Here is a 103,378-nt window from a genome sequence, read left to right as displayed (position 1 = left end):
GCCGGTCGCTGGCCCGGGCGCGCAGCGAAATCGACGCCGGCGCCGAGGAGGCCCGGCTGGCGGCGGCGCGGCGCGAGGCGCTCGAGGCGCTGCTGGAGCAGACCCGCGCCGATCTGGCCGCGCGCGATGCGGATCTGGACCGGGCCTCGGCCGCGCTCGCCGAGACGCGGGACAGGCTGTCCGAGGAAGAGGCCGCGCGCCTGGCCGATGCCGCCGCGGCCGAGGCATTGCGTCAGCGCCTGGCCGGGGCGCAGGACGAGATTTCCGCCATGTCGCTGGCGCTGGAGGCCCAGCGGAAGAAGGCGGAGGAGACGCTGACCCTGCTGGCGGCGGCGCAGGCGGCGCAGGACGGGCTGAATGACCGCCTCGCCGATGCGCTGGCCCGGGGGCAATCTCTGGAGACGCAGGTTTCCGAACAGGCGGCGGCGCTTGCCGAGGCCGGCGAGGAGGTCGCCGCAGGCGAGGCGGCGCTGGCTGCCGCGCAGGCCGACCTGGAGGCCGCGACGCAGGACGAGGCGGCGCTGCGCGACCGTCTGGCGGCGGCGCTGGCCGCGCAGGTGGCGGCCGAACGGCAGGGCGAGGCGGCTCTGAGCGAGGCGGAGCGTCAGGCGGCGCTGCTGAAGGCGGCGCGCGCGGCCCTGGCCGATGCCGAGACGGCGCGAGATCGGACCGCGGAGACCGCGGAGGATCGGGCCCGCGAGGTCGCGCTGCTGAATGCCCAGGCGGCCGAATTGCGCAGCCAGCTGGGCAGCCTGCGCGCGCTTCTGGGCGCGGCGGAGGATCGCGACGAGGCAACGCAGGTCGAGATCGAGGACCTGAACCGGCGGCTGAACACCGCGCTGGCCCGGGCCGCCAGCGAGGAACGCCGCCGCGCCGAACTGGAAGAGGCCGAACGCCGCCGTCTGGAAGAGGAGGCGCAGCGGCTGGAGCGGTATCAGTCGGAATTCTTCGGGCGGCTGCGCGACGCGATCGGCGACCAGCAAGGGGTCAGCATCGTCGGAGACCGTTTCGTCTTCGACAGCGAGGTGCTGTTCGATATCGGCCAGGCCGACCTGTCGGCCACCGGCCGCACCGAGATCGCCAAGGTCGCGCAGCTGCTGCAGGAGGTCGCGGCGGTGATCCCGCCGGGCATCGACTGGATCATCCGTGTCGACGGCCATACCGATGCCACGCCGATCCGCTCCAGCCGCTTCCGCGACAACTGGGAGCTCAGCCAGGCCCGCGCGCTGTCCGTGGTGCGTTTCATGATCGAGGAATACGGCTTTCCGCCCGAACGTCTGGCGGCCACGGGTTTCGGCGAATACCAGCCCGTCGACCCGGGCGACAGCGCCGAGGCGCGCGCCCGCAACCGGCGGATCGAGCTGAAGCTGACCGAACGCTGAGGGTCGTCCGGCGCGGGGCGGGCCGGTGCGGCGCGCCAGGACGGAGAGGGGCCTGCCCCGGTGACGGCGGCCTTGGTCGGCCCCCCGCCGCGTCTCCGGCGCAGGCATCCCGTGCCCGGGCAGGCCGGGGCCCGCACGCATGGCAGCCGCCGGACCGGACGGGCTCAGGGCGACGGCCGCGCGGGACCGGTGATCAGGCGCAGCTCCACCTCGCGGCTGTCATGGATACGTCCATCCCGCCGCCACTCGACGCGGCTGCGATAGAGGCCCGGCATCCAGCCCCCGGGCGGCGTGCGGCGGCCGAAGGCGCGGAACGCCTGGGCGTGGCCGCTTTCCAGCAGCACCGTCCGGTCGAAGATCCCGCCCGCGGGGCCGGTCATGACGAAGCGCAGCGCGTCGCCGGGAAGAAAGCCGTAGCCGAAGGCCCAGGCCACCAGCGCGGGATCCGTGACGTCGCCTGCGGGGCGGCCCGGCAGCCCCCGGCGGATCTCGGCATAATCGGGCACGCGGTCGGAGATGCCGCTGTCGAGGAACCCGCCGGGGCGATAGGCGGGCGGATCCGCCCAGAGCGAGGACCGGGTATCGCCGCATGCCGCCTCGGGGTCGCCCGCGAATGGGTCGACCGCCGTGCCGTCGCGGCTGAGGCTGAAATGCAGATGCGGAAACTCGGTCGCGCCGCTGCGGCCCATCCGGCCCAGCGGGGTGCCGGCCTCGACGACCTGGCCGGGCGCGACGGCGATGGAGCCCCGCTCCATGTGGCAGTACCGGGTTTGCCAGCCCCCGCCATGGTCGAGCACCACGCCGTTGCCGCATTCGCGCCGGGCCAGCTGCGCCGCCGCGGGGGCGCCGGGCGTGCCCATCAGCGCATCCGGCATCTCGTCGCGCAGGGCGGTGACCCTCCCCTCGGCGGCCGCGAGGATGGCGGGCGGATCGGCGGCAAGCGCCGCCTCCGTCGCGACGCGTATATCCGTGCCCGCGTGGCCGTCATAGCTCAGCGGGCCGCAGGCGACATCGCGGATGCCGGGGCCCGGATCGCGGTCGACGTAATTCTGAACATGGCAGTCTCTGCCCGGCTCGCAATCCACGGGCCATTCCAACTGAAACGCCCCCGCACCGGCAGGTGCGAGGGCGAGCATCAGGATCGCGACGAGGCGCAGCGGGTCACTCCGCGGTCAGAAGCGGCGGCTTGTTTCCCGAAAGGCGCGGGTTCTGCGGCGGAATGCTTTCCAGCTCGATCTTGTCGTCCTTGACGGCGACGCGGACGGTCCCGCCCTTCGCGAGCTTGCCGAAAAGCAGTTCCTCGGCCAGGGGCTTCTTGATGTGTTCCTGGATCACGCGGCCCAGCGGACGCGCGCCCATGCGGTCGTCATAGCCCTTGTCGGCCAGCCAGGCGGCGGCTTCGGGGGTCAGTTCGATCGACACGCCGCGATCCATCAGCTGGGCTTCCAGCTGCAGGACGAACTTGTCGACCACCTGCAGGATGACCTCGCGCGGCAGCGGCCCGAAGCTGATGACCGCATCCAGACGGTTGCGGAATTCGGGGGTGAAGGTCCGCTCGATCGCTGCGGTATCCTCGCCCTCGCGCCGGTCGCGGCCGAAGCCGATGGCCGACTTGGCCTGTTCCGCGGCTCCCGCATTCGAGGTCATGATCAGCACGACATTGCGGAAATCCACCTGGCGGCCGTTATGGTCGGTCAGCTTGCCGTGATCCATCACCTGCAGCAGGATGTTGTAGACATCCGGGTGCGCCTTCTCGATCTCGTCGAGCAGCAGCACGCAATGCGGATGCTGGTCCACGCCATCGGTCAGCATGCCGCCCTGGTCGAAGCCGACATAGCCCGGAGGGGCCCCGATCAGCCGCGAGACCGCATGTTTCTCCATGTATTCGGACATGTCGAAACGCAGCAGTTCCACGCCCAGGCTGTCAGCCAGCTGCTTGGCGACCTCGGTCTTGCCGACGCCGGTCGGCCCGGCGAAGAGGTAGTTGCCGATCGGCTTCTCGGGTTCGCGCAGCCCGGCGCGGGCCAGCTTGATCGCGGAGGACAGCGCCTCGATCGCGCGATCCTGTCCGAAGACCACGCGTTTCAGCGTGGATTCCAGGTCCTTGAGCACCTCGGCATCGTCCTTGGAGACGTTCTTCGGCGGGATGCGGGCGATCTTGGCGACGACGGCCTCGATCTCCTTGGCGCCGATCGTCTTGCGGCGGCGGCTCTCGGCGACCAGATGCTGCGCGGCGCCGGCCTCGTCGATCACGTCGATCGCCTTGTCGGGCAGCTTGCGGTCGTTGATGTAGCGCGCCGAGAGTTCCACCGCGGTGCGGATCGCGTCGGCGGTGTACTTGATGTCGTGATGTTCCTCGAAATAGGGTTTCAGGCCCTTGAGGATCTTCACGGCGTCATCCACCGAGGGTTCGTTGACGTCGATCTTCTGGAACCGGCGGGACAGCGCGCGGTCCTTCTCGAAATGCTGGCGGAATTCCTTGTAGGTGGTGGAGCCCATGCAGCGCAGCTTGCCGCCCTGCAAGGCGGGTTTCAGCAGGTTGGATGCATCCATCGCCCCGCCCGAGGTGGCCCCGGCGCCGATCACGGTGTGGATCTCGTCGATGAAGAGGATCGCATCGGGATGCGCCTCCAGCTCGGTGACGACGGCCTTGAGCCTTTCCTCGAAATCGCCGCGATAGCGGGTGCCGGCCAGCAGGGCGCCCATGTCCAGCGAATAGATCGTCGCCGAGGCGAGCACTTCGGGCGTCTCGCCATTGACGATCTTGCGCGCCAGTCCCTCGGCGATGGCGGTCTTGCCCACGCCGGGATCGCCCACCAGCAGCGGGTTGTTCTTGCGCCGGCGGCAGAGGACCTGGATGCAGCGCTCCACCTCGGAATCACGTCCGATCAGCGGATCGACATCGCCCTTGCGCGACTTGGCGTTGAGATCGACGCAATATTTTGCCAAGGCCGATTCCTTGTTTTCGGCGGTTTCCTGGGTCGTCTGGGCCTCTTCCTCGTAATCCGTCGCGCCCGAGACCGGGCGGGATTCGCCGAAGGACGGGTCCTTGGCGACGCCGTGGGCGATGAAATTCACCGCGTCATAGCGGGTCATGTCCTGATCCTGCAGGAAATAGGCGGCATTGGATTCGCGTTCCGCGAAGATTGCCACCAGGACGTTGGCGCCGGTGACTTCGGTGCGCCCCGAGGACTGCACGTGGATCGCGGCGCGCTGGATGACGCGCTGGAAGGCGGCGGTCGGCACGGCCTCCGAGCCCTCGACATCGGTTTCCAGCGTGGAAAGCTCCTCGTCGATGAACTCGATCAAGGTCTTGCGCAATGCCTCGAGATCCACTCCGCAGGCCTGCATGACCTTGGCCGCGTTCGGTTCGTCGATGAGCGCGAGAAGCAGGTGCTCCAGCGTGGCCAGTTCATGACGGCGGCTGTTGGCCTGGGCCAGAGCCGCGTGGATCGCCTGTTCGAGGGTAGTCGAGAATGAAGGCACGCTCCGTGCTCCTTGCAGTAAGGGTCGGACGGGACCGGAGAGCCCCATCCGAACGGTGACCTCGTATGTTTAAAGTTCGGTTTTCTTGGCCCGTCTTCAAGTAGCAATTTTGCCTATTCCCGGGCATCACTCTACGGCAGGCTTCACATCCTGTTTGACAGATTAAATAGGATGCGTTTGTAGATTTTCTAGTCAGAAGGAGTCCTTCCTGCGCCGGATTTCGCCGAAAACCTCGGCATCGGGCGTGCCCGTCAGGCCCAGCCGGTCCTTCAGCGCGGGCTGATCGGCCCGCAGGAAGGGGTTGGTCTCGAGTTCCAGCGACAGGCGCACGGGCACGGTCGCCTCGCCCGCCGCGCGGGCCGCGTCGATCGCGGCCGCACGCGCGGCCAGGGCGGCATTGTCCGGTTCGATGGTCAGCGCGAAGCGGGCATTCGACTGGCTGTATTCGTGACCGGAGCAGATCAGCGTGTCGCCGGGCAGGACGCGCAGCCGGCACAGGCTGTCCCACATCATCGCGGCATCGCCTTCGAAGAGCCGCCCGCAGCCCAGTCCCATGAGGCTGTCGCCGGTGAAGGCCATCTTCGCGGCGGGGATGTGGAAGGCCACATGGCCGACCGTGTGGCCCGACACCTCGATCACCTCCACGGGGGCCGCGGCGAAATCGAAGCTGTCGCCGGGCGCCACCGCCCGGTCCAGCCGCGGCAGGCGGTGGTCGTCGGCCCTGGCGCCGGTCACCCTCGCGCCGGTCTCGTTGCGCAGCGTGTCGACGCCCCCCACATGGTCATGATGATGGTGGGTGATCCAGATTTCATCGAGGCTCCAGCCATGTTCGGACAGCGCCGCGAGGACCGGCGCGGCCTCGGGGACGTCGATGACGGCGGTGCGCCCGGCCGCGGGGTCATGGATCAGATAGGCGTAATTGTCGCTGAGGCAGGGGACGGTGGCGAGGGTCAGGGGCATGGAAAGGCTCTCGAATGTCGCTATGGTAGCCAGAAGGTCACCGATCCGAGGACATGGCGCAATGCACCTTGATGTGCTCGACCTGAGGAATTTCTACTACCGGACGAGCCTGGGCCGCGCCGCCCAGAAGGCGATCCGTGGCCAGGTTCAGCGGATCTGGCCCGAGGCCAAGGGGCAGATGGTTGCGGGATTCGGCTTTGCCGTGCCGCTGCTGCGCCCCTATCTGGCCGAGGCGCGCCGTGTCGTCGGGCTGATGCCCTCCGCGCAGGGGGTGATGCCCTGGCCCGCGGGAATGGAGAATGTCTCGGTGCTGTGCGAGGAAACCGCCTGGCCGGTGGCCACGGGCGCGGTGGACAAGCTGATCGTGCTGCATGGTCTGGAGACGACCGAGACCCCGGGCGCGCTGCTGGAGGAGTGCCACCGCGTGCTGGGGCCGGGGGGGCGGGTGCTGTTCGTCGTGCCCAACCGGGCCGGGCTCTGGGCGCGTTCGGATCAGACGCCCTTCGGTTTCGGGCGCCCCTACAGCCTGGGCCAGCTTGAATCGCAGATCCGGCCGCTGGGCTTCGTGCCGGAATTCCATACGGTCACCCTGTTCCAGCCGCCGTCGCACCGCCGGTTCTGGCTGCGGACCGGGGCGATGTGGGACCAGGTCGGGCGCAGCCTCTCGGACCGCTATGCCGGGGGCGTGCTGATGCTGGAAGCCTCCAAGCGGGTCTTCGCTCCGCGCGGCACTCCCGAACGCGCCGAGCTGCGGCGGCCGCTGCAGATCCTCGACGCCCTGCCCAAGCCGGTGGCGACGCCGCTGCCGAACCGGCGCGGCTGATTCCCGGACCCGGGGGAACCTGCCCCCGGGGCAGGTTTCACGCATCAATCCGCGTTGTCATATCTGAACCGCCGGTACGGCAGGGAGCGCTAACACGGGGGCGTGATAGCTTAACCTTTTGGTTTCCTTTGTCTGTCCATAGGGTCGCACCTTTGGCTAAGTTACTGGCAATGCGTGGTTTCAATGAATCATGCCACATTTTTGATTGGTTGCTAGACGCTCCGCGCTTTGCTACTCACCCCCTAATTTTGGCGGCTGCGCTCCGGGGCGGCCTCAAACCGCCGCGCTTCCGAAACGGAACGCGCGGCCAGCACGCGGAAGGGTGGACGTGTCCGAACCAGCAGCGATTTCCTCCGGCATTGCCGAGCGCTATGCCACGGCCGTGTTCGACCTGGCCCGGGAAGCCGGCCAGATCCCGAACCTCGAATCCGACATCGAGGCGCTTGACGCCGCCCTCGCGGACAGCGCCGAGCTTTCGGCGGTGATCTCCTCGCCGGTCTATGGCCGGGCGGAGCAGGGCAACGCGATCACGGCCGTCGCCCGCCAGATGGGCCTGTCGCCGATGCTGGTGAACACGCTCGGGCTGATGGCGGCCAAGCGCCGGCTGTTCGTGTTGCCGCAACTGGTCCGCCAGCTGCAGGCGATGATCGCCGAAGAGAAGGGCGAGGTCACTGCCGAGGTGACCAGCGCCACCGAGCTGAATGCCGGGCAGATCGAGGCGCTGGCCTCGGCCATCAACGGGAAGATCGGCAAAACCGTCAAAGTGAACATGACCGTCGACCAGTCCCTGATCGGTGGTCTCATCGTCAAGGTGGGCTCGAAGATGATCGATACCTCGATCCGCTCGAAGCTCGCTCACCTCCAGAATGCAATGAAAGAGGTCGGATAATGGGAATCCAGGCAGCGGAAATTTCTGCGATCCTCAAGGAGCAGATCCAGAACTTCGGCCAGGAGGCCGAGGTCGCGGAGGTCGGTCGCGTGCTGTCCGTCGGTGACGGCATTGCCCGGGTCTACGGCCTCGACAACATCCAGGCCGGCGAGATGGTCGAGTTCCCCGGCGGGATCATGGGCATGGCGCTGAACCTCGAGGCCGACAATGTCGGCGTCGTGATCTTCGGCACCGACCAGGACATCAAGGAAGGCGACACCGTCAAGCGGACCCGCGAGATCGTGGACGTGCCCGCAGGCGAGGCGCTGCTGGGCCGCGTGGTCGACGCGCTCGGCAACCCGCTGGACGGCAAGGGCCCGATCGCGGCCGCCGAGAAGCGCGTCGCCGACGTCAAGGCGCCGGGCATCATCCCGCGCAAGTCGGTGCATGAACCGATGGCGACCGGCCTGAAGGCCGTCGACGCGATGATCCCGATCGGCCGCGGCCAGCGCGAGCTGATCATCGGCGACCGCCAGACCGGCAAGACCGCCGTGGCGCTCGACGCGATCCTGAACCAGAAATCCTATAACGACGCCGCCGGCGACGACGAGTCGAAGAAGCTGTATTGCGTCTATGTCGCCATCGGCCAGAAGCGCTCGACCGTGGCGCAGCTGGTGAAGAAGCTGGAGGAAACCGGCGCGATCGAATATTCGATCGTCGTGGCCGCCACCGCATCCGACCCCGCGCCGATGCAGTTCCTGGCCCCCTATGCGGCGACCGCCATGGCGGAGTATTTCCGCGACAACGGCCGGCACGCGCTGATCATCTACGACGACCTTTCCAAGCAGGCCGTCGCCTACCGCCAGATGTCGCTGCTGCTGCGCCGTCCGCCGGGCCGCGAAGCCTATCCGGGGGACGTGTTCTACCTGCACTCCCGCCTGCTGGAGCGTTCGGCGAAGCTGAACGAGGAATTCGGGGCGGGGTCGCTGACCGCGCTGCCGATCATCGAGACCCAGGGCGGCGACGTCTCGGCCTTCATTCCGACCAACGTGATCTCGATCACCGACGGCCAGATCTTCCTGGAAACCGAGCTGTTCTACCAGGGCATCCGCCCGGCCGTGAATACCGGCCTGTCGGTGTCGCGCGTGGGCTCCTCGGCCCAGACCAAGGCGATGTCCTCGGTCGCGGGTCCGGTGAAGCTGTCGCTGGCGCAATATCGCGAGATGGCGGCCTTCGCCCAGTTCGGGTCGGACCTGGACGCGGCCACGCAGCGCCTGCTGAACCGCGGCGCGCGCCTGACCGAGCTGATGAAGCAGCCGCAATACGCGCCGCTGACCAACGCGGAAATCGTCTGCGTGATCTTCGCAGGCACCAGCGGCTACCTGGACAAGGTGCCGGTTTCCGACGTGGGCCGCTACGAGGCCGGGCTGCTGTCCTTCCTGCGCAACCAGAAGGCGGACCTGCTGGCGGATATCACCAATAACGACCGCAAGGTGAAGGACGACCTGGCGGACAAGGTCAAGGCAGCTCTCGACGAATACGCTGCGACCTTCTCCTAAGGGCTGGATGGGACAGGACCTATGCCAAGCCTCAAGGATCTGAAGAACCGGATCTCCTCGGTCAAATCGACCCGGAAGATCACGAAGGCCATGCAGATGGTGGCCGCGGCGAAGCTTCGCCGCGCGCAGGAGAGTGCCGAAGCGGCCCGCCCCTACACGGAGCGGTTCAACGCGGTGCTCGGCCAGCTGGCAGCATCGGCGGGCGGCGCGGACAACGCGCCGCTCCTGCTCAAGGGCACCGGCAAGGATGACGTGCACATGCTCGTCGTCATGACCTCCGAACGCGGGCTCTGCGGCGGGTTCAACTCCTCGATCGTCAAGCTCGCGAAGACGCGGATCGAGGCGCTGAAGCGCGAAGGCAAGACGGTGAAGATCCTCACCGTCGGCAAGAAGGGCCGCGAACAGCTGCGCCGCGACTATGGCAGCCTGATGGTCGGTCATGTCGACATGTCCGCGGTGACGAAGCTCGGCTATGCCGATGCGGCCTCCGTCGCCAAGGACCTGCTCGGCCGTTTCGGCGCGGGCGAATTCGACGTGGCGACGATCTTCTACGCGCAGTTCCTCAGCGTGATCAGCCAGAAGCCCACCGCCCAGCAGGTGATCCCGGCCGCCATCGAGGCGGCTCCGGATACGTCGGCCTCGACGCTCTACGAGTACGAGCCCGGCGAAGAGGCCATCCTGGCCGAACTGCTGCCGCGCGGGGTCGCCACGCAGATCTTCGCGGCTCTGCTGGAGAACGCGGCCTCGGAACAGGGCGCGCGGATGTCGGCGATGGACAATGCCACCCGGAATGCGGGCGACATGATCGACAAGCTGTCGATCGAGTACAACCGCACCCGCCAGGCCGTCATCACCAGCGAGCTGATCGAAATCATTTCGGGCGCCGAGGCGCTCTGACCGAACGAACCGGAGACACACAACAATGGCAATCGGCAAAGTTACCCAGGTCATCGGCGCCGTGGTCGACGTTCAGTTCGACGATCACCTGCCGGCGATCCTGAACGCGATCACCACCGAGAACAACGGCAAGCGGCTGGTTCTCGAAGTCGCCCAGCATCTCGGCGAAGGCACCGTCCGCTGCATCGCGATGGACGCCACCGAAGGTCTGGTGCGCGGCCAGCAGGTCGAGGATACCGGCAAGCCGATCTCGGTTCCGGTCGGCACCGCCACGCTGGGCCGCATCCTGAACGTCATCGGCGAGCCGGTCGACGAGAAGGGCCCGGTCGAGACCGACGAGACCCGCCCGATCCACGCGACGGCCCCGGATTTCGCGGATCAGGCGACCGAGGCGGAGATCCTCGTCACCGGCATCAAGGTCATCGACCTTCTCGCCCCCTATTCCAAGGGCGGCAAGATCGGCCTGTTCGGCGGCGCCGGCGTGGGCAAGACGGTTCTGATCCAGGAGCTGATCAACAACATCGCCAAGGTGCATTCGGGCCTGTCGGTTTTCGCCGGCGTCGGAGAACGGACCCGCGAGGGCAACGACCTGTATCACGAGATGATCGAGTCGGGCGTCCTCACCCCGGACAACCTCCCGGAGTCCAAGATCGCCCTGGTCTATGGCCAGATGAACGAACCGCCCGGCGCCCGCGCCCGGGTCGCCCTGACCGGCCTGACCCTGGCCGAGCAGTTCCGTGACGCCACCGGCACGGATGTCCTGTTCTTCGTCGACAACATCTTCCGCTTCACCCAGGCGGGTTCCGAGATGTCGGCGCTTCTGGGCCGCATTCCGTCGGCCGTGGGCTACCAGCCGACGCTGGCCACCGACATGGGCGCGATGCAGGAACGCATCACCTCCACGAAGAACGGCTCGATCACCTCGATCCAGGCCGTCTACGTTCCGGCCGACGACCTCACCGACCCCGCGCCCGCCACGACCTTCGCCCACCTCGACGCAACCACAGTTCTGAACCGCGCGATCTCGGAACTGGGCATCTACCCGGCCGTCGACCCGCTCGACTCCACCTCGCGCCTGATGGACCCGCTGGTGATCGGCGAGGAGCACTACCAGGTCGCCCGTGACGTCCAGGGCATCCTGCAGCGCTACAAGTCGCTTCAGGACATCATCGCGATCCTCGGCATGGACGAGCTCAGCGAGGAGGACAAGCTGACCGTGGCCCGCGCGCGGAAGATCCAGCGTTTCCTGTCGCAGCCTTTCGACGTGGCGAAGGTCTTCACCGGCTCGGACGGCGTCCAGGTCCCGCTGGAAGACACGATCAAGTCGTTCAAGGCCGTCGTGGCCGGCGAATACGACCACCTGCCGGAGGCTGCCTTCTACATGGTCGGCGGCATCGACGAGGTGATCGCCAAGGCCGAGAAGATGGCCGCGGAAGCCGCGTAAGGATCGGATGAATGGCTGCTGAAACCTTCCAGTTCGACCTTGTCTCGCCGGAACGGAGCCTGGCTTCGTTCCAGGCGAGCGCGGTCCAGCTGCCGGGATCGGAAGGCGACCTGACCGCGATGGCCGGTCACTGGCCCATGATCACGACGCTGCGCCCGGGCATGGCCCGGGTGACGGTCGACGGGAACGTCCTGGAATTCGCCGTGGTCGGCGGATTCGCCGAGATCACCGCCGGCAACGTGACCGTCCTGGCGGAGCGCGCCTTCGAGAAGGGCGACGAGGCCCGCGCGGCGCTGGAGAAGATGCTGGCGGATGCCAGGACCGAGGCCGAGGCGGCGAAAGGTCCCGAAAGGGACATCGCCACCGAGCTGGTCTATGACTTCGTGCATCTCCTCGAGAACATGCAGTAACGAAAAAGCCCCGCTTCGGCGGGGCTTTCTTTCATCGCGGCGGGGCCGCGTTCATGAAACGGTGACGGTTCGCCCCTATCAGGTCGCCAAGGACTTTTCCGATAGCGACAGCTCCGGAACCCCTGCGGGTTCCGGAGCTTTTTCGTCCGGATGCCCGCCGGTCGCGGGCCCCGCCGGTTCAGTGCTGGCCGTAGAGGCCCTCGTAGATCGGACCCAGCGTCTTGGTGTCGATCAGCGACGAGATCGACGTGCCGTTCCAGGTGTTCAGGATGGCCTGGGCAAAGAGCGGGGCGGTGGGCACCACGCGGATATTGGGCGTGTTCAGCACGGCCTGGGTCGGCTCGATCGAGTCGGTGATGACCAGGCTCTTCAGCTTGGAATTGGTCACGCGCTCCACCGCGGGGCCCGATAGGACGCCGTGGGACGTATAGGCATGGACCTCGCGCGCCCCGGCCTCCAGCAGAACCTCGGCCGCCTTGCACAGCGTGCCGGCGGTGTCGCACATGTCGTCGACGATGATGCAGATCTGGTCCTGGACGTCGCCGATCACGGTCATCTCGGCGACTTCCCCGGCCTTCTCGCGCCGCTTGTCCACGATCGAGAGAGGCGCGCCGATGCGCGTGGCCAGTTCGCGCGCCCGCGCGACGCCGCCCACATCCGGCGACACGACGGTGATGTCCTCGAGCCCGTCGCGGAAGTTCTCCATGATGTCCAGCGCGAAGAGCGGCGCGGCATAGAGGTTGTCCACCGGGATGTCGAAGAACCCCTGGATCTGCGCGGCATGCAGGTCCATCGTCACGATCCGCGACACGCCCGCCTCGGTCAGCATGTTGGCGACCAGCTTGGCCGAGATCGGCGTGCGCGACTTGGTGCGGCGGTCCTGGCGGGCATAGCCGAAATAGGGGATCACGGCGGTGATGCGCGATGCGGAGGAACGGCGCAGCGCATCGGCGATGATCAGCAGTTCCATCAGGTTGTCATTGGCCGGGCGCGAGGTCGGCTGCAGGATATAGACATCCTCGCCGCGGACATTCTCGAACACCTCGACGAAGATCTCGCCGTCGTTGAACCGCTCGACGCGGGCATCGACCAGGTCGACATTCATGCCGCGATGCATGGACATGCGGCGCGCCACGGCATTGGCCAGCCGCTTGTTGGCGTTGCCTGCTATGATCTTCGGTTCGTTGCTGATCGGCATGGGAGGGTCCTTGGCAGTCGGGACGGTACGGATTCGGTCGCGCGTGGGTTACCACCGCGCCGGGCAAAGTCAAAGCGGGCAGGGGGGCCGGGACGGGATTGCAACACCCGGCATGGTCCGGACCCCGCGTCAGAAGAGCGCGAGGAAGGCATCGGTATCGGCGGGGCGGGCGGACCAGTCGCAGACCAGCCGCGCGGGCAGCATTTCGGCGGGATCTCCCTCCCGCAGGTCGCCGGAAAGGTGATAGGCCGCGCCCGCCGCCTTCAGCCGCTGATGGATCGCGCGGGGCCAGGCGGCGAAGAGGATATTGGCCTCGCGCGGGTGCAGCATCTCGACCTTGCCGGTGGCTGCCAGCCCGGCCTCCAGCCGCGCGGCCGCGGCATTTGCCGCCCCTGCCATCTGCAGCCACAGCCCGTCTTCCAGGGCCGCGCCGATCTGGGCGGCCAGGTAGCGATGCTTGGAGAAGAGATGCGCGCCGCGCTTGCGCCGGAAGGCGAGATCGCGGGCGAGGGCGGGATCGAAGATTACCGCCGCCTCCGCGCCCATGAGCCCGTTCTTTGTGCCGCCGAAGCTCAGCGCATCCACCCCCGCGCGCCAGCTGGCCTCGGCCGGGCTGCATCCCAGCGCCGCCACCGCATTGGCGAAGCGCGCCCCGTCCATGTGGACCCGGCGCCCATGGGCATGGGCGATGTCGCAGAGCGCCCGCAATTCGTCGAGCGAGTAGAGCGTCCCCTTCTCGGTCACCTGGGTCAGGCTGACCGGTCCCGGCTGCACCTGGTGGACGCCGCGGCCTGCCGCCTCGCGCAGGGCCGCCTCCAGCGTCTGCGGCGCGATCTTGCCGTCGGGCGCCTCCAGCAGGGTCAGCTTGGCGCCGCCGGAATAGAATTCCGGCGCGCCGCATTCATCCTCCTCGATATGAGCGGTCCGCGCGCAGAACACGGTTTCCCAGGGCGCGGTCATGGCGGCGAGGAGCAGCGCATTGGCCGCCGTGCCCGTGGCCACGAGGAAGACCTCTGCGGCCTGCGCCTCCAGGGTGGCGCGCAGCGCCTCGACGGCGCGGCCGGTGAAGGCATCGGCGCCGTAGCTGGGGGCATGGCCCTCATTGGCGCGCATCAGCGCGTCCATGACCCGCGGATGGACGGGCCCGGCATTGTCGGAGGCGAACTGCATCTCAGAGATCCTCGATGATGTGGTCTTCCCAGTCGTCCTCGTCGACCTCGTATTCGGGCACGGTCCAGCCCTGAACCGACATGCCCCTCTCATGGACGGTCTGGCGGGAGCCGGAGACGAGGTAGTGCCACTCGGGCAGGGGGCGGCCCAGATGCACCAGGCGATAGGCGCAGGTGGAGGGCAGCCAATAGGCCACGTCCTTCAGCTGGCCGGGGGTCAGCACCACGCATTCCGGCACGATCTGCTTGCGGATCTCGTATTTCGAGCACAGGCAGGTCTCGTCATCCAGCAGCCTGCAGGCGACGCGGGTGAAGGCCACCTCGCCGGTATCGGCATCCTCCAGCTTGTTCAGGCAGCACTTGCCGCAGCCGTCGCACAGCGCCTCCCATTCCTCGCGGGTCATCTTCGCGGGCGGAACGGTCTTCCAGAATTCAGGTCGCATCCCGTGTCTCCCGGTTGCGGAGGGTGAGTCAGAGCGCGGCAAGGATGCCGCGCGCGGCGTCGCTGTCGCGGTCCATCTGGGCGATCAGCGCCTCGAGCCCGTCGAATTTCTGCTCGCCGCGCAGCCATTCGACCAGCGCCACCGAGATGTGCCGCCCGTAGAGGTCGCCGTCGAAGCCGAAGATATGGGTTTCCAGGTTGGGGGCATTCTCGCCGAACATGGGCCGCACGCCAAGGCTGGCCACGCCATGATACCGGCCGGTGCCGGGACCCGAGATCACGTCGACCAGAACGGCATAGACCCCCAGCCGCGGCAGGTGCAGCCCGTCGAGCGACATGTTGGCCGTCGGATAGCCCAGCTCGCGGCCGCGCTTCTCGCCATGGATCACCGGCCCCTCGATCCGGTGCCAGTGGCCCAGCATGGCCCGCGCCGCCTTGGTCTGCCCTTCCGCCAGGGCGGCACGGATCGCGGTGGAGGACACGGCGCGGGTCTCGGCGGCCAGCAGCGGCGCGACGGTGGTGGCATAGCCATGGGCGCGCCCCAGCCGGTCCAGCATGGCGACATCGCCCTCGCGGCCGCGCCCGAAGCGGAAATCGGCGCCGACCACGACATGGCGCAGCCCCAGCCCGCCGGCCAGGACGTCGCGGGCGAATTCCTCGGCCGACAGCGCCGCCAGCGCCGGGGTGAAACCCAGCTGGTACAGCCGGTCCACCCCGATCTTGGCCAGGCGGCTGGCCTTGGCCTCGGCATTCATCAGCCGGAAGGGCGGGGCGTCGGGGGCGAAGACCTCGCGCGGATGCGGCTCGAACGTGACCACGCCCAGCGGCGCGCCGATGGCCCGCCCGGCCTGGCGCGCCAGGTCGATCACCTTCCGGTGGCCCAGATGGACGCCGTCGAAATTGCCGATCGCGGCACTGGCGCCGCGATCCCCGTCGCTCAGGTCTTGGAAAGTCTGCAGGATCCGCATGGCCGGTCGCTTACTCCCGGTGGAGGGCCGATTCAAGCGACAGGCCGCGTCGCCGCGCGTGCAGGCGGGCCTGTGGCAGGGAGGCGTCAGCCGCGGCTGGGCGCGATCACCGTCGCCTCGCCCGCGATCACCGTCTTTCCGGCGACTTCGGCGGTGCAGTCCAGGATCACGCGCTTTTTCTCCGCCTGGATCTCGCGCACGGTGACGGTGGCGGTGACCTCCTCCCCGATCTTCACCGGGGCCAGGAATTTCAGGGTCTGGCCCAGGTAGATGGTCCCGTGCCCGGGCAGGCGCTCGCCCAGAAGCGCCGAGAAGAGGATCGCCGAGAGCATGCCATGGGCGATGCGTTCGCCGAAGATCGACGCCTTGCCCGCCGCCTCGTCCAGGTGGATCGGGTTGCGGTCCTCGGAGACATCGGCGAATTTTTCCACCAGCTCCGGCGTGACGCGCTTGGTCAGGCTGCGGCTCATGCCGATGGTCAGGTCTTCGAGATGGACGGTGCCGGTGGTCATCGCGGCGTCTCCTTGGCTTGCTCGGCTACAGGGCTAGGCCAGCGCGGCGCGCGCTGCAACGGGGGCGATCAGCGCAGGCGGCCGATCGCGTGGCTGGGGGACAGCCCCTCGGCCTCGAGATAGGCCGCCAGCTTGCCCGGATCGGGATCCGTTTCGGTGCCCGTCTGGGCGGCCGCCAGTCCGCCGGTGACGAAAAGCGTGTCGTATTCCTCGGCGATGCCGCCCTTCACGTCGGTGGCCGGGCCGTCGCCGATCACCAGGACGCGCTCCTTCGGGATGTCGCCCAGGGCGACCAGCCGCCGCCGCGCCAGGTCGTAGATCGGCGGATGCGGCTTGCCGAAATAATAGGACTTGCCGCCGAGCGCGGTGTAGAGTTCCGCGATCGCCCCGGCGCAGTAGATCCGTTCCTCGCCGCGATCGACGACCACGTCGGGATTGGCGCAGAGAAGCGGCAGCCCCGCCTGCTTGGCCAGCATCAGCCGGCCCTTGTAATCCTCGGGCGTCTCGGCAGCGTCGTCGTCCAGGCCGGTGCAGACGATGCCCTCGGCCTCTTCCAGGGTCACGCGCTCGATGCGGGTTTCCGCGCGGATGTCGGGCTCCATCTCGGTGAAGAAGGGCAGGTCGCGCTCGGGGCCGATATGGTGGACCCTGGTGCCGAACTGTCCCGCCATCATCGCCGCCTGCGCCGCATCGCCCGAGGTGGCCACCTCGTCCCAGGCATCGCGCGGCACCCCCAGCTGGTCGAGCTGCAGGATGACCTGCGACTTCGGCCGCGGCGAATTGGTCAGCAACAGCACCTTGCCGCCCTTGGCACGGTAGTCCTGCAGCGCGGCGACCGCCTCGGGGAAGGCGGCGATGCCGTTGTGCAGGCAGCCCCAGAGGTCGCATAGCACGGCGTCGTACTGCGCGCCGATCTCGGCAAGGGCGGAAATGGTCCGGGTCATGCGGCTCTCCTGTGGGTTCGGTCCTGCCCGAGACCTAGCGCGGGGGCGGGGGCGCGGCCAGACATGGAAAGGGGCGCCCCCGGCGCCCCCCGTATCCTGCGATCGCTGCGGCTCAGAGCGCCAGAGCGGGGATGATCTGCTTCTTGCGCGACATGATGCCGGGCAGGACCACGGTGTCGCCCGCGACGGTGGCGCCGAAGCTTTTCTCGGCGAGGGTCTTCACCGTGTCGTTGGGCACCAGCAGCGTCGCCTCTTCCTTCAGGATGTCGATGACGAACAGAAGGACATGGTCGACCCCGTCCTCGGCCGCGACCTCGGTCATCGTGCGCATCAGCGATGCCTTGCGGCCCAGCGGGATGCCCGGCGAGGTGGTTTCCAGCACCGAGACGCGGAAGCTGGTGCCGCCGACCTCGTATTTCTTGGAATCCATGCGCAGCAGTTCCGCATCGGAGAAATGCGAGATGTCGGATTTCGCGGCGAACATCTCGGCGGCATAGTCGGGGATGGAGATGTTCAGCTCCGCCGCCAGCGACTGCGCCAGGTCCTTGTCGGTCTGGGTCGTGGTGGGGCTGCGGAATTCCATCGTGTCCGACAGGATGCAGCTGAGCATCGCGCCCTTGATCTGGTCGGGCATCTTCGCGGCATCCTCGCCCATCAGGTCATGCATGATGGTGGCGGTGCAGGCCAGCGGGCGGATGGTGATGTCGATCGGACCGCGGGTCTCGATCCCGCCGACCAGCTTGTGATGGTCGATGATCGCGCGGATATCGGCCCCGTTGATGCCCTCGGGCAGTTCGGCGGGGTTGTTGGTGTCCACGATCACGACTGGCTCCTTCTCGGAGACGCTCTCCAGCAGGGCGGGTTTCGCAAAGCCCCATTTTTCCAGCATGAAGGCGGCTTCGGTATTCGGTTCGCCCAGCAGGCGGGCCTCCGCCGGGGTTCCCGAGACCTCGGAGAGGTACCAGGCCCAGATCAGCGGCGAGCCGGTGGAATCGGTATCGGGGGCCAGATGGCCGAATACTTTGATGGTCATGGCGACCTCCCTGGACGCGGGTGAATTCAGCCCGCCCTGTATACCGGGCGGGGGCCGCCGTGAAGAGGGACGCCTCGCCGCAGCGCGGCACCGGGCTCAGTGCCAGCGGCAGTCCAGCCGGGCCAGGACGGCATCGCGCGGCAGCCCGGCGGAGGGTGGCAGGTCGAAGCCCAGCGTGATCCGCGTGCCGCCGCGTCCGGTCGCGACAGGCAGGTCCAGCCAGATCTCCTGGCGCGTTCTGCGCACCGGGCCGTCCCGGCCGTCGCGCCAGGCCAGCACCGCGCCGCAGGCGATGCGGGCGCCGCCCGCGGCCCTGTCGGCAAGCACGGTGATCTGCGCCTCGCAGGCGGGGCCGTCGCGCCGCCGGGCGCAGAAGACCGGGCCGGGCAGGGCCTCGATCGCCCCATGTCCGCCGTAGTGTCTGCCGGGGCGGGGCGGATCGCGTCCGCCGGGGGGCCATCCGCCCTGTCCGTGGCCGGGGCCCGGCCAGTCGCCGGGTTCCCGGGGCCGGTCCCGCGTCGCCTCTTCGGCGAAGGCGGCGTTCAGCCAGCCCTCGACCTGGATGCCGCCGCGCGGCACCAGCACCCGCAGCCAGCCGCGGCGGCGCTCCAGCACGGCCAGCCGGTCGCCCTTGTAGACGGTGGCGACGGTGGGATAGGTCGCGCCCGGCCCGCCGCGCAGGGCGATCTGCACCGGCCGCACGATCACCGCGCCTTCGGGCCCGTCCTGGGCGGGGGCGGGCAGTGGCAGCAGCAGCGCGAAGAAGAGCAGGAGCCGGCGGATCATTCCCGAGGGCTATGCCCGCGGGATTAAGAAACCGCTGACGGTCCCGGGCTCAGCCCATCCGCTCGGAGGCATAGCCCCCGGGGCTGGCGGGAAAGACCACCGTCTTGTTGCCGTTGGGAAAGACGCGGCGGTTGATATGGGCATGCACCGCGCGGGCCAGGACCTGGGCCTCCACGTCGCGCCCGAGGCTGACGTAATCCGCCGCCGACTGGGCGTGGCTGACCCGCACCGTGTCCTGTTCGATGATCGGGCCCTCGTCGAGATCGGCGGTGACGTAATGCGCCGTCGCGCCGATCAGCTTGACCCCGCGCTCGAAGGCCTGCTTGTAGGGATTGGCGCCCTTGAAGCTGGGCAGGAAGGAATGGTGGATGTTGATGATCCGCCCCGACATCTGCTGGCACATCTGGTCCGAGAGGATCTGCATGTAGCGCGCCAGGACCACCAGGTCGGTCTCGCTGCGCTCGATGATGCGCATGATCTGCGCCTCGGCCTCGGGCTTGTTCTCGCGCGTGACCTCGACATGGTGGAAGGGAATGTCGTGGTTCACCACCAGCTTCTGGTAGTCCATGTGATTCGAGATCACCCCGACGATGTTCACCGGCAGCGCGCCGATCCGCCAGCGGTAGAGCAGGTCGTTGAGGCAGTGGCCGAAACGGCTGACCATCACCAGCATGTTGGCCCGCTCGGCGCTGTCGAAGAAGCTGGCCTGCATGCCGAATTCGGCGGCGACCGGGGCGAAGGCCGCGCGCAGCGCGTCCAGCCCGGCCCCGGTTTCCGAGGCGAAGCTGACGCGCATGAAGAACCGGGCCGTTTCCGGGTCGTCGAACTGGGCGCTGTCGGTGATGTTGCAGCCCTGCGCGGCTAGGAAACCCGCGATGGCGGCGACGATGCCGCGGCGCGAGGGGCAGGTGACGGTAACGACGAATTCGGACATGGGCAGGCCTCCGGCGGGAACTGGCCCCGGTTACCCCGTTCCGGCGCAGGCTGCCATAGCCAATCCGGGCGCCCCTCATGTCGCGCAGCCCCCGCACTCCGCGCGGCGCCGATGCGGCGGTCCCGGCAGGGCAGGCAGGCGACGATCCGCCGGCCGCGGCGGCATCGGGTTGCGCGGATCCCGCCGGGTTCCCACCTGAGGCGGACGGTCTCCGGGGCGGCATGGCGGAAAACCCGAAAGGCGAAAATTTTGCCTGTTGCGGCCCTTGACACCCGGCATCCGGGATGACTACCTCGGCCGTGTTGGCACTCACTCCAAGCGAGTGCTAAGAGCGTCACAGAACTCTGAGACAGGAGAGTCAGAGATGGCATTCAAGCCGCTGCATGACCGTGTTCTCGTCAAGCGTGTCGAGAGCGAAGAGAAAACCAAAGGTGGCCTGATCATCCCCGACAGCGCGAAAGAGAAGCCCGCCGAGGGCCTGATCGTCGCCTGCGGCGAAGGCGCCCGCAAGGATTCCGGCGAGCTGATCGCGATGTCCGTGAAAGCCGGCGACAAGGTGCTGTTCGGCAAGTGGTCCGGCACCGAAGTCACGATCGAGGGCGAAGAGCTGCTGATCATGAAGGAAAGCGACATTCTCGGCATCACCGAAGCCGCCTGAGCGGCCTCTGCCTGAGACCTTTCCCCCGTACCGAAACATCCAAACGGAGTGACCTCCAATGGCTGCTAAAGACGTCAAGTTCAACACCGACGCGCGCAACCGCATGCTGAAGGGTGTCAACATCCTCGCCGACGCGGTGAAGGTGACCTTGGGCCCGAAAGGCCGCAACGTCGTTCTCGACAAATCCTTCGGCGCCCCGCGCATCACCAAGGACGGCGTGTCCGTGGCGAAGGAAATCGAACTGGAAGACAAGTTCGAGAACATGGGTGCCCAGATGGTCCGCGAAGTCGCTTCGCGCACCAATGACGAAGCAGGCGACGGCACCACCACCGCCACCGTGCTGGCCCAGGCCATCGTCAAGGAAGGCATGAAGTCGGTCGCAGCGGGCATGAACCCGATGGACCTCAAGCGCGGCATCGACCTGGCCACGCTGAAAGTCGTCGAGGCCATCAAGGCGGCCGCGCGCGACGTCACCGACAGCGACGAAGTCGCCCAGGTCGGCACCATCTCCGCGAATGGCGAGGCCGAGATCGGCCGTCAGATCGCCGACGCGATGCAGAAGGTCGGCAATGACGGCGTCATCACCGTCGAAGAGAACAAGGGCCTGATCACCGAGACCGACGTGGTCGAGGGCATGCAGTTCGATCGCGGCTACCTGTCGCCCTACTTCGTGACCAACGCGGACAAGATGATCGCGGAGCTCGAGGACTGCATCATCCTGCTGCACGAGAAGAAACTCTCGTCGCTGCAGCCGATGGTTCCGCTGCTCGAGTCGGTCATCCAGTCGGGCAAGCCGCTGCTGATCATCGCCGAGGACGTCGAGGGCGAAGCCCTGGCGACGCTGGTGGTCAACAAGCTGCGCGGCGGCCTGAAGATCGCGGCCGTCAAGGCACCGGGCTTCGGCGATCGCCGCAAGGCCATGCTGCAGGACATCGCGATCCTGACCGGCGGCCAGGTGATCTCGGAAGATCTCGGCATGAAGCTCGAGAATGTCACCATCGACATGCTCGGCTCGGCGAAGAAAGTCTCCATCACCAAGGACGAGACCACCATCGTCGACGGTGCAGGCGAGAAGGCCGAGATCGAGGCGCGCGTCGCCCAGATCCGCACGCAGATCGAGGAAACCACCTCGGACTACGACCGCGAGAAGCTGCAGGAACGTGTTGCCAAGCTGGCAGGCGGCGTTGCCGTGATCCGCGTCGGCGGCATGACCGAAGTCGAGGTGAAAGAGCGCAAGGACCGCGTCGATGACGCTCTGAACGCGACCCGCGCAGCCGTGCAGGAAGGCGTTGTCGTCGGCGGCGGCGTTGCCCTGGTCCAGGGTGGCAAGGCTCTCGAAGGCCTGACCGGCGCCAATGCCGACCAGAATGCCGGCATCGCCATCGTCAAGCGCGCGCTGGAAGCGCCGCTGCGCCAGATCGCCGAGAATGCCGGCGTCGACGGCGCCGTGGTTGCAGGCAAGGTCCGCGAATCCTCCGACCTGGCCTTCGGCTTCAACGCGCAGACCGAAGAGTACGGCGACATGTTCAAGTTCGGCGTCATCGACCCGGCGAAAGTCGTCCGCACCGCCCTGGAAGACGCAGCATCGGTCGCAGGCCTGCTGATCACCACCGAGGCAATGGTCGCCGACAAGCCCGCCAAGGAAGGCGCAGCCCCCGCAGGCGGCGGCATGCCCGACATGGGCGGCATGGGCGGCATGATGTAAGACCGGTTTCCCGAAGGAAACCGGCCGGAGACAGGGCGGTCGTCCCCCGGGACGCGCCGCCCAATCTTCGCCGCCAGATCTTGCGAAGGGCTGCCTCCGGGCAGCCCTTTTCGCATCCCGCGCCCCGCCGGGCATCACTATCGTGCAAGCGGAGGAATTCGCCGCTTGAAACTTGGAGTCGGGGCCATTTAGCTGTGGGCGACCCGGTAAGACGTTCCAGAACGGAGACCTCCATGACGCGATCCCGACCTGCTGCCGCTGCCCGAGAGCCGAACATGCTGCAAGGGCGCCGGGCCGGGCGGGGCATCGGGGCGCTGGCCCTGGCGCTGGCCGCGGCGGGACCGCTGGCCGCGCAGGAGGAGGCGGGCGTCACCCGCAGCTACGGCTATACCAATTTCGGCGAGCTGAAATATCCCGAGAGCTTCGAGCATCTGGACTACGTGAATCCCGACGCGCCCAAGGGCGGCGAGATCTCGATCTGGGCGCAGGGCAATTTCGACAGCTTCAACCAATATGCGATGGCCGGCGTGCCCGCGGCGCTGAACACGATCGGCACCGAGCGCATCATGACCTCCTTCGATGACGACCCCTACGGGCTGTATTGCCTGATGTGCACCTCGCTGGAATATCCCGAGGACCTGTCCTGGGTGACCTTCCACCTGCGCGACGACGTCACCTTCCAGGACGGCACGCCGGTCACCGCCGAGGACATCGCCTTCACCTCGAACCTGTTCCTGACCCAGGGGATCCCGGAATACCGCCGCATCGTCGAAGGCTTCTATGAAAGCGTCGAGGTGATCGATCCGCACACGATCAAGTTCACCTTCAAGCCCGACAGCTCCCGCCGCGACCGCATCGGGCTGGCCGGGACGACGCCGGTCTTCTCCAAGGCCTGGTTCGAGGCGCGCGAGCAGCGGCTGGACGAGTCCACGCTGGAGCCGTTCATGTCGACCGGGCCCTATGTGCTGGACAGCTATGATTTCAACCGCCGCGTGGTCTACAAGCGCAACCCCGACTACTGGGGCGAGGACCTGCCGCTCAATCGCGGGCGCAACAATTTCGACCGCATCCGGGTGGAGTATTTCGGCGATACCGATGCCGCCTTCGAGGGGTTCAAGTCCGGCGAATACACGTTCCGCATCGAGGATAAGGCGCAGAACTGGGCCGAGCGCTACGACTTCCCCAATATCCAGAACGGGTCGGTGATCAAGGAAGAGATCCCCGATGGCAGCGTCGGCACGCGCCTGTCCTGGGTATTCAATCTCGACCGCGAGAAATGGCAGGACAAGCGGGTGCGCGAGGCGATCGGGCTGGCCTTCAACTTCGAATGGACCAACCGGACGATCTTCTACGACCTCTATACCCAGCCGGTCAGCTACTGGTTCGGCACCGACCTGGCCGCCACCGGCGCGCCCTCGGACGGGGAACGCGCGCTGTTGCAGCCGCTGGTCGAGGAGGGGCTGTTCGACGCGGACATCCTCACCGAGGAGGCGGTTGTTCCGGAGGCGCATGATCCCGGCAGCAACCGCATCTCGCGCGGCGCGCTGCGCGAGGCGGGCAAGCTTCTGGAAGAGGCGGGCTGGACCATCGGCGATGACGGCATCCGCCGCAACGCGCAGGGACAGCCGCTGGAACTGGTGATCATCCAGACCAACCCGACCTATGACCGGATGGTGAACCCCTTCCTGCAGAACCTGCAGCTGATGGGCGTGCAGGGGCGGCTGGAACGCGTCGACACCTCGCAATATGTCGAACGCCGCCGCTCGGGCGCGTTCGACCTGGCCAACCAGGCCTTCGCCATGGATTTCGAGCCGTCGCTGGGGCTGTTCCAGTGGTACGGCTCGGCCACCGCCGATGACAGTTCGCGCAACCTGATGCGGCTGCGCAACGAGGGGGTGGACCGGCTGCTGCAGGAAGTGCTGGAGGCCAAGACGCTGGATGATCTGAAGACCGCGACGCGCACCGTTGACCGGGCGCTGCGCCATACCCGCTTCGACATCCCGCTATGGTACAACGACAAGACCTTCGTCGCCCATTACGACATGTACGGCCATCCCGAGACCATGCCGCCGCTGGCGCTGGGGCAGTTCGATTTCTGGTGGTACGACCAGGAAGGGGCCGACGCGCTCCGCGCCAAGGGCGTGCTGAGGTAGACGACCGATGGCAAGCTACATCCTGCGCCGGCTGCTGCTGATCGTGCCGACGCTGTTCGGCATCATGCTGATCAACTTCGCCCTGACCCAGTTCGTCCCGGGCGGGCCGGTGGAGCAGATCATCGCCCGGCTGGACGGGCAGGGCAACAACCTGTCGGCGATCTCGGGATCGGGCGACATGGGCCAGCAGATGACCCCCGATGCGGGCGGCGGGGGCAGCGACAAGTACCTGGGCGCGCGCGGCCTGCCGCCGGAATTCATCGAGGAGCTCGAACGCCAGTTCGGACTGGACCAGCCCGCCTGGAAACGCTTCGGCATGATGATGTGGAATTTCCTGCGCTTCGATTTCGGCGACAGCTATTTCCGCTCCGTCTCGGTGGTCGATCTGGTGATCGAGAAGATGCCGGTTTCCATCTCGCTGGGGCTGTGGTCGACCCTGATCGCCTATCTGGTGTCGATCCCGCTGGGCATCCGCAAGGCGGTGCAGGACGGATCGACCTTCGACACCTGGACCTCGGGGCTGATCATCGTGGCCTATGCGGTGCCGGGGTTCCTGTTCGCGATCATGCTGCTGATCTTCTTCGCGGGCGGGGAATTCTTCCAATGGTTCCCGCTCAGGGGCGTGGTGTCGGATAACTGGCAGGATCTGGGTCCGCTGGCGAAGGTGGCGGATTACTTCTGGCACATGGCGCTGCCGGTGCTGGCCTCGACCATCGCCTCCTTCGCGACGCTGACGCTGCTGACCAAGAACAGCTTTCTCGACGAGATCAAGAAACAGTATGTCGTCACCGCCCGCGCCAAGGGGCTGAGCGAGGGCAGGGTGCTGTATGGCCATGTCTTCCGCAACGCGATGCTGATCGTCATCGCCTCCTTCCCGGCGGTCTTCGTGTCGATCTTCTTCAGCGGCTCGCTGATCATCGAGACGATCTTCTCGCTCGACGGGCTGGGGCGGCTGGGCTTCGAGGCCGCGATCAGCCGCGACTATCCGGTGATCTTCGGCACGCTCTATGTCTTCAGCCTGATCGGGCTGGTCATGGGGCTCCTGTCGGACCTGATGTATGTCTGGATCGATCCGCGCATCGATTTCGAGAGCCGGGAGACCTGAGATGGCCGCGACCGACATGCCCGTCCCCGCGCGCCGCCCGCGGATCTCGCCGCTGAACCGGCGGCGGCTGCGCAACTTCCGCGCCAATTCCCGCGCCTTCTGGTCGCTGGTGGTTTTCGGCATCCTGTTCTTCGTGTCGCTCTTCGCCGAGTTCCTGGCCAATGACAAACCCATCCTGGTGCGGTTCCAGGGCGCCTATTACACGCCGATCTTCAACTTCTATCCCGAGACCGCCTTCGGCGGCGATTTCCGCACCGAGGCGGTCTATCGCGATATCGAGGTGCAGTGCCTGATCGTCGCGGGCGGGTCCGAGGCCTGCTGGGACGACCCGGAGGCGACCATCGCCGAGGTGCGCGACGCGGGCACGGCCGGGGGCGAGCCCGTCGATCGCGGCTGGCTTTTGTGGCCGCCGATCCCCTACAGCTACAACACCGTCAACGACATCCAGGGCACCGCGCCCTCGGCACCGGATGCGCAGCACTGGCTGGGCACGGACGACACCGCGCGCGACGTGCTGGCCCGGGTGATCTACGGGTTCCGCCTGTCGGTGCTGTTCGCGCTGGTGGTGACGGTGCTGACCTCGGTGATCGGCATTCTCGCGGGCGCGGTGCAGGGGTTCTTCGGCGGCTGGGTGGATCTGGTGTGCCAGCGGCTGATCGAAATCTGGGGCCAGACGCCGCTGCTTTACGTCATCATCATCGTGGCGGCGATCTTCCAGATGAATTTCTGGCTGCTCGTGATGCTGATGACGCTGTTCGGCTGGACCGCGCTGGTGGGCGTCGTGCGCGCCGAGTTCCTGCGCGCGCGCAATTTCGAATATGTCCGCGCCGCCCGCGCGCTTGGCGTGTCGAATGGCACGATCATGCTGCGCCACGTGCTGCCCAATGCGATGGTGGCGACGCTGACGATGCTGCCCTTCGTCATCACCTCGACCGTGGGGGGGCTGGCCACGCTCGATTTCCTGGGCTTCGGGCTGCCCTCCTCGGCGCCCTCGCTGGGGGAATTGACGCTGCAGGCAAAGCAGAACCTGCAGGCGCCCTGGCTGGGGATCACCGCCTTCCTGACCTTCGCGATCATGCTGTCGCTTCTGGTCTTCATCTTCGAGGGGGTCCGCGACGCCTTCGATCCGCGGAAGACCTTCGCGTGACCGGGGCGGTGGGCGGACGCAGGCTGGCGCTGACGGCCTGGTACGGGTCGCTGGCGATCATCGGCGGCTGTCTCGCCGTGGCGGTGGAGACGCTGCGGGCGGGGCTGGAATTTCCGCCCCCGCCCTGGATCGGCCAGGCAATCGCGGCGGCGGCCCTGATGCTGCCGCTTCTCTGCGCGGGGATCGGGCTGCGCCTGCACCTGCGCGCCGGGCGGCTGCCGGGGCCGGTGGTGCAGACCGCCGTCTGGGCGCTGGCCGGGTGCATTTTCCTTCTGACATGGGTGCTGATCGGCCAATGACGCGCGACACGATCCTGACCGTCAGCGACCTTCGCGTCGCGTTCTCGCAGGACGGCAAGCTGCACGAGGCGGTCAAGGGCGTCTCTTTCGACCTCGGCCGCGGCGAGACCGTCGCGCTGGTGGGAGAATCCGGCTCGGGGAAATCCGTCACGGCGCTGTCGACCGTTTCGCTTCTGGGCGAGAATGCCCGCGTCTCGGGGTCGGTGCGCTACAAGGATGCCGAGATGGTCGGCGCCGACCGGGCCAGGCTGCGCCGGATCCGCGGCAATGACATCAGCTTCATCTTCCAGGAGCCGATGACCTCGCTCAATCCGCTGCACACGCTGGAAAAGCAGATCGGCGAAAGTCTCGCGCTGCACCAGGGGCTGACCGGCAAGGCGGCGCGGGCGCGGATCATCGAGCTTCTCGACAAGGTGGGCATCGTCGACCCGGCCTCGCGGCTGGGCGCCTATCCGCACCAGCTGTCCGGCGGGCAGCGCCAGAGGGTGATGATCGCCATGGCGCTGGCCAACGGGCCGGAGCTGCTGATCGCCGATGAACCGACGACCGCGCTCGATGTCACGATCCAGGCGCAGATCCTCGAATTGCTGGCCGAGCTGAAGCGCAGCGAGGGGCTGTCGATGCTGTTCATCACCCATGACCTGGGGATCGTGCGCCGCTTTGCCGACCGGGTCTGCGTGATGAAGGATGGCGAGATCGTCGAGGCGGGCCGCACCGCCGAGATCTTCGCCGATCCCCAGCACCCCTATACGCGCAAGCTGCTGGGGGCCGAACCCGCGGGCCTGCCCGATCCGGTGCCCGCCGACGCGCAGGAGATCCTGCGGACCGACGGCCTGCGCGTGTGGTTCCCGATCACCGCCGGGTTCCTGCGCAAGACCGTGGGCCATGTGAAGGCCGTCAATGACGCGCGGCTGAGCCTCCGCCAGGGCGAGACGCTGGGCATCGTCGGCGAAAGCGGCTCGGGCAAGACCACGCTGGCGCTGGCGCTGATGCGGCTTGTCGCCTCCGAGGGGCCGATCCTGTTCGACGGCACCGACATCCAGGGCTGGAAATCCGCGCGGCTGCGCGCGGTGCGGCGCGACATGCAGATCGTGTTCCAGGATCCCTTCGGATCGCTGAGCCCGCGCATGACCATCGGCGAGATCATCGGCGAGGGGCTGGGCGTGCACGGCACCGAACCCGGCCGCAAGGCCGAGGAGGTGGTGGCCGAGATGCTGAGCGAGGTGGGGCTGTCGCCCGCGATGATGCATCGCTATCCGCATGAATTCTCGGGCGGTCAGCGCCAGCGCATTGCCATCGCGCGGGCCATGGTGCTGCGCCCGCGGCTGGTGGTGCTGGACGAGCCGACCTCGGCGCTGGACATGACGGTGCAGGTCCAGATCGTCGAGCTGTTGCGGCGGCTGCAGGCCAAGTACCGGCTGGGCTACCTGTTCATCAGCCATGACCTGCGGGTCGTGCGCGCGCTGAGCCACAAGGTCATCGTGATGAAACGCGGCGACATCGTCGAGGCGGGCGACAGCCGCAGGGTCTTCGAGCAGCCCGAAAGCGACTATACCCGCGCGCTGATGGCGGCGGCCTTCGTCCGCGGCGCCGGGAGCTGAGGGCTCAGACCGCGCTGCTGTGGCCCGTCGCGGCCATGGCATAGGCGTCGAAGCTGCGCGCGACCATCCGCGCCAGCGGACGGCCTTCGGGCAGGATCGCCAGCCGGTCGTTTTCCAGCGTGACGAAGCCCGCGAACCGCGCGGCGGCGGCGGCCATCCAGCCGCGCACCTCCGCCGCGTCCGGGCCGCCGGGATGCAGCACCGCGGAAAGGTCCACGGCGAAATCGCACATCAGCGCCTCGATCAGCCGCGCGCGCACCCGGTCCTCGGCGCTGAAGACATGGCCGCGCGCCACCGGGAACCGCCCGGCCCGCACATGGGCGGTGTAATCCGAGGTCGACCCGGCATTCTGCGCATAGCCCTGCGGGAACCGCGAGATCGAGGAGGCGCCGATGCCGATCAGCACCTCGGCCGGATCCTCGGTATAGCCCTGGAAGTTGCGACGCAGCCGCCCGTTGCGCGCGGCGATGGCGAGACTGTCCGAGGGCAGGGCGAAATGGTCGATGCCGATCTCGCGGTATCCCGCCGCCGCGAAGAGGTCGCGCGCGGTTTCGAACAGCCGCAGCCGCTCTTCGGGCGTGGGCAGGCGGTCGGACGGGATCATGGCCTGCCGCCGCGCCATCCAGGGCACATGCGCATAGCCGTAAAGCGCCACCCGGTCCGGTGCCAGCGCCAGCAGCCGCTCCACCGAGGCGGCAATGCGGGCCGGGCTCTGGTCGGGCAGGCCGTAGAGGATGTCGGCATTCAGGCTGTGCACGCCCGCGGCGCGGATCATCTCGATGGCCCGCGCGGTGGTCTCGACGCTCTGGATCCGGCCGATGGTCTTCTGGATCGCCGGGTCGAAATCCTGCACGCCGACCGAGGCGCGGTTCATCCCGGCGGCGGCCAGCGCGGCCATGCGGGGCGCGTCGATCTCGTTGGGGTCGATCTCCACCGAGAACTCGGCCCCCGGCGCGAAGGGCGCCATTTCCGCGATCGCCCCGGCCAGGGTGGCGATCATCGCCGGATCCATCAGCGTCGGCGTGCCCCCGCCCCAGTGCAGCCGCGACAGCCGCACTCCCGCGGGCAGGATCGCGCGCAGCCGGCGGATCTCCTCCAGCAGCGTGTCGAGATAGGCCCGCACCGTCTCGAGGCGCTGCGTGCCCTGGGTGCGGCAGGCGCAGAACCAGCAGAGGTGGCGGCAGAAGGGGACATGCACGTATAGAGACACCGCAGCCCCCGCCGGGATCGCCGCGATCCAGTCGCGGACCTGCGGCTCCGCCACCGAAGCGGAGAATTGCGGCGCCGTCGGATAGCTGGTGTAGCGCGGCACGCGCGCGTCAAATAATCCGAGTCGGGAGAGTTGTGCAGTCTGGCTCATTCCCCTAGGTTTGGCGCGCCTTCCCCTTTCCGGCCTTGATCGAGGTCAAGCCATGACGACCGCCGCGAAACCCCGCCCCGCCGACCGTGTTCCCGATTGCGTCGACTGCCCGATCCGGCATCGCGCCGTCTGCGCGCGCTGCGAGACGGACGAACTGCAGGAACTGGAGCAGATCAAGTATTACCGCAGCTATCCCGCCGGGCAGACCGTGGTCTGGGCCGGGGACCGGATGGATTTCGTGGCCTCGGTCGTGTCGGGCATCGCCACGCTGTCGCAGACCATGGAGGACGGGCGCACCCAGATGGTGGGGCTCCTGCTGCCCTCGGATTTCATCGGGCGGCCGGGGCGGGACGATGCGACCTATGACGTCGTCGCCACCTCGGACCTGGTGGTCTGCTGTTTCCGCAAGCGGCCGTTCGAGACGCTGATGGCCCGCACGCCGCATATCGGCCAGCGCCTTCTGGAGATGACGCTGGACGAACTCGACGCGGCGCGGGAATGGATGCTGCTGCTGGGGCGCAAGACCGCGCGCGAGAAGATCGCCAGCCTGATCGCCATCATCGCGCGGCGCGACGCCTCGCTGCGGCCGACCGGTGCCGCGCGGGAGGTGGTCTTCGACCTGCCTCTGACCCGCGAGGCGATGGCCGATTACCTGGGACTGACGCTGGAAACGGTCAGCCGCCAGGTCAGCGCGCTGCGCAAGGAAGGGGTCATCCGGCTGGAGGGCACGCGGCGCGTGACCATCCCGGATTTCGAGCGGCTCCTGGCAGAGACCGGCGACGACAGCGACGGCGGCTTCCTGGTCTGAGCGCGGCCCGCCCCCGCAGGGGAGGCAGGCCGCTGGGACATCAGCGCGCCATCAGCACAGGCACCGGACATTCGGCCAGCATGTCGCGGGTCGGCCCGCCCAGCACCGCCTCGCGCAGGCGGGAATGGCCATAGGCCCCCATGATGATCAGGTCGGCGCCGCGATCCTCGGCATGGCGCACCAGCACGTCGGAAATCCGCGGCATGGTGCGGGCGAGGACCGACACTTCGGCGCGGATGCCGTGGCGTGCCAGCATCATCGACAGCGCTCCGCCGGGATCGGAACGTTCCGGCCCGTGGCGCGGCGGATCGACGATGGCGATATTGGCATGGCCCACCGCCTTGAGCCCGGCCAGCGCGGCGCGCACGGCGGCCATCGCCTCGGGGCCCTGGTTGGTGGCGATCACCGGTTCGGCCGGGGCGTCCCTGGTCCAGCCCGGCGGCACGGTGAGAACCGGCGTCGGCCCGAGGAACAGCGCCGCCTCGGTGATCGCCTCGTCCTCGGGGCCGCGGGTCTCGTCATAGGGGCGCGGCAGGATGACCAGGTCGGTATAGCGCGCGGCCTGTTCCACCGCCGGGCCGATCGCGCCCCATTGCACGACCAGCGCCTCGGCGGCCCAGCGGATGCCGCTATCGCCCAGCCGCGAGCTGGCGAAATCCTTCAGGTTGCGGGCGTCCTCCTCGGCCTGGGCCAGGGAATTCTCGGCCACCAGGGCCGTCGCCCCGGCATAGTAGAACCCGACCTGGACCCGGTCCACGCCGAGGCACAGCACGTCGAGATGGGCATCGTAGCGCCGCGCCAGGCGGATCGCGTGGTCGAGATGGGCCATGTCGCCTTCGGCGGTGCGCAGGATGCACATGAGGGACTTGTAGGTCATCGCCGTCCTCCTTTTCGAACGATTGCGGCGACCCTAGCATCGCCGCGGTGAAGCGCCTTGATTTGACTCAATCGAGTAATCGCGATGTTTTGATACAGATCAATGAGGTGGTAACGTCGGACCGGCATAGCGGGCGAAGGCACCCGCGGTGCATTGCGATTCTACCGCGCTGAACGGCAAGGGACGAGGACACAGGACATGGTCGGCTATCTGAAGCTTCTGGCTTTCGGACTGATCGCACTCTTTGCGGCCATCGCGGCGAATTACGCCCAGGACGTCGCCTACAAGGTGCATGCAATCATCATCATGCTGCTCGGCGGGGGGCTGTTCCTGCAGGCGCTGCGCAGGATCGACGAACCCCCGCCCGTTGTCGATACCACCGTCTACATGGATGATGTGGTGCGCTACGGCGTGATTGCAACCACCTTCTGGGGCCTGGTGGGGTTTGCGGCGGGAACCTTCATCGCGATGCAGCTGGCCTTTCCGCAGCTGAATTTCGAATTCGCCCAGCCCTACATGAATTTCGGGCGGCTGCGGCCGCTGCATACCTCGGCGGTGATCTTCGCCTTCGGCGGCAATGCCCTGATCGCGACCGCCTTCTACGTGGTGCAGCGCACCTCGGCGGTGCGGCTCTGGGGCGGCAACCTGGCCTGGTTCGTGTTCTGGGGCTACAACCTCTTCATCGTCCTGGCGGCGACCGGCTATGTGCTGGGCGGCACGCAATCCAAGGAATATGCCGAACCCGAATGGTATGTGGACTGGTGGCTGACCATCGTCTGGCTGGCCTTCCTGGCGGTGTTCCTCGGCACGATCCTGAAGCGCCGCGAACCCCATATCTACGTGGCGAACTGGTTCTACCTGTCCTTCATCGTCACCGTCGCGATGCTGCATGTGGTCAACAATATCTCGATCCCGGTCTCGATCTTCGGCTCGAAATCGGTGCAGGTCTTCTCGGGCGTGCAGGACGCGATGGTGCAGTGGTGGTACGGCCATAACGCGGTGGGCTTCTTCCTGACAGCGGGGTTCCTGGGGATGATGTACTACTTCATCCCCAAACAGGCCGAACGCCCGGTCTTTTCCTACAAGCTGTCGATCATCCATTTCTGGGCGCTGATCTTCCTCTATATCTGGGCGGGTCCGCACCACCTGCATTACACCGCGCTGCCCGACTGGGCCGCGACGCTGGGCATGGTGATGTCGGTGATCCTGTGGATGCCCAGCTGGGGCGGCATGATCAACGGGCTGATGACGCTGTCGGGCGCCTGGGACAAGCTGCGCACCGACCCGGTGATCCGCATGATGGTGGTCGCGGTGGGCTTCTACGGCATGTCGACCTTCGAGGGGCCGATGATGTCGATCCGATCGGTCAACTCGCTGTCGCATTACACCGACTGGACCATCGGCCACGTGCATTCCGGGGCGCTGGGCTGGAACGGCATGATCACCTTCGGCGCGCTCTACTACCTCACCCCCGCGCTGTGGCAGAAGAAGCGGCTTTACAGCCTCTCCATGGTCTCCTGGCATTTCTGGCTCGCGACGATCGGCATCGTCCTCTACGCCGCCGCGATGTGGGTGACCGGCATCATGGAAGGCCTGATGTGGCGCGAGGTCGATGCCAACGGCTTCCTGGTGAACTCCTTCGCCGACACGGTCGCGGCCAAGTTTCCCATGTATGTCGTGCGCGGGCTCGGCGGGGTGCTGTATGTCGCGGGCGCGGTCATCATGGCGGTGAACCTGTATCTGACAGCCACGCGCGGCGAGGCGCGGGAGGATCTGCCTTCCGCCGCCACGGCGCAGCCCGCGGAATAGGGAGGAGACGCCATGGGCATCCTGGACAAGCACAAGATCCTGGAGACCAACGCCACGCTGCTGCTGGTCTGTTCCTTCCTGGTGGTGACGATCGGCGGCATCGTCGAGATCGCGCCGCTCTTCTGGCTGCAGAACACCATCGAGGACGTGGAGGGCGTGCGCCCCTATGCGCCGCTGGAGCTGGAGGGGCGCGACATCTACATCCGCGAGGGCTGCTATGTCTGCCACAGCCAGATGATCCGGCCGATGCGCGACGAGGTGGAACGCTACGGGCATTACTCGCTGGCGGCGGAGTCGCAATACGATCACCCGTTCCAGTGGGGGTCGAAACGCACGGGGCCGGACCTGGCGCGGGTCGGCGGGCGCTATTCGGATGACTGGCATGTCGCGCATCTGACCGATCCGCAATCGGTGGTGCCGGAATCGATCATGCCGAAATACGGGTTCCTGACCGAGACGCTGATCCAGCCCGCGCAGATCGCCGCCAAGATGGAGACCCATCGCCTGGTCGGCGTGCCCTACACCGCCGAGATGATCGCGGCGGCGACAGCGGATTTCCGGGCACAGGCTGATCCCGAACGCGATTTCGACGGTCTGCTGGAACGCTATCCCGGCGCCCAGGTCCGCAATTTCGACAGCCGGCCCGGCATTTCAGAGATGGATGCGCTGATCGCCTATCTCCAGATGCTGGGGACGCTGGTCGATTTCTCGACCTTCACCCCCGATCCCAGCCGGTAAGGAGCGCGCCATGCAGGATATCTTCCGCCAGATCATGGATCACTTCACGCTGATCTACCTGTTCACGATCTTCTGCGGCATCTGCCTGTGGGTGATCTTCGGCCGGGCGAAACCCTATCGCGACAGCGCCCGGATGATCTTCCGCAACGAGGACCGGCCCGCGTCGGCCGGGGACAGGACGGAGGCCCGCAGATGAGCAGCCAGCCCGGCAAGAGCCATGACGGCGCGCAGCGCGATCAAGAGGTTCCCACGACCGGCCATTCCTGGGACGGGATCGAGGAATACGACAACCCGATGCCGCGCTGGTGGCTGACGATCTTCTACATCACCCTGATCTGGGGGGCGGTCTATTCCATCCTGATGCCCTCTTGGCCGGGCGTGACAGGGGCGTGGCCCGGCCTCCTGGGCTGGTCGACCCGCGGCGAGGTCGCCGAGGAGGTCGCGCGCATGACCGAGGCCAATGCCGAGATCGATGCGCGCCTGGCCGCAGCCGACCTGACCGCGCTTTCCGGCGATCCGGAACTGAGCCAGTATGCGGTGAATGCCGGGGCGGCGGTGTTCCGCACCTGGTGCGCGCAGTGCCATGGATCCGGCGCGGCCGGGGCGACGGGCTTTCCCAACCTGCTGGATGACGACTGGCTGTGGGGCGGCGACATCGCGTCCATCGCCTATACGGTCACCCATGGCATCCGCAACGAGACGGATGCGGATGCGCGCTATTCGCAGATGCCGGTCTTCGATGAGCTGCTGGAGCCCGGGCAGATCGACGCGCTGGCCAATTACGTCCTGTCGCTGTCGGGCACGCCGCCGGATTCCGCGCTGGCCGCGCAGGGTGCAGCGCTTTTCGCCGATAATTGCGTCGCGTGCCACATGGAGGACGGGACCGGCAATCCCGAGATCGGGGCCCCCAATCTCGCCGATGCCATCTGGCTCTATGGCGGGGATTACGACACCGTCCGCCAGTCCATCGCCGGGGCCCGTTTCGGCGTGATGCCGAACTGGAACACACGCCTGACGCAGTCCCAGATCAATGCCGTGGCGACCTATGTCCATGCGCTGGGCGGGGGCGAATAGCCGGGCGCGACGGGTCCGCACAGCCCCCTTGCGGGTGTTGAGCCCACAACCCGATGCCCCTAGCCTGCCTGCAGTGCAGGTGAGGGGGATGGCGCGATGACGACCTACAGTTTCCGGGGATTCTGGCTGAACGCCTCGGGAGATGCCAACCGGGCGACGATGTCCCTGTCGCTGGCGCCCGGGGACTGGCAGGCAAGCTATGCGCTGATGCCCGGCGGCGACGGGGTCTCTGTTTCGGAGGTCCTGTTTGCCGGCGGAACGGACGGGGCGGCGCCCCAGGCAAGCGTGGCCTTCTCGGCCATAGGCACGTATTTCTCCCAATCGTCGCGACAGGCGGAACACGATGCCGCGATATGGCAGATCGGGGACGGCCTCTACGAAGGCATGGTCTTTCTGCAGATCCGGGAGGCCAAGGAGGACCATGATATGTTCCTCTATCTCGGTGCACAGCCGGGGGCCGAGGTGCCCTATGTCGATTTTTCCGATCCCTATGCCGTCGACCATCTGCTGGCCACGATCGATCTGCAAAGCGGTGCGGGCCTGGCCGTGCCGGGCGGTCTCTATGCCCCGGGACAGCAGATTGCGCTGGCCGGCCTTCGCGGCCTGGCCGGGACCGGCGAGGATGACCGCCTTGTCGGCGGGGACGGGGATGACTCGATCTGGGGCGGCACCGGCAGCGACGTCCTCTATGGCTGGGACGGGGCGGACAGGATCCGCGGCGGCATGGACCGCGATACCATATGGGGCGGCGACGGGCGCGACGTGCTGCTGGGCGGGTTCGGCGCGGACGAGGTTCACGGCGGGCAGGGATCGGACACGATCCGCGGCAATGTCGGCCATGACGCGCTGCGCGGGGATGACGGGGCCGACTGGATCTATGGCGGCACCGGCGATGACGACATCCGCGGCGGGAACGGGAATGACTGGATCTATGGCCGCGCCGACGAGGATGACATCCTGGGCGAGGCAGGGAATGACCGCATCTTCTCCGGGGCCGGCGACGACGTTGCCAAGGGCGGCGATGGCGATGACCGCATCTATGGCGGGGCCGGGGCGGACCGGATCGAGGGCAATGCCGATGATGACCAGCTCTGGGGCGGCGATGGCGACGACACGCTGGATGGCGGCCAGTACTACGCGTTCGATGCCTACGAGAGCGGCGAGTATTTCGAAACGGCCCCGTCCGACCTGCAGGATGACGACACGCTGACGGGCGGGGATGGCGCGGATCTGTTCATCTTCCGCCGCTATGGCGGCCAGGACGTCATCACCGATTTCGAAGTCGGGACGGACCGGCTGCGGCTGGAATTCGCCCTGACCATGGGGACCTCGGGGGATCGGGAGATGCTGGAGACCTTCGCCTCCGAGATCGACGGCAATCTCGTCTTCGATTTCGGCGAGGGCCGGACCCTCACTTTGCTGGGTGTCGGGGACAGGTATGTCCTGGATGACGGCTACAGCCTGATCTGATCCGCCCCGCTCATCCCAGCGATTGCCCGCCGCCCTTGCGGCGGGCGCTGGCGGCATCCCTGCGCCGGACATATTCGGCCAGCCCCGCCCAGGCGCAGAGATAGGCGATGCCGAAGCCCAGCACCGCCCAGCCCGGGGCCGGACCGATGGCGGCGCGTCCGACCACGTCCGACAGGCTCTGGGCCGGGACCGGGTGCACGGTCAGCTTGCCCAGATAGGCGAGGAACTGGATGGCCAGGATCCACAGGTAGTTGCGCCGGATCCGGCGGCCCATCGCGCGGGTCATGCCGACATGGTATTCGGGGCGCAGGTAGTCGCGGGCCAGGATCTTCTGCCAGTTCTCCTCGGTATGCAGGTCGCCATCGTCCAGCATCGGGGCGTAGAAATGCGTCTCCATCCAGCGGGCGCGGGCGCGCCAGACGTTGAAATAGCGGTAGCGCCGCGCCTCCAGCACCATGAAGAGCGTCACCAGAACCCCCACCAGCAGCAGGGGCAGCGCCGAGGCGCCGGGCGAGGCGAAGGTGATCGACAGCGCCACGCCCAGCGTCACCACCGACCAGTTGGTCGTGGTGTCCAGCCGGGTGCGCCAGATCGTGCTGCGATAGACCTCGCCGCGATAGAGATGCGCCAGCGCGCCGATCTCCGCCGGGGTGAATTCCCGCGTCTCGGTCCGGGCCTGCCTGCGGGCGGGCATCGGTTCGGGCTGGGCCATGGCGGTCTCCTCCTTGCCTGCGATCCGGCGCCGGTTTGACCTGTGTCAAGGCGGGGCCGGTCCGGGCCGTCTAATGCGGGGCAGGATCCGGGGCGAGCCGCGGCCCGGATCCGGCCTTCGCCGGCGCCTGTCCTGTTCGCGCGTTTCCCGGGGCGGGCGCCGGCCTCCGCGCCCTGCCGGGATTTGCGACGATCTGCCGATGAATGATCCGCGTCAAGCCACTAGCCAATTTTGGGTAACGGATACACGCTATGACAGGAGCATCCGGAATCGGAAACGCCATGACCGCGAGCGAGCAACCCCCGTCCCTTTATGCCAGCCGCGAGCCGATCTTTCCCAAGCGTGTCTCGGGACCCTATCGTCGGCTCAAGTGGATCATCATGATCGTGACGCTGGGCATCTATTACGTCACGCCCTGGATCCGGTGGGACCGGGGCGGCAGCCTGGCCGACCAGGCGGTGCTGATCGACCTGGCCAACCGGCGGTTCTTCTTCTTCTGGATCGAGATCTGGCCGCATGAATTCTATTTCGTGGCCGGGCTCCTGATCATGGCGGGGCTGGGCCTGTTCCTCTTCACCTCGGCGCTGGGGCGGGTCTGGTGCGGCTATGCCTGTCCGCAGACGGTCTGGACCGACCTCTTCATCCTTGTCGAACGCTGGATCGAGGGCGACCGCAACGCGCGCATCCGCCTGCTGCGGCGGAAATGGGATGCGCGCAAGGCGCGGCTGAGGGTGACGAAATGGGCCGCCTGGCTGGCGATCGCGCTGGCCACGGGCGGGGCCTGGGTGTTCTATTTCGCCGATGCGCCGACCCTCTTGCGCGACCTCGCGACCTTCGAGGCGCCGCTGGTGGCCTATTCCACGGTGGCGATCCTGACCGCGACGACCTTCGTCTTCGGCGGGTTCATGCGCGAACAGGTCTGCATCTACATGTGTCCCTGGCCGCGCATCCAGGCGGCGATGATGGACGAGGACACGATCACCGTCGCCTACCGGTCCTGGCGGGGCGAGCCGCGAGGCCGCCATCGCCGCCGCCATGCCGAAGTGGCCGAGACGACGCATGCCGCCGATGCGATCGGCCAGCGCGTGGCCCCCGCCGATGCGCCCCGGCCGGGCGACTGCATCGACTGCAATGCCTGCGTCAATGTCTGCCCGATGGGGATCGACATCCGCGACGGCCAGCAGCTGGAATGCATCACCTGCGCGCTGTGCATCGATGCCTGCAACGAGATCATGGACAAGGTGGGCCAGCCGCGGGGGCTGATCGACTACATGGCGCTGACCGACGAAGTGCACGAAACCGCGGGCAAGCCGCCGATCCCGGTCTGGCGCCACGTGCTGCGTCCGCGCACGATCCTCTACACGGTGCTCTGGGCCGGGGTCGGGGCGGGGCTCCTGGCGGCGCTGATGCTGCGCGAGGACATCTCCGTCACCGTCGCGCCGATCCGCAACCCGGTCTACATCACCCTCTCGGACGGCACGATCCGCAACGCCTATGATGTGAGGATGCGCAACAAGCACGGCGAGGACCGGCCCTATCGCGTCACCGTCGAGGCGCAGATGCCCCTGGAGGTCGCGCTGGAAGGGGCCCGCGGCGATACGGTCATGGTGCCCGCGGATTCGACGATGTTGCAGAGGCTCTATATCATGGCGGGGCCGGACAGCACGGCCGCGCGATCGGAATTGACCGGACTGTCGATCCGCGTCGAGGATACCGCGAGCGGGGAATCGGTGATCAAGGACACCGTCTTCACCGGCAGGGGAGAATGATGAGCGCCAAGGTGACAGGCAAGCTGGCGACCGGCAGGCTGACGGGGGGCAAGGTGCTTGCCATCGCGCTGGCCGGTTTCGGCACGGTGATCGCGGTCAACATGCTGCTGGCCTGGAAGGCGGTCGCAACCTTCCCGGGGATCGAGACCGCCAGCAGCTACCAGGCCAGCCAGGAATTCGACCGCGCCCGGGCCGCGCAGATGGCGCTTGGCTGGGGGGTGCGGGCGGATTACGGCGACGGCGTCCTGGAGATCGCCATCACCGGCCCGGATGGCGGCCCGGCCGAGATCGCCTCCATGGCGGCGCTGGTCGGCTGGGCGACCTCGACGCGCGATGATGTGACCCCGGAATTCACCCGCAAGGGCGCCGTCTACGCCACCCCGCTGCGGCTGGAAGACGGCAACTGGAACATCCGCCTGCGCGCGGTGGCCGCCGACGGGACGGCGTTCTTCCGGCGCATTCCCCTTCCCGTGCGCGACGGCAGGAGCTGATCCATGGCGCTGGCTGAATCCCCCGACATTCCCGGCGGCGCGGGCTGCCCCGGCTGCTTCGGCACCGATCCGCAGGCCATGGTCGCGCGGCTGCGCGAGGGCCAGGCGGTGCGCATCGTCCTGTCGGTCCCGGAACTGTCGGAGGCGCGCGACATGCTGGCGGTGGAACGCGCGCTGGAAGAGGTCGCCGGCGTGCGCGCGGCGCGGGTCAACCTGACCCGGCGGCGTGCCGAGATCGAGGCGGGAACCGGGGTGTCGCCCGAGGCGCTCTGTGCCGCGCTGGCGGTGGCGGGATATGCGGCGCGCGAACTCGATCCCGGGGCGCTGGAGCCTGCCGGCCCCGATCCGGGCGGGCGCGACCTGCTGATGCGCCTGGGCGTGGCCGGCTTCGCCGCGATGAATGTCATGCTGCTGTCGATCTCCGTCTGGTCCGGGGCCGAGGGCGCGACGCGCGACATGTTCCACTGGATCAGCGCGCTGATCGCCCTGCCGGCGGCGGCCTTTGCCGGGCAGCCCTTCTACCGCAGCGCGCTGGCCGCCCTGCGCCGCGGGCAGCTGAACATGGATGTGCCGATCACCCTGGCGATCGTGCTGACGCTGGCCACCTCGGTCTACGAGACGGCGCAATCCGGGGCGCAGGCCTATTTCGACGCCACGCTGATGCTGTGCTTCTTCCTTCTGGCGGGGCGCTACCTGGATCACCGCACCCGCAGCGCGGCCCGTTCGGCGGCGCAGGAACTGGCCGCGCTGGAAGTGCCGCGCGCAACGCGCCTGCGCGACGGGCAGGAAGAGACGGTCGCCCAGGCGGATCTTGCGGCGGGCGACCTGATCCGGGTCTGGCCCGGCAGCCGCATTCCGGTGGACGGGGTGGTGACGGAGGGCATATCCGAGCTCGACCGCAGCCTCCTGACCGGGGAAAGCCAGCCGGTGGCGGCCGGACCGGGCCTGGCGGTGCAGGCCGGGGAGGTGAACCTGGTCGGCCCGCTGGTGCTGCGCGCCACGGCGGTGGGGCGCGATACCTCGCTGCATGCCTTGACCGACCTCGTCGCCGTCGCCGAGAGCGGGCGGTCGCAATATTCGTCGCTGGCCGACCGGGCGGCGCGGCTCTATGCGCCGGGCGTGCATCTGCTGGCAGCCCTCGCGGCGGTGGGCTGGCTGGCGGGGACGGGGGATCTGCGGCTTGCGCTGAACATCGCGGCGGCGGTGCTGATCATCACCTGCCCCTGCGCTCTGGCGCTTGCCGTTCCCGCCGTGACCACCGCCGCCTCGGGACGGCTGTTCCGCCGCGGGGTCCTGATCAAGGATGCGACCGCGCTGGAGCGGCTGGCGGAGACCGACATCGTCGTTTTCGACAAGACCGGCACGCTGACGCTGAGCGAGCCGGAGGTGCAGGGCTTTGCCGAGCTGCCCCAGCGGATGCAGGCGCTGGCGGCGGGGGTGACGGCGGTTTCGGCCCACCCGATGGCCCGGGCCATCGCCCGCGCGGCGCAGGCGGCGGGGGCCGTCCCCGCGCCGCTGGAGGCCGTGCGCGAGGTTCCGGGTTTCGGGATCGAGGCACGCTGGGAAGGCCAGCGCCTGCGGATCGGGCGCCCCGACTGGACCGGCGGTGCCGGGCCGGTCCAGCCGGGAGGCAGCGCGGTGTGGATGCGGCTGGGCGAGGGCGAGGCCGTGGCCATCACCCTGCGCGACCGCCTGCGCCCCGGCGCGCGGGACACCGTGGAGAAGCTGCGCGCGCAGGGGATGCGCATCTGCCTGCTCTCGGGCGACCGGGCGCCTGCCGTCGCGGCCCTGGCCTGGAGCCTGGGGATCGAGGACTGGCGCGCGGCCGTGCTGCCGCAGGACAAGGCCGCCCATATCCGGCTGCTGTCGGCGCAGGGCGGCAAGGTGCTGATGGTGGGCGACGGGCTGAACGACACCGCGGCGCTGGCGGCGGCGCATGTCTCGATCTCGCCCGCGACCGGGCTGGAGGCGGCGCGGGCGGCCTCGGACATGGTGCTGCTGCAGGCCGATCTCTCCGCGATCCCGGCGGCGCGGCAGACCGCGATCAGCGCGGTGCGGCGGATCCGCGGCAATTTCCGCATCGCGACGGTCTACAACATCCTGGCGGTGCCGCTGGCCGTGGCCGGGCTCTGCTCGCCGCTGATCGCCGCCGCGGCCATGTCGCTGAGTTCCGTCACCGTGTCGCTGAACGCGCTGAGGCTGCGCTGATGGAGATCCTGGCCATCCTGATCCCGGCCTCGCTGATCCTGGGGGCGGCCGGGCTGGGGGCCTTCCTGTGGTCCCTGCGCGCCAACCAGTATGACGACCCCGAGGGCGATGCCCGGCGCATCCTCTCGGGCCGGTATGACGACCGGCCGAAGCAGGACTGAGCGGCGCTCAGCCGTAGCTGGAAATCTCGATCAGGTTGCCGTCGGGATCGCGCAGGTAGACCGAGCGGATCGGTCCGCGCGCGCCGGTGCGGGCGACCGGGCCTTCCTCGATCGTCATCCCCGCGGCGTGCAGCCGGGCGATGACCTCCTCTAGCGGGATCGCGGCCAGAAGGCACAGATCCAGCGCGCCGGGCTGCGGGATGCGCGCCTTGGGCTCGAATTCGCGTCCCTTCAGATGCAGGTTGATCTTCTGGTCGCCGAAACGGAAGGCGCGGCGGCCCGCGCCGAAGCTCTGCAGCTCCATGCCCAGGAGGCCGGTATAGAAGGCGATGCAGGTCTCCTCGTGTTCGGTGGTCAGCACCAGGTGGTCGAGCGCGGCGATCATGCGGCAGGTCTCCTCAGCGTGGCGATTACGGCGTAGCCGCGGCAATGCGACCGGGTTTCCGCCTGCAGCCCGTGCGCGGCGGCGATCCGGTGCAGCGCGTCGCCCAGATCGGGGCGGGGGGCAACATGGAATTTCGACAGCCACCAGCGGATGCCCCCCCCGAACCAGCGCGGCAGGCGGTCCTGCGCCCCGAAATCGACGATATGGATGCGCCCGCCGGGGGCCAGCATCGTCACCGCGTGCTCCAGCGCGCCCTGCCAGTCGGGGATCATCGACAGGCAGTAGCTGAAGACGATCCGGTCGAATTGCGCGCGTTTCAGCGTCATCTGCGGATCGAAGGCGCAGGCATCGGCCTTGGCCAGCCTGATGCGCCAGTTCATCGCCGCGTGGCTGCTGTTCTTCGAGGCCTGGCGCAGCATGGCGCCGGAAATGTCGACGCCGTAAAGCTGGGCCTCGGGATAGCGGCGGCCGATGCGGATCAGGTTGCGCCCGGTGCCGCAGGCGATTTCGAGGATCGCGGCATCGGGGGCCATCTCCAGGTCGTCGATCAGCCGGTCGCGGCCCAGAAGGTAGTATTTGCGCGTCAGGTCGTAGATGGCCGCCTGGTGCCGGTAGACCCGGTCCATCAGCTCGCCGTGGCGGAAATCTGCCTTCATGCCGATCCTACTTCCGGAAGGTATACCTGTGGAAACCGCCATAGATGGCCGAACGGTCCCTCTGCCAGAACAGCTGACCCGCGCCGGGATCGCTGGTCCAGCGCCTCAGCGTCGCATCGGCCACCCGGCCGGGCAGGATGTCGGGCGCCCCGCCGGTGCGGAAGATCACGCGCGCGCCGGGCCGTGCGGTGCGGGTGATCTGGCTCCAGAGGGCGTTCAGCTGCGCGTCGGTCATCCAGTCCTGGGCATCCAGCAGCACATAGGCATCCTGGCTGGCATCGGGTTTGCCGGCCAGCATGTCGGTCAGGTTGCGGTTGAGCACCTCGACGCGTCCGGCCCCGGCGCGCAGGGCGTCCCAGTTGGCGGCCTCCAGATAGGGCGGAACCGGGCCGGTGCCGTCGGGGCGGTAGCCGCGGTTGAAGGCGGCCCAGGCGAAATAGTTTTCCGAGATCGGGAAGTCGCAGATCAGCTTGCGCGTGCGTTCGCGCAGCACCGGCACGATGTCGCCGCCGCCCTCGGCGGCGAGCTTGTCGAATTGCGCGGGCGGGATGCCCAGCCCGAAAAGCGATGCCCTGCGCCGCGCGATGAAGCGCAGCCCGCGCGTCTCGAAAAGCGGCGCGACCTCGGCCTCGAAGAAGGCGCGCTGGTCCTCCAGGTTCCGCGCCGCCAGGAGCGGACGGAAATCGACCCGCCCCAGCCCGGCGACCAGATGCGCGGCGGCGATGAACCGGCCCAGCACCCCGTAGCGGTAGAAGCCGTGGGCGAACATGTCGATGCGGCGGCGCAGGCGGCCCTGCCGGGCCTCCCAGAAGGCGCGGCTCTCGGCATCGAGCCCGGGGGCGATGTAGCGGTCATAGAGCGCCGGGTTGCCCGGCCGGTCGGCATGGCCGAAGAATTCGTAGAATTCCGCATGGCCCGGCAGGGTCCGCGCGGCGGCCAGCTTGAGCCGGTTCAGCGCCACATGGGCCGGGCTGAGATCGACGGCGGTGATGCCCGCCGGTCCGGCCGCGAGATAGCTCATCATGTTGCACCCGCCCGAGGCGATGCAGACCAGCCGGTCGCCGGGCCCCAGCTCCAGCGCCTGCATGTCGACCACCGGATCCTCCCAGATCTGGGCATAGACCAGCCCGGTGAAGAGCCCCGAGAAGATGCGTTCCAGCGCGCCCGTGGCGGAAAGCGCGGATCGCTGGTGGACGGCTCCGCCGAGCTGACGGCGCGCAATGCTGTGATCTGTCATGGTCCTCTGCCCCGGTGCCGCGTCAGGAGGCGGCCTTGGTCTTCTTGGATTTCTTCTGTTTCCTGCGGCGGCCCCCGCGATCCTCGCCGCGGGCATCGCGGGCCCGGTCCCGCTCCGCCCTGGCGCGCTCGCGCACCAGGTCCGCCCAGTCGACCAGGCGCAGGCCGCCGTCATGATCCTCGACGATCGCGGTGCAGCTTTCCACCCAGTCGCCGCAATTGACATAGAGCACATCGCCCAGCCGCGTCATCTCGGCCTTGTGGATATGGCCGCAGACGATCCCGTCATAGCCGCCGCGATGGGCCTCGTCGGCCAGCACCTTCTCGAATTCGCCGATGAAGCTGACCGCGCGCTTGACCGATTGCTTGGCCCAGTTGGACAGCGACCAGTACTGCCCGCCCCAGAGGCGGCGGACGCGGTTGTACCAGGTGTTCGCGCAGAGCGTGACCGTGTAGGCCCAGTCGCCGACATGGGCCAGCCAGCGCGCATTCATCACCACCACGTCGAACTTGTCGCCATGAACGACCAGGAGGCGGCGCCCGTCGGCGGTGACATGGGTATCCTCGTCGCGCACGTCGATGCCGCCGAAATGCGTGCCCAGGTAGCGGCGCATCACCTCGTCATGGTTGCCGGGGATGTAGATGACCGGGACGCCTTCATGCGCGCGCGCCAGCAGGGCCTCCACGACGTTGTTGTGCGGCTGCGGCCAGTGCCAGCCGCGGCGCAGCCGCCAGCCGTCGAAGATGTCGCCGACCAGGTAGATCCGTTCGGCCTCCACATGGTCGAGGAAATCGAGGAACATCCCGGCCTGGCAGCCGCGGGTGCCCAGGTGGATATCCGAGACGAAGAGGGTCCGGCAGCTGGCCGGGACCCCGGGAAGAGGGGCGGTCGGTGTCATGCTGGCCGTTCCTAGACACGGTTTGCGTGACAGCGTCATGACAGCCCGCGCGGGGGCGGCAGACTGCCGCCCGGTGCGGCGCCCGCGCGGGCTCAGGATTCGGGCTGGCCGCGCAGCTGCAGTCTCTCGATCAGGCGGAACCGGTCCTCGGCATCGGCGCCCACCAGGCAGAGCGTGTCGATGCCGAAGGGCGCGGGCAGGATCGGTTCCAGCACCGGCGCCAGGGCTGCCTGCAGCCGCGCGCGCTGCTGCGCATCGGCGATCCGCCCGCTGAGCGTCATGTGAAACCGGAATTCCTCCATCACATGGGGATAGCCCCAGCGCGCCAGGTTCTCCTCCTGCCGCGGCGACAGTCCGGCCCCGCGGCGCCGGGCCAGCTCGGCCTCGGGGGCGGGGGCGCGGAACCCGTCCAGGTCGCGCACCGCCGCCGCGGCGAGCCGTGCCAGCGCGCCGGTATCCCCCGGGGGGGTCAGCGCCAGGAAGCCGCCCAGCCGTGTCAGTTCCAGCCGCTCCAGCATCACCGGCTGCTGGCGGGCGCAGAAGTCGTGGAAGGCGATGGACAGTTCCCGCGCGCTGCGCCCTGCAGCCAGGCGGAAGGGCGGCTTGATCGTCGCGTGGAACCCGTAGCGGCGCGGCGTCGCGGTAAGGGCAGCGATGTCGAGCCCGGGATCGAGATCGGCGGGATGCGGCACGGCCCGCCCCTCTGCCGCGTCCCAGCCCAGCCAGCTTGCGCCGAATTCGGCAAGCGCGCCCTCGGGTGGCAGGTAGTAGACGGCATAGCGCTGGAAATCGGTCATCTGGGTCCTCGCTGCTCGACGCATCACCGCGCCGCCCGCCCCGGTCCCCGGCCCGCTGCGGGGCACCAGGCGATGGATGCTGGCCCCTCCGGGCGGTCGCGATCCAGAGGTAGCCATCCGCCCCCGGCCCCGCAAATGCTCAGATGCCGCAATGCGCGTCGAAGAGCGCGATCATCCCGGCGATGACCTGCCCGCGCAGCGGGGGGGCTTCCATCAGCACCTCGTGCCGCCCCTCCGCAAGCTCGACCAGTTCCGCGCCGGGCCAGCGCGCGACCTGGGCGCGGATGCTTTGCGTGCTGACGATCCTTTCCCGGCTGCCCAGGAACACCCTTGCCGGCAGGTCCGGCAGCGGGGCGCGGTTCAGCCGGTCGCAGGCCCGCATCGCCTCGGAGAACCAGCGCAGCGTCGGGGCGGCCAGCGCCAGTTCCGGGTGGTTGCGCAGATGCGAGCGGAACCAGCGGAAGGTCCCGGCATCGCCGGTCAGCAGGTTGTCGGCGGGATCGGCCTGCAGGATGTAGGCGTGGCGCGACATGCCCGGCAGCGCCCGGCGCCACAGGCCCAGCCGTTCGGCCAGCGGCGGGATGATCCGCGCGGCGGGCCGGGCCAGGGGCGGGATCGTGACATGCCACATGGGCGCGGTGAAGACGGCAGCCCGGACCGCAAGCCCGGCCTCCAGCGCCTCGAGCCCGATGGCGCCGCCCATGGAATGCGCCAGGAGGAACCAGGGGCGGGGCAGCCCGGCCTCCGCGGCATGGGCCGTCAGCGCCGCGACATCCGCCTGGTAATCAGAGAAGCGCCCGACATGACCCAGCGCGGCATCCGGCAGCAGCCGGTCGGCCAGCCCCTGGCCGCGCCAGTCGATCGCGACCATGGAATAGCCGGCCGCCTCCAGGTCGCGGGCCGTGGGGCCGTATTTCTCCAGGTACTCGGTGCGCCCGGGAAAGCATAGGACCGTGCCGCGCGTCCCGCGGGCCAGCACGCCGATGCGCAGCCGCACGCCATCCGGGGTCCGGCGCCATACCGCGCCCGCCCCGGGGGGCGCGCCGCTTTCGGCCGCGAAGAAGGGGGCTGCACCGGTCATGGTCATCGCCCCCTCGATGCTCATCCGGACAGGGCGGCGCCCAGCTTCATCGCCGCGCCCATGTCGCCCTCGATCTTCAGGCGGCCCGACATGAAGGCGCTGGAGGGGTCGAGCTCGCCCGCAAGCATCGCCTCGAAGGTCTCGCGATCGGCCGAAAGCGTCACGTCGGTCTCCTCGTCGGCCTCGCGCACGCCCGCGCCATCCGCCACGATGCAGCCTTCGTCGAGGATGTGGAATTTCGCGGACCCGTCGAACCCGTCGCCCAGCTTGGCGCGCAGGGCGGTCACGGCCCCGTCGATCACATTGCTCATGTCGGCCCCTTCTCCGTCACGATGGGTCTGGGCCAAATCGCCCGGACCGGCTATGATCCGAGTATGACCAGACCTTCGCCGCTATTGAAACCGGTTTTCCTTGCCCTGGCCTGTTCCGTTACGTCGCCTGCCGTCGCGGACCCGGACCGCCTGGACGAGCTCTTCGCCGAGCTGCAGGATCCGCAGGCTGCCGATTGGCAGGGGGTCGAGGCGCAGATCTGGCAGGAATGGTCGAGATCGGGCTCTCCGGCGATGGACCTGCTGCTGCAGCGCGGGCGCGAGGCGATGGAGGCGGGGGACCTGCAGGCGGCGGTCGACCACCTGACCGCGCTGACCGATCATGCACCGGATTTCGCCGAGGGCTGGAACGCCCGCGCCACCGCCTTCTACCAGGAGGGCGAGCTGGGGCTTGCCGTGGCCGATATCGAACGGGCGCTGGCGCTGAATCCGCGGCATTTCGGGGCGCTGTCGGGCTTCGGCATGATCCTGGAGGAACTGGGCCACCGGCAGCAGGCGCTGGAGGTCTACGGTGCCGCACTGGCTATACATCCGCACCAGCCCCCCGTAGAAGAGGCCATCGAGCGGATCAAAAGGGAACTGGGCGAGCAGGAGATCTGACCCGCCCATTTCAGGGAAATCACCAATGACGGCGCGAGGCAGGGTCCAGGCAGTCCTGGGTCCGACGAATACCGGCAAGACGCATTACGCCATCGAGCGGATGCTGTCCTACCGCACCGGGGTCATCGGCCTGCCGCTGCGCCTGCTGGCGCGGGAGGTCTATGACCGGATCGTGGCGAAGCGCGGGCCGTCGGTTGTGGCGCTGGTCACCGGCGAGGAACGCATCGTGCCCGAGCGCACCCAGTACTGGGTCTGCACGGTGGAGGCGATGCCCGAGGGTCTGGGCGCGGATTTCCTGGCGATCGACGAAATCCAGCTTTGCGCCGATCCCGAGCGCGGCCATGTCTTCACCGACCGTCTGCTGCGGGCGCGGGGATTCCAGGAAACGATGTTCCTCGGCGCGGCGACGATGCGCGGCGCCATCGCGGCGCTGGTGCCCGAGGCCACGTTCCACACGCGCGAACGCTTCTCCGAGCTGACCTATACCGGTTCCAGGAAGATCAGCCGGATGCCCGCACGATCGGCCATCGTCGGGTTCTCGGTCGATTCGGTCTATTCCATCGCCGAGGTGATCCGCCGCTTGAAGGGCGGCGCGGCGGTGGTGATGGGCGCGCTGAGCCCGCGCACGCGCAACGCGCAGGTCGAGATGTACCAGAACGGCGATGTCGATTACCTGGTGGCGACCGACGCGATCGGGATGGGGCTGAACCTGGACATCCGCCACGTGGCCTTTTCCTCGACCCATAAATTCGACGGCCGCCGGATGCGCCCGCTGCAGCCCAACGAACTGGCCCAGATCGCCGGGCGGGCGGGGCGCCATACCGAGGACGGCACGTTCGGCGTCACCGGCGAGGCGCGGCCCCTGCACGAGGACCTGGCCGAGGCGATTGTCGGCAACCGCTTCGCCCCGGTGACCAAGCTGCAATGGCGCAATTCGCGGCTGAATTTCGCCAATCTCGGCGGGCTGATCGCCTCGCTGGAAGAACATACCCACCACGAATTGCTGACGCGGGCGCGCGATGCCGATGACGTGCTGGCGCTGAAATCCCTGGCCTCCTCCGTCGATGTGCGCAACCGCGCCAACAACACGAAGTCGATCCGGCTCTTGTGGGATGTCTGCCGGATTCCCGATTTCCGCGGCATTTCCGAGACCGAGCATGCCGCGCTGCTGGAGCAGATCTACGGGTTCCTGCATGACCAGGGGCGAATCGGGGATGACTGGATGGCGGCGCAGGTCCGCCGGATCGACCGGACGGAGGGTGATATCGATGCACTTTCCAAGCGTCTGGCCTATATTCGCACATGGACCTACGTGGCGCAGCGCCAGGGCTGGCTGGATGACGAAAGCCATTGGCGCGAAGTGACTCGTTCTGTAGAAGACCGCCTGTCGGATGCGCTTCACGCGCGGCTGACCCAGAGATTTGTAGATCGCCGCACCAGTGTCCTGCTGCGGCGGTTGAAGGAGAAGGAGAGCCTTGTGGCTGAGGTGAATGACAAGGGCGAAGTGACCGTCGAGGGCCAGTTCGTCGGACGGCTGGAGGGATTCCGGTTCAGCCAGGACAAGGCCGCGACGGCGGACGAGGCCAAGACGCTGCGACAGGCGGCGGTGGCGGCGCTTGCGCCGGAATTCCACCTGCGCGCCGACCGGTTCTACAATGCGCCCGATACCGAGCTCGACTTCACCGACCAGGGCGGGCTGATGTGGGGCGAACATGCCGTCGGCAAGCTGGTCGCCGGTGCCGAGACGCTGCGTCCGCAGGTGAAGGCCTTCGTCGATGACGAGGCGGGCCATGACGTGGCGCAGAAGGTGCAGCGCCGGCTGCAGCATTTCATCGACCGCAAGGTCGCCGCTGCCTTCGAGCCGCTCCTGGCGATGTCGCGCGACGAGGCGCTGAGCCCGCAGGCCAAGGGCTTTGCCTTCCGGATGCTGGAAGGCCAGGGCGTGATCCCGCGCGACGCGATCGCGAACGAGGTCAAGGCGCTGGATCAGGAGACCCGCGGACAGCTGCGCAAGCATGGCGTGCGATTCGGCCAGTTCACCATCTTCATGCCGCTTCTGCTGAAGCCCGCGCCGACCCGGCTGCGGCTGCTGCTGTGGTCGCTGGAACGCAATCTGGACGACTTCCCCTCCGCGCCGCCGCCCGGCCTGGTCACCGTGCCGACCGATGCGCAGGCCCCCGAAGGCTATCACGCGATGGCGGGCTACCGCCCCGCCGGCCAGCGCTCGATCCGCATCGACATGCTGGAACGTCTGGCCGACCTGCTGCGCGCCCAGGATACGCGCGGCGGCTTCGAGGCCACGCCCGACATGCTGTCGATCACCGGCATGACGCTGGAGCAGTTCGCCGACCTGATGCAGGGTCTGGGCTACAAGGCGGAACGCGGCGAGCGCCAGAAGGTGAAACCCGTGGCCCCCGCGGCCGTTCCGGCGGCCGAGGATGCGGCACCGGCCGAGGATCTGCCCGCCGAAGTGGCCGCCGTGACCGATCCCGAGGGGGACGATCCGCTCGCCGATCCGGCCGCTGCCGAGGCGGTGGTTCCGGCGGTGGATGCCGAGGGTCCGATGCTGGCCGAGGAAGTCTCCGAGGCCGCAGGTCCGGAAACCGATGTCGCGGCCGAGCCCGATCTTCTGTCGGTGGAGCCTTCCGCGGAAGAGACCGGCGCGGCGCCGGCGGCCGGGGAGCAGATCGTCGTCGCCGATGCGCCGGAGGCTCAGCCCGAAGCGCCCGCGGAGGCCCCCGTCGAGGGCGAAACCGTGACCGAGGTGTTCTACACCTTCGCCTGGGCGCCCCGGCGCCGAGGCGGCGACCGCTCGGGCGGCGGACGCAGATCCTCCCGCGGCGAGGGCGGCGGTCAGGGGCGCGGCGACGGCAAGCCCCGCAGCGAGGGCGGCAAGCCCCGCGGCAAGGGCAAGCCCGGCGGCAAGCGCGACTGGAACAAGGACGGCCCCCGCAAGGATCAGGGCGCCAAGGTCTATTCCGCCAAGCCGCAGCGCAAGGAAAAGGCCATCGATCCCGACAACCCCTTCGCCGCCGCGCTGATGGGGCTGAAGGACAAGGGCTGATGTCCCAGGAGGCGCGGCTGCGGGTCGATAAATGGCTCTGGCAGGCGCGCTTCTTCAAGACGCGGGGGCTGGCGGCGGAACTCGTCGGCTCCGGCCAGCTGAGGCTCAACGGCGCCCATGTCCGCAAGGCGGCGCAGGTGGTCAAGCCGGGCGATACGCTGACCTTTCCGCAGGGCGGACGGATCCGCGTGATCCGCGTGCTGGGAATCGGCACCCGCCGCGGCCCGGCCCCCGAGGCGCAGGCGCTCTACCACGATCTGACCCCGGAGGTCCCGCGCGATCCCGCCGCCCCCGCGGCAGGTCCGGCCCCCAGCCGCCGCGAACGCGACCGGGCCCGCGCTCTGAAACGTTCGGCGCTTGAATGACCCGGGCTCAGGCCTTAAGGACCGGGCTGATCAATCGAGAGAGTCCATGACCTACGTCGTCACCGAAAACTGCATCGCTTGCAAATACACCGACTGCGTCGAAGTCTGCCCCGTGGATTGCTTCTACGAGGGCGAGAACACGCTGGTCATCCATCCCGACGAATGCATCGATTGCGGGGTCTGCGAACCCGAATGTCCCGCCGATGCGATCCGCCCCGATACCGAGCCGGGGATGGAGCAATGGGTGGAATTCAACCGCAAGTACAGCGAGCTGTGGCCGGTCATCGTCGAGAAGAAGGACCCGTTGCCCGAAGCCGCCGAACGGGACGGCGAAGAGGGCAAGATGGAGAAGTACTTCTCCGAGGCGCCCGGCGAGGGAAGCTGAGAATCGCCTGCGGGGCGGTTTCTCCGGCAGATGCGCTGAAAACCGGCTTGCATCCGAAGGCATGTGGATGTTTGCTGGCGGCAGAGGGGCCCGCGCCCTGAAAATCGGCAGATCGCGCCGGATTCCCGGGAATCTGGCCTGACATGGCGGCCATGCAGGCGGCAGGACTTTTTTTCCTGCCCATTTTTTGTTATACCTGCGTCACAAACAAGTCCCGTCTCAAGCGGCCGGCACAACCGTGCGGTCGTTTTTTTGCCCTGTGGCGCCCGGTTTGCGACGAAGTGTTTTTGTGTCGGCAAGGGGGTCCCGGGGGGCGGACGCTGGGGAAAGCCTGAGGATTATACCGCGATGAGCAAAGCGAAGATGTCTGAATTCCGCCCGAACGACTACGTTGTCTACCCGGCCCATGGAGTGGGGCAGATCGTATCGATCGAGGAACAGGACATTGCCGGCATCACGCTGGAACTGTTCGTGATCTCTTTTGAAAAGGACAAGATGACCCTGCGCGTTCCCACCGCCAAGGCGGCCGAGGTCGGGATGCGTTCGCTGTCCAGCCCCGATGTCGTGACCAAGGCGATGGACACGCTGCGCGGCAAGGCCAAGGTGAAACGCGCGATGTGGTCGCGCCGGGCCCAGGAATATGAACAGAAGATCAATTCCGGCGACCTGATTTCCATTGCCGAGGTGGTGCGCGACCTGCATCGCGCCGATGATCAGCGCGAACAGTCCTATTCCGAGCGTCAGCTCTACGAGGCCGCGCTGGAGCGCCTGACCCGCGAGGTCGCGGCCGTCTCCGGCACGGATGAGGGCGCCGCCCAGAAGACCGTGGGCGAGGTCCTGGTCAGCCGCGCCGCCGCCTGATCGCGCGTCGCATGATCTTGCAGGGGCCGTGCCGCGAGGCGCGGCCCCTTCTGCTTGCGGATCAGGGCAGGGGGGCGGCCAGCGTCTCCCGGCCGTCGGTCGCCGAGACGATGCCGACCACCTGCCAGCCCGCCTCCCCCCGTTGAAGCACGGGGCCGCCGGAATTGCCGGATGTGACCGGGCAGCCCAGACGCATCGTGCCGCCGGGCAGCAGCTCCAGCGCGCAGTCCCCGGCATCGCTCAGCGCATGCGGCCGATCGCGCCGATAGCCCAGGATGCGCGCGGGGCGCCCCGGATCGGGGGCGGCCAGGGGCAGGGGCCGGATCGTGGTCACGGGCGCCGCCAGGCGCAGCAGCGCCCTGTCGGTGGCGGTGGCGGCGGGGCCGGTCGCGGCCATCTCCACGGAGGCGATGCGGGCGATGGCGGCGGCCTCGCCGCGCAGCCACCCCGCGAGGAAGCGCAGCCGCTCCGGCCGGACGGCGCCGCCGGTGCCGTCGCGCAGGCAATGGGCGGCGGTCAGGACGAGATCGGGACCGATCAGCGTGGCGGTGCACATGCCGCGATCGCGATAGCCGTCGCGGTTCAGCCGACCGATCGCCTGCCATCTCGCATGATCCGCGACCGGCAGCATCGCGGGCTCGCCCGCGGGGGCCGGGCCCGCGATGAGCAGCGACAGGAGGCAGAGCCGCACCCTTTTCCCGAACGGTCCACCGCGCTTCGGGCGGAGCTGCGCGGTGACGGCCTGGCCCATGACGCGGCAGGCTCAGGCGTCGTCGGTCGAATGGGGATCGTCCTGCCGGGGGCTCTCGTGCTTGCGCAGCGTTTCGGCCTGGGCGAACAGCACCTGCAGAAAACCGTAGAGGCAGCCGAAGAACACGCCGCCCGCCCCCCAGGCGGTGAACAGCCAGGCGGGCACGCCTTCCAGATGCGGCGCGGCGAAGCTCAGCGCCCCGGCGCGCACCGCATGGATGGTGAACATCGGCCCCAGCACGCCCGCGGCCAGGCCGGTGACGACCAGCGCGAGACGGCGCTTGACCAGCAGCATCGCGGCCATGATGCCCGCGCTACCGGCCAGCATGCTCAGCGGGTCCTGCCAGTAATGTTCCAGCAGCCGCATCAGCCCGAAGGCGAGGGCGAAGATCAGGAGAAACTGGCCCAGCTCCTTTCCGAGGAGGGACAGGGTTTCGGTCTGCTTGCTGGACATGGCGATACGGGTCTCCGACGGCGGGCATACGGTACATGGCCCCGGCCTTGGCCTAGCGCAATTCCCTGCCCGGGGTCCAGTCGCGGAAGGACGGGCGGAGCGCCCGCGTCATTCCGCCAGTGCGGTCAGGATGCGGGCCTTCCCGGCCAGGGTCTCGTGAACCGGGCAGTGCTCGGCGATTTCCATCAGCCGCCGCCGCTGGGTCGCGTCCAGGCGGCCTTCCAGGCGGATGACCCTCCGGAACTGGTCGACCTTGGAACGGCTCTCGGGCGTGAAATCCTGCGCATGGACCTTGTCATGGGTCACCTCGACCGAGACATGATCCAGTGCCCAGCCCTTGCGCCGCGCATACATCCGGATGGTCATCGAGGTGCAGGCGCCCAGCCCGGCGGCAAGGAAGCCATAGGGGGTCAGGCCGCGATCGGTGCCGCCATAGGCCGGCGGTTCATCGGCCAGCCCGTGCAGGAAAGGCCCGCGCGAGACATCCTGCAGGAACCCGTCCGGATCGGCCTCGGAGACGCGCACCACGCCCTCGGGCGCGCCGATCGGCGGGGCGGGCGGAGACAGCGGCAGATGCGCGGCGGCAAACCGGGCCACGGCGGCGGCGCAGGCCTCGGCCGCTGCAGGGCTGTCCATCTGCGGATCGGCCGTGTCGGGCATGTCCAGCTGCCGCGGATGCGGCGCGGCGGCCAGCAGCCGCAGCGCCTCGGCAGGGGGCTCGGTGCCGTCGCGCGCGGCGTGGATCACCAGGAGCGCGGGCTGCGATCCGGGCCGCCGCGGCGGTTCCGCAAAACGGGGCGAGATCGTCACCATGGCGCGGGCCGCCTCGATTCCCGCTGCCGCGCGCAGCACCCCGGTGCCGCCGCGGCCCTGGCCGATCAGCAGGGCCGGGGGCAGGCCCCGCGCCGTCAGCGCCGCCGCGGCCCGCACCAGCCTGTCGGGGTCGCAGCCGGGCGTGCCGGCCGGGGCGGGGTCTTCGTCCGGGCCGGGGTCCAGATCCAGCACGGCCAGGCCCATGGCGCCCAGCCGGGCCAGGATGCGCCGCGCCGCCAGACCGGATCCTCCCGCGAGGATCGCGGTGGCCAGGGGCGGATCCTGGGGCAGGTGCAGCCGGGCGGTCCGGTCTGCGCCGTCATGGCCGGAAAGGCTGAATTCTTGGGGCACCATGGGGCGACTCCTGGCAGCGGCTGGCGGGAATGACCCGGAGATGTCGCGCGTTCCGCCCGAACTCAACCCGGCTGTAACCCATGACACGCGCGGGTGACGGGACGGGATCAGGAGTGACCGCGCCGCCGGATGTCGCACATTGCCTTCCCGGCGGGCAGCACAGGCGGATTCCGCGGCGCGGGCGGTGCGGCGCGCGCATTTCTCTTGGCTCCCGCAGGGCGCGCGTGCTGCACAGGAGCATGACCCTGCAAGCCGCCCTCCCGATCCTGAACCCGGTGCCCGCCGATCCCGAAACGCTCTGGGGCCGGGTCAACGGCCTGCCCGGAACGCAGCCGCTGGGCCAGGCGCCCTGGCTTTGGGTCCTGCCCAGCTATGCCGCCCAGATGGCCGAACGCGAGAGGCTGATCCGCGAGATCCCCGGGCAGGTGATCGCCGGGCTTCCGGGATCCGAGGCGGCGGCGGCGGAGCTTCTGGACATGGTGCTGGAGGCGGTGGAGCGGCATCCGGGCTATCATGCGCGGCCGGGAATGATGGAATGTCCCGACGGGCGGGTCGTGCCGCTGGACCGCGACCGGCCCCTGGCCACGGCGGGGCGGCTGGTGCAGGAGGATCTCTGCCTCATGCTGCGCCCCGAGGGGGCGGAGGAGCATCTGCTGGGTGCGGCGGTGCTGTGCTTTCCGGCCAACTGGACCCTGTCCCAGAAACTGGGCCGCGGCATGGGGCGGATCCATGCGCCGGTCGATTATTATGACGAGGGCGTGGCGAAGCGGGTCCAGCGGCTGCTGGACGGGGTGCAGCCGGACCGTCCGATCTGGCGCAGCAACATGCACCTGGCGCAGGATCCGGCGCTGTTCCAGCCCCAGCGCGAGGACGAGAAATGGCCCCGCCGCACCGGGGGCGATTATGTCCGTTCGGAACGGCAGGTGCTGCTGCGGCTGCCGCGCAGCCGCGCGGTGGTCTTCGCGATCCATACGCTGATGCTGCGGCTGTCCGACATGCCCGACCCCTGGCGCAGCAGCCTGATGGATCATGCGCATCCCTGACCGGCCGGGGGGCAGATGCGAAAAGGGGCGCCCGAGGGCGCCCCTGTCCGTCCGCGGATCGCGATGGATCAGCAGCCGTAGTACATCTTGTACTCGACCGGGTGCGGGGTGTGCTCGAAGGCATAGACCTCGTCCCACTTGAGCGCCAGGTAGCCCTCGATCTGACCCTTGGTGAACACGTCGCCGGCCAGCAGGAACTCGTGATCCTTCTCCAGGCATTCCAGCGCTTCGCGCAGCGAGGCGCAGACGGTGGGGATGCCTGCCAGCTCTTCCGGCTCCAGGTCGTAGAGGTCCTTGTCGGAGGCTTCGCCGGGGTGGATCTTGTTCTTGATCCCGTCAAGCCCGGCCATCAGCAGCGCCGAGAAGGCCAGGTAGGGGTTCGCCGAGGGGTCGGGGAAGCGGGCTTCGACGCGCTTCGCCTTGGGGGATTCCGCCCACGGGATACGCACGCAGCCGGAGCGGTTCGACGCCGAATAGGCGCGCAGCACCGGTGCCTCGAAGCCCGGGATCAGGCGCTTGTAGGAGTTGGTGGAGGGGTTGGTGAAGGCGTTCAGCGTCTTGGCATGCTTGAGGATGCCGCCGATGAAATACAGTGCCTCGTCCGACAGGTCGGCATATTTGTCGCCTGCGAAGAGCGGCTTGCCGTCCTTCCAGATCGACATGTTGACATGCATGCCGGTGCCGTTGTCGCCGGAGATCGGCTTGGGCATGAAGGTCGCCGACTTGCCATAGGCCTGGGCGACGTTCTGCACGACGTACTTGTATTTCTGGATCTCGTCGGCCTGCTTGGTCAGGGTCCCGAAGATCAGGCCCAGCTCGTGCTGGCAGGACGCCACCTCGTGGTGGTGCTTGTCGACCTTCATGCCCATGCGCTTCATGGTCGAGAGCATCTCGGAGCGGATGTCCTGGGCGTCGTCGATCGGGTTGACCGGGAAGTAGCCGCCCTTGATGCCCGGACGCATGCCGGTATTGCCCATCTCGTACTCGGTATCCGAGTTCCAGGCCGCGTCGACCGCGTCCACCTGGTAGGACACCTTGTTCATGGTGACCGAGAAGCGGACATCGTCGAACAGGAAGAATTCGGCCTCGGGGCCGAAATAGGCCGCGTCGCCGATGCCGGAGGCGACCAGATAGGCTTCGGCCTTCTCGGCGGTGCCGCGCGGATCGCGGTCATAGGAGTCGCCGGTATCCGGCTCGACCACCGAGCAATGGATGCACATGGTCTTCTCGGCATAGAACGGGTCGATATAGGCCGAGTCGGTGTCGGGCATCAGCTTCATGTCGGACTGGTCGATCGACTTCCAGCCGGCGATGGAGGAGCCGTCGAACATGAAGCCTTCGGCCAGGAAATCCTCGTCGACCTGGTCCGCCAGCACGGTCACGTGCTGCAGCTTGCCACGCGGGTCGGTGAAGCGGATGTCGACATATTCGACGTCTTCATCGGCGATCGTCTTGAGAACGGCTTCTATACTCATTGACCGTTTTCCCTTCTCTCTACGGTTGTTCTTTGGATGGCACGGGCTCAGAGGGCGGTCTCGCCGTCCTCGCCTGTGCGGATGCGAATGGCCTGTTCGACCGGGCTGACGAAAATCTTGCCGTCGCCGATCTTCTTGGTGCGCGCGGCTTCCATGATGACGTTGATGGCGGTCTCGACCATGTCGTCGGACAGCACGACTTCGACTTTCACTTTCGGAAGGAAATCAACAACGTATTCGGCGCCGCGATAAAGTTCGGTGTGACCTTTCTGACGGCCGAATCCCTTCACCTCGACGACGGAGAGACCCTGGACACCGTTTTCCTGAAGCGCCTCCTTCACTTCATCAAGCTTGAACGGCTTGATGATCGCTTCAATCTTCTTCATTCACCGACTCCTTCGCATCGTCTGGCGTTGGCATCGGACAGATCACTTTCAAACTGGCTCCACAATTGACTAGGGTCGGGGGATTGCCGGATGCGGGACCGCCCAAGGGTGCTGGCCTTAAAAATGAGCGATGCGCAACAGAAATGAGCGAAATGAAAACTTCCAGTTCCGACGGGCCGGTGGCGGTGCTTCCGGCGGCCGGGATGCGCGCGGTCGAGGCCGAGGCTTTCGCCGCCGGCCGCGTCACCAGTCGCGCGGCGATGGAGCGGGCCGGGCAGGGGGTCGCCGCGGCGATCCTGCGCCATCGGCCGCCGGGACGTGCGCTGGTTCTTTGCGGGCCCGGCAACAATGGCGGCGACGGCTTCGTCGTGGCGCGGCTGCTGGCCGCGCAGGGCTGGCAGATCGAGGCGCGCATGCTGGGCGCGGGGGCGGCGGCCGGGCCGGATGCGGCGGCGATGCGGCATCTCTGGGAGGGCGGCACCGGCACCGCCGATCTGCTTTCGGCGCCTCTGCCCGGGCCCGGGCCGGACCTGCTCGTCGATGCCCTTTTCGGCATCGGGCTGGCCCGCCGGATCGAGGGCGCGCCGGCCGTGCGCCTGGCCGAGATCTCCGCCCTGGCGCGGGGGGCGTTCCGGGTGGCCGTCGATCTGCCCTCGGGGCTGGATGCCGATCGCGGAACGGTGCTGGGCATGACCCTGCCTGCGGATCTGAGCGTCACCTTCCATTGCCGCAAGCCCGCCCATGACCTGCGCCCCGACCTGTGCGGGGCGGTCGAGATCGTGGATATCGGCCTGTGACCCCGGCGCAGGAAGGCGTGTCTCCGGCGCTGCTGGCGCGGCTGGCCAAGCGCGGCGACCGGCACAAGTACGATTACGGCCATGTCCTGGTCCTCGCGGGCGGCGTGGGCCGCGGTGGTGCCGCGCGCCTTTCGGCGCGGGCGGCCCTGCGCGTGGGGGCAGGGCTGGTGACGCTGGCGCCGCCGCCTGCCGCGCTGATCGAGAATGCCTGCCAGCTCAACGCGATCATGCTGCGCCCGGTGGCGGATGCGGCGGTTCTGCGCGAGGTTCTCCGGGATGCGCGCATCTCGGTCATATGCCTTGGTCCGGGCCTGGGGGCGGGAGAGCGCAGCCGCGCCCTGGTCGCCGAAGTCCTTGCAACGGGGCGTCCTGCCGTGCTTGACGCGGATGCGCTGGGGGCCTTCGCGGAGGCGCCGGAAACGCTGTTCGCCATGCTCCACCGCCGCGCCGTGCTGACCCCCCATGCGGGGGAATTCGCCCGGCTGTTCCCGGCAGAGGCGGAAGAGATGCGTGCGGCCCGGGACGATGTCACCCGCAGGCGGGTCCTCTACCGGGCCGCGCAGCGGGCCGGGGCCGTGATCCTGCTGAAGGGGTCGGTGACGCGCATCGCCGATCCCGGCGGCGCCTCCGCCGAACATGCCGCGACCGGCGACCGGGCCGCGCCCTGGCTGGCCACCGCGGGGACGGGCGACGTCCTGGCGGGGCTGATTTCGGGATTGCTGGCGCGGGGTTTTTCGCCGATGGAATCCGCGCAGCTTGGCGCCTGGCTGCATGTGGAGGCCGCCCTGCGCGTCGGCCCCGGGCTGATCGCCGAAGACTTGCCCGAGGCCGTGCCCGAGGTGTTCCGCCTGCTGGGCCTGTGACGGTCTCAGCGGGGCGAAAGCGGGGACCGCTCCGGCGCGGCGCGGGCGAGGCTGGCGGCGTTGCCGTGCCAGGTCTCTCCCCCTTGCGGCGGCGGCGGCACGCGGGCGGCCAGTGCCAGCAGAAGGATAAGCATCGCGCAGCCGCCAAGGGCGGCGATCCGCGCCCGGGACGGGCCGCGCAGCCATCTGGCGGGCAGGGACGGGGAAAACTGTGTCATCATCAGGCTCCTTGGATCGGGATTTGGATCGGGATGCCTTCCAGATGACGGGTTTTGGAGAATTATGAAAATGAATGATTGTTGGCGAATGCATCACGGATGAAGATGATGGATCCGGATGAGAAACCCCTCGCATCGCCGGGTGGGCTTTGCTAAACGACCGCCCACGCGGGTGTGGCGGAATTGGTAGACGCACCAGATTTAGGTTCTGGCGCCGCAAGGCGTGGGGGTTCGAGTCCCTTCACCCGCACCACTTTGATCTGAAGAGATAAATCGGCCCGGAAGGGCGAGGCCTCCGGGGCCGGTTCCGGGGTTTTCCCACATAGTTTCCCAGATTCATGTTTTGTTTTCGTTCCGTTCGGCCGCCAGTTGCGCCCGTTTAGAGGCCGCCTTCTGCGCCGCGCCGCGCCGGTATTTCTGGACCATCTCCAGCGTGCGGTGCCCGGTGACGGCCTGGATGTCGGAATCCGAACAGCCCGCCTCGGCCAGACGCTGCGCCGCCGTGTAGCGCCAGCCATGGGGCACCAGCCGGTCCTCGCCGCCCTTCACCCCGATGGCGATGCGCACCGCCTCGATCGCCAGCTGCACGCGCCTCTTGCCCAGCGGCTGGGTCAGGTTCTTGGCCAGGATGAATTCACCTTCCTTCTTCAGCTGGCCCAGATAGCTGCGCAGCCGCGTCGGGCAATAGATCCAAAGCTCTGCGCCGGTTTTCTCCTGGATGACCTTCATGAATTCGCCGTCGAAATCGCGCCAGCGCATCTTGATGCAGTCGCCCAGGCGCTGGCCGGTGCCGATTGCCAGCTCATAGGCGGTCAATGCCGCGTGGTTTCCGGTGCTGCGCGCGACGTTTTCGAAGGCGCGCAGCTTTTCCTCGGGCCAGGCGCGGTATTCGCCGCCGCTCAGCTTCGCGATTCCGGAAACCGGGTTCCGGTCGATCCATTCCTTGTCCATCGCGTGCTTGCAGAGAATGGACAGCACCGCGAGGCGTTCATTCGCCTTCGACCATGAGTCGGCCAGGGCATCCCGCGCGGCGATGGCCTGGGCACGGCGAAAGGTGGTCATGTCCTTCTTGCCGTTCTTTTCGCGGATCGCCTCGCAATGGCGCCGGTAATTGAGCCGGGTGTTCTTGCTTTTCGAGCGGAAGCCCGGGCTCTGGTAATAGCTCTGGATCAGCGCGTCCCAGGTCGTCTTGATCTCGCGCTTCTGGCGGCCGCTGCGGGCGCGCCAATAGGCATCGGTGAATTCCTGGCTGTCGGGATTGTCGGGCAGGCGGACATAGGCATTGCCCTTCCTGAAATACCAATACACCCGGTCGCCACGCTGTTTCCGGCTCAGATAGGGAAGCTGCGTCTTCTTCATGGTTCAAATTCCTCGGCTTCAAATCTCGGGGGGCGCAGGGCGTCGTCCAGGTCGGCGACGCGCCAGCGGAGGATGCCCGGGCCCAGGGGCCGGGGCTGGGGCATGGTGCCGGTCCGAACCATGGCGAGGAACTCGGCCTTGGTCACGCCGATCATCCGGGCCGCGGTGGAATCGTTGACGCCGAGGCGCTGAAGCTGGGTCATGTCCTGTCTTCCTTCATCGGGATCAGCCCGCCGAGGCGCAGCGCCTCGATGTCGCGCAGGATGGTGGTCAGGGGCGCGCCCAGCTGGTCGCGCAGTTGCGTGGGCGGGGTGGCGGGATCGTGCTGCAACGTGGCCAGCACCGCCTCGCGGCGGGCGCGGAGGAGGCGGTCCTTCTCGCTTGCCGAGCGGCGCACCACGTCGGGCTGGGGTGGCCGTTCGGCGCTGCGGCCGCTGCGGCGGTCATGCTCGGCGATCAGGCGGCGCTGATGCTCCAGCGCGCGATCGGCGCCGGTCGCGGCGGGGTCTGGCGCCCGGTGGCAGATCGTGCGGCGGTGCAGCTCGGCGAGGAATTCGCCGATCGGGATCTGGCGGGTCATGCATGTCTCCTTTCGGGCGTGGTGCCCCATTGCTCGGCCATCGCCTCGGCGAGGCCCTCGAAGGTGCGGCTGCGGAATTTCCAGCGGTCGGGGCCGGGCGGGGCGCGGTGGATCGCGGACCAGCGCCGGTGCGCCTCGGTCCCCGGCCGTGGCGGCACCAGCCGGTTGGCGGCCTCGAGCGGCGGCAGGTCGCGCAAATAAAGGCCGGTCGCCTTGAAGGCCGGATCGCCGAACCACCAGGGCTGGACGATCTGCGGCCGGGGCAGGCCGTGCGGCAGGCGCTCGCGGGCATGGCGGTGCATCACCGGGTTCTCGACGCAGACCCGCGGCACGGGGGCGTGCCAGAGATCGGCGAAGAGCTGCACGCCCTCCTCCAACTCGGCCCACATCTGCGGCAGGGAGCGGCCGCGCGGCGGGCGGTGCAGCCAGCGGACGCCGGAATTGCACAGCCGGGTGCAGGGCGGGTGGGCGACCATCAGCAGGTCCCAGCCCAGATGAAGCACCTCGCGCGCATCGCAGCGGAAATGCGTGTTGGCCCCGTCCTCGGCAGGCAGCAGGTCGCAGGACCAGGCATCATGCCCGCGCCGGGCAAAGGCGCGCCGGACCACGCCCGAGGTCTCGCAGGCGACCAGGACGCGCATCACGCCGCGCCCCCGGCGGCGGTGGCCAGCCATAGCGCGTAGACAAGCAGGATCGGCCCGCGAAAGGCGAGGGAAGGCAGGGTCATCGGGATCTCCTGGGGAAAAGGGCCCCGGGGCATGGCGCCCCGAGGCAGGTGCCGGCGCCGCCGATCCGCGAGGCATGATCGCAGGGGGATCGAGCGGGGCGGCGCCGGGGTGTCGGGTCAGCTCATGCCGAGCGCGTCCTTGTAGAGGTCGAGCACGGCCTCCTCCTCGGCGATGTCGTCGCGGTCGCGCTTGCGCAGCGCGATCAGCCTGCGCATGACCTTGGTGTCGTAGCCGCGCCCCTTGGCCTCGGCCATCACCTCTTTCACGTCATCTGCCAGTTCCTTCTTCTCGGCCTCCAGCCGCTCTATGCGCTCGATGAACTGGCGCAGCTCGGCGGCGGCGGTGCCGACGATCCTGTCCTTCTCGGCCCGGTCCTCGGCCGTCTCCTTCAGCCGCGCCTCGGCGCGGTTGAGGTCATCTGCGGTGAACGGTCCGGCAGTCGCGCCGTCGACCGTCATCGTCATGGTGGTGCCATCGCTCATGGCGGTCTCCTGTGCTGATCGCTCTGGTGGGGGTCTGCCTGGGGTGAGCTTGGTTAGGATTGGGCGGCAGGCCCCCGCCGGAGCGGTCTGTGCGGCCCCGCCGCTGCTCTCGGCGGGGCCATCCCGGGTCTCGCGGCCAGGCTGCCCGGGTGTCGTGGTGCGCGCGCCCCGGGCCGGGAGGTCACCCCGGGACGCGCTGACCGCGGCGGCCCATTCGCCGCGGTGTCTCTCAGGCGGGCTCGCCCACCGTCATGGCGCCGCTGATCAGCCGCGAGAGCCGCGCCTGGCCCAGCCGGTCGGTGCTGGCGGTATGGGCGATCAGCCAGTCGATCGAGGCGCCGCGGGTGCGGGCGGGCAGGCGGGCGTCCGAGGCCATGGCCAGGTGCTGCGCATAGAGGTTGCGGCTGGCGCGCGGGTCATGGTCCCAGAGAATTCCGATCGCGGCGTCCCGGTCCGCCTGGGCGTGGCCGCCGCGCAGGACCATCCGGGCGCGGCGCAGCGCGAAGGTGCGGTCGGAAAGGGAAAGGGCGGTCATGCGCAGGCCTCCCGTGCAATCATGCTGCTCTGGGCATCCTCGTGGGCCGTCAGGGCTGTCTCGACGGCGGCGACCTCCTCGGGGGAGTGCAGCTCGATCACCAGCGCCAGCGTGGCGCCCTCGAAATCGGGGCAGGTGAACTCGGCGCGGGTGTCGATATGCCATTTCCGGCCGCGCAGGCCGATGGGCGGGAACGTTCCCATGGTTCAGACCCTCCGGCCGGTTTTGCGAAAAAAGGAACGGATCGTGGGGCCGGGCAGGGTGAAGCCCCATGTTCTCAGGGGGTATGCCGACGCCCGCGCCTGGTTTCGGATATGCGAAAGCGATGCGAGAAAGGAAGTTGGTGTCAAGTATCTGATAGTGTTGTAAAAAAATGATTTCCGCGGCAGCCCGTATGCACTAGCCCTGTTCGGGAGGTCGCGATCGGGGATTGCTTGCCCGGCGGCTCGATCTGCAGCGATGGTTCGCCGAAGCGGATCATTGACCGATGGAACGAAATGTGAACATTGTCCGGTGGGTGGCATGTCGTGTCCTCCTGCGATGTAGAAAACATGACAGACAGGAATATATCAGTCAATGACTGACAGTCATAATAGTGAGAAAAATATTCCGGCGGAGGTTGTCCGCCGGTTGCGCGATATGACTAACGATGAGCTGTTGGAGTTCCTGCGGCTGCTGGAGGGCTCTTAGGGCGACTTTTCGGGCTGAAGGCTCTCCAGGAGTTGGACCGCAGTCATTTGCTTCTCTCTGCTGACGCGTAAGAGTGCTGTTACTGCCCTGTCCATGAGTTCGTCACGCTCAAAGAGATCGGCGGTTTTGACATCCAGAGCGGCAGATATGCTCTCCAGCACATCAAGGGTGGGATTTGCGATCCCCTTCTCGATTTTGCTGATCATGCTCTGGGTGAGGTTGCACATATCTCCAAGCTCGGCTTGAGATAGGCCCCGCATTTTTCTTAGGATCTTGATCCGTTCCATTCCTGCAGTGTTGCGGCGTTCGGTATGGAACGCAAAATCCTGCGGGTCATTGCCTATATCCGGTACGGAATGAATAGGATTGACAGGAATATGACTGACCGTCATATCTGTATCGATGACTACGCTTCCCTCATACCTCATAGCTCAGAGCATCACGCAAGCTGAGTTCGCAAGGCGCATCGGCGCCTCGCAAGGGTTCATAAGCAAGCTTTGCAAGGGATCTGGGACGCCGAGCCTGGAACTAGCCGCACGCATTGAGTGGGCCACAAAAGGCGAGGTGACCGCGATTTCCTGGGTGAAGGAGGTGCGCGAGTGGTCAGAATGACACCGGGCAGGGATTCTTCGAGCACGCATGACGGTACCTCAACTCTGGACGGGAACATGCCCGGCCAGGGGCAGGATGCCGGACCGTCGAAAGCTAGGCCTGCCTTGGGACGGTCCCGAGTCGGGTATTCCATAGTCCGACGGCAGCGCGGCCATGAGAGCAGGGCCCATCTTCGGCCAGCGCGGCGCGTTCATCGCGCAATCATTTTCCCCCTTCACCGAGTCTTCACCACCGGGCGGAGCGCAGCGCGCCGCGGGGTGTCGACCTGCACAGGAGCCGCACATGCGTGACCATGCGCCGGACGATTCGTCCGACCCCTTCACCATCCCGGAAACCGAAACCTCGACCACCGGGGTATTTCTGGCCGTGGGCCTGATGCTCGGGACGGCAATCTGCCTCGGCTCCGGCTGGCTGATCCTCAAATGGGTCGGCGCGGCCGAGGTCGCGCCATTGGTCAAGGGAATGCATCCGTGAAGGCCGGGCTGCGGGAGTTTGCCCGGCGCCTGGGCGGCGAGAGGCGGCGGGCCGAGGATCGGCTGATGGCGGCCGGGGTCTTCGAGACCGCGGTCGCCTCGGTTGCGGCCATGGGCTTCGCGGTGAAGGCGCATGAGGAAGGTGGCGTGGTGACGATCTGCGCCGACCTGGCCGGGGTTGCGGCGACAGCCGCGGCGCCCGTTGCCACGCCGCCGACACCCCGGGCCGCGCCGGAAACTCCGCTGCCCGCGGCCGGACCGTGGTCGGAGGAAGAGAAGGGCATCGCGCGGGACATGGCCGCGCGCGGGGCCGGGGTGTCGGAGATCGGTGCCGCGCTGGGGCGCAAGCCGCAGGGGGTGTCCGCGGTGCTGCGGCGCCTGTCTCTGCCCGCGGCCCGTCCGAAGGCAAAGACGAGGCAGCAACCGCCGAAGGAGGCGGCCCGGAAGCGTGACCTGCGCCAGGCGCGAAAGGCCGCCAAGGCGCCCACTGCCGCTCCGGCACCGGCTCCCGAGCGTCGTCCGCAGCCCCTGGCGGCGGCCGTCGCCACACAGCCGCCCCCGCCGCAGATCGAGCCCCTGGCCGTGGTGGAGGTCCTCGGCGCCCCGGAGCCGTCGCCGGTCGCCACAAGCGCGGATTGGGCGGCCCATGTGGCGGCACTGCCCTATGGGCCGGACTGGACGCTTCAGGATGACCTGGCGCTGTGCGAGGCGCTGATGCGCGGGGACGGGCTGGGCGCGGTCGCCGCCGGAATGGGGGCCGAGAAGGCGGCGCTGCAGGCGCGCTGGCGGATGCTGAACCGTGACGCGGCACCGACCATCGACGGGCAGCGCAAGCTCTTGGCGGCGCTGCGGGCGCAGGTGGTGGCCCCATGAGCGCGCGCAGCCTGACCTCGGTGCCGACCTCGATCGATGCCCTCCCGCGCTATGAGATCAGCCATCGGGAGCGGCTCGACAGCCATTTCTTCGTCATGTGGAACCTCAAGCGCTGGCGCGGCAGCCGCTTCCGCAAGCACGCCTACAAGGACCCGGAGGTCGGCTTCTACGGGCGCGAGCTGTTCGACATCTGTCAGGACGAGACACCGGTCGGCACGTTGCCCTGCGAGGATGCCGAGATTGCCTTCCTCCTGCGGATCTCCGTGCCCAAGTGGCGCGAGCTGGACGGCCGCGAGGTCTCGCCGATCTACAACTGGCACAAGGTCATGTGCGACAATGGCGAGATCCGCCGCGCGCATCCGGTGATCACCGAGTTGCTCCTCGAGGCGCTGGATTCCAAGCGCCGGAACGCGGCCAAGAATGCCGATGAGCGGATGCGCAAGCGCCTGGGCACGATCGCGGCGCATCTGAGCCAGAAGGTCCCGGGCGGGGCGCGCATCGCCGCCAGCGACGAACGGCTCAACGAGATCAGCGACTGGATCGACGCGGCCTATCCCGGCGGCAGCGCCACGGAAAAGCGCGTCCGGGAGGCGCTCGCCGAGCTGTCGAAGGGTTGGTGAAATTCTCCGCAAATCTTCCGCCGGAAGAAACAGGAAATTCTCGGGAGGATTTTGGCAGTTTTCGTTTTTTCCGAAAACCGAGCGGCTGAGAGGAGAAGAGAAGAAATGAAACGAGACTGAGAATGGCAGGCGCGGAAGAACCGGGCCGCCGGAGATGGGGATAAGTCGGGATTTGCAGAGAGAAGGGGCAGGTATGGAACGACAGGAGCAGGAGGCCGGGGAGCGGCGGGTCAGGGCGATCCTGGTCGAGCCGCTGATCCGGCGGGGGCTGAAGCGGCCCTCGGACAGCAAGGTCGCGGTCTTCGAGGAAGGTCTGCGGGAGATGTGCCAGAAGCTGGCCTACATGTCCGAGCTGAACCTCGCCGGTCTGGCTGAGGAGATCTCGGCCCGGCCGGGCGGGCGCAACCAGGACCAGTTCTGGCAGATCAACCGGATCCTGAACCGGGCTGCCGAAATTGAACCGCCCAGCGACAGCGCCTCTCCGCTCCTGCGGGCGGTGTTCTCCAACGAGCTGGGCCGCAGCGCGCTGCGGGATGGCTGGGCGCCCGAGCTGCGCAAGATCGTGCGCGACGAGCGGCGCTGGCCGATGGAATTCGCGGTGATGAAGGCGCGGGAGGCCGGTGCGCAGAACCAGCGGCGCATGGAGGTGCTGGCGCGACGGGTGGCCCAGGGGCTGTCGATCGATCCCGATGACGCGGTCTTCCTGCGCCGCCGGCAGGAGGTGCAGGCGCGCTGCGAGGCTCTGGCGGGCGAGGGGCAGGCATGATGGAATGGCGGAACGATGCGGCGAAGCAGGCGGCGCTGATCGAGCGGGACCGGCTGCGGCGGGAGGCGCGGGAACGGGACCGGGCGGAACAGGCGCGGCTGTGCGAGCTGCGTAGCGGCTGCGCACCGCCCGAGGCCTGCGGCTTCGATGCGCCGCATGCACCCGCGCGCGGGCCGGTGGTGGCGATCCCGCTCGATGTCGTGGTCGAGGACGGGCAGGGCCGGGTGATCCACCAGGAGACCGGCTATCGCGGGCGGGCGGCGCTCAGGGCGCAGGATTCGCTGGACCGGATCCGTGGCCTGACCGAGGCGCAGCGCGCAGCCGGTCGGCGCTATGCGGCGCTGGTCGAGGCGGTCGAGGCTGGCGGGATGAAATGCTCGGGCGGGTTCATGCAGGACGGCACTAGCGGCGGCGATGACGGCCGGTGTTTCATGGATGCCTATATCGACGATTGCGACCGGCTGCGGCGGATGAACCGCGCGATCGGCGATGGCATCGGGATGAAGGTGCGGCGGGTCCGGCCCTCGGCGCGGGGCACGCGGGCGTCGATCCCCGACCGGGCGCTGGCCGAGCGGATCTGCATCGGCGGACAGTCCCTCAGCGAGGTGCTGCGGGCCTTCGGCTGGGCCGAGAAGCAGGAGACCCGCAAGGCGCTGAGCGATGCCCTGGCGGCCGTCCTGGAGCGTCTGCGGCCGATCTGAAGAAAGGGGATTGACTTTAAGTCCGTCCCGAATCATCACTTGTTCATCATCCACAAATGCGCCCGGCAGGCATCCCCTGCGCGGGCGTTTTGCGTTTCACGATCCAGACATGACAGTCCTCCACATCCCCACGGGCCCGGCATGGCGCGGCTGAGAGAGCTTGCGCCGCGGTTGTCGGTGCTTGCGCCGCGCGTCCGCACCCTGCCGCTGCAGAAGAGCGCGGAGGCCAAGGCGCGGCGGCGCGAGCATGATGCCCGCCGCGATGCCGAACATGCCTGGCGCGGCTGGTACAAGACCGCGCGCTGGCAGAAGCTGCGCTGGCGCGTGCTGGCCGATGCGCTGTTCCGCTGCGCCTATTGCGGCCGCTCCACCCATGACACATCGCAGCTGGTGGCGGATCACAAGCGCCCGCATCGCGGCGATGCCGCGCTGTTCTGGGACCGCGCCAACCTGCAATGCCTCTGCAAGCGCTGCCATGACAGCGACAAACAGCGCATGGAGCGTGCACAGTGACCGGGATCGGCCTCGGCCACATGAGTACAAGGGTATCGGCCCGGAACAGGGCCGGGTCGGCCCCGGATTTCTCGGCCCGTGGCACCAGGGGGGGGAGGAAAATCTTCCCGGAGACGTGCATCCAAGACCGGCGGCCTGTTCTCTCACCGAGAGATTTTTTTCTTGGCTAGGAGTTTTGACCTCCTCGGGGATCCGATCCCGGAGAACCACGGCAAGGCTGGCCGCAACGGTCATGTCGTGACCAAGGAAAGCATGAGCAAAGTCAGGCTCTTGGCGCTTGCCGGGATGGATGCCCGGCAGATCGGTGCCGAGCTGGGCATCTCCGCACCCACCGTGCGGAAGCATTATTTTCCCAAGGGCCCGGTGAAGAAGGCAGCGCAGCAATTCCTGGTCGAGCAGCGCGCGCGGATGATGATGTTCCTCGACGAGGCCGCGGCCGAGGGCAATGTCGCCGCCCAGAAGGAGATGCTCCGCCTGATCGATGCGCTGGAGCCGGGCCTGGCCGGGGAGGCTCTGCCCGGGACCGCCTCCGCGCCGCGGGAGATCGGCAAGAAGGCCGCGCGGCAGATTGCGGCCGAGGCCCATGCGGCCGCAGGGGGCAAATACGCGCCGCCCGCCCAGCCCAAGCTGGTCGTGAGCAACCGGGACGAATGATGGCACCGGCCTGGACGACAGCCTGCCCCGACTGGGAAACCAGGGTCGTGGCGGGGGGATCCCTTGTGCCCTTCGCGCCGCTCTATCCGCAGGAGGCCGAGGCCGCGCTGGAGGTGTTCAAGGGGCTGCGCATCGTCGACGTGCCGGGCAGGCCGACCTTCGGCGAGGCCTGCGAACCCTGGGTCTTCGATTTCGTCGCCGCGATCTTCGGGGCCTATGACGCGGAGGAGGCCAAGCGGCGGATTACCGAGTTCTTCCTGCTGATCAGCAAGAAGAACTCCAAGTCGACCATCGCCGCCGGGATCATGGTCACGGCGCTGATCCGCAACTGGCGCCATTCGGCGGAGCTCCTGATCCTGGCGCCGACGATCGAGGCGGCCAATAACTGCTTCAAGCCTGCCGCCGACATGGTGTCCGAGGATCCCGAGCTGGGCGATCCGGAGACGGGGCTGTTGCAGGTGGTCGATCACCAGCGGCTGATCAAGCACCGGGTGACGCGCGCCACGCTGAAGGTGGTCAGCGCCGATGACAAGACGGTGGGCGGCAAGAAGGCGGCCTTCATCCTGGTCGACGAGCTGTGGCTCTTCGGCAAGCAGGCGCGGGCGGATGCGATGCTGCGCGAGGCCACGGGCGGCATGGTCTCGCGGCCCGAGGGCTTCGTGATCTACCTTTCGACCCAGAGCGACGAGCCGCCGGCCGGGGTGTTCAAGGACAAGCTCGACTATGCCCGCGACGTCCGCGACGGGCGGATCGAGGATCCGCAGTTCCTGCCGGTGATCTACGAGTTCCCCAAGGCGATGGTCGAGGCGCAGGCCTATATGGAGCCCGCGCATTTCCGCGTCACCAACCCCAATATCGGCCGCTCGGTCATGGCCGACTGGCTGGTGCGGGAGATGCGCAAGGAGATGGCCAAGGGGCCCGAGACGCGCAACGTCTTCCTGGCCAAGCATCTCAATGTCGAGATCGGGATGAACCTGCGGGCCAATCGCTGGCCGGGGGCCGAGTACTGGGCGAAGAAGGCCGACCCTGCGCTGTGCATGCAGACCGTGCTCGACCGCTCCGAGGCCATCGTGATCGGCATCGATGGCGGCGGGCTCGACGATCTCTTCGGCCTGGCCATGCTGGGGCGCGAGGCGGCCACCCGCGACTGGCTGGCCTGGTGCCATGCCTGGGCGCATCGCGGCGTGCTGGAGCGGCGCCAGTCGATCGCGCCGAAGCTTCTGGGCTTCGAGAAGGAAGAGAGCCTGACCTTCGTCGATGACAAGCTCGAGGACCTCTCGGCGATCATCGAGATCGTCAGCGTGGTGAAGGATTGCGGGCTGCTGGCGGCGGTGGCGGTGGACCCGGCCGGGCTGGGCGAGCTGGTCGATGCCATGGCCGGGATCGGGGTGACGCAGGAGAACGGCACGCTCATTGGCGTGGGGCAGGGATACGCGATGATGAATGCCATCAAGACGGCCGAGCGCCGCCTGGTGAACGGCACGCTGCGCCATGACGGCAGCGAGATGATGGCCTGGTGCGTCGGCAACCTGAAGATCGAGCCGACCGCCACGGCGATCCGCGCCAGCAAGCAGACGGCCGGCGATGCCAAGATCGACCCGGTGATGGCGCTCTTCGACGCGGTGACGGTGATGAGCCGCAACCCCGTGGCGGTGAACACGGGCGCCAACCGCGACAGCTATTTCGCCGCGCTGGGGGCCGCATGACCGTGATCGACAAGGCGCTTTCCGTGGTCGGGCTGCAGCGCAAGGGGCAGCTCTGGCATCTTGCCGACGGGCGGCCGCAGCCGGTGGGCGGCACCGGCATGGCCGGGCCGGTGGTGACGCCCTCGAGCTCGATGAAGCTCTCGGCGGTCTGGGCCTGCGCCAACCTGATCGGCGGCGTGACCTCCTCGCTGCCGCATGAGCTGCGCCGCACGAGCGGCGAAGAGAGCCGGGTCGAGGAGGGCCACCCGCTGCATGCGGTGATCTATGACAGCCCGAATTACGACCAGACGCCGGTGGATTTCTGGGACTTCATGAACCAGTCGATCGAGCTTTGGGGCAATGCCTATGCCCGGATCGCGCGCAATGATGCGGGGCGGATCCTGGCGCTCTACCCGATCCAGCCCGACGCGATGTCGGTGGCGCGCGCGGCGGACGGGCGCGAGATCCTCTATCGCTGGTCCGACGAGGGCCGGGCCTGGGAACGCGGCTCGCGCGACGTGCTGCATATCCGCGGCCCGGGCGGCAACCCGCTGGGGGGCATGTCGACGCTGAGCTTCGGGGTGAACTCGATGGCGGCGGCGATGGCGGCGGAACAGGCGGCCTCGGGCATGTTCGCCAACGGGATGCTGTCCTCGGTGGTGCTGGCCTTCAAGGAATGGATGACGCCCGAGCAGCGCGCCATCACCGATGCCCGCCTGGCGGAGAAATACATGGGCGCGATGAATGCCGGGCGGCCGTTCTTCGTCGAGGGCGGCACCGAGGTGAAGGCGCTGAACATCAACCCCAAGGACGCGCAGATGCTGGAGGCGCGGCAATTCTCGATCGAGGAGATCTGCCGGTTCTTCCAGGTGCCCCCCGTCCTGATCGGCCATGCCGGGGCGGCGACGGCCTGGCCGACCTCGGTCGAGCAGCAGGTGATCATGTTCCAGAAATTCTACCTGCGCCGCCGCATCAAGCGGATCGAGCAGGCCGTGACCAAGCAGCTTCTGAGCGCCGCCGAGCGCGCCCAGGGCCTGGCCATGCGGATCAACATGGAGGGGCTTTTGCGCGGCGACACGGCCAGCCGCGCGGCCTGGTACCAGACCATGACCCAGATCGGCGCCATGACCATCAACGACGTGCGCCGCCTCGAAGGGATGGCGCCGGTGGCGGGCGGGGATGTCCCGCGCATGCAGGTTCAGAACGTCCCGATCACCGAAACAGAAGGATTGCAGTGATGGATACCAGGGCATTCCGCTTCGAGATCAAGGCGCTCGGCGAGGATGGCGCGGTCGAGGGCTATGCCGCGGTCTTCGGCAATGTCGATGGCGGCGGCGACCGGCTGGTGCCGGGCGCGTTCCGCGCGGGGCTGGCGAAGGCCGCCGCCGAGGGGCGCAGCATCCCGATGCTCTGGCAGCATGACCCGAACCGCCCGATCGGCGTCTGGACCGACCTGCAGGAGGATGAGCGCGGGCTCAAGGCGTCCGGCCAGCTGGTGCTGGAAGTCGGGCAGGCGCGCGAGGCGCATGCGCTGATGAAGGCGGGGGCGCTGCGCGGCCTGTCGGTGGGCTACCGCACGGTCCGGGCGGGCAATGACGGCAAGGCGCGCCTCCTCGAGGAGGTCGACCTGTGGGAAGTCTCCCCGGTGACCTTCCCGATGAACCGCCTGGCGGGGCTCACGGCGGTGAAGGCCGAGGGCGCCGAGGCGGAACTGGACAAGCTCAGGGCCGGAGACCGGCTGACGGAGCGGGAATTCGAACGGCTGCTCAAGGGGAGCTTGGGGCTGTCGAATTCGCAGGCTGAGCGCGCCGCCCGCGTTCACCTGAAGGGGCAGGGGGATCCTGTCGAGGCGGATGAGACCGCGGCCCTCTGGGCGGCAATGGCGGGCTGAGCCCGCTCCATCACATCAACGGAGAGTCCGATGTCGGAACAGAAATCGGTCGCGCAGCTCGCGGCTGAAACGAAAGCCGCGTTCGATCAGAAGCACGACGCGGTCAAGGAAGTCGCCGAGAAGGCGCTGGAGATGGCACAGAAGGGCGAGACTGCCAGCGCCGCCTTCAAGGCGGATATGGACGAGAAGCTCAGCGCCATGAACGGCATGAAGGCGCAGCTGGCCGAGCTGGAGCAGAAGCTGGCGCGCGGGCCCGGCGATGGCGAAACGGAGGCCAAGAGCCTCGGCCAGCGCTTCGTCGAGAATGACGAGTTCAAGTCGCTGCAGGCCGCCCCGCGCAAGGGCGCCTCGGCCTCGATGGAGGTCAAGGCCGACATCACCACGGCCACCACCGGCGCCGGGGGCGTGGGCGCGGCGATCCAGCCGAACTATCGCCCCGGCGTGCTGGAGCAGCCGCGGCGCCGCCTGACGGTGCGCCAGCTGCTGATGCCCGGCAGCACCGACAGCCCGATCGTCGACTATACCCGCGAGACCGGCTTCGCCAACAATGCCGGGCCGGTGGCCGAGGGCGGGCTGAAGCCGCAGAGCGACCTGACGCTGGAGGATGTGCAGACCCGCACCAAGGTCCTGGCGCATTGGTTCCGCGTCTCCAAGCAGACCCTGTCCGACGTGGCGCAGATCCGCACGCTGATCGACACCCGCCTGCTCTACGGGCTGCAGCTGATCGAGGAGAACCAGCTGCTCTTCGGCGACGGCACCGGCGAGAACCTGCACGGGATCGTGCCGCAGGCCACGGCCTATGCCAATCCGATGACCGGCGGCGACACCCAGTCGATCGACCGCATCCGGCTGATGCTCTTGCAGGCGTCCCTGGCCGAGTATCCCTCCGACGGGATCGTCATGAACCCGATCGACTGGGCCTGGATCGAGCTGCTGAAGGACACCGAAGGCCGCTACATCATCGGCCAGCCGCAGGGCACGATCGGCGCCACGCTGTGGAACGCGCCGGTCGTGGCCACCCAGGCGATGACCGTCGACAAGGTTCTGGCCGGGGCTTTCGGCATGGGCGCGCAGATCTTCGACCAGTGGGCGGGGCGGATCGAGACCGGATTCCAGGATGACGACTTCACCCGCAACAAGGTGACGATCCTCGCCGAGGAACGCCTGGCGCTGGCGGTCTACCGGCCCGAGGCCTTCATCTTCGGCGATTTCGGCCGCGTGGCGTAACCGGATCCCCGGGGGCGCCGGCCGCGCCCCCGCTTCCCTCCCTCCCGACAGGAGACTGACATGGACAAGTTCACGGTGATCCGGCCCCATATCGGCGACCGGACCTATGCGCCCGGCGAGACCCGCGAGGCCGATCCCAAGCGCGTCGCGCATCTGGTGGAGGCCGGGGTGCTGGCCAAGGATGAGAACGCGGCCGAGGCGGAGCGCGCGGCGGCGGAGAAGGCCGAAGCCGAGCGCCTGGCGGCAGAGAAGGCGGCTGCCGAGAAGGCTGAGGCGGAGCGTGTGGCCGCGGAGAAAGCTGCCGCCGAGAAGGTCGAGGCGAAGAAGCCCGCTGCGGAGAAGGCGGCGAAGTGATCCCCGTCCTGGTCACGCCGCCGGTGCTGCGGCCGGTCTCGGTCGCCGAGGCGCGCATCCATTGCCGCCTCGACCCGAATGACGCCTCCGAGGATGTGCTGATAGACGGCTATCTTCTGGCCGCGATCGGGCATCTCGACGGCTGGTCCGGCCTCCTGGGGCGCTGCATCATGGAACAGACCTGGCGGGTGGCTGCGCCGGGGCCGGGATGGCATGTGCTGCCGATGCCCGACGTGATCCGCGCCGTGGCCAGCTATGGCGACGGCACGACCGAGGAGCTGGCGGTGACGGCGACGGCGGCTGGGCCCGCGGTCTCGCTTCCGGCGGCGGCCTCGGTCGCGTTCACCTGCCGCATGTCCGAGGCCGGGATGGACCGGGTGCGGGTCATCGTGCTGCACATGATCGCGGCCTGGTACCGGTTTCCCGAGGGGCTGGGCGTCGAGGCGGTGCAGGAAGTGCCGCTCTCGGCGCGGGAGCTGATGGCCGCGCTGCGCTGGAGGGCGCCGCTGTGATGGCGGGCGACCTGCGCGAGCGGATCCAGCTGCGCGAATTCGTGGCCACCGGCACCGATGCGCTGCTGGCGCCGACCGGGATCTGGCGCGACAAGGGCGCCCCGGTCCGGGCGGCGAAACGCGATCTCTCCGACCGCGAGCGCGCGGCGGTGGATGCCTGGCGCCAGACGACGCTGGCGCGCTTCACGCTGCGCGCCTCGGCCTTCTCGCGGACGATCTCGCGCGAGGACCGGATCCTGCATCGCGGGGTGGAATGGGCCATCGTCGGGATCACGGCCATCGGCGACGGCACGGCCTGGCTGCAGCTGACCTGCGAGACCGGGGATCTGCCGTGAAGGCCGATCTGATCGCGCTGATCCGCGGCCTGCCGCAGGTGGCGGCGCTGGCCGGGGACCGGGTGCATTGGGGCAGCCAGCCGGTCGATGCCACGAAGATGCCGCATGTCGCGCTGACGATGGTCTCCGCCCCGCATGGCTACAGCCTCGACGGCGATACGGGCCTGCATGACGACATCGTCCAGGCCGATCTCTGGGCCGAAACGGCGGCAGAGGCGGAGGCCTTGCGCGTGGCGCTGGTCGCGGGGCTCTCGGGCTGGAGCGGCACGCTGGGCGGCACGCACTTCCGCAGCCTGCGCATCCTCGGCGGGCGCAGCCTCGATGGCAGGGGCAGCGGCACGCAGAAGATCATCCACGGCAATTCCGTGGATCTGCGCGTGCGCTGGCGGGCCGCGCCGTGATCCGGGTGAAGTTCCAGGGCGGGCGGGAGCTGGACCGGGCGCTCGGCGAGCTGCAGCGCCGGGCGACCCGCAAGGCGGTGGTGCGCAAGGTGCTGCTGGCGGCGCTGGCGCCCTTCGTGGATCTCGCGGGCGCGCTGGCGCCGGTGCAGCGCGTCCGCCAGGGCAAGGCCGCGGAACAGAACCTTGCCCATAGTTACGTCGCCGCCACCACGAGCAAGCTGACGCGCCGCCAGCGCCAGGCGGTGAAGCGCGAGGGCGCCTTCGACGTGGTGGTTCATGCGGGCACGGCCGATCCGGCGGGGGTGCAGCAGGAATTCGGCAACCGGCTCCACGGGGCCCAGCCGCATGCGCGCCCGGCATGGATGCAGACCAGGGAGCAGGTCTTCCAGCTGGTGCTGGAGGGGATGCGCAGGGAAGTCGCGCGGGCGGTGGCCCGGGCGCGCAAACGGGCGGCCCGCGCGGCCGCGAAACGCAGATAGGACAGGATCATGGCAGACGATTATGCAGAACTCTGGGGCGGGACGGTGGAACGCTCCGCCGATGGAACGGTCTGGACGCCGCTGGCGCGGGTCACCGCGGTGACCGTGCCGCCGGTGACCAAGAATTTCCGCGACCGCACCTCGATGGACAGCCCCGCCAAGGTGCGCGAATACGGCAGCGGCTTTGCCGATACCGGCGACGTGACCATCCGCCAGTTCTATTCCTCCTCGGCCATGACCGCGGCGCGGGCCGACGAGGCGCGCGATGCGGGCACGCATTACCGCATCGAGCTCAGCGACGGGTCGGTCTTCACGCTGCTGGCGCTGGTGACGGCCGAGCTGGAGGGGCTGGAGACCGATGCGGATGCCATGATCACCATCTCGGGCAAGGTCTCGGGGATGATCGGTTTCGCGGAGGGGGCGTGATGCTGGGCGTGCTTCTCAAAACCCTCGACGGCGCGGAGGAATACCGCCTGCGCTTCACCACCAACGCAATGGTCGCCTTCGAGGAGGAAACCGGCACCACGGTCCTGTCGGTCGTGAAGGTCTTCGACAAGGGCAACGAGGCGGAGATCCGCTTTGCCACGGTGCGGATGCTGGCCTGGGCCTGCCTGCTGGACGGGCGGCCGGGGATCACCCAGGTCGAGGCGGGCGAGGTGATCGATGCCTGCGGCGGCGTCGCCCGGGTGATGCCCGCCATCGGCGAGGCGATCCGCGCGGCCTTCCCCGAGGAACCCGGGGGAAAGACCCGGGGAAACGGGCGCCGCGCCGGGAAGAAACCGGCATCGACTGGCGCGGCCTGAAGGAACGCTGGGTGATGGCGGGCCTGCCGCTGGCGGAGTTCGGCCACAGGACGCTGGCCGAGCTGCACCTGGTGCTGATCGCAAGCCTGCGCCGCGAGGAGGGCCGGGCGAAGGCGCGGGCGGGCCAGATCCACACGCTGGCCTCGCTGATCGCCATCGGCCATCACCAGCCGAAGAAGTTCCCCAGGCGGCGGGACTTCCTGGGGGAGGCGCGGCGCGGCTCCTCGAATGCCGAGATCAAAGCGTTCTTCCTCCACCGGATGCAGCAGCAGAAGCGATCCTGACATGTCCATGCTCAATGCCCTGATCGGCGCGCTGCGCGTCGATCTGGGGATGAACTCGGCCGCCTTCCAGGAGGGCGTGACCAATGCCCAGCGGCAGATGCGCCAGCTGGAGAAGGAATTCGCCAAGATCGGCCGCCGCATGCAGGGGGTGGGCCAGAGCCTGTCGGTTGCCGTCACCGCGCCGATTGCCGGGATCGGGGCCACCTCGCTGCGCGCGGCGGGGAATTTCGAGGCGGCGATGAACCGCATTGGCGCGGTGACCGGGGCCAGCCAGCAGCAGATGAAGCAGCTGGGCGAGATGGCGCAGGATCTGGGCCGCACCACCCAGTTCAGCGCCACCGAGGCCGCGGGCGCCATCGAGATGCTGGCCAAGAACGGGCTCGGCGCCTCCGACATCCTGGGCGGGGCGCTCTCGGCCTCGCTCAGCCTCGCCGCGGCCTCGGGCGCGGATCTCTCGACGGCGGGCGATATCGCCACCGACGTGATGATGCAGTTCGGCAAGGAGGCGGGCGACCTGGGCGCCGTGGTCGACGGGATCTCGGGTGTGCTGATCAATTCCAAGTTCGGCATCGACGACTATGCGCTGGCACTGGCGCAATCGGGCGGCGTGGCCGGGAATGTCGGGGTCAGCTTCGAGGATTTCAACGCGGCGCTGGCGGCGACTTCCTCGCTTTTCGCCTCGGGCTCGGATGCGGGCACCTCGCTGAAGACCATGCTGCAGCGGCTCGTCCCGGCCTCCGGCCCGGCGGCGGCGGCGATGGAGAAGCTGGGGCTCGAGTTCTTCGATGCCCAGGGCAACATGAAGGACATGCGCGAGATCGCGCAGGAACTGCAGGACGGGCTGGCGGGGCTGTCCGAGGAGGCGAAGACCGACGCGCTGAGCACGATCTTCGGCACCGACGCGATGCGCAGCGCGATCGGCCTGGCGCAGGGCGGGGCCGAGGCGATCGACCGGCTGCACGCGGCGATCGGCCGGGCCAGCGCCACGGAACAGGCAGAGGCGCGGATGGCGGGGTTCAACGGCGCGCTGCGCAAGCTCGCCTCCGCCTTCGAGGCGCTGCAGCTGGCCATCGCCAATTCCGGGCTCCTGGAGTTCGCCACCCGCATGACCGACCGGCTGACCGGGCTGGTCTCCTGGCTGTCGATGCTCGATCCCGAGATCCTGCGCTTCGGCACGGTGATCGCGGGCGTGGCCGCCGCCATCGGTCCGGCGCTGATGGCCATGGGGGCGCTGGCCAAGGGCTTCGCGCTGGCGGCCGGGGGCGCCGCGCTGATCGCCTCGCCGGTGGGGATCGCCGTGGCGGCCATCGCCGGTCTGGCGGCGGCGGGCGCCGCCATCGTCGCCAATTGGGACGCGATCGCGGAGCGCTGGCCGGGGCTGGCCTCGGCCGTGTCGGCGTTTGGCGAGGCGTTCCGCGCGGCGCAGCCCTTCCTGCAGGGCGCGCTCGATGTCTTCCTGCAGGTTGCCGACTGGTCGGCCGGGATGCTGGCGGACAATCTGCGGATCGTGGCGGGGCTTCTGACCGGGGACTGGGCGGCGGCCTGGGATGCCGCGGCGCGCAACGGCACCCGCTGGCAGGAGGCATACACGCTGGCGACTGGCCGGGTGCGCGACGTGGTCAACGAGCTGATCGGCGATGTGCTCGATGCGCTCGAAGGACTGGCCGCCGATGCGCTGGCCGCGATGCAGGAGGTGGCCGCCAATATCGCCGCGGGGCTGATGGACGGGCTGCGGGCGCGCTGGAAGGGCGTGCGCGACGGCATCCGCGGGCTCTTCTCCGATGTCACCGAGACGGCCGAGGACGAGCTGGAGATCCGCTCGCCCTCGCGGGTGTTCAAGCGGATCGGCGAGTTCCTGGTCGACGGGCTGACCGCCGGGATCCGCGCGCGGGCGCCGGAGGCCGAGGCGGCGGTCAAGGCGCTGGCGGCGCGGCTGGCGATGATCGGCGAGGGCGCCATGCAGGGCGTCACCGGCGCGATCTCCTCGGGCATCGCCTCGGGGAATATCGGATCGATCGGCGGCGGCATCGGCAGCGCGCTCGGCTCTGCGGCGCAGAACGGCTTTGGCACGATCCTGCAGAGCGGGCTCGATGCCTGGATGACCGGCAAGAATGGCTGGGCGGTGATGACCGGCGGGCTCGGCACCTCGATTGCAGGGCTGACGACGGCGGTCAGCGGGTTGTCCACGGCCATGGCGGGGGGCTTCGCCTCCGGCCTTGCCGGGATGGGCGCGGTGGTCAGCGCCGGTCTGCCGCTGGTCGGCATGGCGGTCAGCGCCTGGAAGATCGGCGATGCGCTGATCAAGGGCTTCAGCAGCAAGAAGCTGAAGAAGGCCGGGATCGGGCTGGAGGTCGAGGATGGCGCGGTCGATGGCGAGACCTATCGCAAGTACCGCAAATCCAGCTGGTGGGGCGCGAAGACATCGACCAGCTGGAAATACTCCGACCTGTCGCAATCGGCGCTGGCGCCGATCCAGGAGGCGGTGGATGCCGTGCGCGGCGGCGTGGTCGCGGCCTATGAGGCAATCGGCGTCACGGCCAGCACGGCGCTGGTCGAGGGCTTCGATTACGCCTCGCGCAGGATCTCGACCAAGGGCAAGAGCGACAGCAGGATCCAGAGCGCCATCGAGGACTGGGTGGAGGGCTATGCCGATGCCTTCTCCAAGGCCATTGGCGGGCTGAAGGCGGCGGCGGTCGAGGAGCTGGCGGCGGTCTTCACCGCGCTGGCACCGCTGGGCCAGAAGCTGACCGGCGCGCTGGAGGAGATGTCCGCCGCGGCGGCCGGGCTGATCGAGCTGGCCGGGGATCGCGATGCCTTCGGCGGGCTGCTGAGCGGGTTCCAGGCGGCCTTCTACACCGCGCAGGAACAGTGGCAGATGGCGGCGGATGCGCTGGCCGGGGCTTTCGGGCAGCTGGGGCTGGTGGTGCCGGGCACCGCGCGCGAGTTCCGCGACCTGGTCAATGCCCAGGACCTGATGACCGAGGCCGGGCGCGAGACCTACGTGGCGCTCCTGGGCCTGTCGGATGCCTTCGCCGCCGTCCATGGCGACGTGGCCAATGCCACGGCGGGGCTCAGCTATGACGATGGCTGGTACCGGTCCGAGTTCGACGCGCGCATGGCGGCCATCGCGGCGGCCAATGGCGGCGGGATCCTGCAGGAGGCCGCCTTCGGCCCCGGCGGGGTCACCTATGGCGGCGCGGCCCTGACCGCCGAGGGCAACGGGCTGATGCGCAAGCTCCTCGAGATCTACGAGAGCTGGGACGAGAACGGCATGCCGCCGGAAAGGGCCTTCTGATGTACCTGGTCTCGCGCCGCCCCATCGACCCGGAAGATGTGACCGTCTCGGTGGCCGAGGATGACGCCCCGGCCTGGGATGCGGGCACGACCTATGCGCTGAATGATGCTGTGCTGCGCGGCCACCGCGTCTATGTCTCCACCGTGGCGGACAATCTGGGCAACGATCCGGCGCTGGAGGACCAGACCTCCGCCGGGGTCAGATGGGCGCTCTATCGCTGGAGCAATGCCAGCTCGGCCTTCGACGGGGTGCTGACCAACCCTTCGGGGGCGGTGACCGGCGACGGGGTGCTGAAGGGCGACCAGGCCAGCTACGGGCTCGATGCCGGGCAGAGCCCGCTGATCTTCGATCTGGCCACCCAGGCGCTGGACACGATCCTGCTCTTCGGGATCGACGCGGTGGAGGTGCGGGTGATCTGCATCGACGGGGCCGGGGCGGCGGTGCTGGACCGGGTCACGCCGGTCTCGGGCCGCTCCGTCTCCAGCTGGTGGGAGTGGCTGACCCGGCCCTTCCTCGCCGGGGCGAACAAGATCGCCGTGCTGGACGTGCCCGCCTCGACGATCCGGGTGATCGTGGCGCTGACCGGCGCCTCGGTCGCGCTCGGCGAGATGGTGATCGGCAACCGCGTCCATGTCGGCACCACGCTGCATGACGGCACCGCGGGCCGGGCGGTCACCGCCTCGCGCTACGAGTTCAACGATTACGGGCAGCTGCAGCTGGTGACCCGGCCCACGCGCAACGAGATGACCTATGCCTGCGCCTGCCCGGCCGGGTACTGGAGCCGGATCAAGCCGCAGATGGACCGCATGGCGGGCACGCTGGTCGGCGCCGTGGGCGCGGCGCACCGGCCCTCGACCATCCAGTTCGGCGTGCTGGGCACGGTCGACTGGGCCGAGGACCTGCCCGAGGAATACGAATTTTCCTTTACCGTGAAGGGGGTGATCTGATGACGATCCCGACCGTGCCGCCCTATGCCGGGCAGCTTCCCGATGACTCCGACCCGGTCACCTTCTCAGACCGGGCCGAGGCGGTCTTCGACTGGCTGGTGACCGGCGCCGCGCCCGCGATCTCCAGCGTGGCCTCCGAGATGAACGCGGCGCTGGCGGGCGATCCGGGCAGCGTGGTCGAGGCGGTGGGGGATATCCAGGACCGGCTCGGGCCGGGCTATCTGCCGGGCGCGCCGGTCTATCTGCAATCGGGCTCGGGCAACTGGGCGGTACCTGCGGGCTTGAAGGCGCTGGAGATCCGGGTCTTCGGCGCCGGCGGGGCGGCCGGGGGCGTCGACGGCTCGGGCGGCACCGATGACGCGACCTCGGGCGGCGGCGGGGGCGGCGGCTATTGCCGCCATTTCCACCAGCACGTGCCCGGGCAGAGCTACAGCTACCAGGTCGGCGCGGGCGGCGTCTCGGCTGCGGGCAATGCCGCCGGGACCGATGGCGGGGCCAGCAGCTTCGCCTCCTCCGGCTCGCTCGCGCTGAGCGCGGGGGGAGGGCGCGGCGGCAGCGGCGATGCCGGGAAGAATACCGGCCAGGCCAATGGCGGGGCGGGCGGCATGGCCTCGGGCGGCACGCTGAACCTGACCGGCCAGGCGGGCGGCATGGGCAAGGTCAATGCCGGAAACCCGGTGCCCACGGGGCACGGGGGCGCGCCGGGTGCGGAGTTTCCCGGCACCGAGATCCGCTTCATGAACCAGGACGGCGCCGATGCCACCTCGCCGGGCGCGGGCGGGGCCGGGGCGATCGCCAACAGCGTCTCCGACGACTACCGCGGCGGCCACGGTGCGCCGGGCCTGATCATCATCCAACCCTATTTTTGAACAGGAGGCAGCCATGCCCATCACCACCCGGTCCGTCACCGTGACGGTCAACCGGCCCAGCGGCGTGCTCGAGGGCACGCGGTTCCGCTTCATCCTGCGCGGGCTCGGCCTGACCGGCGACGGCAACCTGGTCACCAACGCGCCGGATTACGACGAACAGGTCAGCGACGCGGCCGGGCTGATCTCGGTGGAGCTCTGGCCCAACGACCAGGGTACCGCGCCCAGCTGGTACGAGGTCCAGGAGTTCCGGACCCGCTCCACCGGCCGCCAGAGCTGGGAGACCATCGGCGCCATGCTGGTGCCGTCCTCGGGGGCGGACACGATCGACCTGCTGCTCCTGGAGCAGCTACCCCCCAACACCGAACCCCACACCGTGCTGACCACCGCGCAGTACGACGCGCTGGTGGCGGAGATGCTGCGCAAGGAGGACATCACCAGCGGCAGCAATGCGAACGGGTCGTGGCAGCTCTTCGAGGATGGCACGCTGGTCTGCACCAAGGCGGTGACCATCGCCGACCCGGTCGCGGCCGGAAACGGCGAATACGGCACGCCTTGGCGCAGCCTGCCTGTCTCGGGCTCCTGGGCCATGCCCTTCGCGGCGCCGCCGGTCCTGTCCTTCGCCGTCATCGATGCCGCCGACCTGGCCTATGACGTGTCGATGACCGCGGTCACGGCCAGCGGCTATACCGGGATGCGCTCGGTCCGGCGCACCAGCAACGGGGTGGCCTCGACGCCGGTCGTGCATATCACCGCCCGCGGCATCGGCGCCTGATCCGCATCATGGCCGAGATGATCCCCTTCGCGCGGGGTGCGACCTGGTCGATGTCGGATGTTCCGGTCGGGGGCGGGCAGGCGCTGCCCGTGGGCTGGTCGGTCTCCTGCGAGATGGTCCATGACCGCAGCGGCGGCCGCTGGTCGGCCTCGGTGCGCGATCTGGGCGGCGGCGAATACGAGTTCAGGATCCTGCCCGAGGTCACCGCCGCGTGGCCGCGCGGCGTGTTCTTCACCTCGATCCGCGCAAGCGACGGCGCCGGGGAGGCGCTGCAGCACGAAACCTACTTTTTCTTCGTGAAGGACAAGCCATGACGACGATCAGGATCGGCGGCGGCCCGAAGGGCGAGCCGGGCAAGGATGCGCTGGAGGTTGTGAACGAGCGCCGGGCGGCGGAAAACCTGCCGCCGGTGACGGAGGACGAGCTCTACGAGCAGATCGTCAATCCGCAGCTGACCGCCGAGGCGCAGCAGATCCTGACCGGGGCCGAGGACGCCAAGGGCGGGGCCGAGGTGGCGCAAGGCGCGGCGGAAGTGGCGCGCGACGAGGCGCAGACCTATGCGATGAACGCGCTGGACACCTCCAAGCTGGCGCTCAACTGGGCCAACCTGCTGTCGATGACCGGCGAGTATAACGGCCAGGCGGCGACGGTGCTGCTGGAGACGGGCGGGCACCTGCAGGCGACGGCGACGGGCTATGACGGCGCGCCGGTGGCGGATGCGGGGCAGTACCAGTGGCAGGCGAACTGGGCGCGCTGGAAATGGCTCTCGGACTCCAAGGACGTGCTCTTCGCCGCCGCGGTGGAAGGCGCGCGCAAGGCGACGGCGATGACCACCGGCACCGGCGCCGCCTATGCGGTCGCCATGGGCAAGATGCCCTCCGGCAACCAGCTGCTGTCGGTGCAGTTCCACGCCGCCTCGACCAGCACCGCGCCCACGCTGACGATCACCGCGGGCGGCGTGACCTCGGCCCCCTCGACGCTGCGCGGTCCCGACAACACCGTGCTTCGCGAGCCGCTGGAGGCCGGGACGCGCTACCTGATCGATTACGGCACCGGCACCAGCCGGGTGCTGACCGCGATCAGCCCCGCGCTCTCGGCACGGCTGGAGGCGATCGAGGCGGCGCTTGCCGGAGGCGGCGGCGGCGGTGGGCCGGACCTGACCGACGAGGTCCAGGCCCTCGAGGACCGGGCCGGATATGCCGAGGCGCGGGCGGTCAGCCCCTGGCTTGCCCAGATGGCGCGGGCGGGGATTGCGGTGCCGGGCAACGAGAACCCGGCGGCGCAATATGTCCGCACCAAGCAGCGCCCCTACCAGTTCTCCCCCTGGTTCCCCGGCCAGGCGATCGCCTCGGCTTCGCCGCCGACCCGGATCGACCTGACCCATATGGCGGTCGGATCCTCGGCGGAGATCTTCCTGCGCTCCGGCGATGTCCTCTATGCCGGGGTCGGGGTCAGCTTCTTCGGCCAGCCAGCCGTGGCCGCGCCGCTCTCCGGCACCGTCACCGCGACCGGCCTGTCGGCGGTCCGGCTGCGGCGCTGGCCCGCGGGCATCTCGGTGCAGCTCGTCGACGGGGCGTCGCTGACCCATGGCAGCGCGGCATTGTCCTGGGATCACCTGATCGCCTGCGGCGGTCAGTCGAACATGGAGGGCATGTTCACCAAGTTCGGTGTCGGCGGCATCGCCTACGGGGTGGCCGAGATGATCGCCGCGCCGCAGGACCTGTCGCTGCGGATCACCGACGGGGCGACCGGCGGCACGGCCATCGACAAGCGGTCTGTGCCGGTCGGATTGAATGCCTATTGGTGGGACGCGCTGGCCAATGGTGGTCTCGGCGCCCCGGGTCCGGCGCTGACCACCTTCATGAACGCGGTCGCGGCCGATGCGGCGCTGACCGGGATCACGCCGACCATCACGCTCTGGACGCAGGGCGAAAGCGATGCGCAGGCGCTGCAGGATGGTGCGCTCACCCCGGCGCAGATGACGGCCTCGATCCTGGCCACCTTCGGCCATATCCGGGCGAGCTGGCCGGACATGGTCTTCATCTGCAACATGATCGGCAGCCATGACCTGCGGACGGTCGACCGCGGCGCCAACGCGGCGCGGGTGGCCTATCTCGACGCGATCGCGGCGGCGCCGGGCTATGTGAAGCAGGGCATCGAGTATTACGACCTGCCGCGCGAGCAGAACAACATCCATTACGAGACCATGGCCTATCCGATTGCCGGGGTGCGCATGGCGAAGGCCTGGGCGAACGAGGTCCTCGGCCAGGCCAATCCGCTGGGCCCGCGCGTCACGGCGGCGGTGCTGGCGGATGCCCATACCGTCCGGCTGACGGTGGATTGGGGCGGCAATGCCTTCGTGCCGCCGGTGCCGCTCCTGCGCCATACGCGGCCTTACGGAATCTATGCCCAGCCCGCCGGGTCGGATGCGCTCGCCGACACGATCGATCTAGAGACCGCCTCGATCGACAGCTCGGGCCGGATCGTGCTGACCTCGGCCGCCGATCTGACCGGCTGCGTCATCGGCGGCCCCTATGGCTATGCGGAGCACGCGGCGCGGGGGCAGATCCTGCGCGACTACCACGGCGACGCGGCGCATCACTGGCCGGGCCAGCCGCTGCGCAGCTTCCGCATGACCGTTGCCTGATCGATGGACTACCGCGTGAACCTCAACACCCTGGTGCTGATCGTGGGGCTGATCGGCACCTGCGGCAGCATCTTCTACACGGCCGGGCAGCAGACCAAGCGCATCGATGAGATCGAGGCGTGGCAGGACCGGCATGACGAGCTGCACAAGGAGGCGGCGGCCTCCTATGCCGCGCGGCTGGCCGCGATCGACGGGCGGGTCGAGGCCAATGCCTCCGAGGCGCGCCGCATAGAGAACCTCACCTACCGCACCACGGTGCTGGAACAGAACCAGGCCGCCACGCAGCGCTCGCTGAGCGAGCTGAAGGACCAGCTCAACACGCTGGGCGGCGATATCCGCGTGATCCGGGAGATCCTGGAACGCGTCGGCCAGGCGCAGATCCGCAAGTAACCCACCAAAATCCGGAGAAACCCCATGACCGATCCCACCACCGAGGCCCGCGAGCGGGCGCTCGATCCGCTCGCATTCTGGAAGGCGCGCAGCGTGCTGCTGCCTTCCCTCATCGTCATTCTCACTGCCTTCGGGATTGACGTGCCTGCCATGCTCGACGTGGCGACGACCGATCTTGCCGCGCAGCGCATCAACACGATCCTGACGACCGTCGTCGCCGTCGGGGCGGCGCTTCTCAATCGCAAAAATCCCAAGCGCAAACTGGCCCTGACCGATGCCTATCTGAAGAAGGCCGCCGAGGTCGCGGCCAGCGCGGCGCCCGCGCGCGAGAAGGTGACCGCCATCGCCCGGGGGCTGCTGAAATGACGGCGATCCCGAGGGCCACGATCGCCTGGGCGCAGGGCCGCCTGGGCGAGGTCGCGGATGGCATCCTCGGCCCGGACACCCATGCCGCGCTGCTGGACTGGGGCTATGAGAACGAGGCCCCGCTGCCGGAGTTCTGGGTGGAGATGCCGCCCGAGCGGCTGCTGGCCTGCTATTTGCAGGTCGAGGCGCGGGCGGCGGGGCAGGATCCCGGGCCGGTCGATGGCTGGTACGGGCCGCGCACGGCGGCGGCGCTGGCGGGGATGGGGGGCCCGGTGCCCTGGCGCGGCGCGGCCGAGCCGATGGCGCCCTGGGCGATGGGCGATGCCGCCGCGCGGCTGGGCTGCGAGGAGGCGGCGCTACGCGCGGTCTGGCAGGTCGAATGCGGCGGGCGGCCCTTCCAGGCGGATGGCTCCCTGACCCGGCGGTTCGAGCCGCATCACATGCCCGGCGCGGCGTCCAGCTGGCGCGACAGTCTCGCGATCGGCCCGGCGGAGCGGGAGCGGCAGTTCCTGGCCGCCCATGCCCGCGACCCGGAGGCCGCGCTGCGCGCCACCAGCTGGGGCGGGCCGCAGATCATGGGATTCAACGCCCGCGCTGCCGGGTTCGCGACGGCCACCGCGATGGTCGAGGCCATGGCGGCAGGCGAGGGGGCCCATCTCGACGCTTTCGTGGGCTTCGTCCGGTCGCAGGGCCTGACCGCCGTCCTGCGCGCCCGCGACTGGCGCCAGTTCGCCCGGCGCTACAACGGCTCGGGCCAGGTCGATATCTACGCCGGCCGTATGCACGATGTGTATCGGGGGCTGGCGGCAGGGGTGTAGATCGGTCGGAGGTGGCGGGTCCGGGGTTCACGCCCCGGGCTTTTTCGTGCCACGGGTGTTCCCTTTTTGTCCCGAGGGATTCGCCATGCTGTACATGCACGTCTACTGCCGCTGCGGCCATTCCGGGGCCGTGCCGATCGAGAACTATTTCAGCGCCGAGCTGGACGCCCTCCGCGCCCGGCTGCGCTGCTCGGCCTGCAGCGCGCACGGGCAGCGGTGGGATGTGCGGCTCGCGTGGCACGTGCCGGTGGGTAACATGGGGCCGCCGCGGGGTGGCGACAGGGAGGCGGGTTAGGATGCGTCCGTTGCGAGCCACAAATTGGTTTGTATCGCATTTTCGGCGTTGGATGAGCCACAAGCTGAACGAGGCGGCGGCGAAGCGGTGCGCGGCGAGGGGCGGAATAATCTTGCCAAAACCGGACAGAGCTGAGGCGTTCGCGACCACAATGCCGCAGCTGCACCATGAACGTTGACGGAGCTTTTGGGGGTGCGCTAACTTCCCGAACAGCAACGCTCTTCCCTCGTAACGAGTGCTGGCAGTCACCCTGCGCCCCGCCGTCCGGTTAGCTGTCGGACGTGTATCATGGCTTGCTTTCTTAGGCGTCGCCACCAGCCCGTGGCGGCGCCATCTTTTTTGAAAAGTTTTGCACGGGCAGAAGCGGAAATCTCGCCAAGGGCCTTAACGCTCATGTCGATCTGATTGGATAGAATAACGCAACTAGTTTGCACTTGAGCGGCAAGAGAATTCCGCGGGGAGGGCGAATTGATGAGTGCCGTGAGTCTTGACTACAACGGGCACCCCGTGACGTTCCACCGGTCGCCGATCATGAGCATCTCGGACCTTCCGTGGATCGATGTTCTGGAACTGACGACCGCCCTTGGAAGCCCCTACCATCAGGATGATGTCCTTTCACTTTGCCAAGAGCTTTCTAACGGGGGTGGTCTTGTCGGGTCGATGCGGTACAAGCGGAGGATCGTGACCATCGTCGCGCAGCCCAGCGCCCCTCGCCTCGCTGGTGCGCTGGATATATTCGACGGCTGCGATGAGCAGGTTATGGGAGCCGAGCGCTCAGTTCTAATGGTACTGTCGTATCAAGTGATGAGAGGTCATTTCAACGTGGAGTTGGGCTAACTCAGCTCGGCCTTTCATCTTCAACACGCGCCCAAAGGGGGCGTTACATAGGGAGTAAGCTAAGAACCTGTGCTCCCGCCTCCGGCGCTGCTTTCAGCCTACCCGGTGAACTGTGCGCTGCCCAGAGTGTCGGTTTTTCGCGTGGAAATAGAGAATTGGTCCAGATCGATAGTTACGTCGGCTGCATTGAAGAGGCCGATCGGGGGCCGAGGCGGAGGAGGGGGATCCCGCTTCAGACGCGCCGTCTATTCCAAAAAAGGCGGAAATGAATTATCGTCCCCTTAGAATGTGGGAGACTCGTGATGCGCGATCGGATTTGCCTGCTTCTTATTCTAATGGCACGATGGATCTGCCGTGATGAACGCGCCAAGGATCAAATCCTTGAGGTTCTGCGTCGCCTGCAGATCTCTCTTTTGCTTGACCGACGACTGAGGTAGCGCCCACAGCGTGACTGGACGGCAGTGCGGTCGGCGCGATCTGTCGGCAGCCGCTATTGTGCCGAGCTGGGCCGATGCTTAAAACTTCGACGTCACATTGGACGAATCAGCTCACATTGTATTTATTGTGTTTGAAACTCCCATTCGCGTGGGGTCCAATCATTTGGATCCTGGATCGTTCAGGTGGTAGCCAGATGCGGATCAAGCGTATTGAGATGAGTCGTTCAGGTTCGTCCGAAGAGTCTCCAGATGGCGGTAGGCTGGGCGTGATAATGTTCGACGAGTTCGACCAAATTGTCGGCACGGTCACTGTTGAGGTCGATGGTCATGCGGTGGCGCATGCGATTTCGAACATGCAAATCACGCTTCGCTGCGAGCTTGCGGCTGAAGGAGAGCCGGAAAGCTTCGCAGAGATAGCGGGGGCGGGGAGCGACCGGAAGAGACGCTCCAACTGAGCGATGCCCCGCCGGAAGACCAAGCGGGGCTTCTTGATGAGGCGTGCCCGTAGGCGGAGATCAGGCTGCCGTGCCCTCGATCTCCCGGCGCGCCGCCATGGCCAGATAAGCCGACCGGCTGAGTCCGGCACGTTCGGCCGCGGGGTCGATCGCGTCGATCAGTCCGCGCTCCATGCTGATATTGAAACGTGCTGTCTTGGTCTGGTGCTGGATCTGACCTGCCCACGCTGCCTCAACCTTCCACCTGCGACGGCTCCAGCTCTTACTTTGGGACCAGCGCGACGAAGGGGTTGATGTAGGCGCAGTTGTAGGTGGCCAGAGGCGGCATCCATTCGTCGGGGCCGCGGCGGCTCAGGAGCCCGCAGCGGCCCGCCCGCGTCGTTTTCAGCGCGCCTTCAGGCCGACAGCCGATCCAGTTCCAGCTCCATCTGGATGAGGATGCCCGAGGCAGTCGAGCCGAAGTTGATCTGGCCCATGAACTGACCCTCGACCGTGCTCCTGATCAGGCGGCTGCCGAAGCCGGACCCCGAGACCTCGACCGTCTTCGGGGTCGCGCACTCCTCGGCCCAGGTGAGTGCGAGGTTGGGCCCCGAGACCGTCCAGCGTATCGACAGGCGGCCGCCGGGCTGGTGCAGCGCGCCATACTTGGCGGCGTTGGTCGCGAGCTCGTGCAGGATCAGGGCCATGCTGGTCGACGCCCGTTCGCCAAGCTGGATCTGGGGTCCTTCGCACAGGGTCGCGCCGACGAGATCCTCGGTCAGATGCGGCGCCAGGATCTGGTCGGCCAGATCGCCGAGCGACACGCGGCCCGAGGTGATCGCTCCCTGGGCGCTGAAGCGGATCAGGTCATGGGCCCGCGCCAAGGCCTGCACGCGTCCCTTGACCGCCGCGGCCATCTCCGCAGGGGTCTCGCTTTTGCGCGCCGTCATGGACACGATGCCGCTGACCAGCGTGAACAGGTTCTTCACCCGGTGGTTCAGCTCGTCGAGAAGCAGCTGCCGACTTTCTTCGGCCATCTTCAGGGCGTGGATGTCCGTGCAGGTCCCATACCACCGGACGATCCGGCCGCTTTCGTCCCGCACGCATTGGGCGCGCCCGATCACCCAGCGATACTCCCCGGAGTGATGCCGCAGGCGATATTCGATGTGGTAGGACTTGCCCGTTGCAAGGCTGTCGCTCCAGACGGCATTGATGCGGTCCTGATCGTCGGGATGGAACATCCCCTTCCACGCCTCGCCATCGGTCGAGCCCTCCGGAACGCCTGTAAAGTCGTACCACCGGTCGTTGAAGTAGTCGTGGTAGCCGTCGGGCCGGGTCGACCAGATCATCTGCTCGATCGAGTTCACGATCGCATGGTATTTGTGTTCGCTGTCGCGCGCGGCCGTGAGGGCGTGCATCGTATCGGTCACGTCCGTGGCCTGGACGAAGATGCCCTGGCGCCCTCCGGCCTCGTCGAAGATCGGCTGGAACACGAAGTCGACGTGCCGCTCCTCGATGGTGCCGCCCCGGTTGAGCGCGACCGGTGCAGCGTGGCCGACATGGGTTTCCCCGCTGCTGTAGACCTGATCAAGCAGCTCCGTGAAGCCCTGGGCCACCACCTCGGGCAGGGCCTCCCTGACGGGCTTGCCGAGAATGTCCTCCCTGCCGATCAGCTCGAGATAGGCCGGGTTGGCGATTTCGAACACATGGTCGGGGCCGCGAAGGATGGCGGTCGCTCCAGGCGCTTGCCGAAACATTCTCGACAGGCGGGAGACTTCCTTGGCGGCGTTGAGGCGCGCCTGCACGAGCTGGGTGGTCTCGTTGCCCTGGTTGAAGATCCCGGCGATGCGGTTGTCCTCGCCCCGGATCGCGGTGAAGCTGTAGTTCCAGTAGGTTTCCTGAACGATCCCGCCGCGCTCCATCGGCAGCATCTGATCGTAGGTGGATATCCCTTCCCCCGTTTCGAGAACCCTCGCGAATTGCGGTCCCACCACCTCCCAGATATCGTGCCAGACTTCCGCCGCGGGACGCCCAAGCGCCCAGGGGTGCCGCTCCGCCGGGATCGGGGCCCAGGCATCGTTGTAGAGCAGCCGCAGCTCGGGTCCCCAGTAGATTGCCGTCGGGAAGCTGGAGTTGAGGCAGATCGACAGCGCCGAGCGGAGCGACTGCGGCCATGTCTCTGGCGGACCGAGAGGTGTGGATGTCCAGTCGTGCTCCCGAATGAGCTGCCCCATCCTGCCACCACCGTCCAGGAATGCCCCGGCCCCAACGTGACGCATCGTCGTTCCCTCGTTTAGTCCCCGGGCCAGAAGCCCCCAGATCGTTTTATAGGCCATCCTTTTGCGAAAGACGACTATCACCTAACTGCGAGTCGCAAGGAGTTTCGTGCGCGCGATTTTCGTGAGAACTGGACAGCCGACCCCCGGTGGCCCATGCCCGGGCATCCAGGGTGCCGGCTGGCGGATCTAGCAGTATCGGCCAGTCGTCCCATTCGGTCTCTCGCCGATTGCCGCAGTACAGCTTCATCAGATCGGCCATTCGTCCGCCGCGCCGCATTTTCGAAGGATCTAAGTTGGCAGCGCGGACATTCCTGCCAGTCGTTATTCGTGGAAAAACTACCGTTTCGCCTGCCCGGTTATTGAGTCAGCACCGGCTACAGCAGCGGGATTGGGGGACCTCCAAGAAGTCGTTGCTGGTCAGAGGTGCTGTGCTCGTCAGCGTCTCGGGGCGAACCTGAAGCGCCGAGGCCAGCCGCAGGATCGTGTCCTCGGTATGTGTTCCTTCGGACGGGATGGCACCTTCGAGCCGCGCGATCTGCCGTTCTGTCAATCCAGACAGTTTGGCAAGGCGCGGGCGGCCGACGCCGCGTGCCTTGCGGATCTCCGTCAGGCGTTTGGGCTGGATGGTGAACATCATCGGATTTTTATTTAGTAGCCCCAGGGGCGGGAATGGTCATTGAGGACGCACTGCGCCATTCACGCGTAGCGGCCCACACTATCTGTCCCGCGCCGTGCAGGGCAAGGCCTGCCATCAGAGCGGCCACGATGAAGTCGGGCCATCCCGTCCCGGTGCCGAACACCCCGAACGCGGCCAGCAGAACAGCCAAATTGGCGACCACATCGTTGCGTGAGCAAATCCAGACCGAGCGCATGTTCGCATCGCCCTCTCGAAACGCGGTCAACAGCACAAGGCAGATCACGTTCATGACCAACGCCAGCGTGCCCACCACGCCCATGGTCGGCGCATGCGGCACCGAGCCGTGCATCGCATGCCAGATCACCGTGCCCATCACCCACAGGCCGAACACCCCCATCGACGCGCCCTTGACCCAAGCCGCACCCGCCCGCCAGCGCAGGGTCATCCCCAGCACGGTCAGGCTGATCGCATAGTTCGTAGCATCCGCAAGGAAATCGAGCGCATCGGCCTGAAGCGCGGCCGAACCCGCAAGCATTCCGGCCGCAATCTCGGCGATGAACATTCCTGCATTGATGACGAGCACGACCCACAGCACACGGCGGAAACGGTGGGAGGATCCCGTAGTGGAGGCGCAGGCATCGGAAGAGCAACAGGGCATGATCGACTCGCATTTTGGTCCAGTTGCCCTCATATCTACGGCCTATAGCAACTATAGGGTCAAGCCCATGACAGAGACATACCGCATCGGGGAATTGGCCCGCCTGACGGATACCAAGGTTGTGACGATCCGCTACTATGAGAGCATCGGCCTGATGCCCGAGCCCGAGCGCAGCGCCGCGAACTATCGCGTCTATGCCAAAGCACATCTTGATCGGTTGCGTTTCGTGCGCCGCTGCCGTGATCTAGGGTTCTCGCTGGAACAGGTCGCCGATCTGGCCGCGTTGTCATCGGACCGCCAGCAGTCCTGCCACGACGTGGATAGGCTAACACGCATGCATCTGGCCGAGGTCGAGGCGAAGATCGCCGATCTCAACGCTCTTGCCGCAGAACTCCGCAACATTGGCGCACAGTGTGAGGGCGGCACAACGATATCCAACTGCCGCATTCTGGAGGCATTGGACCGGGGTAGAAGGTCGGCCTAGGACTTGAAGCCAACCTTGGATGGCCTGCCGACTATCGTGGTTTGAGATCAAAACGAATACCAGCTTATACGCCTATCTCGTTGAAATCTCACGGATTCCGCGAATGTCCTCTTTCGGCCCTCCGCAGACATTCAGGACGGGTGCAGCCAAGGTCGGCTTCGAGCCCTTTCAAGACAGTCGGTGACATGCCGCCTGGCCGGTAGGCCCGGGCGGAAACGAGATCAACTCTTGTATGCCGAAACCATCAACATCATTGGCCGCTCCATCTCTTCGGCCAGCTCTGGCATCGCCGCGATCTGGTCTGATGTCGGTGAAAACTCCTCGATCCGTCGCAGGGCGAAGCCCGCGCCGAGCAAGGTGTTTATCGTAGTCGCCAGTGTCCGATGCTGCTTTAGCACTCCCTCGGCGAACCAGTCGGTGCGGCGTTCGCCTTCCATTGAATAGCCGTTGACCGGCCATGTCTTGCGACCGTCCTCGTCCTTGATCCATTGCGGATGGGTCGCGGCCATGAAGATCGGGTGCTCGATGGTGAAGACCAGATCGCCGCCGGGCAACAGCGCGCGGTGGATCGCCCGCATCAGCCGTCTGAAGTCCTGCACGTAGTGGAAGGTCAGCGCACTATAAACCAGATCGAACTCGGCGTCCGGAAGGTCGAGCGCGTCAAGATCGGCAATGCGATAGGTGATGGCGGCATCGTCCGTGTCGGCCCGGGCTCGGTCGATCATGTTTCGGGACAGGTCAAGACCCAGGACCGTTGCCGCCCCCTGTTCGCGGAACCAGCGGGATGCCCAACCGAAGCCGCAGCCCAGATCGGCCACGCTCTTGCCTGCCACGTCTGGCAGCAACGCGCAGACGGCGGGCCATTCAGGCGCACCATCCAGCCCTAGCACCTGGCGGGGAAGCTGGCTGTAGCCAGCGAAGAAATCGCGATTGTCGTAGATATTCTGTGCCATGTTCATCTCCAGAGAAAAAGGGAAGGAAGAGGCACGTTTTCAATGCCACCAAACCTCGTCCGAAAGGGCGAGGCCGAGGCTGGCAATCGGCGTGGTCAGGTCGCGTGATCGTCATCCCGGCATCCCGCCAAGGGGACACCGGCTGACCGGGCGTCTATAAGGATGTCCTTCTCAACTATGCGAACAGTATCGACCGTGAGGTTAGAAAAGTCAATTTCATCGCCACGCGAGTGGCCGGAATGTCCGCGGTGCGGTCGCTCGGGCTTGGCGCAGCGAATGCCTGCTTTCCGTCCTTTTTTGGCTGACGCCGCGCCGCTCGTGACCGTGGGATAGGCCATCTGCCGCGCCAGGCGGGTGGTCGGGTGTTGGGCGAATTGCTCGCGGGCGGGCGGCAGTGGCCAGCGGTCGTTGGTAAGGGGCAGGGATCGGCGGTAGTCATGCAGGCCGTCGGCCCTCGTTGGGCGGGGCGCCGTGTCTTGGTCGAGGCATTCAATTGGAGACCGATCTCAAAATATTCCTCCTCGCCATGCATCCAAACGGCATCCGGGCGGAGTCATGGGGGTAGCGATGCTGCGGAATACCCTGCGGCGACGCGTCATGAGGAGACCCGAGATGATGAAGACCGCAACCGCGACCCTTGGCCTTCTGGCCCTGACCGCAACCGTTGCCCAGGCAGACGACCACGGGATGAAGGCCGTCGCGCTGAGCGGCGACAGGATGCTGCACGTGATCGACGCGGGCACCGCCACGGTCGGCGAGAGCATGGAAGTCACCGGCGTGGACCGCCTCCTGGGCATCGACCTGCGTCCCTCCAACGGCCAGCTGATCGGGGTCACCGACACGTTCGACATCGTGGAAATCGACCCGATCTCGGGCGAGGCCACCGTGATCTCCACCATGGATACGGAACTGCCGATCGAGGGGGAGGCCCCGGTCATCGTCGATTTCAACCCGATGGCGGACAAGCTGCGCTTCATGTCCGGCACCACCAACCACCGCGTCGATATCGAGAGCGGCGCCGTGACCGTCGACGGGTCGCTGGCCTTCGAGGAGCAGGACATGCATGCCGGCGAGGCGCCTGCCATCGTCGCCGCCGCCTATATCAACAGCTACGGCAAGCCCGACGCCACCGCGATGTACGATATCGACAGCACCATCGTCGCGCTGATCCGGCAGACCTCGCCCAATGACGGGACGCTGGCCGCCGTAGGCAAGCTGGGCATCGATGCGGCCGACAGCTATGCGTTCGACATCGCCACCGATGCGGAGGGCGCCAACACCGCCTGGCTGGTCGCGGCAGGCCAGCTGCACACCGTGTCGCTGGAAGACGGCGCGATCACGGAAAGCTGGGACATCGAGGGCGCGGGCGACGCCGTGATCCGCGACATCACCTTCATGACCGCAGAAAAGATGTGAGCGACCCCGCACCCTTCGCCGCCGCCCCGACCCCGGGGCGGCGGAGCCCGGGCGCGCCATCCGGTTTGACAGGCGGCCCGCCCCGGCCTAGCCCTGTAGCGACCGAGGGGCGCGCCCCGGCGGGAGGGGAGAGACTGCCATCGATACCGACCATTCCGCCTTGCTTGCCGCCTGCGCCTCGGGCGACCGCTCGGCCCTGAAGACCCTCCTCGATGCCGAGGGCGGCCGCATGCTGGGCGTGGCGCGGCGGATGCTGCGGCGGTCCGACCTGGCCGAGGATGCGGTGCAGGATGCGCTCGTGCTGATCTGGCGCCGGGCCGCGCAGTTCGATCCCGGCCGCGGCAGCGCCAGGGGCTGGATCTACACGATCCTGCGCAATCGCTGCCTGACCATGCTGCGCCAGGAGGCGCGCGAGGTCAGCACCGATGCCGCCGATCTCGACACGACGCCGCTTCCGGAGGTGCTTGCCCAGGCCCATGGCGGTCTCGAGGATGCGACGGGGCTGCGCCAGTGCCTGGACCGGCTGGACGCGCCGACCCGCGATGCCATCCTGGCCTCCTATGTCATGGGGCACAGCCACGGGGAAATCGCCGGGCGCCTGGACAGCCCCCTTGGAACGGTGAAGGCCCGGATGCGGCGCGGATTGATCAAGCTGAGGGAGTGTCTGTCATGACGGAGCGTTCTCTGGACATGCTGATCGACGAGGTCGTCCTGGGGCTGGCCTCCGACGCGGATTGCGCGCGGCTGGAGCGCATGGCCGCCGCCGATCCCGCCCTGGCGGCGCGGCTGGAACGCGCGCGGCAACGCTTTGCGCCATTGGACGACACCGCCACGCCCTTGCCCGTGCCAGAGGGGTTCTGGGACCGGCTTTCCGACCGGCTGGACACGGCGCAGATCCCCCCGGCTCCGGCGGAGGTGGTGGATCTGGGCGAGATGCGCGCGCGGCTTGCCCGCTGGCGCGGCGCCGCCTTCGGGGCGGTCGCGGCCTCGTTGCTGATGGCCTGCATCGCGGGCTGGTCGCTGATGGTGCCGCCGGCCCCCCTGGTGGTGACGGTCCTGCTGGATGCGGATGGCGATGCCGTCGCGCTGGTGGAAAGCGCGCGGGACAACACGACCCGCATCACCCTGCTGGAGCAGCCCGAGGTCCCCAGCGGGCGCGTCATGCAGGTCTGGACCAAGCCCGACGACGCCGGTCCGCCGGTTTCTCTGGGATTGCTGGCCGATGGCAGGTCGGAAACGCTGACCATTCGCGGGCTCACCGCCCCGGCCTCGCAACAGCTTTACGAGATCACGCTGGAACCCGCCGGGGGATCACCCACCAACCTGCCGACGGGTCCGATCCTCGGCGTGGGGCGCGCGAACGATCCGGTCATCTAGCAAGTCGGCAGCGCAGAGCCCGAAATGACGGGGGAGTGGCGCTGCGCTGTTATGGACTTGCGATCACGCCCCTAGCTCTGCATGAGCAATTTAGATCAGAATGAGCAATGCCTCTGCGGCAGCGGAGAGTCGGGATTGCCTATTTTCTAGCCTCAGGACGATTCATCAAAAAAAGCGATATCTATCTGTTGTTTAGGCCTCTTCCTCGGGCGTTGGGGAAGTTCCAAGCTTTTCTTGATCAGATAAAGATATAGTACATTTTGGAAACATATGCTGCATTTGCATTGTGACTGTTGACCGATTTATTACGCCAGCGCTAACATTAAATCAGAGCAAGCTCACTTACCCCGTGTAAAGAGTGCCGCTGTCGAGACCCAAACCGCGCCGAGCGGAACGATTGCGGAAAAATGTTTTAGGACTTGCTCCCTTAGACGCCGTCACGGGTTTCGTGACGGCGTCAATTTTTTTGGACTTGGCCGATGTTTACCGTGGGTCGCGTGTGCCGTTCGGCCGACTTCTCCGAAAGAGGCCGACTTCTATTGCGCATCCTCGATCAGCAGCAGCGCTTCGTTCGGCAAAGGGCGCTGCAACTCGCGTGCTTTCTCGATCGGGGAGGTGAGCCAGGCTTCCCATTCCTCCGGCCGCGTCAGGATCACGGGCATCGCCTTGGGATGCACCGCGGCGACCTCCGCATTGGGTTCGCAGGTGAGGAACGCGAAGAGGTCATCCTCGGTCTCCCCGTCTTTCACCTTCCGGATCGATCGCCAGTTGCGGATCTCGATTCCTGCGAAGAACATGACAGTGCTAGGCTCTGTCGGCGCGAACCATTGATTGCCGCCCCGGATGGCCTCGGCGAAGGAGGTCACCGGGACCAGGCAGCGATGCGCTGTGCCCAGCCACCGGCGCCAATGCGGCGAGCCGAGGTTGCGGATGTTCGTGACGCCGGGATCGCGCGCGGTCTTCAGCGCGGAGGGAGGGGAGGGGAGGCCCCAGCGCGCCCGGACCAGCTCCAGCCCGCTTCCGTCATGTCGGATCACCGGCGCTAGCTGGTCGGGGTAAACCTTCGCAGCAGCAAGATTGCCCGCGCGGTCGGAGATGCCGTGGAAGAGGCGGCGCATTGCCTCTTGGGAGGTGGTGCTGCTGTAGAGATTGCACATGCTCAGGCCTTCTCGTCTAGCTTGACTAATTCGCAAGTTCCCGCATTCGATTGTAGCTGGAGAAAGTTGCCTGCACCTGTGGGTTGATCGGGAAGAGGGCGTCATGTAGCCAAAAATGTACGATTTCTCCACCGTAAGTAGACTCTCTGAGAGCCTTGTATATAGCTATACCGAAGATAGGATTAGAAATTGGCTTGAAAGATAAAATGTCGATAATACTTTATCAGCTTGAACAGGGAGCGTCAGGCCGCGCATACTCAGGAGTAGTGCTAAAAAACGGCGCCATTATGGCGCCGAAAGTTATCGATAGTGATGCGTGGCATCAATCAGAAAGTTTTGCTCTCATCTCTTCCTGTTTGTCCCGGAGGGCACTAATTTCGTCCTTGAGACGAGCGAGTTCCTCAAGTTTAATCGCAAGACGCATCTTAACTTCACGAAACTCTTTGCGCTCTTCGCTAGCAGCCATGTTAGTGATCCTTTGTAGTTTTCATCGCAGATGTCTATTCTGCATCGGCAACTAAGATCTGAATGCGCAACAAGTCAAGGAATTTGTGATTTTGGCATTCGGCCTAGAGTCGCGCATACAATGCGGTATGGCAGAACCGCGCTGGGACGCTGGAGCTTGCTAGGGCAAGTCCCTAGTTCACGTCTTCTCGAGGTCTAGGCGAAGGGTGCGGTGACGGCTTGTGTCACAGACAAAAGGTTTCACGACGTCATGTAATACGTCACGGTAGAGGTGACCTCTTCTGTTCTAGGCATCAACCACATGCGGCTGTAAGAGACCCCTGCAGCTTTCCCAAGAGAGCTACGTATCGTCAGATATGTAACTTGCCTCTACAGAAGCTTGTTCAATCCGAATAAAGCCTTGATATACAAGCTGTTGTGTAAGGGGCGGTGATGGAACAATTTATCGCATCTGAGCGACAACAGGGTATGTTAAGTAGGTCTGTGGGTGAAAGTGGATATGGGGTGCCGTCGTGCTCGAGGATTTCAATAACCGGGCGTCTCTGGAGACGATTCGAGAACTGACAGACGGACACCGCTGGGAAGAGTTAAGACATTTTACGCATCGCGCGCTTAAAATGATAGATGAAAGCCCACATCCCTTTCCGGAGCTTTTTCTAAAAAGAGTTGTTGATTCCGCGCATCAAACCGGAATTTCCTATACGGAATCTTTTGTGGCGGCGAGACGGCTAGGAGGTACAGCTCTAGAGCGCCACGAATTTATCGCAAAAAATTGTCAAGGCCTGGATGAAGGTACTTACGTGAGTCTCGGGTGTGAGTGTCACGCTTGGAATCTACTGAACAGGTGGGGGTTTAGAAATAGCATTCGGGATCTGTCGCCTCTTTGTTTGGGCGTGCATAGATTTCCCCAGTTGTTCGATATTCTAGAGAGTGAATTCAAGAATTATGCTCAGATCGGCAACATAAGCGCCAAGACACATCGTGCATCTCAACTCGATATGGTTGTAGATAAAGCTTACGGCGTAACTTGGAACCACCATCGAGGATCTGAGTGGACAGTAAACGAGTTCGAAAGGTTCCGAGAGCATGTCTCTGAACTCATTCCTAACTTTTATCAGTCTAGCAAGAGGCCTGGCGCAGTGCATATTGTAAGTCGGTGGGTCAGCTTTGTACCGTCCGATGTCTCGAGTTTGGATCGCCTCCTTAGAATCATTGAGAATGCCGGAGCGTCTTGTCCGAGACTAATTATTTTGGATTTTGAAGAGAATAAGATGACGCCCGGTTTGCATAGAATTGCAGATAATGTAGATTTTATTAGCAGCCCGTATCCGCCCGGATACGAATGGAGTAATCCAAAGTATCGTAATTCTCCTGAAGGCTTGGAATGGGAGAAAAATTTGGTTTCTCATGTCTTGGATGCGCTCTAGCGTAGGCTCTAATACTGCAGGCAAGAGAAATGTTAGAGTGACATTTTATAGCTTGCTGACGTGGAGCTGAACGATCTCGTTTTTCTTGAGAATCATGCTCACCTGTTTAGTCACTTCAATAAAAGTTCTTGACAAGCGAGGGGCGGTTAGAGAGTTCGAGTGTGGGTTGTAGATAGTTGGAAATTGTGACTAGCTGACTTTAGATTTCGCTCTCAGCTAGCGCCAGTTCAAAGGTTCGGTAGCTGTCGAATCACTGGCGAATGTACAGGTGGTAAAATGGTGCAAGTGCTCTTCCATATCGGGATGGGAAAAACAGGAACTACGTCGATCCAAGCTGCTTTGGATCAAAGTGATGCTGCGTTGCAGAAGAGTTCTTGCTCTTATCTTGGGATGTGGATGGACTTCCTTGGACGTGAGTTTTCAGGTCCAGGGGGGTTTGCGAATTTTTTGGCGCTCGATCCAAAACTAAAAATCCGGCAGGCCGAAAAGTTCTATGAGTATCTCTTGACAGAATCCAAAAGAGGCGCAACGGAAAAATTTATCATCTCGAACGAAGGTTTCCTTACTCGTCTTAATAAAATGAAACCGTTCTTTAAGCGGTTGGAGCAACTGGTGGAGCTAAGGCTGGTTGCTTACGCTCGCCCTGTGAAAAGCTGGCTTCCATCTGCTTGCTCTCAGTGGGGGGTGCTGCATAAAACTAATAGCGGTCCTATTGAGAATCTTCACGTGGCGGGAGAGAGAATGATTTCTCAGTATTCAGTTATTAATGATTGGGATCGACTGTTCGGCAAGAGTTTTTGCTTGCGACAGTTCGATAGTGGGAAAGATATTCTTGAAGACTTTTCTCAGGTTATTGGAGTAAAGATCTCTGCAGGAGCGAAGAAAAGACAAGTAAGGCTTCCCGTCGCAGAGCAGATGCTGCGTGCATCATTCAATAATCAAGTCCAGGGCATTAGTTTGCCGAAAGATTTTGATGAGATAATAAAAGGTAGGCGGGGCGGAGATTTGCCTAGCGGTTTGGAGGAAAAATTTGAATTTCTATTTGATTATAGCTCGTTGGCCCCTGTAATTGAAAAGCATAAATCAGAAATTCAAGCCATAGAAAAAAAATTTGGTCTCGACTTGATGAGTGGAAGTTTGCCTGAGATGCATGAGTATAGAGAGAGGGAAATCATTAACTTCATAGTGGGAAATCTTATGGATATAGTGTCAAGTCATGCACTTGAGATTGAAAGGTTGAAAGCAAAAATAGAAGAACTAGAAAGTTTCCCAAATACAATGTAAAATCAATATTGGGGAGGCAACCCTCCCCATTTTTATTTGTGAACTGCAGGAAGGGCTAGTTTTCTGCTGTCTACAATTTCATTCCAAAGCTCTTTGAAGTTTACGGTTGGTTCTGTTCCACGGCCTTCAATTAGTGGATAGGAAAGCGCATGAGGCCGTTGCCCGTCAGGCATGACATTTGATAGATATCTCTCAGCCGTCCCAGATAGGATGACATCTGGATTAAGGGCCCTAATAATTTCATAATGAAAGAAGCGACTCCTCAAAAAAAATATTTTTTTGAAATAATGAGACAGAGAAGGCAGGAGTTGTCTAAAAAAAGAATCGCCAAATATAACCAACGTCTCTTTTCTTGTTGATTCTAGATTTATATTGAGATCTATGATCCCTAAATTTCCATTTTTTACGCCATTAGACGCGTATTGTCCCATTCGAAGTCCAACCAGCTTTTCTGAAGTCTCCGTGGGTACGGGAACGCATTGCTTTGCTAAGTCACCGGAGAAGTCAGATTGATGCTCAAGGCTGGCTTCGAAGTGAGATAAAAATTGTTTATGTTGGTCAATTTTCAAGTTTTGCATGATCTGAATTGTGGCAGACTTTATGCCGGTAGCGGAAAGGTGAGTGTCCGTTTTGAGATAATCTTCTCTTCCTACTTTTAGGTAAATCACGGCCGATGAATCTTCATGTTTTCTATAGCAGCGATCAAACAACGAAGTCATGTTTCCGTAGCCAGATATTTTATCAGCGTAGGGAACTAATTTGTCAGGAAAAATTACCATCTGGTACTTTATGCCATTTTTTAGACACCATTGCGACCGCATCTCCTGGTTTCTCCAGAAGTACCTAACCGATTGTTTACCGGGGTCTCGTTCTCCGTTAAAAAAACCAGCTGTAGAGTGTCGGCCTCCAACGAGCAATAGTACACCATCTTCTGTTTGAGTGATGTGATCCGGTAGCGTCATGCGGACAGCCTTTTTGATGTGGGGTATGCGTGTTCTGCTATGTTAATTTCGCTTTTGGATTTTACACATATTTCATTGGAGATCTATGGTCATAACATCGCAGCGTCCTCAAGGAGCGTCCGGAAAGTGGCCTTTCTCAGCGCTCTGGGGTCCGTCTGAAGGTCAGGCCGTAGTCTAAGAACTTAATGAATTCATGGAAAAGTCTTCGTGCTCAATGCAAGATTTTCACTTTTCGCATATTCTCGATGTGTGAGTTTTCATAAGATCTACCGTTGGGTCGATACATGGGCTTCGCCGGTTTGGGAGCGTGCCGCGGGCATACGGTGCCGTATCCAGCCCATCCCCCCCCCCCTTGTCGCCGAGGCGGCGAACGAGAAGCGAACGACCCATCCTGTTCGCATCCGGATCTGCAAAGTCCAGTGGTTCAATACATTTGCGCCTTAAACTGACCAGATTCCGTGGGGGTGAGGTATCCAGATAGCTGACGCAGGAGAGACTACTATGCGTGATGCTCCTTCCGTCGTACCGACTGTCAAATTCGAGAGGCTGTGAGGCTGGCGTTACCTTGTTCTGCGAGTGTTTGGGAAATGTACCTGCTCACAATTATCGCTAAGTATCGCAACTATGGAAATATTACTAAATTTAGGTTTTGGCGCCGCAGCGTATTGTTGTTTCGGGGAGGTAAAAATCCGCCCCTGACCCTCCCCGGGTCTGTCGGAGGCTTTAACTCGCAAGTAGAGAGAAGCCACGATGAGCAAGACCAGGAACAAGTTTTCTCCAGAGGTCCGGGACCGCGCTGACCTTGCCCCCGGATCCCGGACTGGGCCGATATTCACTATGCGGC

Annotated in this window: 112 protein-coding genes and 1 tRNA gene; 70 read left to right on the top strand and 43 right to left on the bottom strand. The window is 66.9% G+C overall.

Going from position 1 to position 103,378, the window contains the following annotated elements:
• Positions 1 to 1,382: peptidoglycan -binding protein (locus ICN82_RS04945; RefSeq protein WP_193180301.1), on the top strand; the 1,382-nt coding region annotated here is incomplete at its 5' end.
• Between the two features lie 164 nt (positions 1,383 to 1,546).
• Here the strand turns inward: ICN82_RS04945 and ICN82_RS04940 are convergent.
• The 3 genes from ICN82_RS04940 to gloB form a co-directional block, all read right to left on the bottom strand.
• A complete protein-coding gene (locus ICN82_RS04940; protein ID WP_193180299.1) occupies positions 1,547 to 2,479 on the bottom strand; it encodes a M23 family metallopeptidase in 933 nt (310 codons plus the stop codon).
• A 64-nt stretch (positions 2,480 to 2,543) separates the two neighbouring features.
• On the bottom strand, positions 2,544 to 4,868 hold the full coding sequence (clpA, locus tag ICN82_RS04935; RefSeq protein ID WP_193180297.1) for an ATP-dependent Clp protease ATP-binding subunit ClpA: 2,325 nt from the start codon (positions 4,866 to 4,868) through the stop codon (positions 2,544 to 2,546).
• Between the two features lie 192 nt (positions 4,869 to 5,060).
• Positions 5,061 to 5,828, bottom strand: a complete 768-nt coding sequence (gene gloB / locus ICN82_RS04930; RefSeq protein ID WP_193180295.1) for a hydroxyacylglutathione hydrolase — start codon at positions 5,826 to 5,828, stop codon at positions 5,061 to 5,063.
• A 61-nt stretch (positions 5,829 to 5,889) separates the two neighbouring features.
• Between gloB and ICN82_RS04925 the strand changes: the two genes are divergently transcribed.
• The 6 genes from ICN82_RS04925 (at position 5,890) to atpC (ending at position 11,829) form a co-directional block, all read left to right on the top strand.
• Positions 5,890 to 6,651 carry a class I SAM-dependent methyltransferase gene (locus ICN82_RS04925; RefSeq protein WP_193180286.1) on the top strand — a complete coding sequence of 254 codons (762 nt, stop codon included), beginning with the start codon at positions 5,890 to 5,892 and terminating at the stop codon, positions 6,649 to 6,651.
• Between the two features lie 328 nt (positions 6,652 to 6,979).
• The gene (locus tag ICN82_RS04920; protein ID WP_193180284.1) at positions 6,980 to 7,540 is read left to right on the top strand and encodes a F0F1 ATP synthase subunit delta; all 561 of its coding nucleotides are present in this window, start codon (positions 6,980 to 6,982) and stop codon (positions 7,538 to 7,540) included.
• Entirely contained in the window at positions 7,540 to 9,078 is a 1,539-nt protein-coding gene (atpA, locus tag ICN82_RS04915) for a F0F1 ATP synthase subunit alpha (protein WP_193180282.1), read from the top strand. The genes ICN82_RS04920 and atpA overlap by 1 nt, the downstream gene beginning before the upstream one ends.
• A 21-nt stretch (positions 9,079 to 9,099) precedes the next feature.
• Positions 9,100 to 9,975, top strand: a complete 876-nt coding sequence (locus ICN82_RS04910) for a F0F1 ATP synthase subunit gamma (RefSeq protein WP_193180280.1) — start codon at positions 9,100 to 9,102, stop codon at positions 9,973 to 9,975.
• A gap of 25 nt (positions 9,976 to 10,000) precedes the next feature.
• Entirely contained in the window at positions 10,001 to 11,419 is a 1,419-nt protein-coding gene (gene atpD, locus ICN82_RS04905; RefSeq protein ID WP_193180278.1) for a F0F1 ATP synthase subunit beta, read from the top strand.
• Positions 11,420 to 11,430: 11 nt separating this feature from the next.
• On the top strand, positions 11,431 to 11,829 hold the full coding sequence (gene atpC, locus ICN82_RS04900; RefSeq protein WP_193180275.1) for an ATP synthase F1 subunit epsilon: 399 nt from the start codon (positions 11,431 to 11,433) through the stop codon (positions 11,827 to 11,829).
• Positions 11,830 to 12,007: 178 nt separating this feature from the next.
• On the opposite strand, the gene ICN82_RS04895 is transcribed toward atpC, so the two are convergent.
• The 9 genes from ICN82_RS04895 to purU all read right to left on the bottom strand — a co-directional run bounded on the left by ICN82_RS04895 (position 12,008) and on the right by purU (position 19,815).
• Positions 12,008 to 13,027, bottom strand: a complete 1,020-nt coding sequence (locus ICN82_RS04895; RefSeq protein WP_193180273.1) for a ribose-phosphate pyrophosphokinase — start codon at positions 13,025 to 13,027, stop codon at positions 12,008 to 12,010.
• 129 nt (positions 13,028 to 13,156) lie between these two features.
• Complete coding sequence (locus ICN82_RS04890; protein ID WP_193180271.1) at positions 13,157 to 14,197, bottom strand: threonine aldolase family protein; 1,041 nt, start codon at positions 14,195 to 14,197, stop codon at positions 13,157 to 13,159.
• A gap of 1 nt (position 14,198) precedes the next feature.
• Entirely contained in the window at positions 14,199 to 14,639 is a 441-nt protein-coding gene (locus ICN82_RS04885; protein WP_193180269.1) for a YcgN family cysteine cluster protein, read from the bottom strand.
• A gap of 28 nt (positions 14,640 to 14,667) precedes the next feature.
• On the bottom strand, positions 14,668 to 15,606 hold the full coding sequence (locus ICN82_RS04880; protein ID WP_193180267.1) for a bifunctional riboflavin kinase/FAD synthetase: 939 nt from the start codon (positions 15,604 to 15,606) through the stop codon (positions 14,668 to 14,670).
• An 86-nt stretch (positions 15,607 to 15,692) separates the two neighbouring features.
• Positions 15,693 to 16,118, bottom strand: a complete 426-nt coding sequence (locus ICN82_RS04875; RefSeq protein WP_193180265.1) for a MaoC family dehydratase — start codon at positions 16,116 to 16,118, stop codon at positions 15,693 to 15,695.
• A gap of 68 nt (positions 16,119 to 16,186) precedes the next feature.
• Complete coding sequence (locus ICN82_RS04870; protein ID WP_193180263.1) at positions 16,187 to 17,062, bottom strand: TIGR01459 family HAD-type hydrolase; 876 nt, start codon at positions 17,060 to 17,062, stop codon at positions 16,187 to 16,189.
• Positions 17,063 to 17,174: 112 nt separating this feature from the next.
• Positions 17,175 to 18,095 carry a manganese-dependent inorganic pyrophosphatase gene (locus ICN82_RS04865; protein ID WP_193180261.1) on the bottom strand — a complete coding sequence of 307 codons (921 nt, stop codon included), beginning with the start codon at positions 18,093 to 18,095 and terminating at the stop codon, positions 17,175 to 17,177.
• A 96-nt stretch (positions 18,096 to 18,191) separates the two neighbouring features.
• A complete protein-coding gene (locus ICN82_RS04860; protein ID WP_193180259.1) occupies positions 18,192 to 18,881 on the bottom strand; it encodes an SH3 domain-containing protein in 690 nt (229 codons plus the stop codon).
• A gap of 49 nt (positions 18,882 to 18,930) precedes the next feature.
• Positions 18,931 to 19,815, bottom strand: coding sequence for a formyltetrahydrofolate deformylase (purU, locus tag ICN82_RS04855; protein WP_193180257.1), 885 nt, complete (start codon positions 19,813 to 19,815; stop codon positions 18,931 to 18,933).
• A gap of 364 nt (positions 19,816 to 20,179) precedes the next feature.
• Between purU and ICN82_RS04850 the strand changes: the two genes are divergently transcribed.
• From ICN82_RS04850 to ICN82_RS04820, 7 genes are all read left to right on the top strand, one after another.
• Entirely contained in the window at positions 20,180 to 20,473 is a 294-nt protein-coding gene (locus ICN82_RS04850; RefSeq protein ID WP_193180255.1) for a co-chaperone GroES, read from the top strand.
• Between the two features lie 58 nt (positions 20,474 to 20,531).
• Positions 20,532 to 22,178 (top strand): chaperonin GroEL, encoded by a 1,647-nt coding sequence (gene groL, locus ICN82_RS04845; protein ID WP_193180254.1) that lies wholly within the window; start codon positions 20,532 to 20,534, stop codon positions 22,176 to 22,178.
• A 275-nt stretch (positions 22,179 to 22,453) separates the two neighbouring features.
• On the top strand, positions 22,454 to 24,331 hold the full coding sequence (locus ICN82_RS04840) for an extracellular solute-binding protein (RefSeq protein WP_193180253.1): 1,878 nt from the start codon (positions 22,454 to 22,456) through the stop codon (positions 24,329 to 24,331).
• 7 nt (positions 24,332 to 24,338) lie between these two features.
• Positions 24,339 to 25,436 (top strand): microcin C ABC transporter permease YejB, encoded by a 1,098-nt coding sequence (locus ICN82_RS04835; protein ID WP_193180252.1) that lies wholly within the window; start codon positions 24,339 to 24,341, stop codon positions 25,434 to 25,436.
• Position 25,437: 1 nt separating this feature from the next.
• Positions 25,438 to 26,583 (top strand): ABC transporter permease, encoded by a 1,146-nt coding sequence (locus tag ICN82_RS04830; RefSeq protein ID WP_226898289.1) that lies wholly within the window; start codon positions 25,438 to 25,440, stop codon positions 26,581 to 26,583.
• Positions 26,580 to 26,882 carry a hypothetical protein gene (locus tag ICN82_RS04825; protein WP_193180251.1) on the top strand — a complete coding sequence of 101 codons (303 nt, stop codon included), beginning with the start codon at positions 26,580 to 26,582 and terminating at the stop codon, positions 26,880 to 26,882. Before ICN82_RS04830 ends, ICN82_RS04825 begins: the two co-directional genes overlap by 4 nt.
• Positions 26,879 to 28,483 carry an ABC transporter ATP-binding protein gene (locus ICN82_RS04820; RefSeq protein WP_193180250.1) on the top strand — a complete coding sequence of 535 codons (1,605 nt, stop codon included), beginning with the start codon at positions 26,879 to 26,881 and terminating at the stop codon, positions 28,481 to 28,483. Before ICN82_RS04825 ends, ICN82_RS04820 begins: the two co-directional genes overlap by 4 nt.
• Before the next feature lie 4 nt (positions 28,484 to 28,487).
• On the opposite strand, the gene hemN is transcribed toward ICN82_RS04820, so the two are convergent.
• Positions 28,488 to 29,843, bottom strand: coding sequence for an oxygen-independent coproporphyrinogen III oxidase (gene hemN, locus ICN82_RS04815; protein WP_193180248.1), 1,356 nt, complete (start codon positions 29,841 to 29,843; stop codon positions 28,488 to 28,490).
• A 52-nt stretch (positions 29,844 to 29,895) separates the two neighbouring features.
• On the opposite strand from hemN, the gene fnrL reads away from it, so the two are divergent.
• Positions 29,896 to 30,651 (top strand): transcriptional regulator FnrL, encoded by a 756-nt coding sequence (gene fnrL, locus ICN82_RS04810; RefSeq protein ID WP_193180246.1) that lies wholly within the window; start codon positions 29,896 to 29,898, stop codon positions 30,649 to 30,651.
• Positions 30,652 to 30,691: 40 nt separating this feature from the next.
• Here the strand turns inward: fnrL and ICN82_RS04805 are convergent, their stop codons facing one another.
• On the bottom strand, positions 30,692 to 31,528 hold the full coding sequence (locus tag ICN82_RS04805; protein WP_193180244.1) for a universal stress protein: 837 nt from the start codon (positions 31,526 to 31,528) through the stop codon (positions 30,692 to 30,694).
• Between the two features lie 198 nt (positions 31,529 to 31,726).
• Here ICN82_RS04805 and ccoN point away from each other — a divergent pair, with 198 nt between their 5' ends.
• The 5 genes from ccoN (at position 31,727) to ICN82_RS04780 (ending at position 36,619) form a co-directional block, all read left to right on the top strand.
• Complete coding sequence (gene ccoN / locus ICN82_RS04800) at positions 31,727 to 33,337, top strand: cytochrome-c oxidase, cbb3-type subunit I (protein WP_193180242.1); 1,611 nt, start codon at positions 31,727 to 31,729, stop codon at positions 33,335 to 33,337.
• 12 nt (positions 33,338 to 33,349) lie between these two features.
• Positions 33,350 to 34,075: a cytochrome-c oxidase, cbb3-type subunit II gene (gene ccoO / locus ICN82_RS04795; protein WP_193180236.1), complete on the top strand. Its 726-nt coding sequence runs from the start codon at positions 33,350 to 33,352 to the stop codon at positions 34,073 to 34,075.
• 10 nt (positions 34,076 to 34,085) lie between these two features.
• Positions 34,086 to 34,271: a cbb3-type cytochrome oxidase subunit 3 gene (locus tag ICN82_RS04790; protein ID WP_193180228.1), complete on the top strand. Its 186-nt coding sequence runs from the start codon at positions 34,086 to 34,088 to the stop codon at positions 34,269 to 34,271.
• The gene (gene ccoP, locus ICN82_RS04785) at positions 34,268 to 35,149 is read left to right on the top strand and encodes a cytochrome-c oxidase, cbb3-type subunit III (protein ID WP_193180226.1); all 882 of its coding nucleotides are present in this window, start codon (positions 34,268 to 34,270) and stop codon (positions 35,147 to 35,149) included. Before ICN82_RS04790 ends, ccoP begins: the two co-directional genes overlap by 4 nt.
• A 96-nt stretch (positions 35,150 to 35,245) precedes the next feature.
• The gene (locus ICN82_RS04780; RefSeq protein ID WP_193180219.1) at positions 35,246 to 36,619 is read left to right on the top strand and encodes a calcium-binding protein; all 1,374 of its coding nucleotides are present in this window, start codon (positions 35,246 to 35,248) and stop codon (positions 36,617 to 36,619) included.
• A 10-nt stretch (positions 36,620 to 36,629) separates the two neighbouring features.
• Here the strand turns inward: ICN82_RS04780 and ICN82_RS04775 are convergent, their stop codons facing one another.
• Positions 36,630 to 37,313: a DUF2270 domain-containing protein gene (locus tag ICN82_RS04775; protein WP_193180311.1), complete on the bottom strand. Its 684-nt coding sequence runs from the start codon at positions 37,311 to 37,313 to the stop codon at positions 36,630 to 36,632.
• 299 nt (positions 37,314 to 37,612) lie between these two features.
• On the opposite strand from ICN82_RS04775, the gene ccoG reads away from it, so the two are divergent.
• From ccoG to ccoS, 4 genes are read left to right on the top strand one after another with little or no spacing between them, the layout of a single operon-like run.
• Entirely contained in the window at positions 37,613 to 39,100 is a 1,488-nt protein-coding gene (gene ccoG, locus ICN82_RS04770) for a cytochrome c oxidase accessory protein CcoG (RefSeq protein ID WP_193180217.1), read from the top strand.
• On the top strand, positions 39,100 to 39,591 hold the full coding sequence (locus ICN82_RS04765) for a FixH family protein (RefSeq protein ID WP_193180215.1): 492 nt from the start codon (positions 39,100 to 39,102) through the stop codon (positions 39,589 to 39,591). Before ccoG ends, ICN82_RS04765 begins: the two co-directional genes overlap by 1 nt.
• Positions 39,592 to 39,594: 3 nt before the next feature.
• On the top strand, positions 39,595 to 41,799 hold the full coding sequence (locus ICN82_RS04760; RefSeq protein WP_407943744.1) for a heavy metal translocating P-type ATPase: 2,205 nt from the start codon (positions 39,595 to 39,597) through the stop codon (positions 41,797 to 41,799).
• Positions 41,799 to 41,960 (top strand): cbb3-type cytochrome oxidase assembly protein CcoS, encoded by a 162-nt coding sequence (gene ccoS, locus ICN82_RS04755; RefSeq protein ID WP_193180213.1) that lies wholly within the window; start codon positions 41,799 to 41,801, stop codon positions 41,958 to 41,960. The genes ICN82_RS04760 and ccoS overlap by 1 nt, the downstream gene beginning before the upstream one ends.
• Positions 41,961 to 41,967: 7 nt before the next feature.
• Here the strand turns inward: ccoS and ICN82_RS04750 are convergent, their stop codons facing one another.
• The 7 genes from ICN82_RS04750 to ICN82_RS04720 form a co-directional block, all read right to left on the bottom strand.
• Entirely contained in the window at positions 41,968 to 42,345 is a 378-nt protein-coding gene (locus ICN82_RS04750; RefSeq protein WP_193180205.1) for a VOC family protein, read from the bottom strand.
• Positions 42,342 to 43,001, bottom strand: a complete 660-nt coding sequence (locus ICN82_RS04745) for a class I SAM-dependent methyltransferase (protein ID WP_226898287.1) — start codon at positions 42,999 to 43,001, stop codon at positions 42,342 to 42,344. Before ICN82_RS04745 ends, ICN82_RS04750 begins: the two co-directional genes overlap by 4 nt.
• 7 nt (positions 43,002 to 43,008) lie before the next feature.
• Positions 43,009 to 44,238, bottom strand: a complete 1,230-nt coding sequence (locus ICN82_RS04740; RefSeq protein ID WP_193180201.1) for a DUF3419 family protein — start codon at positions 44,236 to 44,238, stop codon at positions 43,009 to 43,011.
• Positions 44,239 to 44,260: 22 nt separating this feature from the next.
• Positions 44,261 to 45,136 carry a UDP-2,3-diacylglucosamine diphosphatase gene (locus ICN82_RS04735; protein ID WP_193180199.1) on the bottom strand — a complete coding sequence of 292 codons (876 nt, stop codon included), beginning with the start codon at positions 45,134 to 45,136 and terminating at the stop codon, positions 44,261 to 44,263.
• Between the two features lie 92 nt (positions 45,137 to 45,228).
• Positions 45,229 to 45,933, bottom strand: a complete 705-nt coding sequence (locus ICN82_RS04730) for a DUF1045 domain-containing protein (protein WP_193180197.1) — start codon at positions 45,931 to 45,933, stop codon at positions 45,229 to 45,231.
• 139 nt (positions 45,934 to 46,072) lie between these two features.
• Positions 46,073 to 47,014, bottom strand: a complete 942-nt coding sequence (locus tag ICN82_RS04725) for an alpha/beta fold hydrolase (RefSeq protein WP_193180195.1) — start codon at positions 47,012 to 47,014, stop codon at positions 46,073 to 46,075.
• 20 nt (positions 47,015 to 47,034) lie between these two features.
• Positions 47,035 to 47,325 carry an SCP2 sterol-binding domain-containing protein gene (locus ICN82_RS04720; RefSeq protein WP_193180193.1) on the bottom strand — a complete coding sequence of 97 codons (291 nt, stop codon included), beginning with the start codon at positions 47,323 to 47,325 and terminating at the stop codon, positions 47,035 to 47,037.
• Between the two features lie 63 nt (positions 47,326 to 47,388).
• Here ICN82_RS04720 and ICN82_RS04715 point away from each other — a divergent pair, with 63 nt between their 5' ends.
• From ICN82_RS04715 to ICN82_RS04695, 5 genes are all read left to right on the top strand, one after another.
• Positions 47,389 to 47,943 (top strand): tetratricopeptide repeat protein, encoded by a 555-nt coding sequence (locus tag ICN82_RS04715; RefSeq protein ID WP_193180191.1) that lies wholly within the window; start codon positions 47,389 to 47,391, stop codon positions 47,941 to 47,943.
• 25 nt (positions 47,944 to 47,968) lie between these two features.
• Positions 47,969 to 51,007 (top strand): helicase-related protein, encoded by a 3,039-nt coding sequence (locus tag ICN82_RS04710; protein WP_193180189.1) that lies wholly within the window; start codon positions 47,969 to 47,971, stop codon positions 51,005 to 51,007.
• Positions 51,007 to 51,372, top strand: coding sequence for an RNA-binding S4 domain-containing protein (locus ICN82_RS04705; protein ID WP_193180186.1), 366 nt, complete (start codon positions 51,007 to 51,009; stop codon positions 51,370 to 51,372). The genes ICN82_RS04710 and ICN82_RS04705 overlap by 1 nt, the downstream gene beginning before the upstream one ends.
• Positions 51,373 to 51,418: 46 nt before the next feature.
• Positions 51,419 to 51,757, top strand: a complete 339-nt coding sequence (gene fdxA / locus ICN82_RS04700) for a ferredoxin FdxA (protein WP_193180184.1) — start codon at positions 51,419 to 51,421, stop codon at positions 51,755 to 51,757.
• A 348-nt stretch (positions 51,758 to 52,105) separates the two neighbouring features.
• Complete coding sequence (locus ICN82_RS04695; protein WP_193180182.1) at positions 52,106 to 52,618, top strand: CarD family transcriptional regulator; 513 nt, start codon at positions 52,106 to 52,108, stop codon at positions 52,616 to 52,618.
• A gap of 61 nt (positions 52,619 to 52,679) precedes the next feature.
• On the opposite strand, the gene ICN82_RS04690 is transcribed toward ICN82_RS04695, so the two are convergent.
• The 3 genes from ICN82_RS04690 to ICN82_RS04680 form a co-directional block, all read right to left on the bottom strand.
• Complete coding sequence (locus tag ICN82_RS04690; RefSeq protein WP_193180180.1) at positions 52,680 to 53,309, bottom strand: trypsin-like serine peptidase; 630 nt, start codon at positions 53,307 to 53,309, stop codon at positions 52,680 to 52,682.
• A 72-nt stretch (positions 53,310 to 53,381) separates the two neighbouring features.
• On the bottom strand, positions 53,382 to 53,822 hold the full coding sequence (locus ICN82_RS04685) for a hypothetical protein (RefSeq protein WP_193180173.1): 441 nt from the start codon (positions 53,820 to 53,822) through the stop codon (positions 53,382 to 53,384).
• Positions 53,823 to 53,930: 108 nt separating this feature from the next.
• Positions 53,931 to 54,989 (bottom strand): OsmC family protein, encoded by a 1,059-nt coding sequence (locus tag ICN82_RS04680; RefSeq protein ID WP_193180171.1) that lies wholly within the window; start codon positions 54,987 to 54,989, stop codon positions 53,931 to 53,933.
• Between the two features lie 239 nt (positions 54,990 to 55,228).
• On the opposite strand from ICN82_RS04680, the gene ICN82_RS04675 reads away from it, so the two are divergent.
• Positions 55,229 to 56,032, top strand: coding sequence for a heme-dependent oxidative N-demethylase family protein (locus tag ICN82_RS04675; protein ID WP_193180169.1), 804 nt, complete (start codon positions 55,229 to 55,231; stop codon positions 56,030 to 56,032).
• Positions 56,033 to 56,100: 68 nt separating this feature from the next.
• Here the strand turns inward: ICN82_RS04675 and glnA are convergent, their stop codons facing one another.
• Both glnA and ICN82_RS04665 read right to left on the bottom strand, forming a co-directional pair.
• Positions 56,101 to 57,507 carry a type I glutamate--ammonia ligase gene (gene glnA, locus ICN82_RS04670; protein WP_193180167.1) on the bottom strand — a complete coding sequence of 469 codons (1,407 nt, stop codon included), beginning with the start codon at positions 57,505 to 57,507 and terminating at the stop codon, positions 56,101 to 56,103.
• A 47-nt stretch (positions 57,508 to 57,554) separates the two neighbouring features.
• The gene (locus tag ICN82_RS04665) at positions 57,555 to 57,893 is read right to left on the bottom strand and encodes a P-II family nitrogen regulator (protein ID WP_108258133.1); all 339 of its coding nucleotides are present in this window, start codon (positions 57,891 to 57,893) and stop codon (positions 57,555 to 57,557) included.
• A 152-nt stretch (positions 57,894 to 58,045) separates the two neighbouring features.
• On the opposite strand from ICN82_RS04665, the gene ICN82_RS21595 reads away from it, so the two are divergent.
• Both ICN82_RS21595 and ICN82_RS21590 read left to right on the top strand, forming a co-directional pair.
• Positions 58,046 to 58,690: an NAD(P)H-hydrate epimerase gene (locus ICN82_RS21595; RefSeq protein WP_193180159.1), complete on the top strand. Its 645-nt coding sequence runs from the start codon at positions 58,046 to 58,048 to the stop codon at positions 58,688 to 58,690.
• Entirely contained in the window at positions 58,687 to 59,553 is an 867-nt protein-coding gene (locus ICN82_RS21590; protein WP_330998961.1) for an NAD(P)H-hydrate dehydratase, read from the top strand. Before ICN82_RS21595 ends, ICN82_RS21590 begins: the two co-directional genes overlap by 4 nt.
• 5 nt (positions 59,554 to 59,558) lie before the next feature.
• Here the strand turns inward: ICN82_RS21590 and ICN82_RS04650 are convergent, their stop codons facing one another.
• On the bottom strand, positions 59,559 to 59,771 hold the full coding sequence (locus ICN82_RS04650) for a hypothetical protein (protein WP_193180157.1): 213 nt from the start codon (positions 59,769 to 59,771) through the stop codon (positions 59,559 to 59,561).
• Positions 59,772 to 59,939: 168 nt separating this feature from the next.
• Between ICN82_RS04650 and ICN82_RS04645 the strand changes: the two genes are divergently transcribed.
• Positions 59,940 to 60,024 (top strand) — tRNA-Leu (locus tag ICN82_RS04645).
• 83 nt (positions 60,025 to 60,107) lie between these two features.
• Here ICN82_RS04645 and ICN82_RS04640 read toward each other — a convergent pair.
• From ICN82_RS04640 to ICN82_RS04605, 8 genes are all read right to left on the bottom strand, one after another.
• Entirely contained in the window at positions 60,108 to 61,130 is a 1,023-nt protein-coding gene (locus tag ICN82_RS04640; RefSeq protein WP_193180155.1) for a site-specific integrase, read from the bottom strand.
• Complete coding sequence (locus tag ICN82_RS04635; RefSeq protein WP_193180146.1) at positions 61,127 to 61,333, bottom strand: helix-turn-helix transcriptional regulator; 207 nt, start codon at positions 61,331 to 61,333, stop codon at positions 61,127 to 61,129. The genes ICN82_RS04640 and ICN82_RS04635 overlap by 4 nt, the downstream gene beginning before the upstream one ends.
• On the bottom strand, positions 61,330 to 61,710 hold the full coding sequence (locus ICN82_RS04630) for a hypothetical protein (RefSeq protein WP_193180145.1): 381 nt from the start codon (positions 61,708 to 61,710) through the stop codon (positions 61,330 to 61,332). Before ICN82_RS04630 ends, ICN82_RS04635 begins: the two co-directional genes overlap by 4 nt.
• Positions 61,707 to 62,351 carry a hypothetical protein gene (locus ICN82_RS04625; RefSeq protein WP_193180305.1) on the bottom strand — a complete coding sequence of 215 codons (645 nt, stop codon included), beginning with the start codon at positions 62,349 to 62,351 and terminating at the stop codon, positions 61,707 to 61,709. The genes ICN82_RS04630 and ICN82_RS04625 overlap by 4 nt, the downstream gene beginning before the upstream one ends.
• A gap of 203 nt (positions 62,352 to 62,554) precedes the next feature.
• The gene (locus ICN82_RS04620) at positions 62,555 to 62,791 is read right to left on the bottom strand and encodes a DUF2312 domain-containing protein (RefSeq protein WP_407943745.1); all 237 of its coding nucleotides are present in this window, start codon (positions 62,789 to 62,791) and stop codon (positions 62,555 to 62,557) included.
• A 358-nt stretch (positions 62,792 to 63,149) separates the two neighbouring features.
• Positions 63,150 to 63,455 (bottom strand): hypothetical protein, encoded by a 306-nt coding sequence (locus tag ICN82_RS04615; protein ID WP_193180143.1) that lies wholly within the window; start codon positions 63,453 to 63,455, stop codon positions 63,150 to 63,152.
• A complete protein-coding gene (locus ICN82_RS04610) occupies positions 63,452 to 63,658 on the bottom strand; it encodes a hypothetical protein (protein WP_193180141.1) in 207 nt (68 codons plus the stop codon). Before ICN82_RS04610 ends, ICN82_RS04615 begins: the two co-directional genes overlap by 4 nt.
• Positions 63,659 to 64,141: 483 nt before the next feature.
• Complete coding sequence (locus ICN82_RS04605; protein ID WP_226898286.1) at positions 64,142 to 64,573, bottom strand: helix-turn-helix domain-containing protein; 432 nt, start codon at positions 64,571 to 64,573, stop codon at positions 64,142 to 64,144.
• Here ICN82_RS04605 and ICN82_RS21695 point away from each other — a divergent pair.
• The 31 genes from ICN82_RS21695 (at position 64,548) to ICN82_RS04450 (ending at position 89,456) form a co-directional block, all read left to right on the top strand.
• Positions 64,548 to 64,757 (top strand): helix-turn-helix domain-containing protein, encoded by a 210-nt coding sequence (locus ICN82_RS21695; protein ID WP_193180136.1) that lies wholly within the window; start codon positions 64,548 to 64,550, stop codon positions 64,755 to 64,757. The two genes, ICN82_RS04605 and ICN82_RS21695, sit on opposite strands and share 26 nt — an antisense overlap.
• Positions 64,758 to 65,039: 282 nt before the next feature.
• Entirely contained in the window at positions 65,040 to 65,231 is a 192-nt protein-coding gene (locus ICN82_RS04595) for a hypothetical protein (protein WP_193180134.1), read from the top strand.
• Positions 65,228 to 66,103 (top strand): hypothetical protein, encoded by an 876-nt coding sequence (locus tag ICN82_RS04590; protein WP_193180132.1) that lies wholly within the window; start codon positions 65,228 to 65,230, stop codon positions 66,101 to 66,103. Before ICN82_RS04595 ends, ICN82_RS04590 begins: the two co-directional genes overlap by 4 nt.
• A complete protein-coding gene (locus ICN82_RS04585) occupies positions 66,100 to 66,723 on the top strand; it encodes a hypothetical protein (RefSeq protein ID WP_193180130.1) in 624 nt (207 codons plus the stop codon). The genes ICN82_RS04590 and ICN82_RS04585 overlap by 4 nt, the downstream gene beginning before the upstream one ends.
• 193 nt (positions 66,724 to 66,916) lie before the next feature.
• Positions 66,917 to 67,489, top strand: a complete 573-nt coding sequence (locus ICN82_RS04580) for a hypothetical protein (protein WP_193180128.1) — start codon at positions 66,917 to 66,919, stop codon at positions 67,487 to 67,489.
• Entirely contained in the window at positions 67,489 to 68,190 is a 702-nt protein-coding gene (locus ICN82_RS04575) for a hypothetical protein (RefSeq protein ID WP_193180126.1), read from the top strand. Before ICN82_RS04580 ends, ICN82_RS04575 begins: the two co-directional genes overlap by 1 nt.
• Positions 68,191 to 68,331: 141 nt before the next feature.
• Positions 68,332 to 68,703 (top strand): HNH endonuclease, encoded by a 372-nt coding sequence (locus tag ICN82_RS04570; protein ID WP_193180124.1) that lies wholly within the window; start codon positions 68,332 to 68,334, stop codon positions 68,701 to 68,703.
• Positions 68,704 to 68,955: 252 nt separating this feature from the next.
• Positions 68,956 to 69,357, top strand: coding sequence for a helix-turn-helix domain-containing protein (locus ICN82_RS04565; RefSeq protein ID WP_193180122.1), 402 nt, complete (start codon positions 68,956 to 68,958; stop codon positions 69,355 to 69,357).
• A complete protein-coding gene (locus tag ICN82_RS04560; RefSeq protein ID WP_226898285.1) occupies positions 69,357 to 71,063 on the top strand; it encodes a terminase large subunit in 1,707 nt (568 codons plus the stop codon). The genes ICN82_RS04565 and ICN82_RS04560 overlap by 1 nt, the downstream gene beginning before the upstream one ends.
• Positions 71,060 to 72,280 carry a phage portal protein gene (locus ICN82_RS04555; RefSeq protein WP_193180118.1) on the top strand — a complete coding sequence of 407 codons (1,221 nt, stop codon included), beginning with the start codon at positions 71,060 to 71,062 and terminating at the stop codon, positions 72,278 to 72,280. The genes ICN82_RS04560 and ICN82_RS04555 overlap by 4 nt, the downstream gene beginning before the upstream one ends.
• Positions 72,280 to 72,933: an HK97 family phage prohead protease gene (locus tag ICN82_RS04550; RefSeq protein ID WP_193180116.1), complete on the top strand. Its 654-nt coding sequence runs from the start codon at positions 72,280 to 72,282 to the stop codon at positions 72,931 to 72,933. The genes ICN82_RS04555 and ICN82_RS04550 overlap by 1 nt, the downstream gene beginning before the upstream one ends.
• Positions 72,934 to 72,963: 30 nt before the next feature.
• Positions 72,964 to 74,160, top strand: a complete 1,197-nt coding sequence (locus ICN82_RS04545; RefSeq protein ID WP_193180114.1) for a phage major capsid protein — start codon at positions 72,964 to 72,966, stop codon at positions 74,158 to 74,160.
• A gap of 60 nt (positions 74,161 to 74,220) precedes the next feature.
• Positions 74,221 to 74,514 (top strand): hypothetical protein, encoded by a 294-nt coding sequence (locus tag ICN82_RS04540; protein ID WP_193180315.1) that lies wholly within the window; start codon positions 74,221 to 74,223, stop codon positions 74,512 to 74,514.
• Complete coding sequence (locus ICN82_RS04535) at positions 74,511 to 75,026, top strand: head-tail connector protein (protein ID WP_193180112.1); 516 nt, start codon at positions 74,511 to 74,513, stop codon at positions 75,024 to 75,026. The genes ICN82_RS04540 and ICN82_RS04535 overlap by 4 nt, the downstream gene beginning before the upstream one ends.
• A complete protein-coding gene (locus tag ICN82_RS04530) occupies positions 75,026 to 75,361 on the top strand; it encodes a head-tail adaptor protein (protein WP_193180109.1) in 336 nt (111 codons plus the stop codon). Before ICN82_RS04535 ends, ICN82_RS04530 begins: the two co-directional genes overlap by 1 nt.
• Complete coding sequence (gp17, locus tag ICN82_RS04525) at positions 75,358 to 75,762, top strand: tail completion protein gp17 (RefSeq protein WP_193180106.1); 405 nt, start codon at positions 75,358 to 75,360, stop codon at positions 75,760 to 75,762. The genes ICN82_RS04530 and gp17 overlap by 4 nt, the downstream gene beginning before the upstream one ends.
• A complete protein-coding gene (locus tag ICN82_RS04520; RefSeq protein WP_193180104.1) occupies positions 75,759 to 76,241 on the top strand; it encodes a hypothetical protein in 483 nt (160 codons plus the stop codon). The genes gp17 and ICN82_RS04520 overlap by 4 nt, the downstream gene beginning before the upstream one ends.
• 9 nt (positions 76,242 to 76,250) lie before the next feature.
• A complete protein-coding gene (locus ICN82_RS04515; RefSeq protein WP_193180102.1) occupies positions 76,251 to 76,667 on the top strand; it encodes a phage tail protein in 417 nt (138 codons plus the stop codon).
• On the top strand, positions 76,667 to 77,044 hold the full coding sequence (locus ICN82_RS04510) for a hypothetical protein (protein ID WP_193180101.1): 378 nt from the start codon (positions 76,667 to 76,669) through the stop codon (positions 77,042 to 77,044). Before ICN82_RS04515 ends, ICN82_RS04510 begins: the two co-directional genes overlap by 1 nt.
• 14 nt (positions 77,045 to 77,058) lie before the next feature.
• Positions 77,059 to 77,328, top strand: a complete 270-nt coding sequence (locus ICN82_RS04505) for a hypothetical protein (RefSeq protein WP_193180099.1) — start codon at positions 77,059 to 77,061, stop codon at positions 77,326 to 77,328.
• A 1-nt stretch (position 77,329) separates the two neighbouring features.
• Complete coding sequence (locus tag ICN82_RS04500; RefSeq protein WP_193180097.1) at positions 77,330 to 80,623, top strand: phage tail tape measure protein; 3,294 nt, start codon at positions 77,330 to 77,332, stop codon at positions 80,621 to 80,623.
• The gene (locus ICN82_RS04495; RefSeq protein ID WP_193180088.1) at positions 80,623 to 81,570 is read left to right on the top strand and encodes a hypothetical protein; all 948 of its coding nucleotides are present in this window, start codon (positions 80,623 to 80,625) and stop codon (positions 81,568 to 81,570) included. The genes ICN82_RS04500 and ICN82_RS04495 overlap by 1 nt, the downstream gene beginning before the upstream one ends.
• The gene (locus ICN82_RS04490; RefSeq protein ID WP_193180086.1) at positions 81,570 to 82,439 is read left to right on the top strand and encodes a glycine-rich domain-containing protein; all 870 of its coding nucleotides are present in this window, start codon (positions 81,570 to 81,572) and stop codon (positions 82,437 to 82,439) included. The genes ICN82_RS04495 and ICN82_RS04490 overlap by 1 nt, the downstream gene beginning before the upstream one ends.
• A gap of 13 nt (positions 82,440 to 82,452) precedes the next feature.
• A complete protein-coding gene (locus ICN82_RS04485; RefSeq protein ID WP_193180084.1) occupies positions 82,453 to 83,211 on the top strand; it encodes a hypothetical protein in 759 nt (252 codons plus the stop codon).
• An 8-nt stretch (positions 83,212 to 83,219) separates the two neighbouring features.
• Complete coding sequence (locus ICN82_RS04480) at positions 83,220 to 83,525, top strand: hypothetical protein (RefSeq protein WP_193180083.1); 306 nt, start codon at positions 83,220 to 83,222, stop codon at positions 83,523 to 83,525.
• Entirely contained in the window at positions 83,522 to 85,858 is a 2,337-nt protein-coding gene (locus ICN82_RS21460; protein ID WP_193180082.1) for a hypothetical protein, read from the top strand. The genes ICN82_RS04480 and ICN82_RS21460 overlap by 4 nt, the downstream gene beginning before the upstream one ends.
• Before the next feature lie 15 nt (positions 85,859 to 85,873).
• Positions 85,874 to 86,248 (top strand): hypothetical protein, encoded by a 375-nt coding sequence (locus ICN82_RS04470; RefSeq protein ID WP_193180081.1) that lies wholly within the window; start codon positions 85,874 to 85,876, stop codon positions 86,246 to 86,248.
• A gap of 24 nt (positions 86,249 to 86,272) precedes the next feature.
• Entirely contained in the window at positions 86,273 to 86,614 is a 342-nt protein-coding gene (locus ICN82_RS04465) for a hypothetical protein (RefSeq protein ID WP_193180080.1), read from the top strand.
• A complete protein-coding gene (locus ICN82_RS04460; RefSeq protein ID WP_193180079.1) occupies positions 86,611 to 87,432 on the top strand; it encodes an N-acetylmuramidase domain-containing protein in 822 nt (273 codons plus the stop codon). The genes ICN82_RS04465 and ICN82_RS04460 overlap by 4 nt, the downstream gene beginning before the upstream one ends.
• Positions 87,433 to 87,517: 85 nt before the next feature.
• Positions 87,518 to 87,727: a hypothetical protein gene (locus ICN82_RS04455; protein WP_193180075.1), complete on the top strand. Its 210-nt coding sequence runs from the start codon at positions 87,518 to 87,520 to the stop codon at positions 87,725 to 87,727.
• 1,468 nt (positions 87,728 to 89,195) lie between these two features.
• Complete coding sequence (locus ICN82_RS04450) at positions 89,196 to 89,456, top strand: hypothetical protein (RefSeq protein WP_193180074.1); 261 nt, start codon at positions 89,196 to 89,198, stop codon at positions 89,454 to 89,456.
• Positions 89,457 to 89,851: 395 nt separating this feature from the next.
• Here ICN82_RS04450 and ICN82_RS04440 read toward each other — a convergent pair whose 3' ends face one another.
• The 3 genes from ICN82_RS04440 to ICN82_RS04430 form a co-directional block, all read right to left on the bottom strand.
• Positions 89,852 to 91,669 carry a sensor histidine kinase gene (locus tag ICN82_RS04440; RefSeq protein WP_193180070.1) on the bottom strand — a complete coding sequence of 606 codons (1,818 nt, stop codon included), beginning with the start codon at positions 91,667 to 91,669 and terminating at the stop codon, positions 89,852 to 89,854.
• A 409-nt stretch (positions 91,670 to 92,078) separates the two neighbouring features.
• Positions 92,079 to 92,351, bottom strand: coding sequence for a helix-turn-helix domain-containing protein (locus ICN82_RS04435; protein ID WP_193180062.1), 273 nt, complete (start codon positions 92,349 to 92,351; stop codon positions 92,079 to 92,081).
• Positions 92,352 to 92,358: 7 nt separating this feature from the next.
• A complete protein-coding gene (locus ICN82_RS04430) occupies positions 92,359 to 93,009 on the bottom strand; it encodes a cation transporter (RefSeq protein WP_193180060.1) in 651 nt (216 codons plus the stop codon).
• 67 nt (positions 93,010 to 93,076) lie between these two features.
• On the opposite strand from ICN82_RS04430, the gene ICN82_RS04425 reads away from it, so the two are divergent.
• On the top strand, positions 93,077 to 93,493 hold the full coding sequence (locus ICN82_RS04425; RefSeq protein WP_193180058.1) for a MerR family transcriptional regulator: 417 nt from the start codon (positions 93,077 to 93,079) through the stop codon (positions 93,491 to 93,493).
• A 221-nt stretch (positions 93,494 to 93,714) separates the two neighbouring features.
• On the opposite strand, the gene ICN82_RS04420 is transcribed toward ICN82_RS04425, so the two are convergent.
• Positions 93,715 to 94,446, bottom strand: a complete 732-nt coding sequence (locus ICN82_RS04420) for a class I SAM-dependent methyltransferase (protein WP_193180056.1) — start codon at positions 94,444 to 94,446, stop codon at positions 93,715 to 93,717.
• A gap of 612 nt (positions 94,447 to 95,058) precedes the next feature.
• On the opposite strand from ICN82_RS04420, the gene ICN82_RS04415 reads away from it, so the two are divergent.
• The 3 genes from ICN82_RS04415 to ICN82_RS04405 all read left to right on the top strand — a co-directional run bounded on the left by ICN82_RS04415 (position 95,059) and on the right by ICN82_RS04405 (position 97,239).
• The gene (locus ICN82_RS04415) at positions 95,059 to 95,862 is read left to right on the top strand and encodes a DUF4394 domain-containing protein (protein WP_193180054.1); all 804 of its coding nucleotides are present in this window, start codon (positions 95,059 to 95,061) and stop codon (positions 95,860 to 95,862) included.
• Positions 95,863 to 96,022: 160 nt separating this feature from the next.
• Complete coding sequence (locus tag ICN82_RS04410) at positions 96,023 to 96,535, top strand: sigma-70 family RNA polymerase sigma factor (RefSeq protein ID WP_193180052.1); 513 nt, start codon at positions 96,023 to 96,025, stop codon at positions 96,533 to 96,535.
• Complete coding sequence (locus ICN82_RS04405) at positions 96,532 to 97,239, top strand: anti-sigma factor (protein WP_193180050.1); 708 nt, start codon at positions 96,532 to 96,534, stop codon at positions 97,237 to 97,239. The genes ICN82_RS04410 and ICN82_RS04405 overlap by 4 nt, the downstream gene beginning before the upstream one ends.
• Before the next feature lie 536 nt (positions 97,240 to 97,775).
• On the opposite strand, the gene ICN82_RS04400 is transcribed toward ICN82_RS04405, so the two are convergent.
• Together ICN82_RS04400 and ICN82_RS04395 are read right to left on the bottom strand one after the other, a co-directional pair.
• A complete protein-coding gene (locus ICN82_RS04400) occupies positions 97,776 to 98,396 on the bottom strand; it encodes an SOS response-associated peptidase (RefSeq protein ID WP_193180048.1) in 621 nt (206 codons plus the stop codon).
• Between the two features lie 322 nt (positions 98,397 to 98,718).
• Entirely contained in the window at positions 98,719 to 98,862 is a 144-nt protein-coding gene (locus tag ICN82_RS04395; protein WP_193180046.1) for a hypothetical protein, read from the bottom strand.
• Positions 98,863 to 99,373: 511 nt separating this feature from the next.
• Here ICN82_RS04395 and ICN82_RS04390 point away from each other — a divergent pair.
• Both ICN82_RS04390 and ICN82_RS04385 read left to right on the top strand, forming a co-directional pair.
• Positions 99,374 to 100,288: a hypothetical protein gene (locus tag ICN82_RS04390; RefSeq protein ID WP_193180044.1), complete on the top strand. Its 915-nt coding sequence runs from the start codon at positions 99,374 to 99,376 to the stop codon at positions 100,286 to 100,288.
• Positions 100,289 to 100,564: 276 nt separating this feature from the next.
• A complete protein-coding gene (locus ICN82_RS04385; protein WP_193180042.1) occupies positions 100,565 to 101,572 on the top strand; it encodes a hypothetical protein in 1,008 nt (335 codons plus the stop codon).
• Positions 101,573 to 101,604: 32 nt separating this feature from the next.
• Here ICN82_RS04385 and ICN82_RS04380 read toward each other — a convergent pair whose 3' ends face one another.
• Complete coding sequence (locus ICN82_RS04380) at positions 101,605 to 102,534, bottom strand: hypothetical protein (RefSeq protein WP_193180040.1); 930 nt, start codon at positions 102,532 to 102,534, stop codon at positions 101,605 to 101,607.
• Positions 102,535 to 103,378: the final 844 nt, after the last annotated feature.

Origin of the sequence: Mangrovicoccus algicola (assembly GCF_014903745.1) — a bacterium.
In the GTDB taxonomy this organism is placed as follows: domain Bacteria; phylum Pseudomonadota; class Alphaproteobacteria; order Rhodobacterales; family Rhodobacteraceae; genus Mangrovicoccus; species Mangrovicoccus algicola.
The sequence above is the reverse complement of the archived record's forward strand: the minus strand, read 5'-3'. Positions and strand labels throughout refer to the sequence as shown.

Excerpts from the sequence above, each read along its gene's own strand:
- gloB (WP_193180295.1), bottom strand. The coding sequence starts at position 5,828 with ATGCCCCTGACCCTCGCCACCGTCCCCTGCCTCAGCGACAATTACGCC.
- ICN82_RS04925 (WP_193180286.1), top strand. The coding sequence starts at position 5,890 with ATGCACCTTGATGTGCTCGACCTGAGGAATTTCTACTACCGGACGAGC.
- atpA (WP_193180282.1), top strand. The coding sequence starts at position 7,540 with ATGGGAATCCAGGCAGCGGAAATTTCTGCGATCCTCAAGGAGCAGATC.
- ICN82_RS04910 (WP_193180280.1), top strand. The coding sequence starts at position 9,100 with ATGCCAAGCCTCAAGGATCTGAAGAACCGGATCTCCTCGGTCAAATCG.
- atpD (WP_193180278.1), top strand. The coding sequence starts at position 10,001 with ATGGCAATCGGCAAAGTTACCCAGGTCATCGGCGCCGTGGTCGACGTT.
- atpC (WP_193180275.1), top strand. The coding sequence starts at position 11,431 with ATGGCTGCTGAAACCTTCCAGTTCGACCTTGTCTCGCCGGAACGGAGC.
- ICN82_RS04895 (WP_193180273.1), bottom strand. The coding sequence starts at position 13,027 with ATGCCGATCAGCAACGAACCGAAGATCATAGCAGGCAACGCCAACAAG.
- ICN82_RS04890 (WP_193180271.1), bottom strand. The coding sequence starts at position 14,197 with ATGCAGTTCGCCTCCGACAATGCCGGGCCCGTCCATCCGCGGGTCATG.
- ICN82_RS04885 (WP_193180269.1), bottom strand. The coding sequence starts at position 14,639 with ATGCGACCTGAATTCTGGAAGACCGTTCCGCCCGCGAAGATGACCCGC.
- ICN82_RS04880 (WP_193180267.1), bottom strand. The coding sequence starts at position 15,606 with ATGCGGATCCTGCAGACTTTCCAAGACCTGAGCGACGGGGATCGCGGC.
- ICN82_RS04875 (WP_193180265.1), bottom strand. The coding sequence starts at position 16,118 with ATGACCACCGGCACCGTCCATCTCGAAGACCTGACCATCGGCATGAGC.
- ICN82_RS04870 (WP_193180263.1), bottom strand. The coding sequence starts at position 17,062 with ATGACCCGGACCATTTCCGCCCTTGCCGAGATCGGCGCGCAGTACGAC.
- ICN82_RS04865 (WP_193180261.1), bottom strand. The coding sequence starts at position 18,095 with ATGACCATCAAAGTATTCGGCCATCTGGCCCCCGATACCGATTCCACC.
- ICN82_RS04860 (WP_193180259.1), bottom strand. The coding sequence starts at position 18,881 with ATGATCCGCCGGCTCCTGCTCTTCTTCGCGCTGCTGCTGCCACTGCCC.
- purU (WP_193180257.1), bottom strand. The coding sequence starts at position 19,815 with ATGTCCGAATTCGTCGTTACCGTCACCTGCCCCTCGCGCCGCGGCATC.
- ICN82_RS04850 (WP_193180255.1), top strand. The coding sequence starts at position 20,180 with ATGGCATTCAAGCCGCTGCATGACCGTGTTCTCGTCAAGCGTGTCGAG.
- groL (WP_193180254.1), top strand. The coding sequence starts at position 20,532 with ATGGCTGCTAAAGACGTCAAGTTCAACACCGACGCGCGCAACCGCATG.
- ICN82_RS04840 (WP_193180253.1), top strand. The coding sequence starts at position 22,454 with ATGCTGCAAGGGCGCCGGGCCGGGCGGGGCATCGGGGCGCTGGCCCTG.
- ICN82_RS04835 (WP_193180252.1), top strand. The coding sequence starts at position 24,339 with ATGGCAAGCTACATCCTGCGCCGGCTGCTGCTGATCGTGCCGACGCTG.
- ICN82_RS04830 (WP_226898289.1), top strand. The coding sequence starts at position 25,438 with ATGGCCGCGACCGACATGCCCGTCCCCGCGCGCCGCCCGCGGATCTCG.
- ICN82_RS04820 (WP_193180250.1), top strand. The coding sequence starts at position 26,879 with ATGACGCGCGACACGATCCTGACCGTCAGCGACCTTCGCGTCGCGTTC.
- hemN (WP_193180248.1), bottom strand. The coding sequence starts at position 29,843 with ATGAGCCAGACTGCACAACTCTCCCGACTCGGATTATTTGACGCGCGC.
- fnrL (WP_193180246.1), top strand. The coding sequence starts at position 29,896 with ATGACGACCGCCGCGAAACCCCGCCCCGCCGACCGTGTTCCCGATTGC.
- ICN82_RS04805 (WP_193180244.1), bottom strand. The coding sequence starts at position 31,528 with ATGACCTACAAGTCCCTCATGTGCATCCTGCGCACCGCCGAAGGCGAC.
- ccoN (WP_193180242.1), top strand. The coding sequence starts at position 31,727 with ATGGTCGGCTATCTGAAGCTTCTGGCTTTCGGACTGATCGCACTCTTT.
- ccoO (WP_193180236.1), top strand. The coding sequence starts at position 33,350 with ATGGGCATCCTGGACAAGCACAAGATCCTGGAGACCAACGCCACGCTG.
- ICN82_RS04790 (WP_193180228.1), top strand. The coding sequence starts at position 34,086 with ATGCAGGATATCTTCCGCCAGATCATGGATCACTTCACGCTGATCTAC.
- ccoP (WP_193180226.1), top strand. The coding sequence starts at position 34,268 with ATGAGCAGCCAGCCCGGCAAGAGCCATGACGGCGCGCAGCGCGATCAA.
- ICN82_RS04780 (WP_193180219.1), top strand. The coding sequence starts at position 35,246 with ATGACGACCTACAGTTTCCGGGGATTCTGGCTGAACGCCTCGGGAGAT.
- ICN82_RS04775 (WP_193180311.1), bottom strand. The coding sequence starts at position 37,313 with ATGCCCGCCCGCAGGCAGGCCCGGACCGAGACGCGGGAATTCACCCCG.
- ccoG (WP_193180217.1), top strand. The coding sequence starts at position 37,613 with ATGACCGCGAGCGAGCAACCCCCGTCCCTTTATGCCAGCCGCGAGCCG.
- ICN82_RS04765 (WP_193180215.1), top strand. The coding sequence starts at position 39,100 with ATGAGCGCCAAGGTGACAGGCAAGCTGGCGACCGGCAGGCTGACGGGG.
- ICN82_RS04760 (WP_407943744.1), top strand. The coding sequence starts at position 39,595 with ATGGCGCTGGCTGAATCCCCCGACATTCCCGGCGGCGCGGGCTGCCCC.
- ccoS (WP_193180213.1), top strand. The coding sequence starts at position 41,799 with ATGGAGATCCTGGCCATCCTGATCCCGGCCTCGCTGATCCTGGGGGCG.
- ICN82_RS04750 (WP_193180205.1), bottom strand. The coding sequence starts at position 42,345 with ATGATCGCCGCGCTCGACCACCTGGTGCTGACCACCGAACACGAGGAG.
- ICN82_RS04745 (WP_226898287.1), bottom strand. The coding sequence starts at position 43,001 with ATGAAGGCAGATTTCCGCCACGGCGAGCTGATGGACCGGGTCTACCGG.
- ICN82_RS04740 (WP_193180201.1), bottom strand. The coding sequence starts at position 44,238 with ATGACAGATCACAGCATTGCGCGCCGTCAGCTCGGCGGAGCCGTCCAC.
- ICN82_RS04735 (WP_193180199.1), bottom strand. The coding sequence starts at position 45,136 with ATGACACCGACCGCCCCTCTTCCCGGGGTCCCGGCCAGCTGCCGGACC.
- ICN82_RS04730 (WP_193180197.1), bottom strand. The coding sequence starts at position 45,933 with ATGACCGATTTCCAGCGCTATGCCGTCTACTACCTGCCACCCGAGGGC.
- ICN82_RS04725 (WP_193180195.1), bottom strand. The coding sequence starts at position 47,014 with ATGACCGGTGCAGCCCCCTTCTTCGCGGCCGAAAGCGGCGCGCCCCCC.
- ICN82_RS04720 (WP_193180193.1), bottom strand. The coding sequence starts at position 47,325 with ATGAGCAATGTGATCGACGGGGCCGTGACCGCCCTGCGCGCCAAGCTG.
- ICN82_RS04715 (WP_193180191.1), top strand. The coding sequence starts at position 47,389 with ATGACCAGACCTTCGCCGCTATTGAAACCGGTTTTCCTTGCCCTGGCC.
- ICN82_RS04710 (WP_193180189.1), top strand. The coding sequence starts at position 47,969 with ATGACGGCGCGAGGCAGGGTCCAGGCAGTCCTGGGTCCGACGAATACC.
- ICN82_RS04705 (WP_193180186.1), top strand. The coding sequence starts at position 51,007 with ATGTCCCAGGAGGCGCGGCTGCGGGTCGATAAATGGCTCTGGCAGGCG.
- fdxA (WP_193180184.1), top strand. The coding sequence starts at position 51,419 with ATGACCTACGTCGTCACCGAAAACTGCATCGCTTGCAAATACACCGAC.
- ICN82_RS04695 (WP_193180182.1), top strand. The coding sequence starts at position 52,106 with ATGAGCAAAGCGAAGATGTCTGAATTCCGCCCGAACGACTACGTTGTC.
- ICN82_RS04685 (WP_193180173.1), bottom strand. The coding sequence starts at position 53,822 with ATGTCCAGCAAGCAGACCGAAACCCTGTCCCTCCTCGGAAAGGAGCTG.
- ICN82_RS04680 (WP_193180171.1), bottom strand. The coding sequence starts at position 54,989 with ATGGTGCCCCAAGAATTCAGCCTTTCCGGCCATGACGGCGCAGACCGG.
- ICN82_RS04675 (WP_193180169.1), top strand. The coding sequence starts at position 55,229 with ATGACCCTGCAAGCCGCCCTCCCGATCCTGAACCCGGTGCCCGCCGAT.
- glnA (WP_193180167.1), bottom strand. The coding sequence starts at position 57,507 with ATGAGTATAGAAGCCGTTCTCAAGACGATCGCCGATGAAGACGTCGAA.
- ICN82_RS04665 (WP_108258133.1), bottom strand. The coding sequence starts at position 57,893 with ATGAAGAAGATTGAAGCGATCATCAAGCCGTTCAAGCTTGATGAAGTG.
- ICN82_RS21595 (WP_193180159.1), top strand. The coding sequence starts at position 58,046 with ATGAAAACTTCCAGTTCCGACGGGCCGGTGGCGGTGCTTCCGGCGGCC.
- ICN82_RS04650 (WP_193180157.1), bottom strand. The coding sequence starts at position 59,771 with ATGACACAGTTTTCCCCGTCCCTGCCCGCCAGATGGCTGCGCGGCCCG.
- ICN82_RS04640 (WP_193180155.1), bottom strand. The coding sequence starts at position 61,130 with ATGAAGAAGACGCAGCTTCCCTATCTGAGCCGGAAACAGCGTGGCGAC.
- ICN82_RS04635 (WP_193180146.1), bottom strand. The coding sequence starts at position 61,333 with ATGACCCAGCTTCAGCGCCTCGGCGTCAACGATTCCACCGCGGCCCGG.
- ICN82_RS04630 (WP_193180145.1), bottom strand. The coding sequence starts at position 61,710 with ATGACCCGCCAGATCCCGATCGGCGAATTCCTCGCCGAGCTGCACCGC.
- ICN82_RS04625 (WP_193180305.1), bottom strand. The coding sequence starts at position 62,351 with ATGCGCGTCCTGGTCGCCTGCGAGACCTCGGGCGTGGTCCGGCGCGCC.
- ICN82_RS04615 (WP_193180143.1), bottom strand. The coding sequence starts at position 63,455 with ATGACCGCCCTTTCCCTTTCCGACCGCACCTTCGCGCTGCGCCGCGCC.
- ICN82_RS04610 (WP_193180141.1), bottom strand. The coding sequence starts at position 63,658 with ATGGGAACGTTCCCGCCCATCGGCCTGCGCGGCCGGAAATGGCATATC.
- ICN82_RS21695 (WP_193180136.1), top strand. The coding sequence starts at position 64,548 with ATGACTACGCTTCCCTCATACCTCATAGCTCAGAGCATCACGCAAGCT.
- ICN82_RS04605 (WP_226898286.1), bottom strand. The coding sequence starts at position 64,573 with ATGAGGTATGAGGGAAGCGTAGTCATCGATACAGATATGACGGTCAGT.
- ICN82_RS04595 (WP_193180134.1), top strand. The coding sequence starts at position 65,040 with ATGCGTGACCATGCGCCGGACGATTCGTCCGACCCCTTCACCATCCCG.
- ICN82_RS04585 (WP_193180130.1), top strand. The coding sequence starts at position 66,100 with ATGAGCGCGCGCAGCCTGACCTCGGTGCCGACCTCGATCGATGCCCTC.
- ICN82_RS04580 (WP_193180128.1), top strand. The coding sequence starts at position 66,917 with ATGGAACGACAGGAGCAGGAGGCCGGGGAGCGGCGGGTCAGGGCGATC.
- ICN82_RS04575 (WP_193180126.1), top strand. The coding sequence starts at position 67,489 with ATGGAATGGCGGAACGATGCGGCGAAGCAGGCGGCGCTGATCGAGCGG.
- ICN82_RS04570 (WP_193180124.1), top strand. The coding sequence starts at position 68,332 with ATGGCGCGGCTGAGAGAGCTTGCGCCGCGGTTGTCGGTGCTTGCGCCG.
- ICN82_RS04565 (WP_193180122.1), top strand. The coding sequence starts at position 68,956 with ATGAGCAAAGTCAGGCTCTTGGCGCTTGCCGGGATGGATGCCCGGCAG.
- ICN82_RS04560 (WP_226898285.1), top strand. The coding sequence starts at position 69,357 with ATGGCACCGGCCTGGACGACAGCCTGCCCCGACTGGGAAACCAGGGTC.
- ICN82_RS04555 (WP_193180118.1), top strand. The coding sequence starts at position 71,060 with ATGACCGTGATCGACAAGGCGCTTTCCGTGGTCGGGCTGCAGCGCAAG.
- ICN82_RS04550 (WP_193180116.1), top strand. The coding sequence starts at position 72,280 with ATGGATACCAGGGCATTCCGCTTCGAGATCAAGGCGCTCGGCGAGGAT.
- ICN82_RS04545 (WP_193180114.1), top strand. The coding sequence starts at position 72,964 with ATGTCGGAACAGAAATCGGTCGCGCAGCTCGCGGCTGAAACGAAAGCC.
- ICN82_RS04540 (WP_193180315.1), top strand. The coding sequence starts at position 74,221 with ATGGACAAGTTCACGGTGATCCGGCCCCATATCGGCGACCGGACCTAT.
- ICN82_RS04530 (WP_193180109.1), top strand. The coding sequence starts at position 75,026 with ATGGCGGGCGACCTGCGCGAGCGGATCCAGCTGCGCGAATTCGTGGCC.
- ICN82_RS04515 (WP_193180102.1), top strand. The coding sequence starts at position 76,251 with ATGGCAGACGATTATGCAGAACTCTGGGGCGGGACGGTGGAACGCTCC.
- ICN82_RS04510 (WP_193180101.1), top strand. The coding sequence starts at position 76,667 with ATGCTGGGCGTGCTTCTCAAAACCCTCGACGGCGCGGAGGAATACCGC.
- ICN82_RS04505 (WP_193180099.1), top strand. The coding sequence starts at position 77,059 with ATGGCGGGCCTGCCGCTGGCGGAGTTCGGCCACAGGACGCTGGCCGAG.
- ICN82_RS04500 (WP_193180097.1), top strand. The coding sequence starts at position 77,330 with ATGTCCATGCTCAATGCCCTGATCGGCGCGCTGCGCGTCGATCTGGGG.
- ICN82_RS04495 (WP_193180088.1), top strand. The coding sequence starts at position 80,623 with ATGTACCTGGTCTCGCGCCGCCCCATCGACCCGGAAGATGTGACCGTC.
- ICN82_RS04490 (WP_193180086.1), top strand. The coding sequence starts at position 81,570 with ATGACGATCCCGACCGTGCCGCCCTATGCCGGGCAGCTTCCCGATGAC.
- ICN82_RS04485 (WP_193180084.1), top strand. The coding sequence starts at position 82,453 with ATGCCCATCACCACCCGGTCCGTCACCGTGACGGTCAACCGGCCCAGC.
- ICN82_RS04480 (WP_193180083.1), top strand. The coding sequence starts at position 83,220 with ATGGCCGAGATGATCCCCTTCGCGCGGGGTGCGACCTGGTCGATGTCG.
- ICN82_RS21460 (WP_193180082.1), top strand. The coding sequence starts at position 83,522 with ATGACGACGATCAGGATCGGCGGCGGCCCGAAGGGCGAGCCGGGCAAG.
- ICN82_RS04465 (WP_193180080.1), top strand. The coding sequence starts at position 86,273 with ATGACCGATCCCACCACCGAGGCCCGCGAGCGGGCGCTCGATCCGCTC.
- ICN82_RS04460 (WP_193180079.1), top strand. The coding sequence starts at position 86,611 with ATGACGGCGATCCCGAGGGCCACGATCGCCTGGGCGCAGGGCCGCCTG.
- ICN82_RS04455 (WP_193180075.1), top strand. The coding sequence starts at position 87,518 with ATGCTGTACATGCACGTCTACTGCCGCTGCGGCCATTCCGGGGCCGTG.
- ICN82_RS04450 (WP_193180074.1), top strand. The coding sequence starts at position 89,196 with ATGCGGATCAAGCGTATTGAGATGAGTCGTTCAGGTTCGTCCGAAGAG.
- ICN82_RS04440 (WP_193180070.1), bottom strand. The coding sequence starts at position 91,669 with ATGGGGCAGCTCATTCGGGAGCACGACTGGACATCCACACCTCTCGGT.
- ICN82_RS04435 (WP_193180062.1), bottom strand. The coding sequence starts at position 92,351 with ATGATGTTCACCATCCAGCCCAAACGCCTGACGGAGATCCGCAAGGCA.
- ICN82_RS04430 (WP_193180060.1), bottom strand. The coding sequence starts at position 93,009 with ATGCCCTGTTGCTCTTCCGATGCCTGCGCCTCCACTACGGGATCCTCC.
- ICN82_RS04425 (WP_193180058.1), top strand. The coding sequence starts at position 93,077 with ATGACAGAGACATACCGCATCGGGGAATTGGCCCGCCTGACGGATACC.
- ICN82_RS04420 (WP_193180056.1), bottom strand. The coding sequence starts at position 94,446 with ATGGCACAGAATATCTACGACAATCGCGATTTCTTCGCTGGCTACAGC.
- ICN82_RS04415 (WP_193180054.1), top strand. The coding sequence starts at position 95,059 with ATGATGAAGACCGCAACCGCGACCCTTGGCCTTCTGGCCCTGACCGCA.
- ICN82_RS04405 (WP_193180050.1), top strand. The coding sequence starts at position 96,532 with ATGACGGAGCGTTCTCTGGACATGCTGATCGACGAGGTCGTCCTGGGG.
- ICN82_RS04400 (WP_193180048.1), bottom strand. The coding sequence starts at position 98,396 with ATGTGCAATCTCTACAGCAGCACCACCTCCCAAGAGGCAATGCGCCGC.
- ICN82_RS04395 (WP_193180046.1), bottom strand. The coding sequence starts at position 98,862 with ATGGCTGCTAGCGAAGAGCGCAAAGAGTTTCGTGAAGTTAAGATGCGT.
- ICN82_RS04385 (WP_193180042.1), top strand. The coding sequence starts at position 100,565 with ATGGTGCAAGTGCTCTTCCATATCGGGATGGGAAAAACAGGAACTACG.
- ICN82_RS04380 (WP_193180040.1), bottom strand. The coding sequence starts at position 102,534 with ATGACGCTACCGGATCACATCACTCAAACAGAAGATGGTGTACTATTG.